This is a genomic window from Pseudomonas sp. TMW22091 (assembly GCF_022496705.1).
Lineage (GTDB): Bacteria > Pseudomonadota > Gammaproteobacteria > Pseudomonadales > Pseudomonadaceae > Aquipseudomonas > Aquipseudomonas saxonica.
In genome coordinates, this window is sequence record NZ_SCFI01000007.1 from 57,672 (window position 1) to 172,358 (window position 114,687).

Annotated in this window: 103 protein-coding genes, 4 tRNA genes and 3 pseudogenes (2 of these 110 running past the window's edge); 47 read left to right on the forward strand and 63 right to left on the reverse strand. The window is 56.2% G+C overall.

The features are described 5' to 3' along the window. Window positions 1-528: the 3' portion of a substrate-binding domain-containing protein gene (locus EQV93_RS14720; protein ID WP_240891868.1), read on the forward strand. 768 nt of this gene lie to the left of the window's left edge; the window shows 528 of its 1,296 coding nt (coding positions 769-1,296); its start codon lies beyond the left edge, outside the window; its stop codon occupies window positions 526-528. A gap of 60 nt (window positions 529-588) precedes the next feature. Here the strand turns inward: EQV93_RS14720 and EQV93_RS14725 are convergent, their stop codons facing one another. After that, a complete protein-coding gene (locus EQV93_RS14725; protein ID WP_122784922.1) occupies window positions 589-1,791 on the reverse strand; it encodes an acyl-CoA dehydrogenase in 1,203 nt (400 codons plus the stop codon). A gap of 155 nt (window positions 1,792-1,946) precedes the next feature. Between EQV93_RS14725 and EQV93_RS14730 the strand changes: the two genes are divergently transcribed. Genes EQV93_RS14730 through EQV93_RS14740 form a run of 3 tightly spaced genes read left to right on the forward strand, consistent with a single transcriptional unit; the run spans window position 1,947 to window position 4,289 of the window. Next, window positions 1,947-2,912 (forward strand): LysR family transcriptional regulator, encoded by a 966-nt coding sequence (locus EQV93_RS14730; protein WP_240891816.1) that lies wholly within the window; start codon window positions 1,947-1,949, stop codon window positions 2,910-2,912. Window positions 2,913-2,938: 26 nt separating this feature from the next. After that, window positions 2,939-3,337: a MerR family transcriptional regulator gene (locus EQV93_RS14735; protein WP_122784924.1), complete on the forward strand. Its 399-nt coding sequence runs from the start codon at window positions 2,939-2,941 to the stop codon at window positions 3,335-3,337. Window positions 3,338-3,392: 55 nt separating this feature from the next. Continuing rightward, window positions 3,393-4,289: a hydroxymethylglutaryl-CoA lyase gene (locus EQV93_RS14740; protein ID WP_240891817.1), complete on the forward strand. Its 897-nt coding sequence runs from the start codon at window positions 3,393-3,395 to the stop codon at window positions 4,287-4,289. Between the two features lie 605 nt (window positions 4,290-4,894). Here the strand turns inward: EQV93_RS14740 and EQV93_RS14745 are convergent. Next, entirely contained in the window at window positions 4,895-6,160 is a 1,266-nt protein-coding gene (locus EQV93_RS14745; RefSeq protein ID WP_240891818.1) for a hypothetical protein, read from the reverse strand. 230 nt (window positions 6,161-6,390) lie between these two features. Here EQV93_RS14745 and EQV93_RS14750 point away from each other — a divergent pair. Continuing rightward, window positions 6,391-6,576 (forward strand): annotated as a pseudogene (locus tag EQV93_RS14750) (methylcrotonoyl-CoA carboxylase); the annotation flags it as partial. 49 nt (window positions 6,577-6,625) lie between these two features. Continuing rightward, window positions 6,626-6,847 (forward strand): annotated as a pseudogene (locus tag EQV93_RS14755) (gamma-carboxygeranoyl-CoA hydratase); the annotation flags it as partial. 13 nt (window positions 6,848-6,860) lie between these two features. Here EQV93_RS14755 and EQV93_RS14760 read toward each other — a convergent pair. After that, window positions 6,861-8,129, reverse strand: coding sequence for a hypothetical protein (locus tag EQV93_RS14760; RefSeq protein ID WP_240891819.1), 1,269 nt, complete (start codon window positions 8,127-8,129; stop codon window positions 6,861-6,863). 353 nt (window positions 8,130-8,482) lie between these two features. On the opposite strand from EQV93_RS14760, the gene EQV93_RS14765 reads away from it, so the two are divergent. The 4 genes from EQV93_RS14765 to EQV93_RS14780 are packed head-to-tail and all read left to right on the forward strand — an operon-like array spanning window position 8,483 to window position 14,068. After that, the gene (locus tag EQV93_RS14765; protein WP_240891820.1) at window positions 8,483-9,646 is read left to right on the forward strand and encodes an isovaleryl-CoA dehydrogenase; all 1,164 of its coding nucleotides are present in this window, start codon (window positions 8,483-8,485) and stop codon (window positions 9,644-9,646) included. 11 nt (window positions 9,647-9,657) lie between these two features. Then, window positions 9,658-11,265 (forward strand): carboxyl transferase domain-containing protein, encoded by a 1,608-nt coding sequence (locus EQV93_RS14770; protein ID WP_122786068.1) that lies wholly within the window; start codon window positions 9,658-9,660, stop codon window positions 11,263-11,265. A 47-nt stretch (window positions 11,266-11,312) separates the two neighbouring features. Beyond that, entirely contained in the window at window positions 11,313-12,131 is an 819-nt protein-coding gene (locus EQV93_RS14775; RefSeq protein ID WP_122786069.1) for a gamma-carboxygeranoyl-CoA hydratase, read from the forward strand. 59 nt (window positions 12,132-12,190) lie between these two features. Further along, complete coding sequence (locus EQV93_RS14780) at window positions 12,191-14,068, forward strand: acetyl-CoA carboxylase biotin carboxylase subunit (protein ID WP_240891869.1); 1,878 nt, start codon at window positions 12,191-12,193, stop codon at window positions 14,066-14,068. A gap of 63 nt (window positions 14,069-14,131) precedes the next feature. Here the strand turns inward: EQV93_RS14780 and EQV93_RS14785 are convergent, their stop codons facing one another. After that, complete coding sequence (locus EQV93_RS14785; RefSeq protein ID WP_240891821.1) at window positions 14,132-14,791, reverse strand: LexA family protein; 660 nt, start codon at window positions 14,789-14,791, stop codon at window positions 14,132-14,134. Between the two features lie 130 nt (window positions 14,792-14,921). Between EQV93_RS14785 and EQV93_RS14790 the strand changes: the two genes are divergently transcribed. The 3 genes from EQV93_RS14790 to EQV93_RS14800 all read left to right on the forward strand — a co-directional run bounded on the left by EQV93_RS14790 (window position 14,922) and on the right by EQV93_RS14800 (window position 18,361). After that, the gene (locus EQV93_RS14790) at window positions 14,922-15,254 is read left to right on the forward strand and encodes a DUF6124 family protein (RefSeq protein WP_122786072.1); all 333 of its coding nucleotides are present in this window, start codon (window positions 14,922-14,924) and stop codon (window positions 15,252-15,254) included. 567 nt (window positions 15,255-15,821) lie between these two features. Next, complete coding sequence (locus tag EQV93_RS14795) at window positions 15,822-16,976, forward strand: M14 family metallopeptidase (protein ID WP_122786073.1); 1,155 nt, start codon at window positions 15,822-15,824, stop codon at window positions 16,974-16,976. A gap of 74 nt (window positions 16,977-17,050) precedes the next feature. Further along, the gene (locus EQV93_RS14800) at window positions 17,051-18,361 is read left to right on the forward strand and encodes a protein kinase (protein WP_240891822.1); all 1,311 of its coding nucleotides are present in this window, start codon (window positions 17,051-17,053) and stop codon (window positions 18,359-18,361) included. 80 nt (window positions 18,362-18,441) lie between these two features. Here the strand turns inward: EQV93_RS14800 and EQV93_RS14805 are convergent, their stop codons facing one another. Together EQV93_RS14805 and EQV93_RS14810 are read right to left on the reverse strand one after the other, a co-directional pair. Beyond that, the gene (locus EQV93_RS14805) at window positions 18,442-19,146 is read right to left on the reverse strand and encodes a YebC/PmpR family DNA-binding transcriptional regulator (RefSeq protein WP_240891823.1); all 705 of its coding nucleotides are present in this window, start codon (window positions 19,144-19,146) and stop codon (window positions 18,442-18,444) included. Between the two features lie 111 nt (window positions 19,147-19,257). Next, complete coding sequence (locus tag EQV93_RS14810; protein ID WP_240891824.1) at window positions 19,258-20,115, reverse strand: LysR substrate-binding domain-containing protein; 858 nt, start codon at window positions 20,113-20,115, stop codon at window positions 19,258-19,260. Between the two features lie 114 nt (window positions 20,116-20,229). Between EQV93_RS14810 and EQV93_RS14815 the strand changes: the two genes are divergently transcribed. Continuing rightward, the gene (locus EQV93_RS14815) at window positions 20,230-21,339 is read left to right on the forward strand and encodes a 2-aminoethylphosphonate--pyruvate transaminase (protein WP_240891825.1); all 1,110 of its coding nucleotides are present in this window, start codon (window positions 20,230-20,232) and stop codon (window positions 21,337-21,339) included. Between the two features lie 66 nt (window positions 21,340-21,405). Next, window positions 21,406-22,233: a phosphonoacetaldehyde hydrolase gene (phnX, locus tag EQV93_RS14820; protein ID WP_240891826.1), complete on the forward strand. Its 828-nt coding sequence runs from the start codon at window positions 21,406-21,408 to the stop codon at window positions 22,231-22,233. Window positions 22,234-22,288: 55 nt separating this feature from the next. On the opposite strand, the gene EQV93_RS14825 is transcribed toward phnX, so the two are convergent. After that, window positions 22,289-22,849, reverse strand: coding sequence for an NADPH-dependent FMN reductase (locus EQV93_RS14825; RefSeq protein ID WP_240891827.1), 561 nt, complete (start codon window positions 22,847-22,849; stop codon window positions 22,289-22,291). 195 nt (window positions 22,850-23,044) lie between these two features. Here EQV93_RS14825 and EQV93_RS14830 point away from each other — a divergent pair, with 195 nt between their 5' ends. The 4 genes from EQV93_RS14830 (at window position 23,045) to EQV93_RS14845 (ending at window position 27,624) form a co-directional block, all read left to right on the forward strand. After that, window positions 23,045-23,266, forward strand: a complete 222-nt coding sequence (locus EQV93_RS14830; protein ID WP_122786080.1) for a hypothetical protein — start codon at window positions 23,045-23,047, stop codon at window positions 23,264-23,266. 94 nt (window positions 23,267-23,360) lie between these two features. After that, window positions 23,361-24,272 carry a LysR family transcriptional regulator gene (locus EQV93_RS14835; protein WP_240891828.1) on the forward strand — a complete coding sequence of 304 codons (912 nt, stop codon included), beginning with the start codon at window positions 23,361-23,363 and terminating at the stop codon, window positions 24,270-24,272. Between the two features lie 360 nt (window positions 24,273-24,632). Continuing rightward, entirely contained in the window at window positions 24,633-25,406 is a 774-nt protein-coding gene (locus EQV93_RS14840; RefSeq protein WP_240891829.1) for a hypothetical protein, read from the forward strand. 76 nt (window positions 25,407-25,482) lie between these two features. After that, window positions 25,483-27,624: a lipase family protein gene (locus EQV93_RS14845; RefSeq protein ID WP_240891830.1), complete on the forward strand. Its 2,142-nt coding sequence runs from the start codon at window positions 25,483-25,485 to the stop codon at window positions 27,622-27,624. Between the two features lie 7 nt (window positions 27,625-27,631). Here EQV93_RS14845 and EQV93_RS14850 read toward each other — a convergent pair whose 3' ends face one another. From EQV93_RS14850 to EQV93_RS14865, 4 genes are all read right to left on the reverse strand, one after another. Beyond that, entirely contained in the window at window positions 27,632-28,195 is a 564-nt protein-coding gene (locus tag EQV93_RS14850) for a GNAT family N-acetyltransferase (RefSeq protein ID WP_146386821.1), read from the reverse strand. 48 nt (window positions 28,196-28,243) lie between these two features. Then, the gene (dnaQ, locus tag EQV93_RS14855; RefSeq protein WP_146386819.1) at window positions 28,244-29,002 is read right to left on the reverse strand and encodes a DNA polymerase III subunit epsilon; all 759 of its coding nucleotides are present in this window, start codon (window positions 29,000-29,002) and stop codon (window positions 28,244-28,246) included. Next, window positions 28,995-29,447, reverse strand: a complete 453-nt coding sequence (gene rnhA, locus EQV93_RS14860) for a ribonuclease HI (RefSeq protein WP_122786084.1) — start codon at window positions 29,445-29,447, stop codon at window positions 28,995-28,997. The genes dnaQ and rnhA overlap by 8 nt, the downstream gene beginning before the upstream one ends. Window positions 29,448-29,533: 86 nt before the next feature. Beyond that, the gene (locus EQV93_RS14865) at window positions 29,534-30,292 is read right to left on the reverse strand and encodes a methyltransferase domain-containing protein (protein ID WP_122786085.1); all 759 of its coding nucleotides are present in this window, start codon (window positions 30,290-30,292) and stop codon (window positions 29,534-29,536) included. 73 nt (window positions 30,293-30,365) lie between these two features. Here EQV93_RS14865 and gloB point away from each other — a divergent pair, with 73 nt between their 5' ends. The 8 genes from gloB to fabI all read left to right on the forward strand — a co-directional run bounded on the left by gloB (window position 30,366) and on the right by fabI (window position 40,989). Beyond that, the gene (gene gloB, locus EQV93_RS14870) at window positions 30,366-31,145 is read left to right on the forward strand and encodes a hydroxyacylglutathione hydrolase (protein ID WP_240891831.1); all 780 of its coding nucleotides are present in this window, start codon (window positions 30,366-30,368) and stop codon (window positions 31,143-31,145) included. 98 nt (window positions 31,146-31,243) lie between these two features. Beyond that, a complete protein-coding gene (locus EQV93_RS14875; RefSeq protein ID WP_122786087.1) occupies window positions 31,244-32,644 on the forward strand; it encodes a lytic transglycosylase domain-containing protein in 1,401 nt (466 codons plus the stop codon). A 156-nt stretch (window positions 32,645-32,800) separates the two neighbouring features. Beyond that, window positions 32,801-34,630 carry an extracellular solute-binding protein gene (locus EQV93_RS14880; protein WP_240891832.1) on the forward strand — a complete coding sequence of 610 codons (1,830 nt, stop codon included), beginning with the start codon at window positions 32,801-32,803 and terminating at the stop codon, window positions 34,628-34,630. Then, complete coding sequence (locus tag EQV93_RS14885) at window positions 34,627-36,468, forward strand: extracellular solute-binding protein (RefSeq protein WP_146425618.1); 1,842 nt, start codon at window positions 34,627-34,629, stop codon at window positions 36,466-36,468. The genes EQV93_RS14880 and EQV93_RS14885 overlap by 4 nt, the downstream gene beginning before the upstream one ends. Continuing rightward, window positions 36,469-37,542: a microcin C ABC transporter permease YejB gene (locus EQV93_RS14890; RefSeq protein WP_122786090.1), complete on the forward strand. Its 1,074-nt coding sequence runs from the start codon at window positions 36,469-36,471 to the stop codon at window positions 37,540-37,542. It begins immediately after the preceding gene. A 1-nt stretch (window position 37,543) separates the two neighbouring features. Next, window positions 37,544-38,563 carry an ABC transporter permease gene (locus tag EQV93_RS14895; protein ID WP_122786091.1) on the forward strand — a complete coding sequence of 340 codons (1,020 nt, stop codon included), beginning with the start codon at window positions 37,544-37,546 and terminating at the stop codon, window positions 38,561-38,563. Window position 38,564: 1 nt separating this feature from the next. Continuing rightward, the gene (locus EQV93_RS14900) at window positions 38,565-40,175 is read left to right on the forward strand and encodes an ABC transporter ATP-binding protein (RefSeq protein WP_146386813.1); all 1,611 of its coding nucleotides are present in this window, start codon (window positions 38,565-38,567) and stop codon (window positions 40,173-40,175) included. Window positions 40,176-40,194: 19 nt separating this feature from the next. Then, complete coding sequence (gene fabI / locus EQV93_RS14905; RefSeq protein WP_003441378.1) at window positions 40,195-40,989, forward strand: enoyl-ACP reductase FabI; 795 nt, start codon at window positions 40,195-40,197, stop codon at window positions 40,987-40,989. A gap of 183 nt (window positions 40,990-41,172) precedes the next feature. Here fabI and EQV93_RS14910 read toward each other — a convergent pair whose 3' ends face one another. The 10 genes from EQV93_RS14910 to EQV93_RS14955 all read right to left on the reverse strand — a co-directional run bounded on the left by EQV93_RS14910 (window position 41,173) and on the right by EQV93_RS14955 (window position 50,702). Further along, a complete protein-coding gene (locus EQV93_RS14910) occupies window positions 41,173-43,044 on the reverse strand; it encodes a SurA N-terminal domain-containing protein (RefSeq protein ID WP_122786093.1) in 1,872 nt (623 codons plus the stop codon). A 229-nt stretch (window positions 43,045-43,273) separates the two neighbouring features. Further along, window positions 43,274-43,546 (reverse strand): HU family DNA-binding protein, encoded by a 273-nt coding sequence (locus tag EQV93_RS14915; protein WP_074759350.1) that lies wholly within the window; start codon window positions 43,544-43,546, stop codon window positions 43,274-43,276. A 147-nt stretch (window positions 43,547-43,693) separates the two neighbouring features. Then, a complete protein-coding gene (gene lon, locus EQV93_RS14920) occupies window positions 43,694-46,090 on the reverse strand; it encodes an endopeptidase La (RefSeq protein WP_122786094.1) in 2,397 nt (798 codons plus the stop codon). Window positions 46,091-46,253: 163 nt separating this feature from the next. Next, a complete protein-coding gene (gene clpX, locus EQV93_RS14925; protein ID WP_122786095.1) occupies window positions 46,254-47,537 on the reverse strand; it encodes an ATP-dependent Clp protease ATP-binding subunit ClpX in 1,284 nt (427 codons plus the stop codon). 106 nt (window positions 47,538-47,643) lie between these two features. Further along, entirely contained in the window at window positions 47,644-48,285 is a 642-nt protein-coding gene (gene clpP / locus EQV93_RS14930) for an ATP-dependent Clp endopeptidase proteolytic subunit ClpP (protein ID WP_122786096.1), read from the reverse strand. Between the two features lie 91 nt (window positions 48,286-48,376). Then, window positions 48,377-49,687, reverse strand: coding sequence for a trigger factor (tig, locus tag EQV93_RS14935; RefSeq protein ID WP_122786097.1), 1,311 nt, complete (start codon window positions 49,685-49,687; stop codon window positions 48,377-48,379). A gap of 515 nt (window positions 49,688-50,202) precedes the next feature. Continuing rightward, window positions 50,203-50,278 (reverse strand) — tRNA-His (locus tag EQV93_RS14940). Window positions 50,279-50,367: 89 nt separating this feature from the next. Then, a tRNA-Leu gene (locus tag EQV93_RS14945) sits at window positions 50,368-50,452 on the reverse strand. Between the two features lie 56 nt (window positions 50,453-50,508). Continuing rightward, window positions 50,509-50,584: transfer RNA gene (locus EQV93_RS14950), tRNA-His, on the reverse strand. 41 nt (window positions 50,585-50,625) lie between these two features. Further along, a tRNA-Arg gene (locus EQV93_RS14955) sits at window positions 50,626-50,702 on the reverse strand. A gap of 280 nt (window positions 50,703-50,982) precedes the next feature. Between EQV93_RS14955 and folD the strand changes: the two genes are divergently transcribed. Further along, window positions 50,983-51,837 carry a bifunctional methylenetetrahydrofolate dehydrogenase/methenyltetrahydrofolate cyclohydrolase FolD gene (gene folD / locus EQV93_RS14960; RefSeq protein ID WP_122786098.1) on the forward strand — a complete coding sequence of 285 codons (855 nt, stop codon included), beginning with the start codon at window positions 50,983-50,985 and terminating at the stop codon, window positions 51,835-51,837. Window positions 51,838-51,953: 116 nt separating this feature from the next. On the opposite strand, the gene cysS is transcribed toward folD, so the two are convergent. Then, window positions 51,954-53,336 (reverse strand): cysteine--tRNA ligase, encoded by a 1,383-nt coding sequence (gene cysS / locus EQV93_RS14965; protein WP_146386811.1) that lies wholly within the window; start codon window positions 53,334-53,336, stop codon window positions 51,954-51,956. A gap of 22 nt (window positions 53,337-53,358) precedes the next feature. Continuing rightward, window positions 53,359-55,056, reverse strand: coding sequence for a glutamine--tRNA ligase/YqeY domain fusion protein (locus tag EQV93_RS14970; protein WP_240891833.1), 1,698 nt, complete (start codon window positions 55,054-55,056; stop codon window positions 53,359-53,361). A 270-nt stretch (window positions 55,057-55,326) separates the two neighbouring features. Between EQV93_RS14970 and EQV93_RS14975 the strand changes: the two genes are divergently transcribed. Next, entirely contained in the window at window positions 55,327-55,830 is a 504-nt protein-coding gene (locus EQV93_RS14975; protein ID WP_122786101.1) for a peptidylprolyl isomerase, read from the forward strand. Then, window positions 55,827-56,573, forward strand: a complete 747-nt coding sequence (lpxH, locus tag EQV93_RS14980) for a UDP-2,3-diacylglucosamine diphosphatase (RefSeq protein WP_122786102.1) — start codon at window positions 55,827-55,829, stop codon at window positions 56,571-56,573. Before EQV93_RS14975 ends, lpxH begins: the two co-directional genes overlap by 4 nt. 107 nt (window positions 56,574-56,680) lie before the next feature. On the opposite strand, the gene EQV93_RS14985 is transcribed toward lpxH, so the two are convergent. The 5 genes from EQV93_RS14985 to EQV93_RS15005 form a co-directional block, all read right to left on the reverse strand. Beyond that, on the reverse strand, window positions 56,681-58,210 hold the full coding sequence (locus EQV93_RS14985; RefSeq protein WP_122783185.1) for a DHA2 family efflux MFS transporter permease subunit: 1,530 nt from the start codon (window positions 58,208-58,210) through the stop codon (window positions 56,681-56,683). 63 nt (window positions 58,211-58,273) lie between these two features. Beyond that, window positions 58,274-59,467 (reverse strand): efflux RND transporter periplasmic adaptor subunit, encoded by a 1,194-nt coding sequence (locus EQV93_RS14990; RefSeq protein ID WP_122783184.1) that lies wholly within the window; start codon window positions 59,465-59,467, stop codon window positions 58,274-58,276. A 14-nt stretch (window positions 59,468-59,481) separates the two neighbouring features. Further along, window positions 59,482-60,951, reverse strand: a complete 1,470-nt coding sequence (locus tag EQV93_RS14995) for an efflux transporter outer membrane subunit (RefSeq protein WP_122783183.1) — start codon at window positions 60,949-60,951, stop codon at window positions 59,482-59,484. Then, entirely contained in the window at window positions 60,948-61,421 is a 474-nt protein-coding gene (locus EQV93_RS15000; RefSeq protein WP_122783182.1) for a MarR family winged helix-turn-helix transcriptional regulator, read from the reverse strand. The genes EQV93_RS14995 and EQV93_RS15000 overlap by 4 nt, the downstream gene beginning before the upstream one ends. 221 nt (window positions 61,422-61,642) lie before the next feature. Beyond that, complete coding sequence (locus EQV93_RS15005) at window positions 61,643-62,251, reverse strand: tRNA-(ms[2]io[6]A)-hydroxylase (protein WP_240891834.1); 609 nt, start codon at window positions 62,249-62,251, stop codon at window positions 61,643-61,645. 227 nt (window positions 62,252-62,478) lie between these two features. On the opposite strand from EQV93_RS15005, the gene EQV93_RS15010 reads away from it, so the two are divergent. Further along, window positions 62,479-63,345 carry a universal stress protein gene (locus EQV93_RS15010; protein ID WP_122783180.1) on the forward strand — a complete coding sequence of 289 codons (867 nt, stop codon included), beginning with the start codon at window positions 62,479-62,481 and terminating at the stop codon, window positions 63,343-63,345. Between the two features lie 75 nt (window positions 63,346-63,420). On the opposite strand, the gene EQV93_RS15015 is transcribed toward EQV93_RS15010, so the two are convergent. Beyond that, a complete protein-coding gene (locus EQV93_RS15015; protein ID WP_122783179.1) occupies window positions 63,421-63,891 on the reverse strand; it encodes a DUF1289 domain-containing protein in 471 nt (156 codons plus the stop codon). Between the two features lie 405 nt (window positions 63,892-64,296). Between EQV93_RS15015 and acnB the strand changes: the two genes are divergently transcribed. Further along, complete coding sequence (acnB, locus tag EQV93_RS15020) at window positions 64,297-66,897, forward strand: bifunctional aconitate hydratase 2/2-methylisocitrate dehydratase (protein WP_122783178.1); 2,601 nt, start codon at window positions 64,297-64,299, stop codon at window positions 66,895-66,897. 68 nt (window positions 66,898-66,965) lie between these two features. Here acnB and EQV93_RS15025 read toward each other — a convergent pair whose 3' ends face one another. Both EQV93_RS15025 and EQV93_RS15030 read right to left on the reverse strand, forming a co-directional pair. Beyond that, a complete protein-coding gene (locus tag EQV93_RS15025; protein ID WP_240891835.1) occupies window positions 66,966-68,036 on the reverse strand; it encodes an AI-2E family transporter in 1,071 nt (356 codons plus the stop codon). 31 nt (window positions 68,037-68,067) lie between these two features. Then, window positions 68,068-68,307, reverse strand: coding sequence for a sulfurtransferase TusA family protein (locus tag EQV93_RS15030; RefSeq protein WP_122783176.1), 240 nt, complete (start codon window positions 68,305-68,307; stop codon window positions 68,068-68,070). Window positions 68,308-68,426: 119 nt separating this feature from the next. On the opposite strand from EQV93_RS15030, the gene EQV93_RS15035 reads away from it, so the two are divergent. Next, window positions 68,427-69,857, forward strand: a complete 1,431-nt coding sequence (locus EQV93_RS15035; protein WP_240891836.1) for a M48 family metalloprotease — start codon at window positions 68,427-68,429, stop codon at window positions 69,855-69,857. 95 nt (window positions 69,858-69,952) lie between these two features. Here the strand turns inward: EQV93_RS15035 and nadA are convergent, their stop codons facing one another. The 5 genes from nadA to galB form a co-directional block, all read right to left on the reverse strand. Continuing rightward, window positions 69,953-71,011, reverse strand: a complete 1,059-nt coding sequence (gene nadA / locus EQV93_RS15040; protein WP_122783174.1) for a quinolinate synthase NadA — start codon at window positions 71,009-71,011, stop codon at window positions 69,953-69,955. A gap of 227 nt (window positions 71,012-71,238) precedes the next feature. Further along, entirely contained in the window at window positions 71,239-71,925 is a 687-nt protein-coding gene (locus tag EQV93_RS15045; protein ID WP_122783173.1) for a type 1 glutamine amidotransferase domain-containing protein, read from the reverse strand. Further along, the gene (locus EQV93_RS15050) at window positions 71,888-73,108 is read right to left on the reverse strand and encodes a 4-oxalomesaconate tautomerase (RefSeq protein WP_122783172.1); all 1,221 of its coding nucleotides are present in this window, start codon (window positions 73,106-73,108) and stop codon (window positions 71,888-71,890) included. The genes EQV93_RS15045 and EQV93_RS15050 overlap by 38 nt, the downstream gene beginning before the upstream one ends. Window positions 73,109-73,110: 2 nt before the next feature. Next, on the reverse strand, window positions 73,111-73,827 hold the full coding sequence (locus EQV93_RS15055) for a 4-carboxy-4-hydroxy-2-oxoadipate aldolase/oxaloacetate decarboxylase (RefSeq protein WP_122783171.1): 717 nt from the start codon (window positions 73,825-73,827) through the stop codon (window positions 73,111-73,113). Next, window positions 73,824-74,558, reverse strand: a complete 735-nt coding sequence (gene galB, locus EQV93_RS15060) for a 4-oxalmesaconate hydratase (protein ID WP_122783170.1) — start codon at window positions 74,556-74,558, stop codon at window positions 73,824-73,826. The genes EQV93_RS15055 and galB overlap by 4 nt, the downstream gene beginning before the upstream one ends. Before the next feature lie 153 nt (window positions 74,559-74,711). Between galB and EQV93_RS15065 the strand changes: the two genes are divergently transcribed. Next, window positions 74,712-75,905, forward strand: coding sequence for a LysR family transcriptional regulator (locus EQV93_RS15065; RefSeq protein ID WP_240891837.1), 1,194 nt, complete (start codon window positions 74,712-74,714; stop codon window positions 75,903-75,905). Between the two features lie 54 nt (window positions 75,906-75,959). Here the strand turns inward: EQV93_RS15065 and EQV93_RS15070 are convergent, their stop codons facing one another. From EQV93_RS15070 to EQV93_RS15100, 7 genes are all read right to left on the reverse strand, one after another. Beyond that, window positions 75,960-77,207, reverse strand: a complete 1,248-nt coding sequence (locus tag EQV93_RS15070) for an OprD family porin (RefSeq protein WP_122783168.1) — start codon at window positions 77,205-77,207, stop codon at window positions 75,960-75,962. Window positions 77,208-77,258: 51 nt separating this feature from the next. Beyond that, window positions 77,259-78,521, reverse strand: coding sequence for a gallate dioxygenase (locus EQV93_RS15075; protein ID WP_122783167.1), 1,263 nt, complete (start codon window positions 78,519-78,521; stop codon window positions 77,259-77,261). 24 nt (window positions 78,522-78,545) lie between these two features. Then, window positions 78,546-79,886, reverse strand: a complete 1,341-nt coding sequence (locus tag EQV93_RS15080; protein WP_122783166.1) for an MFS transporter — start codon at window positions 79,884-79,886, stop codon at window positions 78,546-78,548. Between the two features lie 200 nt (window positions 79,887-80,086). After that, on the reverse strand, window positions 80,087-81,823 hold the full coding sequence (locus tag EQV93_RS15085) for a tannase/feruloyl esterase family alpha/beta hydrolase (RefSeq protein ID WP_240891838.1): 1,737 nt from the start codon (window positions 81,821-81,823) through the stop codon (window positions 80,087-80,089). A gap of 131 nt (window positions 81,824-81,954) precedes the next feature. Next, window positions 81,955-83,328 carry an efflux transporter outer membrane subunit gene (locus tag EQV93_RS15090; RefSeq protein WP_122783164.1) on the reverse strand — a complete coding sequence of 458 codons (1,374 nt, stop codon included), beginning with the start codon at window positions 83,326-83,328 and terminating at the stop codon, window positions 81,955-81,957. After that, window positions 83,325-86,459 (reverse strand): efflux RND transporter permease subunit, encoded by a 3,135-nt coding sequence (locus tag EQV93_RS15095; RefSeq protein ID WP_122783163.1) that lies wholly within the window; start codon window positions 86,457-86,459, stop codon window positions 83,325-83,327. The genes EQV93_RS15090 and EQV93_RS15095 overlap by 4 nt, the downstream gene beginning before the upstream one ends. A gap of 2 nt (window positions 86,460-86,461) precedes the next feature. Next, window positions 86,462-87,658 (reverse strand): efflux RND transporter periplasmic adaptor subunit, encoded by a 1,197-nt coding sequence (locus tag EQV93_RS15100; RefSeq protein ID WP_122783162.1) that lies wholly within the window; start codon window positions 87,656-87,658, stop codon window positions 86,462-86,464. Window positions 87,659-87,770: 112 nt separating this feature from the next. Here EQV93_RS15100 and baeS point away from each other — a divergent pair, with 112 nt between their 5' ends. The 4 genes and pseudogenes from baeS to EQV93_RS15120 all read left to right on the forward strand — a co-directional run. After that, window positions 87,771-89,189 carry a sensor histidine kinase efflux regulator BaeS gene (baeS, locus tag EQV93_RS15105; protein WP_122783161.1) on the forward strand — a complete coding sequence of 473 codons (1,419 nt, stop codon included), beginning with the start codon at window positions 87,771-87,773 and terminating at the stop codon, window positions 89,187-89,189. 2 nt (window positions 89,190-89,191) lie between these two features. Further along, window positions 89,192-89,866, forward strand: a complete 675-nt coding sequence (locus tag EQV93_RS15110) for a response regulator (RefSeq protein ID WP_122783160.1) — start codon at window positions 89,192-89,194, stop codon at window positions 89,864-89,866. Window positions 89,867-90,011: 145 nt separating this feature from the next. Next, window positions 90,012-90,263, forward strand: coding sequence for a helix-turn-helix domain-containing protein (locus EQV93_RS15115; RefSeq protein ID WP_122783159.1), 252 nt, complete (start codon window positions 90,012-90,014; stop codon window positions 90,261-90,263). Further along, window positions 90,260-90,798: pseudogene (locus EQV93_RS15120) on the forward strand (HipA N-terminal domain-containing protein); the annotation flags it as partial. The gene EQV93_RS15115 and the pseudogene EQV93_RS15120, both read left to right, overlap by 4 nt. Window positions 90,799-90,807: 9 nt before the next feature. Here the strand turns inward: EQV93_RS15120 and EQV93_RS15125 are convergent. From EQV93_RS15125 to EQV93_RS15145, 5 genes are all read right to left on the reverse strand, one after another. Continuing rightward, window positions 90,808-90,960, reverse strand: a complete 153-nt coding sequence (locus EQV93_RS15125; protein WP_240891874.1) for a hypothetical protein — start codon at window positions 90,958-90,960, stop codon at window positions 90,808-90,810. Window positions 90,961-90,966: 6 nt separating this feature from the next. Next, window positions 90,967-91,227, reverse strand: coding sequence for a hypothetical protein (locus EQV93_RS15130; protein ID WP_240891875.1), 261 nt, complete (start codon window positions 91,225-91,227; stop codon window positions 90,967-90,969). A 107-nt stretch (window positions 91,228-91,334) separates the two neighbouring features. Continuing rightward, the gene (locus tag EQV93_RS15135; protein WP_122783158.1) at window positions 91,335-91,850 is read right to left on the reverse strand and encodes a cupin domain-containing protein; all 516 of its coding nucleotides are present in this window, start codon (window positions 91,848-91,850) and stop codon (window positions 91,335-91,337) included. 179 nt (window positions 91,851-92,029) lie between these two features. Further along, a complete protein-coding gene (locus tag EQV93_RS15140; protein ID WP_122783157.1) occupies window positions 92,030-92,725 on the reverse strand; it encodes a tRNA (adenine(22)-N(1))-methyltransferase in 696 nt (231 codons plus the stop codon). A gap of 9 nt (window positions 92,726-92,734) precedes the next feature. Beyond that, window positions 92,735-93,367: a helix-turn-helix domain-containing protein gene (locus EQV93_RS15145; protein WP_122783156.1), complete on the reverse strand. Its 633-nt coding sequence runs from the start codon at window positions 93,365-93,367 to the stop codon at window positions 92,735-92,737. Window positions 93,368-93,545: 178 nt separating this feature from the next. On the opposite strand from EQV93_RS15145, the gene EQV93_RS15150 reads away from it, so the two are divergent. The 4 genes from EQV93_RS15150 to EQV93_RS15165 all read left to right on the forward strand — a co-directional run bounded on the left by EQV93_RS15150 (window position 93,546) and on the right by EQV93_RS15165 (window position 96,551). After that, window positions 93,546-94,682: an NAD(P)/FAD-dependent oxidoreductase gene (locus EQV93_RS15150; RefSeq protein WP_240891839.1), complete on the forward strand. Its 1,137-nt coding sequence runs from the start codon at window positions 93,546-93,548 to the stop codon at window positions 94,680-94,682. Window positions 94,683-94,707: 25 nt separating this feature from the next. Further along, window positions 94,708-95,085, forward strand: coding sequence for a Rid family detoxifying hydrolase (locus tag EQV93_RS15155; RefSeq protein ID WP_146386789.1), 378 nt, complete (start codon window positions 94,708-94,710; stop codon window positions 95,083-95,085). 75 nt (window positions 95,086-95,160) lie between these two features. Next, on the forward strand, window positions 95,161-96,228 hold the full coding sequence (locus tag EQV93_RS15160; protein ID WP_146386787.1) for a YkvI family membrane protein: 1,068 nt from the start codon (window positions 95,161-95,163) through the stop codon (window positions 96,226-96,228). Between the two features lie 161 nt (window positions 96,229-96,389). Beyond that, window positions 96,390-96,551, forward strand: coding sequence for a DUF2986 domain-containing protein (locus tag EQV93_RS15165; protein ID WP_122783152.1), 162 nt, complete (start codon window positions 96,390-96,392; stop codon window positions 96,549-96,551). 97 nt (window positions 96,552-96,648) lie between these two features. On the opposite strand, the gene EQV93_RS15170 is transcribed toward EQV93_RS15165, so the two are convergent. From EQV93_RS15170 to EQV93_RS15185, 4 genes are all read right to left on the reverse strand, one after another. Continuing rightward, window positions 96,649-97,932, reverse strand: coding sequence for an MFS transporter (locus tag EQV93_RS15170; RefSeq protein ID WP_122783151.1), 1,284 nt, complete (start codon window positions 97,930-97,932; stop codon window positions 96,649-96,651). A gap of 40 nt (window positions 97,933-97,972) precedes the next feature. Then, a complete protein-coding gene (locus EQV93_RS15175) occupies window positions 97,973-99,112 on the reverse strand; it encodes a mandelate racemase/muconate lactonizing enzyme family protein (RefSeq protein ID WP_240891840.1) in 1,140 nt (379 codons plus the stop codon). A gap of 188 nt (window positions 99,113-99,300) precedes the next feature. Then, a complete protein-coding gene (gene arsH, locus EQV93_RS15180; RefSeq protein WP_240891841.1) occupies window positions 99,301-99,999 on the reverse strand; it encodes an arsenical resistance protein ArsH in 699 nt (232 codons plus the stop codon). A 53-nt stretch (window positions 100,000-100,052) separates the two neighbouring features. Then, the gene (locus tag EQV93_RS15185; protein WP_240891842.1) at window positions 100,053-100,400 is read right to left on the reverse strand and encodes a metalloregulator ArsR/SmtB family transcription factor; all 348 of its coding nucleotides are present in this window, start codon (window positions 100,398-100,400) and stop codon (window positions 100,053-100,055) included. A gap of 172 nt (window positions 100,401-100,572) precedes the next feature. Here EQV93_RS15185 and EQV93_RS15190 point away from each other — a divergent pair, with 172 nt between their 5' ends. The 3 genes from EQV93_RS15190 to EQV93_RS15200 all read left to right on the forward strand — a co-directional run bounded on the left by EQV93_RS15190 (window position 100,573) and on the right by EQV93_RS15200 (window position 103,422). Continuing rightward, on the forward strand, window positions 100,573-101,361 hold the full coding sequence (locus tag EQV93_RS15190; protein ID WP_240891843.1) for an SDR family NAD(P)-dependent oxidoreductase: 789 nt from the start codon (window positions 100,573-100,575) through the stop codon (window positions 101,359-101,361). 343 nt (window positions 101,362-101,704) lie between these two features. After that, window positions 101,705-102,133 carry a DUF2231 domain-containing protein gene (locus EQV93_RS15195; RefSeq protein WP_122783146.1) on the forward strand — a complete coding sequence of 143 codons (429 nt, stop codon included), beginning with the start codon at window positions 101,705-101,707 and terminating at the stop codon, window positions 102,131-102,133. Continuing rightward, window positions 102,130-103,422, forward strand: coding sequence for a PQQ-dependent sugar dehydrogenase (locus EQV93_RS15200; RefSeq protein ID WP_146386777.1), 1,293 nt, complete (start codon window positions 102,130-102,132; stop codon window positions 103,420-103,422). Before EQV93_RS15195 ends, EQV93_RS15200 begins: the two co-directional genes overlap by 4 nt. A 45-nt stretch (window positions 103,423-103,467) precedes the next feature. Here the strand turns inward: EQV93_RS15200 and ku are convergent, their stop codons facing one another. The 4 genes from ku to EQV93_RS22410 all read right to left on the reverse strand — a co-directional run bounded on the left by ku (window position 103,468) and on the right by EQV93_RS22410 (window position 108,366). Beyond that, the gene (gene ku / locus EQV93_RS15205) at window positions 103,468-104,358 is read right to left on the reverse strand and encodes a non-homologous end joining protein Ku (protein WP_122783144.1); all 891 of its coding nucleotides are present in this window, start codon (window positions 104,356-104,358) and stop codon (window positions 103,468-103,470) included. A gap of 10 nt (window positions 104,359-104,368) precedes the next feature. Continuing rightward, window positions 104,369-106,861, reverse strand: a complete 2,493-nt coding sequence (gene ligD / locus EQV93_RS15210; protein WP_146386775.1) for a DNA ligase D — start codon at window positions 106,859-106,861, stop codon at window positions 104,369-104,371. Between the two features lie 91 nt (window positions 106,862-106,952). Continuing rightward, window positions 106,953-108,164: a YeeE/YedE family protein gene (locus EQV93_RS15215; RefSeq protein ID WP_122783142.1), complete on the reverse strand. Its 1,212-nt coding sequence runs from the start codon at window positions 108,162-108,164 to the stop codon at window positions 106,953-106,955. 67 nt (window positions 108,165-108,231) lie between these two features. Further along, the gene (locus EQV93_RS22410; protein WP_272492655.1) at window positions 108,232-108,366 is read right to left on the reverse strand and encodes a hypothetical protein; all 135 of its coding nucleotides are present in this window, start codon (window positions 108,364-108,366) and stop codon (window positions 108,232-108,234) included. A gap of 50 nt (window positions 108,367-108,416) precedes the next feature. Here EQV93_RS22410 and EQV93_RS15220 point away from each other — a divergent pair, with 50 nt between their 5' ends. Then, entirely contained in the window at window positions 108,417-108,833 is a 417-nt protein-coding gene (locus tag EQV93_RS15220) for a (R)-mandelonitrile lyase (protein WP_122783141.1), read from the forward strand. 159 nt (window positions 108,834-108,992) lie between these two features. Next, complete coding sequence (locus tag EQV93_RS15225; protein WP_240891844.1) at window positions 108,993-109,619, forward strand: hypothetical protein; 627 nt, start codon at window positions 108,993-108,995, stop codon at window positions 109,617-109,619. 34 nt (window positions 109,620-109,653) lie between these two features. Here EQV93_RS15225 and EQV93_RS15230 read toward each other — a convergent pair whose 3' ends face one another. The 7 genes from EQV93_RS15230 to EQV93_RS15260 form a co-directional block, all read right to left on the reverse strand. Continuing rightward, the gene (locus EQV93_RS15230; protein ID WP_240891845.1) at window positions 109,654-110,271 is read right to left on the reverse strand and encodes a DUF2931 family protein; all 618 of its coding nucleotides are present in this window, start codon (window positions 110,269-110,271) and stop codon (window positions 109,654-109,656) included. Window positions 110,272-110,358: 87 nt separating this feature from the next. Then, the gene (locus EQV93_RS15235; protein ID WP_240891846.1) at window positions 110,359-111,021 is read right to left on the reverse strand and encodes a DUF2931 family protein; all 663 of its coding nucleotides are present in this window, start codon (window positions 111,019-111,021) and stop codon (window positions 110,359-110,361) included. A 70-nt stretch (window positions 111,022-111,091) separates the two neighbouring features. Beyond that, complete coding sequence (locus EQV93_RS15240; protein WP_240891847.1) at window positions 111,092-111,754, reverse strand: DUF2931 family protein; 663 nt, start codon at window positions 111,752-111,754, stop codon at window positions 111,092-111,094. Window positions 111,755-111,759: 5 nt separating this feature from the next. Continuing rightward, window positions 111,760-113,367, reverse strand: coding sequence for a T6SS phospholipase effector Tle1-like catalytic domain-containing protein (locus EQV93_RS15245; RefSeq protein WP_240891848.1), 1,608 nt, complete (start codon window positions 113,365-113,367; stop codon window positions 111,760-111,762). 210 nt (window positions 113,368-113,577) lie between these two features. Next, a complete protein-coding gene (locus EQV93_RS15250) occupies window positions 113,578-113,883 on the reverse strand; it encodes a DUF6482 family protein (RefSeq protein WP_122783137.1) in 306 nt (101 codons plus the stop codon). A 14-nt stretch (window positions 113,884-113,897) separates the two neighbouring features. Continuing rightward, window positions 113,898-114,608, reverse strand: coding sequence for an SDR family NAD(P)-dependent oxidoreductase (locus EQV93_RS15255; protein ID WP_146425687.1), 711 nt, complete (start codon window positions 114,606-114,608; stop codon window positions 113,898-113,900). Further along, a protein-coding gene (locus EQV93_RS15260) for a DUF3833 domain-containing protein (RefSeq protein ID WP_240891849.1) crosses the window boundary here: on the reverse strand, window positions 114,605-114,687 show its end. The gene runs 460 nt beyond the window's last position; only the last 83 of its 543 coding nucleotides appear in the window; its start codon lies beyond the right edge, outside the window; it ends in the stop codon at window positions 114,605-114,607. Before EQV93_RS15260 ends, EQV93_RS15255 begins: the two co-directional genes overlap by 4 nt.

The following is a 114,687-nucleotide window of genomic DNA, read 5'->3' on the forward strand; positions in this document are numbered from 1 at the left end:
TCGCGGCGCCTGTTTTTCTATCTGCCGCCAAATAACCCGAATTCGCTGGCCCAGTCATTGTTCAACTTCACCCAAAGCCCTCAAGGGCAAGCGATTGTCGCGCAGAACGGTTTTATTGCGCAGAGCGTGCAAGCCAATCGCGTAGTGGCCGGGGAACATATGCCCGAGGACTATCAGTCACTGACCAAAGAAGCTCAGCGCCTGTCTGTCAATTTTCGATTTGAAGAAGGTAGCGCGACACTCGACAACAAGGCCCGTCAGGATTTAGTCCGTGTAGTCGACTATTTGAGAACCCATGACAAGCTCACTCAACACATCACCTTGGTAGGTTTTGGCGATGCCAAAAACGACACCGAGCGCGCGCAACTGTTGTCGAAACTGCGGGCGATGACCGTGCGCCGTGAGCTGGTCAAAAGCGGCGTCGTATTACGTGAAATTCGTGGCTACGGCGCGCAAATGCCTGTGGCCGATAACGCCGAGGATGAAGGCCGCCTCAAAAACCGTCGCGTTGAGGTGTGGGTGTATTAAACCCATGGGGTGGCTAAGTTTGACCCAGCGACGCGGCTTGCAATGAAACGGCAACAGACCCTAGGCGTACTTGTCCAGTTCCAGCTTGCCGACTGCTGCTCTGTGAACTTCGTCCGGGCCATCGGCCAGTCGTAACGTGCGCTGCATGGCATACATGTAAGCCAGCGGCAAATCCCCAGAAACCCCCGCCCCGCCATGCATCTGAATGGCTCTATCAATCACCTTCAACGCTACATTCGGCGCGACCACTTTGATCTGCGCAATTTCACTGCGGGCGACTTTGTTCCCGACCGTGTCCATCATGTACGCCGCCTTGAGCGTCAACAGCCGTGCCATGTCGATCTCCATTCGCGAGTCGGCAATCTTGTCGATATTGCCTCCCAATCGAGCCAGCGGTTTGCCGAACGCATGACGCGCCAGCGAACGTTCACACATTAATTGCAACGCACGCTCAGCCATGCCAATCGAACGCATGCAATGATGTATACGCCCCGGGCCAAGACGACCTTGAGCAATTTCAAAACCTCGCCCCTCACCCAGAAGTACGTTTTCGTACGGCACCCGGACATTATCGAACAGGACTTCGGCATGACCATGGGGCGCATCGTCATAACCAAACACCGGCAACGGGCGCACGACTTTTACCCCCGGTGTATCGACCGGCACCAGAATCATTGAGTGCTGTTGGTGGCGAGGGTTTTCAGGGTTGCTCAGGCCCATAAAAATCAGGATTTTACAGCGAGGGTCACAGGCGCCCGAGGTCCACCATTTACGGCCATTGATCACCCAATGGTCGCCATCACGCAGCGCCCGAGCGGCCATATTGGTTGCATCGGATGAAGCCACATCGGGTTCAGTCATCGCAAACGCCGAGCGAATGTCCCCGGATAGTAACGGCTCAAGCCACTGCTTTTTTTGCGCCTCACTGGCGTAACGCACCAGCACCTCCATATTCCCGGTATCAGGAGCCGAGCAATTAAATGGCTCCGAGCCGAGCATCGAGCGCCCCATGATTTCGGCCAATGGTGCGTATTCCAGATTGCTCAGTCCCGCCCCTGCTTCAGACCCCGGCAGAAACAAGTTCCATAACCCTTGCGCTTTAGCCTTGCGTTTAAGGTCCTCCATGATCGCAGTCGGTTGCCAGCGATCTCCCTCAGCCACCTGCTGTTCGAAAATGGCTTCTGCCGGGTACACATGGGTGTCCATAAATGCCGTCACACGCTCGCGCAACGCTTGAACTTTCGGGGAATAAGCGAAATCCATTGAGGGTTACCTGTTACCGGGAAGACTGGAATAAGTACTCGCCGATGCTAGATCAGCCTTGCTTCATTTGCGTTGTCTATTTACAGCGTGTATTACCATTCATAAGCAATATAGTTTTGCGACCTCGTATGACCCGATAACAAGAGCGAAGCGCCATGAACCTGAACAAGGTCGATCTCAATCTGTTTGTCGTCTTTGACGCGATTTACACCGAAGCCAACCTGACGCGCGCGGGCCAAATACTGGGGATTACCCAGCCTGCAGTGTCCAACGCACTGGCCCGCTTGCGCGAAAGCTTCAACGACCCGTTGTTTGTGCGCACCGCTCAAGGCATGGTGCCCACGCCTATGGCTCAGAACATCATCAGCCCGGTGCGCAGCGCATTGGCCCTGCTGCGTGTGTCGGTGCAAGAAAGTCGGATTTTCAATCCGTTGCAAGCCAGCAAAACATTTCGGATCAGCATGACTGACCTGTCTGAGGCGGTGATCCTGCCGCCCTTGTTTCAACGTTTGCGTCGCCAGGCACCAGCCGTCGTGGTTGATAGCTTCCTCGCCCACCGGCGCGAAACCACCAGCGATCTGGCCGCGGGGCGGCTGGATTTCGCCGTGGATGCACCGCTCAATACCGACCCGCAAGTGCGTCACGTCAAGTTGATGGAAGATCGTTACGTGTGCGCAATGCGCCAAGGGCATCCATTTGCCGGCAAACCCAAAATCAGCCTCGATGAGTACTTGGCGCTGACCCACATCCACATTTCGACGCGACGTAACGGCCTGGGCCAAGTCGACCTGGCACTCGGAAAAATCGGTCGCCAACGCAAAATCACACTGCGCTCGCAACACTATCTGATGGCGACCAATGTGCTGCAGCAAACCGATATGGTGATGACAGTGCCCGAGCGCTTTGCACGGCGCCACGCCTTGCATTTTGTGGCGTTGCCCCTCCCTGAGTTGCCCAATGTAGAAACCCATTTGTACTGGCATGAAAGCACCGAACAAGACCCGGCCAATCGCTGGATGCGTGAGCAATTGATCGAGGTATGCCAGCAGCAGATTGCGCTGGAAAATAAATCCGCCAGTGCCAGTGCGCTTGACGTAAACGTCAAGCAGCCAGTAGCTTAAGCCCAAGATGAATCAAGAGCGCGCCCATGAGCAGCCAGACGTACAGTATTTCCGACCTGGCCCGTGAGCTGGACATCACCACCCGCGCCATCCGTTTTTATGAAGAGCAAGGCTTGCTCTCCCCTGAGCGACGCGGCCAGGAACGAGTGTATTCGGCCCGCGACAAAGTCAGCCTGAAGCTGATATTACGCGGTAAACGCATCGGCTTTTCACTGGCCGAGTGCCGCGAATTAATCGAGCTTTACGACCCCGCCCAGGGCAATCAAAAACAACTGAACAGCATGCTGGCAAAAATTGCCGAGCGCCGTGAACAACTGGAGCAACAGTTGCTGGACATACAGCAAATGCAGCTTGAGCTGGACACTGCCGAAGAGCGCTGCCTCCAGGCATTGGAGCAGACCATTAAAAGCCAGGATGCAAGCTGACTGCACATGCAGCCATGTGCTGACCCACACCTCTCTCTGTCTACACGGTGACCCCATGAACCTCCCCACCCATGTGCGCCTGGTTGAAGTTGGCCCTCGCGACGGCCTGCAAAATGAAGCCCAACCCATTAGCGTGGCGGACAAGGTGCAACTGGTTGATGCACTGACGGAGGCGGGCTTGAGTTATATCGAAGTCGGCAGCTTTGTCTCGCCCAAGTGGGTGCCGCAAATGGCGGGCTCGGCAGATGTGTTCGCGCGCATTCAGCGCAAACCGGGCGTGGTCTACGGTGCTTTGGCGCCCAATCTGCGCGGTTTCGAGGATGCTGTGGCCGCAGGCGTCAAAGAAGTAGCCGTGTTTGCTGCCGCCTCCGAGGCCTTTTCACAACGCAATATCAATTGTTCAATCAGCGAAAGCCTGGCGCGCTTCGAGCCCATCATCGAGGCTGCCCGCCAACAGGGTGTCAGCGTGCGTGGCTACGTGTCCTGTGTGCTGGGCTGCCCTTATGAAGGCCAGGTCAGCGCGCAACAGGTCGCGGCTGTTGCCAAAGAACTCTACGCCATGGGCTGTTACGAAGTTTCACTGGGGGACACTCTCGGTACCGGAACCCCAACGGCTACTAGGGCAATGTTCGAAGCGGTCACGGCATACGTCCCTCGTGAAAAACTCGCCGGTCACTTCCATGACACCTACGGTCAGGCGCTCGTCAACATCTACGCCAGCTTGCAGGAAGGCATCAGCGTCTTCGACAGTTCAATTGCGGGGCTGGGCGGCTGCCCTTACGCGAAAGGCGCCAGCGGTAACGTCGCCACCGAAGATGTGCTGTATATGCTCAACGGGATGGGTATCGACACCGGCGTGGACATGGACAAGCTGCTGCTGGCCGGAGAGTACATCTGCAAGGTTCTGGGCCGTGTTACGGGGTCACGGGTGGCCAAAGCACGACTGGGCTGAAAAGTGTGGCGCAGTGTTACCGCACGCGCCTGCAAACGAGTAACACGGAAACAAACCGGCCCACACAAAGGCCGGTTTTTTTTCGAAATTTTCCCAACCCATTGATTTTTATAGCTTTTAAAAAGTTGGCACGGCTCCTGCTATCTCTATGGCATAACAAGAATAAAAAATGCAGCAACACAATAAAAACAATACGAAACGACTCTGACATAACAAAAACAACACGGCAGAGACGCAGCTAACAGATTTTTTTGGAGAAGGTTTACTTTTCCGGGGAGCTTAAGAGCCACCTCGCAACCGGGCAGAGAACAATAAAACTACCCTCAGGTAGCACCCGTTCAGGTTGGATCACAGGTTTGATAGCCGGTGATAAAAGTGGATCAGCGCTCAAAAAAATACGTTTGCTCTTGACCCTGAATGGGGTCGCACACAACGCAGCAAAGGGTGAGTTCCAAAAACAACAATACACCGCCCTTCAATAATAAAAACAGTGCAAGCATCGACACATTAAAGGGGAGCTTCGGCTCCCCTTCGTGCTGAGTAAAATTCATGCACCGGAGGGAGCGAGCGCACGATAACTCCCCCCCACTCGGCTTAATAGGCTCTTAGCGTGTATTTACCGAGGTATTCATAACCCCAGCAAAATTCAAATAATAGCTTCCACCAATACTATAAGAACGGATATCAGTCATGTGTGGAAACACCGTTACGGATTTATCACCAATATCGAACGTTTCGGCAGGCAACTCAAATAGAAATTCATCAATGTCGCCGACCACGTCTGTGACATTACTCACCATTGCGCCCCCAACTTCAGACGCAATCATTTTTGCCAAGCCCGGAATCAGGTTCTCATACAGAGCCGCCCACTGATTGTTTGCCACAAGATCAAAACCGGGGAAATGGGTCTCGTCGTACTTGATCCTGATTGTTTTATCTTCCGCCACGAACACCTTAAGACGCACATCAAGAGGCGCTTTAAAATCGACTGACCATTCAGGGTCAAATCCAGGTACGTCGGCTCTTACGCGGCCGCCCAATTCAACCATCAATGCAAGGTAATCATCCTCCATTTCCAGGTTAAAACTCAGCAGGCGAATAAGTGCACCCTCTTCAGCAAATTCTTTGGGCATCGGATCCCAGAACTTTTCTGTGATCACTGTCTCCAAAAGATGATGGCTTATTTGAACACGAAAAACATCATCATATTCACCTCGTTCTGACTCGACCGACTCGTGCAGCCCTAAGACACGCGACTCATTATCGCCCAATGTGTGCTGGGCAATATTGTTGCGAAAATAAAATGATCGAAGAGCAAAACCGGTAGCCGCGGGCGCATTATATGGAAAAGAATGTATATACATCGGTGGCATTGTCGTGAAAAAATCAGGAACATCCCGAGGAATCAGGACTACAGAAAGAATTTTATTTATCACACTTATAACATCACTCATCTTGTTCTCGAGTACAATCAGCAGAAACTCGTCGTTAGGGAAAAGTTGAATGTATGGCGACCCAGAAAATTTCAGAAAATACCCATTTGATTTTTCAAAGAAATACAAATGATCATGTAGGTAAACAACGGCACCTGCTGTCTTTTTACCCTCCACTTCCACACTGATAACCAAATAACATACCATCTCAGGCGAAGCTTTTGGACTAATTAATTCAGGCTCTTCAGACAACTCCCACGTCAGCGTAGCACCCAACTCTTCATCAAAGAGAGTGCCACGTAGCTCGGATTTAATTTTAGGGAAAATATCTGCAAAGCATCGATTAATAAATGCATTAGGCAACCTGATTGCATAATCCGCTGCGGGGTCATCTGATGCATGCACGACGGGTTGGTTGTCACACTGATTATCTAACATCTTATAATTCCTGACTTAAGGTTTGCTTTGGGTTCAATAAATCTACGTCAGGTCAAAAAATATTCTTAAAACGTCAGTACCAGTACTCTCAAGTAAGACAGTAAAAACAGAAATCTACTACAGCACTCACTACTCACTTCCCCCCCCGCATTGCGGATCTCCCAAAGCCTCACTTCGAGAGGACCCGGTCTGCACATAACCCCTTTTCGGGCACAGCAGGTTTGATAAAGGCTCAGATCAAGCAGGTCATCCTTGATCAATACGAACGTCAGGGCCACCCCTACTACTCCAGCACCCGCTTGTGGGATGACGGCATCTTCGACCCCGTCCAAACCCGCAAAGTTTTGGGACTGGGTTTGTCGGCCGCATTGAACGCACGGATAGAACCCACCCGCGTCGGTGTGTTTCGAATGTGAGTTGCACAGGGCTTTTGCTTGAGACCCCAGCCATTAAGGGCTGACGGACATGATCGAATTTACTGCCCTCGAACTGCACGCCGACCCTCGGAGTTTCGCCACGTTGTGGCTGAGTCGCACGCCAAAGAATAATGCCTTCAATGCCGACATGATCCTCTAGCTGAATACCGTATAAAAGCGATCCCCGCCTGCGTTTTCTGGTTTAGCGCGGACGGGGCAAACATTTTAGCGCCGGTGCCGATCTGGCCTGATGCAGCAATCACCCGAACTGCCTTAATAGGCTTTTAGCGTGTATTTACCGAGGTATCCATGACCCCAGCAAAATTCAAATAATAGCTTCCATCGATACTATAAGAACGGATATCAGTCATGTGTGGAAACACCGTTACGGATTTATCACCAATATCGAACGTTTCGGCAGGCAACTCAAATAGAAATTCATCAATGTCGCCGACCACGTCTGTGACATTACTCACCATTGCGCCCCCAACTTCAGATGCAATCATTTTTGCCAAGCCCGGAACCAGGCTCTCATACATAGCCGCCCAGTCGTTGTTAGCCACAAGATCAAAACCGGGGAAATGGGTCTCGTCGTACTTGATCCTGATTGTTTTATCTTCCGCCACGAACACTTTAAGACGCACATCAAGAGGCGCTTTAAAATCTACTGACCACTCAGGGTCAGGCAATCCAGATACATCGACTCTTACGCGGCCGCCCAATTCAACCAACAATGCAAAGTAATCATCCTTCATTTCCAGGTTAAAACTCAGCAGGCGAATAAGTGCACCCTCTTCAGCAAATTCTTTGGGCATCGGATCCCAAAACTTTTCCGTGATCACTTTCTCCAAAAGCTGATGGCTTATTTGAACACGAAAAACATCATCATATTCACCTCGCTCTGACTCGACCGACTCGTGCAGCCCTAAGACACGCGGCTCAATATCGCTCAATGTTTGCTGGGCAATATTGTTGCGAAAATAAAATGATCGAAGAGCATAACCGGTAGCTGCGGGCGCATCAAATGGAAAGGATTGTATATACATCGGTGGCATTGTCGGGAAAAAACCAGGAACATCCCGAGGGATCAGGACTACACCAAGAATTTTATTTAGCACACTTATAACATCACTCATCTTGTTCTGGAGTACAATCCGCAGAAAAGGGTCATCAGGGGAAAGTTGAATGTATGGCCCCTGAGAAAATTTCAGCAAATACCCATTTGATTTTTCAACAAAATACAAACCATCATGTAGATAAACGACGGCACCTGCTGTCTTTTTACCCCCCACTTCCACACTGATAACCAAATAACATACCAGCTCAGGTAAAGCATTTGGACTAATTAATTCAGGCTCTTCAGACAACTCCCACGTCAGCGTAGCACCCAACTCTTCATCAAAGAGAGTGCCACGTAGCTCGGATTTAATTTTAGGGAAAATATCTGCAAAGCATCGATTAATAAATGCATTAGGCAACCTGATTGCATAATCCGCTGCGGGGTCATCTGATGCATGCACGACGGGTTGGTTGTCACACTGATTATCTAACATCTTATAATTCCTGACTTAAGGTTTGCTTTGGGTTCAATAAATCTATGTCAGGTCAAAAAATATTCTTAAAACGTCAGTACCAGTACTCTCAAGTAAGACAGTAAAAACAGAAATCTACTACAGCACTCACTACTCACTTCCCCCCCCCACATTGCGGATCTCCCAAAGCCTCACTTCGAGAGGACCCGGTCTGCACATAACCCCTTTTCGGGCACAGCAGGTTTGATGAAATAGAGTTGACGTTTACGTCAAGGTCGTTGACAGCACTCAGGTCCAGGCTTACGTTAACGTAAAGGTTATGAGCCGCATCGCTAACAGCTTTTTCCCACAAGAATAATGATCAAGGTGCCAAGATGAGCTACCCGACTTTGAACTTCGCCCTGGGCGAAACCATCGACATGCTGCGCGATCAGGTACAAGCCTTCATCGCCGCAGAACTGGCGCCACGGGCGGCGCAAATAGATAAAGACAATCTTTTTCCGGCGGACATGTGGCGCAAATTCGGGGACATGGGCCTGCTGGGTATCACGGTTCCGGAAGAGTATGGCGGCACCGGCCTCAGCTACTTGGCCCATGTGGTTGCGATGGAAGAAATCAGCCGTGGCTCGGCATCCGTCGCTCTGTCCTATGGAGCCCATTCCAACCTCTGCGTTAACCAAATCAACCGAAACGGCTCACATGCGCAAAAGCTCAAGTACCTGCCTAAGCTGATCAGCGGTGAACACGTTGGCGCATTGGCCATGAGTGAGCCCAACGCGGGTTCTGACGTGGTGTCCATGAAGCTGCGCGCCGATAAACGCGGCGACCATTTTGTGCTGAACGGCAGTAAAACATGGATCACCAATGGCCCCGATGCCACTACCTATGTGATTTACGCCAAAACTGATATTGAAAAAAACGCCCACGGCATCAGTGCATTCATTGTCGAGCGAGACTGGAAAGGCTTCACCCGCAGCAAGCATTTCGACAAGCTCGGCATGCGCGGCTCTAACACCAGCGAACTGTTTTTTGACGACGTTGAGGTGCCCCAAGAGAACTTGCTTGGCACGTTGAACGCCGGCGTAAAAGTGTTGATGAGCGGTCTGGACTACGAACGCGTGGTGCTTTCGGGGGGCCCCACCGGGATCATGCAGGCGTGCATGGACTTGGTCGTGCCCTATATTCATGACCGCAAACAATTCGGTCAAAGCATCGGTGAATTTCAGCTGATCCAGGGCAAAGTCGCCGACATGTACACCCAGCTCAATGCCAGCCGTGCCTACTTGTATGCCGTCGCAGCCGCCTGCGAGCGTGGCGAAACCACCCGCAAGGACGCTGCCGGGGTGATTTTGTACAGCGCCGAACGCGCCACCCAAATGGCCCTTGATGCCATCCAGATTCTGGGCGGCAACGGCTACATCAATGAATTCCCCGCCGGACGATTGCTGCGTGACGCCAAGCTGTATGAGATCGGCGCGGGCACCAGTGAGATTCGACGCATGCTGATTGGTCGCGAACTGTTTAACGAAACTCGCTGAGGAGCGCGCGCATGTCCATTTTGCAGACGGTGATCAACTCGCGTTCTGCCGAGTTTCTCCACAACCGCAGCGCTATGCTTGAACAGGTCGAACAGTTGCATACCCTGCTCGACCATGTGCAGCAAGGCGGCGGAATCAAAGCGCAAGAACGTCACACCTCACGCGGTAAATTGCTTGCCCGTGAACGCATCAATCGTGTGCTCGACAGCGGCTCCCCTTTTCTGGAACTCAGTCAGTTGGCCGCATACCAGGTGTACGACGAAGACGTACCAGCCGCCGGAATAATCGCAGGCATTGGCCGGGTCGAAGGCGTTGAATGCATGATCGTCGCCAATGACGCCACCGTCAAAGGTGGGTCTTACTATCCCTTGACCGTCAAAAAGCACCTGCGGGCGCAGACTATTGCTGAACAGAATCGTCTGCCCTGCATTTATCTGGTGGATTCGGGCGGGGCCAACTTGCCACGCCAGGATGAAGTTTTCCCGGACCGTGAACATTTCGGACGAATCTTTTTCAATCAGGCCAACATGAGTGCTGCGGGTATCCCGCAAATTGCCGTGGTCATGGGTTCCTGTACGGCGGGCGGGGCCTATGTACCCGCTATGGCAGACGAAGCCATCATGGTGCGCCAGCAAGCCACTATCTTCCTTGCCGGGCCGCCGCTGGTCAAAGCCGCCACTGGAGAAGTGGTCAGCGCTGAGGACCTGGGAGGAGCCGATGTGCACTGCAAGGTGTCAGGGGTTGCCGACCATTACGCCGACAGCGATGAACACGCACTGGCGCTGGCACGGCGCTGCATTGCCAACCTGAACTGGCGCAAACTGGGCCACCTGCAGCAACGCAAAGCCTTGGCGCCTTTGTACGATCAGGATGAACTGTACGGCATCATTCCGGCGCAGGCCAAACAGCCCTTCGATGTTCGTGAAGTCATTGCACGACTGGTGGATGGCTCGGTATTCGATGAATTCAAAGCCCTGTTCGGCACCACACTCGTGTGTGGTTTTGCGCACTTGCACGGCTATCCCGTGGCAATACTGGCGAACAACGGCATTCTGTTTGCCGAAGCCGCCCAAAAAGGGGCTCATTTTATTGAGCTAGCGTGCCAACGCGAAATTCCCCTGATATTTCTGCAAAACATCACGGGGTTCATGGTCGGGCAAAAATACGAAGCCGGTGGAATCGCCAAGCACGGGGCCAAACTGGTGGCCGCCGTAGCGTGCGCCAAGGTGCCGAAGTTCACGGTGATCATTGGCGGCAGTTTTGGTGCCGGTAATTACGGCATGTGCGGGCGTGCATATGACCCCCGTTTTCTATGGATGTGGCCAAACGCACGGATTGGCGTGATGGGCGCAGAGCAAGCGGCCGGGGTGCTCGTGCAGGTCAAACGTGAACAGGCCGAACGCAATGGCCTGCTGTTTACCGACGAAGAAGAGGCGCAGATCAAGCAGCCCATTCTTGATCAGTACGAACGCCAGGGTCACCCCTACTACTCAAGCGCCCGCTTGTGGGATGACGGCGTCATCGACCCCGCGCAAACCCGCGACGTTTTGGCACTGGGTTTGTCGGCCGCGTTGAACGCACCGATAGAACCCACCCGCTTCGGTGTGTTTCGCATGTGAGCTGCACCGCGTTTTGCTTCACCCCCAGCCATTAAGGACTGACGGACATGATCGAATTCACCACCCTCGAATTGCACACCGACCCTCGGGGTTTTGCCACTTTGTGGCTCAGTCGCGCGCCAAAGAATAATGCCTTCAATGCCGAGATGATCCGCGAACTGATCCTCGCGCTGGACGCCGTACAAAGCGATCCCCGCCTGCGCTTTCTGGTTTTGCGCGGACGCGGCAAACATTTTAGCGCCGGTGCCGATCTGGCCTGGATGCAGCAATCGGCCGAACTGGATTATCACACCAACCTTGATGACGCCAGGCACTTGGCTGAGCTGATGTACAACCTGGCCAAACTCAAAATCCCGACACTGGCAGTGGTTCAAGGCGCGGCCTACGGAGGAGCGTTGGGCCTGATCAGCGCCTGCGACATGGCCATAGGCGCCGAGGATGCACAATTCTGTTTGTCCGAAGTCCGGATTGGCTTGGCACCTGCGGTCATCAGCCCATTTGTGGTGCAAGCCATTGGCGAACGTGCTGCACGCCGTTATGCCCTGACAGCTGAACGTTTCAGCGGGGAACGTGCTCGCGAGTTGGGTTTGCTCTCTGAGTGCTACCCCGCGAGCGAACTCGAACAACACATTGCTCAATGGATCGACAACCTGTTGCTCAATAGCCCGCAGGCCATGCGCTCCTGCAAGGACTTGTTGCGTGAAGTCAGCCATGGCGCGCCGACCACAGCCATACGTCGCTACTGCGAGAATGCCATTGCCAGAATCAGGGTCAGCCCTGAGGGCCAGGAAGGCTTACGCGCCTTTCTGCAAAAACGCGCACCCAGTTGGCAAAATGCAGTCTCACAGCAGGAGGTACGACCTTGAGCGCACCTCACCTGACCTCGATATTGGTGGCTAACCGCGGCGAAATTGCCTGCCGTGTGATGCGTACTGCAAAGGAACTGGGCCTCACCACAGTAGCTGTTCACAGCGCTGCGGATCGCGATGCACGGCACTGCCGTGAAGCCGACTTGTGCGTGGACCTGGGCGGTAGCAAAGCCGCTGACAGCTACCTCAAAATTGACAAAATCATCGCTGCGGCCAAGGCCAGCGGGGCTCGGGCCATTCATCCCGGTTACGGCTTTTTATCCGAAAACGCAGGATTTGCACGCGCCATCGAGGCCGCCGGGTTGATCTTTCTCGGCCCGCCCGCCTCGTCCATTGAAGCCATGGGCAGTAAATCCGCGGCCAAAGCCTTGATGGAACGCGCAGGCGTGCCTTTGGTGCCGGGTTATCACGGTGAAGACCAAGACCTTGAGACCTTCCGCGTTGAGGCTGAGCGCATTGGTTACCCGGTGTTGCTCAAGGCCACGGCAGGCGGCGGCGGTAAAGGCATGAAAGTGGTCGAGAACGTCACTCAACTGGCCGAGGCGTTGGCCTCTGCCCAACGTGAAGCGCTTTCCTCGTTTGGCGATGCGCGCATGCTGGTTGAAAAATACGTGCTCAAACCACGCCATGTCGAAATTCAAATATTTGCCGACCAACACGGTAATTGCCTCTACCTCAACGAGCGCGATTGCTCGATTCAGCGCCGCCATCAAAAGGTGGTAGAGGAAGCCCCCGCTCCCGGTCTAAGCGCCGCGCAGCGTCAGGCCATGGGCGAGTCCGCCGTGCGCGCGGCACAAGCCATTGGCTATGTCGGCGCAGGCACGGTGGAATTTTTGCTCGACGCGCGTGGTGATTTCTTCTTTATGGAAATGAACACGCGCCTGCAAGTCGAGCACCCGGTGACCGAAGCCATCACCGGACTGGATCTGGTCGCGTGGCAAATTCGCGTCGCCCGTGGAGAACCGCTTCCCATCACTCAGGCTGACGTCCCCTTGCGCGGCCATGCAATAGAAGTAAGGCTGTATGCCGAAGATCCGGGCAATGATTTTCTACCGCAGACCGGATGTTTGCGGGTGTACCGCGAATCGGCCGCGGGCACTGGACGACGAATCGACAGCGGGGTTAGCGAGGGTGACGAGGTATCGCCCTTTTATGACCCCATGCTGGGCAAACTGATCGCTTGGGGCGAAGACCGCGAACAAGCCCGTTTGCGGCTACTGGCGATGCTCAATGAGTTCGCCATTGGTGGCCTGAAAACCAACCTGAGTTTTTTACGCCGCATCATTGCTCACCCTGCTTTCGCAGCCGCCGAACTGGACACCGATTTTATACCCCGCTATCAGGAGCAGTTGTTGCCACCGCCACAAGCATTACCGCCAGCTTTTTGGTCTGCGGCGGGTGAAGCATTCAGACAAAGCCTCACACCACACGTGCGTGACGACGACCCCGACTCACCCTGGGCTACATCTTCGGGCCTTCGCTGCGGTTTGCCTGCACAGACACTGCTGGCACTGGAATCAAATGGTGAGCGACAGGTCGTCACACTGACCACACCCTCAACGGCTATGCGCCATGAGCAATTGATTGTTGAAGAAGACGGCGTGCAACGCCGGCATTTGGCTCTACGTCGTGAAGATACCCTGTACTTTTACTGGGAAGGTGAGTTGCACACTGTGACACGCTTCGATCCGGTGCTTGCCGTGGGCAGTGGCCACGACTCACAGGGCGGGCTTAGCGCCCCCATGAACGGCAGCGTTGTTCGTATCTTAGTCGTGCCGGGGCAGGCTGTGGCAGCTGGTACCGCGCTGGTAGTGCTCGAAGCCATGAAAATGGAACACAGCCTGCGCGCACCCCACGACGGGGTGGTGAAATCATTGTTTTGTCAGGAAGGTGAAATGGTTAATGAAGGCAGCGTGCTGGTCGCGCTGGAGTAACGGCTGAAAAAAGCGGGGCTGGTGATGCGGCTCCGCTTTTTTCAGTATTGGCAAAAGCCTGGGTTAAAACTTGTAAGTGGCTTGCACGACCACCCCGATAATCCGGCAATCCTGATCAAAAACCGTCTTGGGATAGGTTGGATTCAGTGGTTTCAGATAACGCTGACCACTCTCTTCAATCAATTGGCGAAAGGTCGCTTCTTCTACCCCGGGAATACGGGCAATAACCATTTTTCCGGGCACGGCACAAATGTCCGGATCAACCAATATCATCATGCCTTGCGCAACGCTGATGCCCACCGGGGCCGTCATGGCATCGCCCGTCACTTGCAGCCAAAACGCCGCACCCTTGGCGTAATGATCTGTGACCTCAAATATCATGCCCGCCGGGTAAGCCCCATCAGCCGATGGCTCGCTGACCTGCTCTGCCAGCGCCCAGTCTCTGACGGGGTAACGAAAGGCCGAAGTTATGTCATAGACGGGCTCATTGGCCGCAGAGTCATCGACATTTTCGTTACGCTCACGAACCACTACAGCGACTTCAAGGTGCTCCAGCCCTAAGGCTTTAAGCACTTTGTTCATCGTCTCCAGGTCTGGTTCACGACGTTTATTGAGCCAATGCCCCACACCGCCCTGGGATGCCCCGACGCGTTCTGCGAGTTTTTCTTGCGTGAGTCTGAGCTCGCGCAATTTGAGTCTGACTAAAGCGATCCATTTATCCATCTGCCGAACAATACGGATTGAAATTCAGGCAACAATACACATAACGTATTATTTATTCTCTACGTGCAAATACAATGCGTACTAATCTGGCGTTGGTTGATTCGATTAATCTCATAAACGCAGGTAAATCATGACTCCGATAACAAAAATCGCACCGGATAACGACACCGATATTGAGCTGGAGGCCCTCAAAGACAGCGCCGCTAGCCAGCGGGCACTCGACTATTATTTGAAACCAGCTGTTTCCCCGCACTGTGTGGAGAAAAAAATCTTCGTGGTCCGTAGCGATTTGAGCCATGAAGAAGCCTTGGTCAATGCGTGCGATTACCTGCGTTGTGCATTAGCTGTGGCGCTAGGCGGTGCCGAGAGTCAACAAGGTGCTCAACGCGACCTTTTTCTTGGGGTGGCTCACTTTGTTGAAAATGCCAAGATGTTGTTGGACAAAGCGCTGGACGCGCGATAACGCTTCATTTGGAGTCATGCGCACTGCAGCTGGTAAAAGCCGCGGAATCGAAATTGGTGGGGGGAGGTGCAAAAAAGAGAGGTTAACCGAGGAAAACAGTTGACCTTCAAATAAGAATGATTATTATTGCATGCAGCTGGTCGCGAGATCAGCCGATAATTCAAAAGACCTTAGGTCGGTTTTTTGAATTACCTCCTCATCAGGCTAATCACGGTTATTTGACCCGGCTCATGGCCGGGTCTTTTTTTTGTGGCCAGTTATCTGGCTCAGCGTGCTTCAGGCTAATGAAGTCTGGTGTGCGGTCTTTCTGGGTGACCGCTACGATGCGGGCGATGATAGCAAAAGAACATCGACTAACGGAAGCCTGAAGACCGCGACTATGGCGGTAATGGCGATTTAGCACTTGAGAATCAATCGCAAGTTAACTATTCTTGCGCCGCGTCAGGGATGACGCCCCCCTTCTGTCTGCGAATTTCCTTACCTATCGATCCCCAAAATTCCGTATTGGCTAGTCGCCGTTGCGATGTAAAGTAGCGCCAATAATGATCAGATTCCGGAATTTTGACGATGACCGTGGCGCCCTCTTCAGTTCAAATCAGCAGCGACTTTGACAGCGGCAATATTCAGGTACTGGATGCCAGCGATCCACTGCACATAAAGCTGGCGATCAAGCCGGATACCCGCAGTCAGCATTTTCAGTGGTTCCACTTCAAAGTGGAGGGTCTTGCAGCCGGCCAGACTCATCACTTCCAGTTAAGCAATGCTAGCCAGTCTTCCTACAACAAAGCGTGGGACGGTTATCAAGCCGTGGCCTCCTACGACCATGAACACTGGTTCCGCGTGCCCACCGAGTTTGACGGGACATCGCTCAACTTCCACATTGAAGCCGTGCAATCTCCTGTCTGGTTTGCTTACTTCGAACCTTACAGCCGTGAGCGCCATGAACAATTGATCGTGCGCGCCACGCAGCCTCAAGCCGGCTGTAGCGTGTTAAGCATTGGTAAAAGCGTTGAAGGACGTGATATCCAATTGCTGCGCAAGGGCACGGGCGCCAGTCACAAGCGCAAAATCTGGATCATCGCCCAGCAGCACCCGGGCGAGCATATGGCCGAATGGTTTATGGAAGGGATTATCGACCGTCTGGAGCAAGGCAGCGATCCGCAACTGCGTAAGCTGTTAGACTTCGCCGACCTCTACTTGATCCCTAACATGAACCCGGACGGCGCATTCCACGGACACTTGCGTACCAATGCCAACGGCCAGGATCTTAACCGCGCGTGGCAAAACACTGACCAGACTGTCAGCCCGGAAGTATTTTTTGCCCTTGAGCAAATGAACAAATTCGGTGTCGACTTGTTTCTGGATATCCACGGTGACGAAGAAATCCCTTATGTGTTCACCGCGGGTTGCGAAGGTAATCGTGGGTACACTGAGCGCCTGGCGAACCTCGAAGAGCGCTTTCGTACGCACCTGAGCCAATTGACCCGAGACTTCCAAACCCTTCACGGTTATACCCGCGACGAACCCGGCGAGGCCAATATGACGCTGGCCTGCAACAGTGTCGGCCAGCGGTTTGACTGCCTGTCGTTGACCCTCGAAATGCCGTTCAAAGACAACAATGATGCCCCCGACCTCCACTCGGGCTGGTCAGGCAAACGTTCGAGCCAACTGGGCAAAGACGTATTGAGCACACTGTCAAGCATGGTCCGCGAACTGCGCTAATGCAAAACAGGCGGGGCCCGGCGTACAGAGGGCCCCACTGACCAACCATTTTCAAGAGTATTAAAAGCCTGTTTATGGATACCCTCGCAAAACTGCGGGCTGGCCAATTGGCAGGCCTCACACGTTTGGACCTATCGTGCGGGCTGACTGAGTTTCCTCAGGAAATTTTCCAGTTGGCTGACTCGCTGGAAATTCTCAATTTGAGTGGCAACGCACTCACCCGCTTACCCGATGACCTTCACCGCCTGACCCGTTTGCGCATCCTGTTTTGTTCGGACAATCAATTCACCGAACTGCCCACATGCCTGGGGCAATGCGCACAACTGAGCATGATTGGCTTCAAAGCCAATCAGATTGCGAGCGTGCCCGGCGAAGCGCTGCCACCGCTGTTGCGCTGGTTGATCCTGACAGACAATTGCATCAGCCAATTACCCGAAGAACTGGGTCAGCGCCCACGGCTGCAAAAGTTGATGCTGGCAGGTAACCGCTTGCACGACCTGCCGAAGAATCTGATTGACTGCGAGCGTCTGGAGTTGATTCGGCTAGCTGCGAACCAATTCACCGAGTTGCCTGAAACCGTCCTGACGCTGCCCGCTTTGAGCTGGCTGGCGTATGCTGGCAATCCGCTGAACGACGACGCCAGCACGCTGCGCCCAGCCGACAACACCCCTGACATCCAATGGTCGCAACTGGAGCTTGAACAAAAACTGGGCGAAGGCGCCTCAGGGATCATCCACCAGGCTCGCTGGGCCCGCCCCGGTCAAGCCCCACAGTCTGTTGCGGTTAAGCTGTACAAAAGCAGCATCACCAGCGACGGCTCTCCGCTCAATGAAATGAATGCCTGCATTGCCGCTGGCGAGCATCCGAACCTGATTAAGGTGCTGGGCCGCGTCGCGGGTCATCCCGATAATCAGGCCGGCCTGGTCATGGAGCTCATCGACCCGTCTTTCAGCAACCTGGCGGCCCTGCCCAGCTTCGACAGTTGCAGTCGCGACGAGTACGCCGGCAGCACGCGCTTTACCTACGCCAGTGCATTACGCATCGCCCGCGGCATTGCCTCAGCTGCCAATCATCTGCATGCCCGAGGCATTTGTCATGGCGACCTGTATGCGCACAATATTTTGTACAACGCTGAGGGTGACTGCGTATTGGGGGACTTTGGTGCCGCATGCTTCCATGCCACCGATGACAGCCAGCAGAGCCGAGCCCTGCAACGCATTGAAGTCCGGGCATTCGGGATTTTGCTGGGTGAGCTGCTGCAAAGAATCGATTCAGGCTTGAGCGATCAAGGACGAGACATGCTGCAAGACCTGCACAACCGCTGCATGCAGCCTGAAGTACTGAAACGGCCAGGGTTTACAGAGGTTTTACAGTTATTGCATTAAGGCAGGCTAACTCTGTAGCCCCTGCCGCAGGCTGCGACGGGGGGCTACAAAGTCGATTGCAGCTCATGACTTCTTTATGTTTACTCCAGCGCCACAAACATTTCCTGCACGTCATCCTGCTCTTCAAGTTTGGCCAGAAACTCTTGAACTTCGGCCATCTGCTCATCACTCAAACCACTCACCGGATTTTTTGGCAAGTAACCCAGTTTGGCCGACAACACGATGAAACCCTGTTCTGGCAACGCCTTTTGCACAGCATCCAGGTCTGTAGGCTCTGTGATGAACAACGTTGTACCTTTTTCCTCGCCGTCCTCAAAATCCTGAGCGCCAGCTTCAATCGCTGCCATCTCAGGATCGGCGTCCGGGGTTTCTGGCTTCGCTTCAATCATGCCCACATGGTTGAAATCCCAAGCCACCGAGCCCGAAGCACCCAACTGGCCTTTACGGAAGGCAACACGAATCTCAGCGACGGTGCGGTTGATGTTATCGGTCAGGCACTCAATGATCAGTGGCACTTGATGCGGGGCAAAACCTTCATAGGTCACGCGATGGTATTGCACGGCTTCAGTACCGATACCCGCGCCTTTATTGATCGCACGCTTGATGGTGTCAGCCGGCATCGAAGCCTTTTTGGCTTGCTCGTACACCAGACGCAAGTGCGAGTTCATGTCCGGATCGGCGCCGTTGCGCGCAGCAACCGTCAGTTCTTTGGCCAGTTTGCCAAAGATCTTGCCACGGCTGTTGGCGGCGTCTGCTTTGTGTTTAACCTTCCACTGTGCGCCCATTGCTTACCCTCTCAATCTGCTATATCGCGGCGGCGTCACCGCCAAATGGCCGCAAGTTTATACGCCAAGGACTCGCCAATCGACCAAAAAATAATGAGGCGCTTATTTTTATCATGGCGCCAACGTCATAAATGCATCGATCAGACGCAAATCGGCCCGACGCTCCAGGCAACCCAGCATGTGCCTGTTAATCAGCCCTTCCCCCTTGATCGGCATAGCCTGAACACGGGGGTCATGGCTCACTTCGGCAGATGACACAATGCCGATTCCCAATTGGGCAGCCACGGCTTCGGTCACAGCTTCACGGCTGTCCAGTTCCAGTAATACCTTGGTCGTGACACCCGCGGTTTGGCAGGCCAGGTCAAACGTTCGTCGGGTAATGGAAGTGGGTTCACGCAGCACCATGATCACGTTATCCATCTGCGCAATATCAATGCCTTGCTTCAATGCCGACCATGGATGCTTGGCCGGTACCAATGCACAGATACGGGATTCATCAATTTGGCGCAGGGTTAAGCCTTTGCGGGGCTCAACCTCTGTCAGAACGGCCACGTCGACGTGCTCCGCAAGCAGCGCAGCCAATGTCTCCTGAGCATTACCCAAGCGTAAATTGACCGTGACCCCAGGATATTGCGCGCGCAGTTTCGCCAACATGGGCATCACCAGATGCGGCCCATCGGCGGCCACTTCAAGACGCCCGGTGAGTAGCTGACGATTAGCCTCAAGCATCACCTGCGCTTCATCGACCAATCCGAAAATGGCCCGCGTGATGGACGCCAGGCGGGTGCCCTCTTGCGTCAGCTCAACGCGCCGCGCCGTGCGCCGCAGCAAAGTGATCTGGTAGTGGTCTTCAAGCGCCTTGATATGCCCGGTCACGGCTGGCTGGCTAATAAACAATCGGGCAGCGGCACGGGTAAAACTGCCCTCTCGGGCAACGGCATCAAATGCCCGCAATTGAAATAAATTCATTCGTATAAGCCTCACTGATAACTAGCATAACAACAAACAATTTGATTGATAACACCTCAAACTGCAATTTATGCCGTGTATTCAGTAGCCATCCACGCGTTTGAGGAACCACGAATGAGCACAGAAGCGCCGATCCTGCTGACCCCTGGCCCGCTGACCACCTCACCACGGACTCGCCGCGCCATGATGGTCGACTGGGGATCGTGGGATGACGGCTTTAACCAATTAACGGCCCGCGTGTGCCAGCAGTTGGTGTCCATCGTTAACGGCACTGACAGCCATCACTGCGTGCCCTTGCAAGGCAGCGGCACCTTCGCGGTCGAAGCGGCCATCGGCACATTGGTGCCACGCGATGGCCATGTACTGGTACTGATTAACGGCGCTTACGGTAAACGCCTGGCGAACATCTGTGAGGTACTGGGCCGCCGCTTCAGTACCTTTGAAACGGCTGAAGACCAACCCACCTCGGCCAGCGACGTTGAACGTCTGTTACGGGCAAGCCCAAGCATCACTCATGTGGCATTGATCCATTGCGAAACCAGCACGGGAATTCTTAATCCGCTAGCTGAAATTTCTACTGTCGTTGCTGATCACGGTAAAGCCCTGATCATCGATGCCATGAGTTCCTTTGGCGCCTTGCCCATCGACGCACAAAAAATCCCTTTCGAGGCGCTGATTGCTGCGTCCGGCAAATGCCTGGAAGGTGTCCCGGGAATGGGCTTTGTCTTTGCCCATAAAACTTCGCTCGCCAACGCTGCCGGCCGTTCGCATTCATTGGCGATGGACTTGCACGACCAACAGGCCTATATGGCGAAAACCGGACAATGGCGCTTCACCCCGCCCACCCATGTGGTGGCCGCCTTGCATGAAGCGCTGGTGCAATACCACGAAGAAGGTGGTTTGCCCGCTCGTTACAAACGCTATGCCAGTAACTGCCAGACACTGCTTGACGGCATGGCCAGACTCGGCATCCGCAGCTTTCTACCCGGAGCGATTCAGGCGCCGATTATCGTCACCTTTCACGCCCCAAAGGATCCGCGCTATCAATTCAAGGCCTTTTACGAGCGAGTCAAAGCCAAAGGTTTCATCCTCTATCCAGGCAAATTAACCGAAGTCGAAACATTTCGCGTGGGCTGCATCGGACACTTCAGCCAGGACGATATGCAGGCCGCCGTGAACGCCATCGGCGAAGTTTTACATGACATGGAAGTGCAGCACTTCTAATCGCATTGCCTCTTGCAGGGCATCTTTTTCCGAACAGCACAGCCCGCTCACACAGGACTTACCGACATGAACTACACGAACCCCAGCAAGCTTCAAGCTGCCATCCTCGACTGGGCGGGTACTGTGGTCGATTTTGGCTCGTTTGCACCGACACAGATTTTTGTCGAAGCCTTTGCCGAATTCGACGTGCAGGTTTCTATTGAAGAAGCACGAGGCCCCATGGGCATGGGCAAGTGGGACCACATTCGAACCCTTTGTGACCAGCCGCAGATTACCGAGCGCTATAAAAAAGTATTCGGCCGTGCGCCGACAGACGCCGACGTTACCGCGATCTACGAGCGCTTTATGCCGCTGCAGATCGAAAAAATAGCCGAGCACTCGGCACTGATTCCCGGCGCACTGGAAACCATCGCAGCACTGCGTGAACAAGGCATCAAAATAGGTTCGTGCTCGGGTTATCCGGCACAAGTGATGGCAAAAGTCGTCGAGTTGGCGGCTACTAACGGCTACATGGCCGATCACGTCGTGGCCACCGACGAAGTACCGAATGGTCGCCCCTGGCCCGCTCAAGCATTGGCCAATGTGATCGCACTGGGCATTGATGACGTGGGTGCCTGCGTCAAAGTCGATGACACCGCGCCAGGCATCCTCGAAGGACGCCGTGCTGGCATGTGGACTGTGGCACTGGTGTTCTCCGGCAACGCACTGGGGCTCACCTACGAGCAGTACCAGGCGCTGGATGCCCAGACGCTGATCGCAGAGCGCAAGCGCATCCATGCGCTGTTCCAAAGCTCTCGACCGCACTATTTGATCGACACCATCACCGATCTGCCACGGGTGATGGCCGACATCAACAACCGGCTCAGCAATGGCGAAATGCCACAGAGCAGTTGACTTAAAGGGCCGCTACACGCTGCAAGTTCAAAGCCCGCAGCTTGTAGCAGGCCCCTCAGCCCTTATGCTGGCGCTCAACCCACTGGGCGAATTCGTCGATGAATTTTTGTAGAAACGGGCGGGTTTTCTCTGACAATTTGCCTGATTCGTCAAAGGCTGCACCTGCACCGCCCAAATAAGCTTCTGGCTGCTGCATGCACGGCACATCGAGAAACACCAACGATTGGCGTAAATGATGGTTAGCCCCAAAGCCGCCGATTGCCCCCGGCGAAACGCTGATCACAGCACCCGGCTTAGCACCGAAAACGCTTTGCCCATAAGGGCGAGAGCCCACATCAATGGCGTTTTTTAACGCAGCTGGCACGGAACGGTTGTATTCGGGCGTCACAAAAAGAACGGCATCGGCGCTGCGTAACTGATCACGAAAGGCGGTGTAAGCCGCTGGTGGTGGCGTGACATCAATGTCTTCGTTATACAACGCCAACTCGCCAATTTCGACGATGTGCAGTTTCAGAGAGGGCGGTGCCAGTTCAGCCAGCGCAAGGGCGACTTTGCGATTGATGGAATCCTTTCTCAAACTGCCGACCAATACGGCCACGCTGTAGACCTTGCTCATGAAATACACCTAGTCTGTGGTTGTAGGACGTTAGTTATAGATGATCGGACGCATTTCTTGCACCCCAATTCACCCGATCAGCCCACAAGCCTGTAAAGTAGCCAGACTATTTTTTTCACATGGCTAAACTTCCCCTACTGATCAACGGTCTACAGAACCGCAAATTGGGTGTTTATCTCCAGAGGTTCTCTACAAATGGCGGCAGTTCTAGTTGGGCAATTTCATGCAAGAGACGCGGAAGGTCGTGTCTATTCCGTGCATGAGTTCGAAAATACCGAAGCGACAGGTGAACAACCCGCAACAACCTACAAATTGGCCATTGGCGATCGTGTCAAAAAGATCGATGAGGATCATTACGAACTGGTTCAATCGGGCGTTAGCCTGATTCGTGACCCGGCTCCAGTGATCACGGCTTAACCAGTTTGTCCGGCATAGCGCTGAAGTCACAGGATGAGACTTGGGTCAGGCTTCGCAACGCTGAAACCTCATCTGCTGAACATGGACTTCACGCATGCGCTTACGCCATATCGAAGTGATTCAGGCTATTTTGCAAACGGGCAGCCTCGCCCATGCCGGCGAGTTGCTGCAATTGCCGATAGCCACCGTCAGCGCCACGCTGCAAGAGGCCGAGCAACAGCTCGGCCTCATGCTGTTCGCCAATGTCCGCGGCCGGCTTCAAGCCACCCGTGAAACCCTTCAGTTACAACCCCTTGCCAACCAGCTTTATCTGGATTTCGAACCTTTGCGCAGGCTTGGCGATGCATTGCGTCAACCTATGGAAGCGCCATTGCGCGTGGTCTGTAGCGAGACATTGACGCAACCCTTACTGCCTCAAAACATCGCTGCGTTAAGACGCCGTTTTCCTGATACCCCAACGACCCTAAGCAGTCAGCCACTGACTGAAATGGTACGCCGCCTGCTGATGGATGAAGCCGATGTCGGTTTTAGCCTCCATGCCTGCGAGCATACGGGCATCGACCATCACACACTGGCTCACGGCAAAGTACAGCTGCTGGCCCCCCATGGTTGGTTATCCCCCAAGAAAAAGTACATTGCCCTGCACGATCTGGCCGGGCAATCGATGATCGGCTTGCTTGAGCCCGATCCCCTGAGCCGTTTGCTCGATAGCAAACTGCACGCCTTGCACCCCGTGCCGGCGATCAACATTCGGGTACAGAGCTATCAGATGGTACGCAGCATGGTAGAAGCCGGCGAAGGGCTGGCACTGGTTGACCCGTTTACTGCCATAGGCGCTAAGAACAATGGGCTGGATGTTTGCCCGCTGTCACCCGCCATACCGGTGACCCTGTATGCACTGACACGCAAAGACAGGGTTATCAGCCCCGCCCTGTCAACCTTGCTGGACATCGCAGGGCAAAAAGCAGAAAGCTTGCTGGCCGATCAGGGGCTGGTAACGCTTTGACATGCGAATGATGGCAAGCACCAACCCATAGTCGCTGTCGATCAGCGCAAGGCTTCGATGGCTGCCGAATATAAGCTATTTCGGTGATCGGCAAACCCGTGCCCGAAGGAGTAGAAGCAGCCTGCACAACCTTCATTTTTGCAGCGCTGAACGATCGATTCTGAATCAGCTCGAACTTTTAATTAAATTTCAGAATTTTCTTACAGCTCAGGTAATGGCCCATGAGTTAGCGTTCAACCTTAACTTAAGGGATGAACCAGCATGCCCTCCTTAACTTGGCCAACTTCATTTCAGCCTGAATATTCAAGGATGTTCACATGCCTTGCTGACCCTGGGGTTTATGGGCGACAAGGGGCACTCATGAACCGGACACTCAAAGTTCTGGGTGCATTGACCAGCGCAGCATTGTTGGCTGGTTGCACGTTAGGAAAGTCTGAGACATTCACCTTTACCGCTGATTTACCGCCGAATTTTTATTATCGAGCGGATGCCATTTATATCCCCGCCAAAGGTGAGACATGTAGCGTCCCCGGTGGTAAGAATACATGGGTCGAATATAACAGGCATTGGCGCAAGGTTTACAAACCCGAATCGACTGTGGCGCTATATCGCACCGTCAGTGGGTGCCCGCTGGTGATTAGTCGGCTAATAGTGGAGATCTACGGAAAGTATGGAGATGACTTTGGCGATTTTGGAAGCGACAGTGCAACCCTGGTAATACGTGAAGAATTACCCGTTGAATACAAAGACACATTCAACCAGCAAAATGAAAGCACTTTTTATGGACAGTGCGAATGGTTATTTAGAACGTCAGGAGGTAAACGCCGCATCGTCAAAATACTCGACTGTAAAGATACCGATGCCAGCGGCACTCTGAATATAGGTCGTCCTGTCGCGGGTTATACGTTCGACCAACTGCCGGGAAAGACTGTCAAAATAATAATAACGTTGAACACTGATGAGAGACCCTATATGAAAGACACGTGGGTAAAGGTTCCGAATGGCTGGAAACGCTGCATGGGGAAATCTTTTAAAGATCAATCTGCGTTCTGCTACGGAAACTATAAAGACTTCAGTAGCTTCATGATGCCTGACGGAAAACAGTGCACCATTTACCCTAGCTGCACAGAATAAAAAGGGCTAACAAATGAGCATTCAAGACAGCCTGAAAAACATCAATTTTAAAGATCGCGTTTTAGCCTGCCCAGCAATGGGAAAGACAACCCGCTTTCAATTAGTCGATGAGTTCGGTTCAGGTGAGCCCTATGCCGGACTGGCTTTCGAAGTTACGGATTCAGAAGACCTAAAGTACAAAGGTTTTTTAAATGCAAACGGCACAGGCGAAGTAAAAAATCATTGCGCAGGGGCCATCGCACTTACATTCAACACGGTCTATCACGGAACCATTGAAACTTATACAAACCTGATGGGGCGAGAGCACTATCCCCTTCCGATTACCGAGCTACAAGTCAGAGCTGAACAGACCCGTTACTTTAAAAAAGACGGTTCACGCACCCATGTAAAACCTTTATCCATCAGTGGTACAGATGAATACTGCCAGGTCGAGGTTCGTCAGCTGGTCAAGCACGTGTCCCACCTGCCGCCTAAGGTGCAGTGTCACTTTCCATTGAACGTGGCAGATCGTCGGCTCATGGGCAGGTTTGGCACCCAAGGTGTCTGTATCGCGCCGCAGCGCCTGACGGTGCTTGAAGTGCGCCCCTTACGGGCCTTGCACCCCCTGCTTTCCACAACGCCTGAATTTTGCGCGCTTAATCTGTATCAACTGGCCCTGATGGCCACCTTGAGTTACTGCCCCTTCGGCCAGGAACCTGATGAGCAACCCGTATCCACACCCCGCGTCAGCTTTAAGCATGAGCCGAGCGTGGGTAACTGGTTTGGGGACAAACTGGCTGCCTTCATGGAGAACTGGCAAGTCAACCCGGAGCAAACCCAACCCTACTACCCATTCTATAAAGAGGTGCCTTACTCCGAGCGACTGGAGATCGTGCCTTTCGACCCGGCCCTATACCCCTCCAACAATCCATTATTGGGCTCGGCTCAAGAAAATCCCGCCAACATCCATTTCTTGGACGATACCTTACGCGGGAACACAGGCACGGACACCCAAGCCTTCGTAACCCATAACCACAGCATCATCCTGATTGCTGTGCGGGGCACCAGTGCCGGGCCGGACTTCTTGCGCGATGCCGATGCACTTCAAGTGCCCTTCGAAGAAGGAGAAGGCAAGGTGCATCGCGGGTTTTATGAAGCGGCGAAAGTAGCGTCGACTTTCATCTTGAAGTACCTCGACAGATTTCACACCGGCCAAAAAGTTCTGATCTGTGGCCACAGCCTTGGCGGCGCGATTGCGTTACTGCTCTCGCAAATGTTGCTTTGCCGTAAGGGGTTCGACTACGACGTGCTCCTCTACACCTACGGCGCGCCCCGTGCCGCCGATGCCACCTTTATCAACGCCGCCGCGTCCTTGGTTCATCACCGCATGGTTAACCATAACGACCCGATCCCCAGTGTTCCGGCCACCTGGATGAACACCAAAAGTGCCGTTTACGGCTCCGGCGCGGTTTTGGCCTTTGCCAATGCGCCTGCCGGCCTTTCATTGTTCGCCTCAGGGTTGGCCAATCTGACCGGTGAGCCCTATCAGCATCACGGCACGTTGCGTCACTTTATGCCGGTGGATTTTGGTCAGGGCACGGTCTCGCACATCATGTGGCAACCGCTGTGCGATACCGCCGTCCAGCACGCGGTGTGCAGTGTGGCCGTAGGCTATAAAGACGGGCTGCCCGAGCGCGGCACCTTTTTGCGCCAGCTATTCGACATGGCTCAGCACTACATGGTCGACAGTTACATCCCGCGCTGCTGGGCCGCATTGAAGCGCTACATGGAGGCTCTGGAAACCCAAAACCCGCTGGTGACCAGAGTTGAATACACCTTCGTGTCCCGTGGGCTTGAGCAGATCCAGCACGACTTGCGCGCCGCTTTTAAAGACTCACAAAATCGCCCGGACAAATACCGGGAGGCGCACAAAGACATGAATTTGCGGCTGATAAAAGAAGTCGAAAACATCACCCACACCGTCAAACGCTTGTACCCCTTGAGCCTTAAACCGGTGACCGGCGCTGATGTATACGGGCACTTTGCCGAGCAGCCCGAGCACCTCAATGAGTGCGTGGAACGCTGGCTGGCTCACACTGAAAACCACCGCACCGAACAACTGGCGATGCTGCCTGAACCCCGCAAAGAAATGTTCAGGTTCTCCTCGCTGAAAGACCCGCTGCTTAACGCTGAAACTATAACGGGCTGTTTTACCGGCGACATTCTGGATTTAGGTTAGTGCGCGTTCACTCGAACAATAAATACCAAAAAATCGCCACCTCGCGAGTCTGCGGATCAATGCCTCGGTAGCGTAAACCATCAATACCGCCCACCTGATACCCGCAACGCTCATACAAGCGACAAGCGCCAATGTTGTTGTTTTGGGTCTCAAGCATGATGCCGGGAAGGTTTTTCTTAAGACTCCAGAACTTGACCACATCCAGCAATGACTTGGCCACGCCATGGCGGCGGGCACGGGCCGCAACAGCCAATTCATCAACATGGGCAAAACCATTCCAGTTGGTGCTGACCACCACATGCCCCACCGCCTGGTTGTCCAGATAAGCCATGAAAATCGCGCTGTCTGAACCACCGAGGTAAGCCGCAAATTCATCAGGGTCTATGCCGTAGCACTTGCGGTAAGGGGTGATCATCTCCAAGGGCCAATGTTCGACCTTTTTACCCTGATCAACCTGTGCATACGCTTTCACATCAAAGCTGAAATCGTTGCCCCACACATAGGGGGCAAACCCTTCATCTGCAAGCCGTACTGAAACCTCAGGGTCCTTAGGGTGCATAACGAGGTACATGAACAATCCTTTTCTGTCGCCAAACACTGCCCTGGATTCAGCTCAAGGCTATTGCAACGTTTGCCCTTTGGCTTCGAGAAGTTGAGCCCATAACGAAGGCGCACCCGCCGATTTTGCAATCACTTCGAGACGTGCCGCGTGCTCTGCCAGCTCCGCATCGCTTGCACGAATGATCCGGCCTGGCTGACGATCGGCCGCCAAGCGACGAATTTCGGTGGCCTGATTGCCCGAGCCCTCGCCAGAACCATTACCGTCAGAGGCGTTACCCGCCAGCGACAGGCTGGTCTGGCCGCCCGTCATGGTCAGGTAAACGTCTGCCAGAATCTCGGAGTCGAGCAACGCGCCGTGCAGTTCACGGCCCGAGTTATCTACACCATAGCGTTTGCACAACGCATCCAGGCTGTTGCGCTGCCCTGGGTGTCGCGCTCGGGCCATCATCAACGTGTCGAGGATGGTGCAGTGTTGCGTGAGGTCAGCGCGGTCGGTCTGACCGATCAGGGCAAATTCGTTATTCAGAAAGCCCACGTCAAACGCAGCGTTATGAATGATCAGTTGCGCGCCTTTGATGAAATCAAAAAACTCGTCGGCCACTTCGGCAAATCGCGGTTTACCCACCAGAAACTCATTGGTAATACCGTGAACGCCAATCGCACCCTCGTCGCTTTCGCGGTCAGGCTGCAGGTACACGTGGAAGTGCCTGCCTGTCAGGCGACGGCCCATCAACTCGACGCAACCGATCTCGATGACCCGGTGGCCGTCGGTAACCGGCATACCGGTGGTTTCGGTATCGAGTACAACGCTACGCATGCTTGATGCCCCTCATTTCGTCCACACCGCGGTTGGCCAACTGGTCTGCGCGCTCGTTGCCGTAATGGCCGATATGACCGCGCACCCACTCCCACTTCACGGTATGACGATTGACTTGCTCATCGAGCATTTTCCACAAATCGGCATTTTTAACCGGTTCTTTGGCGGCGGTTTTCCAGCCGCGTTTTTTCCAGTTGACCATCCACTCTGTGATGCCTTTCATCACGTACTGCGAGTCGGTTACCAGTAACACTTCGCACGGACGCTTGAGTTCCTCCAGGCCACGAATGGCTGCCATCAGCTCCATTCGGTTATTGGTGGTGTTAGGTTCACCGCCCCACAACTCTTTCTCGACGCCCTGACACACCAGCAAAGCCCCCCAACCCCCGGGGCCGGGATTACCCTTGCAGGCACCATCGGTGAACATTTCAACACTATTGCTCATTACAAACTTTCCAGAAAAGGCTGCTACGGCCTGCCAATCAAGGATCAGCAGCACCCGGGGCCGAGTGAATTCGACCCGACATGAAATTAGGGTTCAGTATGACGCCGAGTGACCTTGGCCATCGGCAGCGGAATCAGCTTGCCCATCGGCTCGCGGCGCATCGGGTTGACCGGACGCAGGCCCACCACTATTTTGCGCGCAACCAATACATAGAAGCCGCCACCGGCCAATTGCCAGCTTCCCGCCTTGCGCTCCCAGCCCGCCAAACGGCTTTGCCAGGCAGCAGATGCCAGCGGCGGACGATAGCACCCGAAGCGACGTTTCTCCAGCGCAAAGCCCAGCAAATTCAGCCAGTCAGCGACCCGAGAAGGCGAAATACAACGCGCCCTGGACAGCGCATCCTTGGCAAAAACATGCCTCAGGCCCCAACTGCTCCAAGGGTTTATGCCCACAATCAACAAGTGCCCGCCAGGTCGCACACTACTGGCCGCTTCACGCAACAAGCCATGGGGTGACAGGCAAAAATCCAGGCCATGCTGCAACACAACGACATCGGCAGCATGCTCACATAAAGGCCAGGCCTGCTCTTCACAGATGATTTCGACGCCGGGCAGCGGCGCCCCCAAACGCACATTACGCTGTACTTGAGGGGCCTTGGGCGGGGTGTCGGCACCCGGGCCGTAATGCACCAGATAACCGCCGAAAAACCGCCCCAGCTCGTCCTCCAGCACCCGCTGCTCATCTTCGAGCAGCAATTGCCCGTGGGGGCCAGACAACCATTCCCGCGCCGAACTGATCAGCGCCAGCCATTCCGGATCGGCCTGAGCCAATACTTTATCGGTCATTGCTCCTCCAATTCGCCATGTGGGTATCACAGGACCTAAGATGCGCCTTTGTTTCAGACATTGGAATTGCGCCATGTTACAGATCGACGCCCTGCCCGCCTTCAGCGACAACTACATCTGGTTGTTACAAGACACAACGAATCAACGTTGCGCCGTGGTCGATCCGGGTGACGCCGCCCCTGTTCTGGACTGGCTGGCCCAACATCCGGGCTGGGAGCTCAGTGACATCCTGATCACTCACCACCACGCCGACCATGTGGGTGGGGTTTTGCCGCTGCTTGAACACACTAACGCGAAGGTCTGGGGGCCTGCACTTGAGAACATTGCGGGCCGACAAGTGGCGCTCAATGACAATGATGCTATTGAAGTGCTGGGCCTTAAGTTCGACGTACTGCTCGTTCCGGGCCACACACTGGGTCATATCGCCTATTACCACCACGATGCGTCGACCCCCTTACTCTTCTGCGGCGACACCTTGTTTGCGGCAGGTTGTGGGCGACTGTTCGAGGGCACTCCCGAGCAAATGCATCACTCGCTTAGCCGCCTGGCGGTGTTGCCACCGCAAACTGCAGTGTTCTGCGCGCACGAATACACGCTGAGCAATCTGCGCTTTGCCCAAGCGGTAGAACCCACCAATACAGATATTGCAGCCCGAACCTTGCAAGTCCAACAATGGCGAGATCAGGGTCGTATCAGCCTGCCTTCTTCTATTGCACTCGAATTACGCACAAATCCGTTTCTACGGGTTACCGAAACATCTGTTAAAGAAAAAGCTGACGAATGGAATAAGCGCAACAACAACTCGCCCAGTGCGGTATTTGCCAGCTTGCGAAGCTGGAAAGATAAGTTCTGATCAAGCTCGCGGTTAACCCTGAAATTCTGAACAGTTGACCGCGCCCCACCTGCTTTCTAGAATCGCCCGACATTTTTGCCCGAACTTTTCTTTAGCCAATGTCATCATTCAAAGGTAACTCCATTAATTCAGATGCATTGACGCGCTTGGTTAAAGCCATCGCGGTAGCTGTGTCCGCCACCCTCGCGGGCTGCCAATCCATGGATCACTCGGCCCAACCCTCCGAACGGGCCAGTCTCAAAATCACCAAACGTATTCCTCAAGAGCCCCTCTGGCTCAGCTCCAAACCCAGCCCCGTTGCGCCACAAGATGTGTGGGAACGGATGCGCCAGGGTTTCAAATTGCAAGATGGCCAGAACGTTAACCCCCGCATCGAACAGCAGCGCCTTTGGTTTGCCAGCAACCCATCTTTTCTCGAAAATGCCGGCGAACGCGGCAGCCTCTATATCCACTACATCGTTGAGCGCCTCGAAGAACGCAACATGCCGCTGGAGCTGGCCTTACTGCCGGCTATCGAAAGCGCCTACAATCCGCTGGCTTACTCCCACGCCAATGCCGTCGGGTTATGGCAGTTCATCCCCTCAACAGGGCGCTACTTCAATTTGCGCCAGACCCGCGCCTACGATGGCCGTCGTGATATTACTGCCTCGACAATCGCCGCTCTGGACTACCTGAACCGCCTGCACGACATGTTTAACGGTGACTGGTTGCTGGCGCTGGCAGCCTACAATGCAGGCGAAGGCACAGTCAGCCGAGCCATTGAACGCAACGAAAAACTTGGCTTGCCGACTGACTACTGGAACCTGCCTTTGCCGCAGGAAACCAAAGATTATGTCCCCAAGTTACTGGCACTCTCCCAAGTGGTTCTGGCCCCTGAAGCCTATGGCATCAACTTGAACCCGATTGCCAACGAACCCTACTTTGAAACAGTCGAAATCAAACAATCGATGGACTTGTCGCGCGTCGCTGCGCTGGCCGAGATCGATGAAGACGAGATGTTTCAACTCAACCCGGCCTACAAACAACGTGCAACCACCGAGGGGCCACAGCTTTTGCTGGTACCCACGGCCAAAGCCCAACTGCTAACGGCCAGCCTGTCCAACCTCAGCTCCGACCAGCTAGTCAGTCTGCGCCCCAACAAACCGGTGTTCGACAAAGTTGTAAGCACATCGACCGCGCGATTGAACCGCAAGTACCGGGTTAAAAGCGGCGACAACCTGACCCTGATTGCGAAAGCCAACAAGGTCAACGTCAAAGACTTGCAACACTGGAACAAACTCAGCGGCAACAACCTCAAGGCCGGCCAGATTCTGGTCATGCAAGACACACGCAAGCCAACGGCCAAAAAACCTACACGGTACAAAGTTAAAAAAGGCGACTCGCTGTACATCGTTGCCAAGCGATTTAACGTTGAGATGCAACACCTCAAACGCTGGAATCCGAACAGTGCCAAAGCCCTTAAGCCCGGACAAATGCTGACGGTATCCAAACCGCGCTAAGCCGAAAGTTGGGCCCGCCACGGGTAAGTAGAGTCCTACTAACAAGCAGGACGCTACTTACCCGTAGTGCTTTCCAGTGCAGCCTTTTTCCTACAGATACAAGCTGTTACTGTACGGAAACCCTAAGCCCAATGCCTGGATCGGATCTCTGCCTTGATGCGTCCCCTCCTCCCGCTATTCATCAGCCTGGCCTTGAGCTTTCCCGCAAGCGCTGCCATCAGCGAAAGCCACGGCTATGCGCAGTTCGGCACACTCAAGTACCCGGCCACCTTTACCCATTTCGACTGGGTGAACCCCGACGCCCCAAAAGGCGGGACGTTGAAAGTCATGGCGTTTGGCACCTTTGACACACTCAACCCCTATACCTTTAAAGGCACAAGCCCGGTTTCGACTGCCAATTTCCTGCAATACGGGGTCAACGAGCTTAACGAAACCCTGATGGCCGGCACAGGACAGTACGCCCCCTCAGGTGACGAACCGACCTCCAGCTATGGCCTGATCGCACAATCGGTGGAATACAACGAGGACCGCAGTTGGGTGGTATTTAACTTACGACCTGAAGCGAAGTTCCATGATGGCGCACCGATTACCGCCTACGACGTCGCCTTTTCATACAATCTCCTTCTCAAAGAAGGTCATCCTCAATACCGGACCAACCTTCAAGAAGTTCAGCGCGTGGACATTCTGGGGCCCAAGCGCATTCGCTTTGTATTCAAACGCTCGGGCAACCCGCTGTTGATTTTACGGTTGGGCGAATTACCGGTTCTGCCCCAGCACTACTGGGCAACGCGTGACTTCAAAGCCACTACGTTTGAGCCACCACTAGGCAGCGGGCCTTACCGTATTACCAAGGTCACACCGGGACGACAGCTGGTTTTTGAACATGTTAAAAACTGGTGGGGCGCCAATTTGCCGGTCAATCGTGGCAAATATAACTTCAACCGTGTCGAAGTTGAGTTCTATCGCGACAGCGACGTGGCGTTCGAAGCGTTCAAGGCGGGTGAGTTCGACATCTATATCGAGCATCAGGCCAAGAACTGGGCCAATGGCTATAACTTCCCGGCCGTGCGCCGGGGAGAGGTCATAAAAGCTGAAATCACTCACCAGATTCCGACTCAAACCCAAGGGCTGTTTATGAATAGCCGACGCAGCACCTTTGCGCAGACAAAAGTCCGCGAAGCGCTGGGCTTGATGTTTGACTTTGAATGGACCAACCGTGCGCTGTTCAACGGTGCCTATAAGCGCGCCCTCAGCTATTACCCCAACAGTGAATTCTCGGCCAGCGGCCTTGCCCAAGGTCACGAGTGGTTGATGCTGTCACCATGGCGTAGCCAACTGCCGCCCGAACTCTTCGCCCAGGCATTTGCCTTGCCGCGCACCGAAGGTCAGGGCATCCCCCGTGAAACCCTGCGCCATGCCCTGCAACTACTGAGTGAAGGCGGCTGGAAGCTGTCACAACAACGCTTGCTCGACAGCGACGGCAACCCGTTGCGTTTCGAAATACTGCTGGTAAATCCCAACCTTGAGCGCATATTGCAGCCTTACGTTGAAAACCTGGCCAGTATTGGCATCGATGCACGGCTGCGTACCGTGGATCGCGCCCAGTACAAACAGCGGCTGGATCAGTTCGACTTCGACATGATCCTGATGACCCTCGACCAAACCTTAAGCCCCGGCCTTGAACAGTGGCAGTACTTCCACTCAAGCCAGGCCAACGTCAAGGGCAGCAAAAATTATGCAGGGGTTGCGAATCCGGTCGTCGATCAACTGCTTGAACGCCTGCTGGCTGCACAAACCCGTGAAGAACAATTGGCCGCGGGCCGGGCGCTGGATCGCGTCCTGCTCTGGCAGCACTACAGCATCCCTAACTGGTATCTGAATTATCACCGCCTGGCGTACCGCAACCGGCTCGCCTTCGTGACTACGCCCCCCTATACATTAGGCCTCAGTGCGTGGTGGCTAAAGACTACGGAGAAAACCCAATGATGCCCTTGCGTACGTTACTCAAGCCGTTGAGTGGCCTGCTACTGGCCAGCCTTGCCTGTGCGGCACTGGCGGCCCCGCAGCATGCGTTGACACTCTACGATGAGCCGCCCAAATACCCGGCCAACTTCAAGCATGTCGATTACGTCAACCCGGATGCACCCAAGGGCGGAACCTTTCGAAAATCATCGCTGGGCAGCTTTGACAGCCTCAATCCGTTTATCAACAAGGGCGTGCCGGCCGACGATATTTCATTAACGTTCGACACCCTGGCACGGCAAACCCTGGATGAGCCATTCACCGCCTATGGTCTGATCGCTGAAAAAATCGAAAAAGCCCCTGACAACAGTTGGGTGCGTTTTTACCTGCGCCCAGAAGCCAAGTTCAACGATGGCCATCCAATCCGCGCCGAAGATGTTGTCTTCAGCTTTGACACCCTCATGAAAAATGGCTCGCCCCTGTTCAAGGGCTATTACAGCGACGTCGATCAAGCCATCGCAGAAACCCCACTGCAGGTGAAATTCACCTTCAAGCACACCAAAAATCGCGAATTACCGTTAATTCTAGGCCAGCTTCCTGTGCTACCCAAGCACTGGTGGGAAACGCGCGACTTTGCCAAGGGCAGCCTTGAAGTGCCGGTGGGCAGCGGCCCATACACCATCACCGAGATCAAGCCTGGACGCTTTATTCGGTATGAGCGCAACAAGGATTACTGGGGCAAAGACCTGCCTATCAACAAGGGCCTGTACAACTTTGACACGATCACCGTCGATTACTTTCGCGACAACAGCGTGGCCTTTGAGGCACTCAAGGCCGGGCAGTTTGATTATTGGCTAGAAATCAGCGCCAAAAATTGGGCCAGCGCCTACAACGCGCCTGCATTTACCCAAGGTCGCTTGAAAAAAGAAGAAATCCGCAATCACAACCCGACCGGCATGCAGGGTTTTGTGTTCAACCTGCGCAAGCCGATGTTCCAGGATGTGCGGGTGCGTGAAGCGCTTAGCCTGTTGTTCGACTTTGAGTGGGCCAATAAGCAACTGTTCAGCGGCGCTTACGCACGCACCGGCAGTTATTTTGAAAATTCGGAAATGGCTGCCAAGGCACCGCCCAGCGAAGCAGAGCTGGCGATTCTGGAACCTTTGCGCGGGCAGGTCCCTGACCAAGTGTTCACTGAGGTTTTCAAACCCAATGTCACCGACGCCAGCGGCATGATCCGTGACCAGCAACGTCGTGCTTATCAACTCTTGCAAGAGGCCGGCTGGCGCATCGTCGATGACAAAATGGTCGATGCACAGGGCAAACCGGTGAAAATCGAGTTCCTGTTGGCGCAAACCGAGTTCGAGCGAATCCTGCTGCCCTACAAACGCAACCTCAGCGACCTGGGTATTGACCTGCAAATTCGGCGGGTCGACACCTCTCAATACCTCAACCGTCTGCGTTCGCGCGATTACGACATGATTGTAGGCAGCTTCCCGCAATCAAATTCACCCGGCAGCGAACAACGTGAATACTGGGAGTCGCAGAGTGTCGACAAGCCCGGCAGTCGAAACTTCATCGGCCTCAAAGACCCGGCCATTGATCAATTGACTGAAGGCCTGATCAATGCCGAATCCCGACAAAGCCTGATCAACCATGCCCGCGCACTCGACCGCGTACTGCAATGGGGCTTCTACGTGATTCCCAACTGGCACATCAAGACCTGGCGCGTAGCTTATTCCAGCCACATCGGTCATCCCGAGATCACGCCCAAGTACGACATCGGTACCGATACCTGGTGGGCGAAACCGGATTCACAACCTGCGAAACCCCCTCAACCTGAAAGCGCGAGCCAGGAGCCTTAAATGCTGGCTTATATCATCAGGCGACTGCTGCTGATCATTCCGACCTTGTTCGGGATTCTACTGATTAACTTCATCATCATTCAGGCCGCACCGGGCGGCCCGGTTGAGCAGATGATTGCCAAACTCGAAGGCTTTGATGGCGCCACCAGCCGTATTGCCGGCGGCGGCTCCGAAGTCTCGGTGGCGGGGGCCAATTACCGGGGCGCACAAGGGCTGGATCCGGAGCTGATCAAAGAAATCGAAAAGATGTATGGCTTCGACAAATCGGCACCGGAACGCTTGTGGATCATGATCAAGAACTACGCGCAACTGGACTTCGGCGAGAGCTTTTTCCGGGATGCCAAGGTGATCGACCTGATCAAGGAGAAGATGCCTGTATCCATCTCGCTGGGTTTGTGGAGCACGCTGATCATGTACCTTGTGTCGATTCCGCTGGGCATTGCCAAAGCCACACGACACGGCAGCCGCTTTGACGTCTGGACCAGCTCGGCGATCATAGTGGGCTATGCGATCCCGGCATTCCTGTTCGCCATCCTGTTGATTGTGGTGTTTGCCGGCGGCAGTTACCTGGACTGGTTTCCACTGCGCGGTCTGACCTCCAACAACTTTGACGAATTGAGCCTGACCGGAAAGATTCTCGACTATTTCTGGCACTTGGTATTGCCTGTCACGGCGCTGGTGATCGGCAACTTTGCCACCATGACCCTGCTGACCAAAAACAGCTTTCTGGATGAGATCAACAAACAATACGTGGTCACCGCCAAAGCCAAAGGACTGACCAATCACCGTGTCCTGTATGGGCATGTATTTCGCAACGCCATGCTGCTGGTGATTGCAGGTTTCCCTTCCGCCTTTATCGGGATTTTCTTCACCGGCTCTTTGCTGGTCGAGGTGATTTTCTCACTGGACGGTTTAGGCCTCATGAGTTTTGAAGCTGCAATCAATCGCGATTACCCGGTGGTATTTGGCACCTTGTTTATTTTTACGCTGGTCGGCCTGATCGTGAAATTGATCGGCGACCTTTCTTACACCTTGGTAGACCCGCGTATCGACTTCGAAAGCAGGAAGCATTGAGATGAAATTGTCCCCCCTCAATCGACGACGTTTCGAACGTTTTAAAGCCAACAGACGCGGCTGGTGGTCGTTATGGATCTTTCTTGTGCTGTTCGGGCTGAGCCTCGGTGCAGAACTGATCGCCAACGACAAACCCCTGGTTATCCACTACGAAGGCGAATGGTTTTTCCCGGCCCTTAAACGTTACCCGGAGACAGACTTTGGCGGCGAGTTCCCACTCGAAGCCAACTACAAAAGCCCGTACATTCGTGAACTGCTCGCCAAAAAAGACGCCTGGGTTCTGTGGCCGCCCATCCCGTACAGTTATCAGAGCATCAACTACGACCTGAAAGTCCCGGCCCCTGCCCCGCCTTCTGCCGAAAACTGGCTGGGCACTGACGATCAGGGCCGGGATGTACTCGCACGGGTTATTTACGGCTTCCGAATATCTATTCTGTTCGCTCTGACGTTAACAGTGCTCAGTTCAATAATTGGCGTGATTGCCGGGGCACTTCAGGGTTTCTACGGAGGCTGGGTCGACCTGGCCGGTCAACGCTTTCTGGAAATATGGTCCGGGTTACCGGTGCTGTATCTGCTGATCATCCTCGCCAGCTTTGTGCAACCCAACTTCTGGTGGCTATTGGGAATCATGTTGCTGTTCTCATGGATGAGTTTGGTCGATGTGGTACGCGCCGAGTTTCTGCGCGGCCGCAACCTGGAATACGTGCGCGCCGCCCGAGCGCTGGGCATGAAAGACATGGCCATTATGTACCGCCATATCCTGCCCAACGCGATGGTGTCGACCATGACCTTTATGCCTTTTATTTTGACCGGCGCCATTGGCACCCTGACCGCACTGGACTTTTTGGGCTTCGGCCTGCCACCCGGAGCACCGTCATTGGGCGAGCTGGTGGCACAGGGCAAATCCAATCTGCAAGCGCCGTGGCTGGGCATAAGCGCCTTTGCCGTGCTGGCCATCATGCTCAGCCTGTTGGTGTTTATCGGCGAGTCCGCTCGCGATGCGTTCGACCCGAGGAAATGAGATGACGCAGGACAATCTGATTCAAGTGCGTGATCTCTCCGTCGAGTTTGTCAGCGGTGAACACCCACATCGGGTGGTGAAAGGCATCAGCTTTGACATCAAACGAGGTGAAACCCTGGCACTGGTTGGCGAAAGCGGCTCAGGTAAATCGGTGACCGCGCATTCGATTTTGCGCCTGCTGCCCTACCCGCTGGCACGCCATCCCACGGGCAGCATCCTGTATGACGGTCAGGATCTATTGAGCCTCAATGAAAAAAAGCTTCGGCATGTTCGCGGCAATCGCATCGCCATGATTTTTCAAGAGCCCATGACTTCGCTCAACCCGCTGCACTCAATTGAGAAACAAATCAACGAAGTACTGGGCATCCACAAAGGGCTGACCGGCAAGCAAGCCACTGCGCGCACCCTGGAGCTGCTTGAGCTGGTGGGCATACCTGAGCCTCACAAACGCCTTAAAGCGCTGCCACACGAGCTGTCAGGCGGGCAGAGACAACGCGTCATGATTGCGATGGCCTTGGCCAACGAGCCGGAACTGTTGATCGCCGACGAGCCGACCACTGCGCTGGACGTTACCGTGCAGTTGAAAATCCTCGATTTGCTAAAGGATTTACAAGCCCGCTTGGGCATGTCCCTGTTACTGATCACCCACGATTTGAACCTGGTTAGACGAATTGCGCACCGAGTATGTGTCATGCAGCGAGGTTCAATCGTCGAACAAGCATCGTGTGAACAGCTGTTCCGTTCACCGCAGCATCCGTACACACAGGAGCTGCTGAATGCGGAGCCCAGCGGAGACCCGGCCGCTACCGTGGCAGGGCCGACATTGCTGGAGGTCGACGACCTGAAAGTCTGGTTCCCGATAAAAAAAGGGCTGATGCGTAAAACCGTTGATTACGTGAAGGCGGTCGACGGCATAAACTTCAGTCTGCGTCAGGGTCAGACCCTGGGCATTGTAGGGGAAAGCGGATCAGGCAAATCGACACTCGGCCTGGCGATTTTGCGTTTAATTGCCAGCAAGGGTTTGATCCGTTTTGAGGACAAACGGCTAGACTGCATGTCTCAGCAAGAAGTCCGACCTTTACGTCGGGAAATGCAGGTGGTGTTCCAAGACCCGTTTGGCAGCCTCAGCCCACGCATGAGCGTCAGCGAAATTGTCGGTGAAGGCTTGCGCATTCACCGCATGGGCACTGCCGAGGAGCAGGAAACCGCAATTATTGAAGCCTTGCGGGAAGTAGGTCTGGATCCGGAAACCCGGCACCGCTACCCTCACGAGTTTTCAGGTGGGCAACGGCAACGAATCGCCATTGCCCGCGCACTGGTTTTAAAACCGGCGTTGATTTTGCTGGACGAACCAACCTCAGCGTTGGACCGGACCGTACAACGCCAGGTTGTTGAGCTTTTACGCTCACTGCAAGTCAAGTACAACCTGACGTATTTGTTTATCAGCCATGACCTGGCTGTCGTCAAAGCGCTGAGCCACCAGTTGATGGTGGTCAAGCATGGCCAAGTGGTCGAACAGGGTGATGCGCAAAGTATCTTTGCCTCACCGCAACATCCATATACACAACAGCTGCTGGAAGCCGCCTATTTGGCACCAGTGGCTGTCGATTAATCTGATAGAGGAACAACACATGGGTTTTCTCGCCGGTAAGCGCGTCCTGATCGTCGGTGTCGCTAGCAAATTGTCCATCGCTTCTGGCATTGCTGCCGCCATGCACCGTGAAGGCGCTGAACTTGCTTTCACTTATCAGAACGAAAAGCTTAAAGGCCGCGTAGAAGAGTTCGCAGCAGGCTGGGGCTCAAACCCTGAACTGTGCTTCCCTTGCGACGTTGCCAGCGATGAAGAAATCGCCAAGGTCTTTGAAGACCTGAGCAAAAAATGGGATGGCCTGGACTGCATCGTTCACTCCGTAGGTTTCGCTCCGGGCGACCAGCTGGACGGTGACTTCACCGACGCCACTACCCGTGAAGGTTTCCGCATCGCTCACGACATCAGCGCTTACAGCTTCGTGGCGCTGGCCAAAGCTGGCCGCCCAATGATGAAAGGCCGCAATGGCAGCCTGCTGACCCTGTCTTACCTGGGCGCAGAGCGCACCATGCCGAACTACAACGTCATGGGTATGGCCAAAGCCAGCCTGGAAGCCGGCGTACGTTATCTGGCAGGCAGCCTGGGCCCTGAGGGCACTCGCGTTAACTGCGTATCGGCTGGCCCGATCCGTACCCTGGCAGCTTCGGGTATCAAGAACTTCCGTAAAATGCTGGCGGCCAACGAAGCGCAGACTCCACTGCGTCGTAACGTCACCATCGACGAAGTCGGCAATGCCGGCGCCTTCCTGTGCTCCGATCTGGCATCGGGCATCAGCGGCGAAATCATGTACGTAGACGGCGGTTTCAACACCACCGCAATGGGCAGCCTCGAAGAGTAAACCCTTCGTTAAAGCCGCTTCTCAAAACGCCCGGTGCAGTCTATGCACCGGGCGTTTTGCATTTATCAGACAGTGAAACTGTTACTCCTCGTCCCTGCTACAGGAATAAGGGTAAAAGGTAAAAGCATGCAAAAAAAATGGCCGCTCAAAGAGCGGCCATTTTTAGTGAAGCAGGCAGAACGCTTAGTAGCGCTCAACCTTGGCTTCGTTTTCCAACTGCTTGCGGTACGCGGCAAAGTCTTGCTGACCTGCACGCGAGGAGAGATAGCGACGGTAGTCTGCTTTCTCTTCTTCAGTCGGCTTCGCAGCATCGTTGACGCCATTGAGGCGCAATACAACAACGGTGCCATCGGCCAACGTCACACTGGCAAACGTAGGCTTGTCAGCGGCGACAGGCTTAGGCATGCGGAAGACCGCTTGCAGTACAGCCGGGTCAATACCCTCCTGCCCACGTGCAGCTGCTTCCTGAACCTTCCACGACTGACCATCCACAGGCTGATTCAACGGCAGCTTGCCATCGCGCAGCTCTTTGATGATTTCATCAGCACGCGTTTTCGCTGCCGAGCTGGCGTGCTCCTTGACCAATTGCGCACGAATGCTTTCGGACACAGCTTCAAGAGGCAATTGCTCAGGCTTGTGATGCTCTTTGACACGCAACACTACGACAGTCTCAGGATCGAGTTCGATCGCGGTGCTGTTGGCACCCTCATCCATCACCTCAGTGCTGAAAGCAGCCTGGATGACGTCACGATTAGCTGCAATGCCCTTGCCGCCCTGACGACCAAACGGCTCGGAGGTATGCACGGTCAACTTGAGATCTTGTGCCGGCTGAGCCAGGTCAGACGCTTCAAACGCAGAGTCTTCCAACTGCTTGGTCGCATCCACAAAGAGGCGCTCAACCTGCTGGGTTTTCAAGTCACGCGTCAGCTTGTCTTTCAGGCTGGCAAAGCTTGGTACTTCAGGCGCTTCAACGCCCAGCAACTTGATCAGGTGATAGCCAAAGCTGGTGCGAACCGGCTCCGACACCTGATCCTGTTTCAACGCATAAACAGCTGCTTCAAACACAGGATCGTAAACACCTGTTCCAGCGAAGCCCAAATCACCGCCATTGGCAGCAGAGCCCGGGTCTTGCGAGAACTCTTTGGCCAGGGCCTCGAAGCTTTCACCCTTGGCCAGACGCTGCTGAATCTCAGCGATCTTGGCTTTGGCTTGTTCGTCGCTGACCTTGTCATTGACTTCAATCAGGATGTGCGCAGCGCGGCGTTGCTCAGCCAGGTTGGCAATTTCCTTCTGATAAAGCGCTTGCAGCTCATCGTCCTTGACCGCCACCTGATCAAAGAAGGAGGACTTCTTCAACTCGATGTAGTCGATCACGACCTGATCGGGCGTCATGAATTCCTTGGCATGCTCGTCGTAATACGCCTTGATTTCATCGTCGCTCACTTTCACCGCAGCCGGGTCGGCTTTGATGTTCAGCGAAGCGAAATCACGGGTTTGTTTATCGAGACGGGCAAAAGCGTTCACTTGCTCATCGGTCACAAACCCACTGCCGGCCAAACCGGCACGCAGTTGACCGATCAGCATTTCCTGGCCCAGCATTTCGCGGAATTGCAGACGACCGTAACCCAGCTGACGAATCACCTGATCAAATCGTTCAGGGCTGAACTGACCGTTCTCCTGAAACTCAGGCGTCTGCAGGATAACTTGATCCAGAGCCGCTTCAGAGAAGGAGAACTTCGCGTTATTAGCGCCCTGCAACAGCAGCTTGCGATCGATCAACCCTTTAAGGGCCGCTTCACGCAGCATTTTTTCATCGAGCAGTGAAGCATCGAAATCCTTGCCAAGCTGTTGCATGAGCTGACGACGTTGCATGTCGACAGCCTGACTCAGCTCAACTTGCGTGATCTCTTCGCCGTTAACCTTGGCCGCATCCTTGCTGGTTGAGGTGGCTTGAAAAATGGCATCGAAACCGGTCAACGCCATTAACGCGACGATGACTCCGATGATGGTCTTGGCAATCCAGCCTTGTGAATTGTCCCTGATATTTTGCAGCATGCTTCCCCCAGAAACGGTCTTGCACAATGAGCAACCGTGGAGCGTGGGTAGAGTCCGGATAGAAGAAAGGCGCATCCGAGGATGCGCCTTTTCTTAACTGGCGGAGCGGACCGGGCTCGAACCCGCGACCCCCGGTGTGACCTGCCAATGTTGCCATCGACTGCACTACCGCTCCGCTGCCAAGCCTGGCGTGCGCCTGACCCGGTTGGGTAAAAAGTGTTGCAGAAACTTAGTTAACGGCTTCTTTCAGTGCTTTACCGGCTTTGAAGCCTGGTTTTTTGGCAGCTGCGATTTTCAGCGCTTCGCCAGTCTGTGGGTTACGGCCCGTGCGAGCAGGACGATCAGTCACAGAAAAAGTACCAAAACCAACCAGTACCACAGAGTCGCCAGCCTTTAGAGCGCCAGTGACGGATTCGATTACTGCGTCCAGCGCACGGCCGGCTGCAGCTTTCGGGATATCAGCAGATGCAGCGATAGCATCAATCAGTTCCGACTTGTTCACTCTAAGTCCCCTTATATCTATTTGAGTATGTTTCTAAAGTTTTTGGTAAAAAGCAAGACGACTGCTGAAGCGCTTATTGAGACTGCATGAGCCGCTTTATAACAAGGGCTCTAAACAGCGTCAACAAGCCCTTCAGGCAAAGCCATATTAATGCGTGCTAATTCTTTCCTTAGAGTCAGACTCTCGCTTGTCGTCCTTGGCAACAATCTCGGGAGCCACATCCGGCAAGGGCTCCGGCGCGTATTGCAGCGCAATTTGCAGGACCTCGTCAATCCATTTAACCGGTTTGATCTGAAGATCCTGTTTTATGTTGTCAGGAATTTCCTTCAGATCGCGAACGTTTTCTTCAGGAATAATGACTGTTTTTATACCGCCTCGGTGAGCAGCCAGCAGTTTTTCCTTCAAGCCCCCGATAGCCAGAACCTGGCCCCGCAGCGTAATTTCACCTGTCATCGCAACATCGGCGCGTACCGGAATCAGCGTCAAAGCAGAGACTAAAGCGGTGCACATACCGACACCCGCGCTCGGCCCATCCTTAGGTGTCGCGCCTTCCGGCATGTGGATGTGAATATCGCGTTTCTCGTGGAAATCCAATGGGATACCGAGGCTTTTCGCGCGGCTACGAACCACAGTCAGTGCAGCGGTAATGGACTCCAGCATCACATCGCCAAGCGATCCAGTCTTGATCAACTGACCCTTGCCCGGCACAACTGCGGCTTCGATAGTCAGCAATTCGCCGCCAACCTGCGTCCACGCCAAGCCGGTCACTTGACCGATCTGGTCTTCCTGCTCAGCCAAGCCATAGCTGAATTTTCTTACACCCAGGAAGTGCTCCAGAAGCTCAGGCGTCACCGTGACGGCGAAGCGTTTTTCCATAGCGTGCTCTTTGACTGCCTTACGACAAACCTTCGCAATCTGGCGCTCAAGACCTCGCACACCCGCTTCACGTGTGTAGTAACGAATGATGTCGCGGATGGCTTCGTTGTCGAACGCCAGCTCCCCTTTCTTCAGGCCGTTGGCCTCAATTTGCTTGGGTGCGAGGTATTTGACAGCGATGTTGATTTTTTCATCTTCGGTGTAACCCGGCAGTCGAATGACTTCCATCCGGTCCAGCAACGCCGGCGGAATGTTCATCGAGTTCGAGGTACACAGGAACATTACGTCAGACAGGTCGTAGTCGACCTCAAGGTAATGATCATTGAAGTTGTGGTTCTGTTCCGGATCAAGCACTTCAAGCAATGCAGAAGCGGGATCGCCGCGCATGTCGCTGCCCATCTTGTCGATTTCATCGAGCAAGAACAGCGGATTGCGCACGCCTACTTTTGTCATTTTTTGAATCAATCTACCCGGCATCGAACCTATGTAGGTACGACGATGGCCACGTATTTCGGCTTCATCACGCACGCCACCCAAAGCCATGCGTACGAACTTTCTGTTTGTTGCGTGGGCAATAGACTCTGCAAGAGAGGTTTTACCGACACCAGGAGGACCTACAAGACACAGAACCGGGCCACGAATCTTCTTCACGCGCTTTTGCACAGCGAGGTATTCGAGAATCCGTTCTTTAACTTCCTCCAGACCATAGTGGTCAGCGTCAAGAATGTCTTCGGCACGCTTGAGATCAAGGCGAACCTTGCTCTGCGCCTTCCACGGCACCTGTACCAACCAATCGATGTAGGAACGCACCACAGTGGCTTCAGCGGACATTGGCGACATCTGCTTGAGCTTGTTCAGCTCAGCCTGGGCCTTGGCCATGGCGTCTTTAGGCAAGCCTGCCGCATCGATTCGCTTTTTCAGCTCTTCGATTTCGTTGTGACCTTCGTCACCGTCACCCAGCTCTTTCTGAATAGCCTTCATCTGCTCATTCAGGTAGTACTCGCGCTGGCTGCGCTCCATTTGCTTTTTGACACGGCCACGGATGCGTTTTTCAACTTGCAGCAAGTCGATTTCAGCGTCGAGCAACGCCAGGACATGCTCAACCCGGGCTTGCAGGTCGAGAATCTCAAGGATTTCCTGTTTCTGTTCGATCTTCAGCGCCATGTGGGCGGCCATCGTATCGACCAGACGGCTCGGCTCATCGATGCTGTTGAGCGATGAGAGCACTTCTGCCGGGACTTTCTTGCCCAGCTGCACGTACTGCTCAAACTGCGAGATCAGGCTACGGACAAAGACTTCGGATTCACGCTCAGGGGCGGCCACTTCATCAATCAAAGAGACTTGCGCGCTCAGATAGCCGTCAGCCTGACCAAACTGCTCCACAGCACCACGCTGCTCGCCCTCAACCAGCACCTTAACCGTACCGTCAGGCAGCTTGAGCAATTGCAAAACGGTAGCAATGGTACCGACACGATAGAGCGCGTCTTCACCCGGATCGTCGTCAGCAGGATTTTTTTGAGCCAACAGCAAAATTTGCTTGTCGCCCGTCATCGCAGCCTCAAGGGCCTCGATCGATTTCTCGCGTCCCACGAACAGTGGGATAACCATGTGCGGATAAACCACAACATCACGCAATGGCAGGAGAGGCAATTCGATGGTTGTCTTCATGATTTCGCCTCTACGGCGGCCATAAGGCCGTAATCAGATGGATATAAGCTTGAAGCCAAGATGGGGGCAGTTCCGAAAAAAAACAAGCGTTTAGCGACAGGAAAAACAAAGGGGCCCGTAGGCCCCTTCGTCAACACGTCACGTGCAATAAGCAGTAATACACTTACGCGTCAGGTGCAGCCTTTGCAGTCGCTTCGTTGTTTTCGTAAATCAACAACGGTTTGGACTTACCTTCAATAACGCTTTCGTCGATCACCACTTTACTCACCTCGGACTGCGAGGGGATTTCATACATGGTGTCGAGCAGCACGCCTTCAAGGATCGAACGCAGGCCCCGTGCGCCAGTCTTACGCTCAAGCGCACGCTTGGCCACGGCTTTCAAAGCGTCAGTACGGAATTCGAGATCAACACCTTCCATCTCGAACAGTTTGCCGTACTGCTTGGTCAGCGCGTTTTTAGGCTCAGTCAGAATCTGCATTAACGCTTCTTCATCCAACTCATCCAACGTCGCCAACACAGGGAGACGACCGACAAATTCAGGGATCAGACCAAACTTGACCAAATCGTCAGGCTCGACTTCACGCAGTGACTCGCCAACCTTCTTGCCTTCTTCCTTGCTGCGCACTTCAGCACTGAAACCAATGCCACCACGCGTGGAGCGAGCCTGAACAACTTTCTCAAGGCCCGAGAACGCACCACCACAGATAAACAGAATATTGCGGGTATCAACCTGCAAGAATTCCTGCTGCGGGTGCTTACGACCACCTTGAGGCGGTACGGAAGCCACTGTGCCTTCAATCAATTTCAGCAATGCTTGCTGCACACCTTCACCGGAAACATCACGGGTGATGGAAGGGTTATCAGACTTGCGTGAAATCTTGTCGATCTCATCGATGTAGACAATGCCCATCTGGGCCTTCTCGACGTCGTAATCGCATTTCTGAAGCAGCTTCTGAATGATGTTTTCCACGTCTTCACCGACGTAACCCGCTTCAGTCAGCGTGGTTGCATCAGCAATGGTGAACGGTACATTCAGCAGACGCGCCAAGGTCTCTGCCAACAGGGTTTTACCCGAGCCGGTAGGGCCAATCAGCAAAATGTTACTTTTGCCGAGCTCGACGTCGTCGTTCTTCTTGTCGCGCTGGTTGAGGCGCTTGTAGTGGTTGTACACCGCTACAGCCAAAACCTTTTTGGCACGTTCCTGACCAATGACGTATTGATCAAGGATGCCGCTGATTTCTTTTGGCGAAGGTAATTTATGCGCGCTGCTTTCGGCCTGGGCTTCCTGCACCTCCTCACGGATGATGTCATTGCACAGGTCGACGCATTCGTCGCAGATAAAGACCGAGGGGCCGGCAATCAATTTGCGCACTTCATGCTGGCTTTTGCCACAGAAGGAGCAATAGAGCAATTTGCCGTTGTCCTCGCCGTTGCGGGTGTCAGTCATTCGATCGATCCAAATCCGATAGGCTTGCAACACAAGATGAAGGCAACTGCGGGCTTTTTCAAGCCCGCAGGTGGCCGGAAACCCCAACCACCTACATTTGAGCTACTTAAGCGGGCATTTGACGCTTGCTGAACACAGAGTCGATCAAACCATATTCGGTTGCACGCTCAGCGCTCATGAAATTGTCACGCTCGGTGTCACGCTCAATAGTCTCCAGAGGCTGACCGGTGTGGTGAGCCAACAGCGAGTTCAAGCGATGACGGATGTTGAGGATTTCTTTGGCATGAATGTCGATATCCGACGCCTGCCCCTGGAAACCGCCCAACGGCTGGTGAATCATCATGCGCGAGTTAGGCAGGCAGTGACGCTTACCCGGTGCGCCGCCAGCCAGCAGGAAAGCACCCATGCTGCAGGCTTGACCAATACAGATGGTCGACACGTCCGGCTTGATGAACTGCATGGTGTCGTAGATCGACATGCCCGCAGTCACCGAACCGCCCGGTGAGTTGATGTAGAGATGGATGTCCTTGTCCGGGTTTTCGGCTTCAAGGAACAACAGCTGCGCCGCCACCAGGTTGGCCATGTAATCTTCGACAGGGCCTACCAGGAAGATGATCCGCTCCTTCAGGAGGCGCGAATAAATGTCGTAGGAGCGCTCGCCACGGGCTGACTGCTCAACAACCATCGGGACCAGGCCGCCAGCGGCGTGGATGTCAGAGTTCTGCTGAATATAAGAATTGCGGGACATGTCCGGCAGTCACTCCCAAATAGTCTTGTCTGAAATACGCATAAGCCAGCTCGAGGCTGGCTTATGGTTGTGTTTTCTAACGAGTCAGAAATCAGTCGGCTTGTGGTGCTTCTACCGGCTTGACTGCTTCTTCGTAAGAGACCGCTTTATCGGTCACCTTAGCCTTCTGCAGAACAGTATCCACAACTTGCTCTTCCAGCACAACCGAACGAACCTCGTTCAATTGCTGATCATTTTTGTAGTACCAAGCTACAACCTGCTCAGGCTCCTGGTAAGCGGAAGCCATTTCCTGAATCATTTCGCGAACGCGATCTTCGTCAGGCTTGAGGTCGAATTGCTTGACCACTTCAGCCACGATCAGGCCCAGCACTACACGGCGCTTGGCTTGCTCTTCGAACAGCTCAGCCGGCAGCTGATCAGGTTTGATGTTGCCACCAAACTGTTGAACAGCCTGAACGCGCAGGCGATCAACTTCGCTCGACAGCAGTGCTTTTGGCACTTCAATCGGGTTGGCAGCCAACAGGCCTTCCATTACCTGATTCTTGACCTTGGATTTGATTGCCTGGCGCAGCTCACGCTCCATGTTCTTACGAACTTCAGTGCGGAAACCTTCCAGACCTGTTTCCTTGATACCGAACTGTGCGAAGAACTCTTCGTTCAGCTCAGGCAGCTTAGGCTCGGAAACAGTGTTCACCTTAACAGTGAACTCGGCAGTTTTGCCGGCCAGATCAAGGTTCTGGTAGTCCTCAGGGAAAGTCAGGGTCAGAACGCGCTCTTCGCCCGCTTTAGCACCCACCAGACCTTCTTCGAAGCCAGGAATCATGCGGCCCGAACCCAGAACCAGCTGAGTACCGGTGGCGGAACCGCCAGCGAAAACTTCGCCATCTACCTTGCCAACGAAATCAATGTTCAGTTGATCTTCGTTCTGAGCGGCACGATCAGTGACTTCAAAGCGGGTGTTCTGCTTGCGCAGCACGTCCAGCATTTTGTCCAGGTCGGCATCAGCCACTTCGGCGCTCAGGCGCTCGACAGCGATAGTGTCCAGACCGGTTACTTCGAATTCAGGGAATACTTCGAAAGTGGCAACGTATTCCAGGTCCTTGCCCTTCTCCAGCACTTTTGGCTCTACCGAAGGCTGGCCAGCAGGGTTCAGCTTTTGCTCAACAACGGCTTCGTAGAAGGACGCCTGGATGACATCACCCACGGCTTCCTGGCGCGCATCAGCTTCATAACGCTGACGGATCACGCTCATAGGAACTTTGCCCGGGCGGAAGCCCGCGATCTTGGCCTTTTGGGCAGTCTGCTGCAGACGCTTGTTGACCTGGGTCTCGATGCGCTCAGCTGGCACGGTGATGCTCATGCGGCGCTCAAGAGCAGAAGTATTTTCAACAGAAACTTGCATGGATATTCCTCGTTGCACAGACATTAGCCGGCCGTTTCCGACCCCATAATCAAGGGCATGCATTCTAGTGGGTCAAACTCAAGAAGTCACCCTACCGCATTCATACTCAGAAACAGCTGGCACATTATTAAGCGCAAGCAATGATTTGCTTAAACACCTCAATACACAAAAATCTTTATACAGCCCCCTTCAGAGCCTTTTTCTTCTTATATAGAAGCCGGAAAAAATGTCGCTATTTCGACAAAGGAAAAAGATCCAAGGCGCGCATTATCTTGCAACACAGTGACGCTGCGCGGCCGATAAACACCTGACCGACGAAAACGCACCCTTTTCGGGTGGTGCGCCTGCTTAAACAAGGGGACGGTAACTGGAGGGAGAACAGACAGAGGAGGCTTGAGCGCTCACTCTTCAAGACGCTGAAACCCAAATCCAGTGCGGCAACTCATCCCACTGCATCTGCATTTCAAATTTTTGATGCAAAAACGCCAGATTATTAATCTGGCGTTTTTTAAATATGGGGTGGACGAAGGGGATCGAACCCTCGACAACGGGAGTCACAATCCCGTGCTCTACCAACTGAGCTACGCCCACCATATTGCATGAATCTTTAAAAGAACAAAGCCGCTATAGCGGCTCTATTCCGCGGACCTGTAACGTAAATAACGCTACAAACCCATATTTGGTGCGGACGGAGAGACTCGAACTCTCACACCTTTCGGCGCTGGAACCTAAATCCAGTGTGTCTACCAATTCCACCACATCCGCATTTCAAACACTTGAAGCAAAGACGCCAGATGATTAATCTGGCGGCCTTCTAAATATGGGGTGGACGAAGGGGATCGAACCCTCGACAACGGGAGTCACAATCCCGTGCTCTACCAACTGAGCTACGCCCACCATATTGCCTGTACCACTTTACTTGTGCCAAAGCTGCCTAATGGCGCACCCGGCAGGACTCGAACCTGCGACCATCCGCTTAGAAGGCGGATGCTCTATCCAGCTGAGCTACGGGCGCCTTAATAATCTGTACTCTGTGACGACTACAAACTAAGTGCTTTCAGTATCACCAAGCTGGACAACAACTTCGCTCCACTTTCATAACCAGTGCTAGGCTGTGCCCGACAAGTGCGACGAATCTTATAGACGACCCCGTAGGTCGTCAACTCTTTTTTAAAAAAAGTTCAGAAATATAAAGGAGTTAGGGGAATAAGCAGACCAAGCGCCTTTGCCCTCAGGCCACGGCATGCGAGAATGCTCGTCCTTTTTCCACCCTTTACGATGGTTAATCACGCGTAATGACTGCACAACTAATCGACGGCAAAGCGATCGCCGCCAGCCTGCGCCAGCAGATTGCCAAACGTGTTGCCGAGCGTCACGAGCAAGGCCTGCGAACGCCCGGCCTGGCAGTGATTCTGGTCGGCAGCGATCCTGCTTCCCAGGTTTATGTTTCGCACAAGCGTAAAGACTGCGAAGAGGTAGGCTTTCTCTCTCAAGCCTATGACCTGCCTTCAGACACGACACAGCAAGCGCTGACCGACTTGATCGACCGTCTTAATGAAGACGCGAACATCGACGGCATCTTGCTGCAATTGCCGCTGCCCGAGCATCTTGACGCCTCCAAATTGCTGGAGCGCATCCGCCCGGACAAAGACGTTGACGGCTTCCACCCCTATAACGTTGGCCGTCTTGCGCAACGCATCCCGCTGCTACGCCCCTGCACGCCTAAAGGCATCATGGCGCTGCTGGAAAGTACCGGTCAGGATTTGTACGGGATGGACGCGGTCATTGTTGGCGCCTCCAATATCGTAGGCCGCCCCATGGCCATGGAGCTACTGCTGGCAGGCTGCACCGTGACCGTGACCCACCGCTTTACCAAGGACTTGGCTGGCCACGTTGGCCGTGCCGATCTGGTGGTAGTGGCAGCTGGCAAGCCGGGGCTGGTTAAAGGCGAATGGATCAAAGAAGGCGCCATCGTGATTGATGTCGGCATCAATCGTCAGGCAGACGGCAAGCTGGTAGGCGACGTGGTTTACGAGACCGCCCTGCCCCGCGCGGGCTGGATCACGCCAGTTCCAGGCGGCGTAGGCCCGATGACTCGCGCTTGCTTGCTGGAAAACACCCTGTACGCAGCCGAAACACTGCACGACTAACGCGTAACGCCCGCACACAAAACGGCGCCCACGGGCGCCGTTTTTTTATGCGTGCAAACATTACCGGACAAACAAAAGCCCGCACGAGGCGGGCCTTTGTTAACGCAACAGACAACCTAGTCAGCCAAGCGCCAGGTTGTGCCACCTTTACCATCTTCAAGCACCACACCCATTGCTGAGAGCTGATCACGAATACGGTCTGACTCGGCCCAATCCTTGCCAGCACGAGCTGCCAAACGCGCAGCGATCAATCTTTCGACTTCAGCAGCATCCACTTTGCCTTCAGCGCCCGCCTGCAAGAAATCATCGGCTTCAAGCTGCAAAATACCCAGCACATCAGCGAGCTCCTTGAGACGCGCAGCCAAACCGGCAGCTGCTTGCACATCGCTGTCACGCAGACGATTGATTTCACGCACCATTTCGAACAGCACGGCACACGCTTCCGGCGTGCCGAAGTCGTCGTTCATCACTTGAGTGAAACGCTCAACGAACGCTTCGCCGCCCGCCGGGGCCGCTTTCGGCAACCCTTTGAGGGCGTGATAGAACCGCTCAAGAGCCGCTTTCGCATCCTTGAGGTTATCTTCGGAGTAGTTGATCGCGCTGCGATAGTGGCTGGACACCAGAAGATAACGCACCACTTCCGGATGATATTTCTCCAGCACATCGCGAATAGTGAAGAAGTTGTTCAAGGACTTGGACATCTTCTCGCCATTGATGCGAATCATCCCGCCGTGCATCCAGGTATTGGCGTAGGTTTTACCCGTCGCCGCCTCGCTTTGGGCAATTTCGTTCTCATGGTGCGGGAACTCAAGGTCATTGCCCCCGCCATGAATATCGAACGTCTCACCCAGGCAGCAAGTGGACATTACCGAGCACTCAATGTGCCAACCCGGACGACCCGGGCCCCACGGTGACTCCCAGCTCGGCTCGCCTGGCTTGACACCCTTCCACAGCACGAAATCCAGCGGGTCTTCCTTGGCCTCATCGACTTCAATGCGTGCGCCGATGCGCAGATCTTCGATCTTTTTGCGCGACAGTTTGCCGTAGCCCACGAACTTGGCGACGCGGTAATACACGTCACCGTTACCCGGCGCGTAGGCATAGCCTTTGTCGATCAGGGTCTGGATCATGGCATGCATGCCGGGGATGTGATCGGTGGCACGCGGCTCCATATCCGGCTTGCGGATATTGAGCCGGGCCTCATCCTCATGCATCGCGGCGATCATGCGCTCGGTCAGCACCTCAATCGCTTCACCGTTGTCACGAGCGCGATTGATGATCTTGTCGTCGATGTCCGTGATATTGCGCACGTAAGTCAAATCGTAACCACTGAAGCGCAACCAACGGGTCACCAGATCAAAGGCAACCATGCTGCGACCGTGGCCCAAGTGGCAGTAGTCGTACACGGTCATGCCGCACACATACATACGCACCTTGTTGCCATCCAGCGGCTTGAAAACTTCTTTGCTCTTGGTGAGCGTGTTGTAAATCGTTAGCACGGCGGCTTCCTTTAAAACTTGATCACTGGCCCCAGGAGTCACGCAGGGTCACGGTACGGTTGAATACCGGATGACCGGGCTTCGAGTCCTTGATGTCGGCGCAGAAGTAGCCTTCGCGCTCGAACTGGAAGCGGTCTTCCGGCTGTGCATTGCCCAACGAAGGCTCAGCACGACAACCGGTCAGCACCTGCAACGAGTCAGGGTTGATGTTTTCGAGGAAACCCGCGCCGTCTTCAGCCTTTTCAGGATTAGGCGAGCGGAACAGACGGTCATACAAACGCACTTCGCACTCGACGCTGGCCGCAGCTGGCACCCAATGCACCACCCCTTTGACCTTGCGACCTTCCGGATTTTTACCCAGGGTTTCAGGATCGTAGGAGCAACGCAGCTCGATAATGTTGCCATCGGCATCTTTGATGGCTTCATCAGCCCGGATCACGTAGCTGCCACGCAGACGCACTTCACCCGCTGGCTCAAGGCGCTTGTAGCCTTTTGGCGGCTCTTCCATGAAGTCATCACGGTCGATGTAGATTTCACGCGCGAAAGGCAGAACTCGAACACCCATGTCTTCTTTAGGGTGGCAAGGCAGCTCAAGGTTCTCGACCTTGTCCTCCGGGTAGTTGGTAATGATCACCTTCAACGGACGCAGCACGCACATTGCACGGGGAGCACTGTGGTCCAGGTCGTCACGGATGCTGAATTCCAGCATGCCAAAGTCCACCACGCCGTCTGAACGGTTGGTGCCGACCATGTCGCAGAAGTTGCGAATCGATTTAGGCGTGTAACCGCGACGGCGGAAACCCGACAACGTCGACATGCGCGGGTCATCCCAGCCATTGACGTGCTTTTCATCAACCAGTTGCTTGAGCTTGCGCTTGCTGGTGATGGTGTAGTTGAGGTTCAGACGGCTGAACTCGTACTGACGCGGGCGCGACGGTACCGGCAGGCTGTCGAGGAACCATTCATACAGAGGACGGTGACTTTCGAATTCAAGGGTGCAGATCGAATGCGTAATGCCTTCGATAGCATCCGACTGACCGTGGGTGAAGTCATAGTTCGGGTAGATGCACCATTTATCACCGGTCTGGTGGTGATGGGCATGACGAATGCGGTACATGATCGGATCGCGCAGGTTCATGTTAGGCGACGCCATGTCGATCTTGGCACGCAAAACACGCTTACCGTCTTCAAACTCACCAGCCGTCATACGCGCGAACAGATCCAGGTTCTCTTCGACACTACGGTCACGGAACGGGCTGTTTTTGCCAGGCTCGGTTAAGCTGCCACGGTATTCCTTGGCTTGCTCCGGGGTCAGGTCGCAGACATAGGCTTTACCTTCTTTAATCAGGTAAATCGCCCACTCGTGCAGTTGATCGAAGTATTGCGACGCGTAGCGCACTTCGCCAGCCCACTCGAAGCCCAGCCACTTGACGTCGCTTTCGATGGCGTCGATGTATTCCTGATCTTCTTTTGCCGGGTTGGTGTCGTCAAAGCGCAAATGCGTCACGCCGCCGAACTCTTGAGCCAGCCCAAAGTTCACACAAATGGATTTGGCATGACCGATGTGCAGATAGCCGTTTGGCTCCGGCGGAAAGCGGGTCACGATCTGTGTGCATTTACCCGAGTCTAGGTCCGCCTGAACGATTGGACGCAGGAAGTTAGCCGGGACAGCAGGGCCAGCCTTTGAATTCAGAGTGGGGTCGACAGTGGGCTTGCTCATAGGATCCTTGAACGTAACAGGTGCGCGGCCTGGGTCGGCCGACTAAATCAAAGCGCCTATCATAGCCGATGCTGTCAAGTCCCTGACAGAGCAGGTGCTCAATCAAAGCGATTGAAATGCCGGCTTTTAACCCCCATATGGCAAAAACACCATCGAAATGCACTGCGAGCACGCTAAACTCCGCCCGCGGCTGTATCTACCCAGCCAGTCCGGGACCCGATGCGCGTATCCCCCAGACCCTACGAATTCCCTGATAGAGCGATATTGATCATGACCCAAGTAAAATTGACCACTAATCACGGCGACATCGTGATCGAACTCAACGCTGAAAAAGCACCGATCACCGTTGCCAACTTCATCGAATACGTGAAAGCCGGCCACTACGAAAACACCATTTTCCACCGTGTCATCGGCAACTTCATGGTTCAGGGCGGCGGTTTCGAGCCTGGCATGAAAGAGAAAAAAGACAAGCGCCCAAGCATCCAGAACGAGGCAGACAACGGCCTGTCGAACGACAAGTACACCGTTGCCATGGCACGCACCATGGAGCCGCATTCGGCTTCCGCCCAGTTCTTCATCAACGTGGCTGACAACAGCTTCCTGAACCACAGCGGCAAAAACACTCAAGGCTGGGGTTACGCGGTGTTCGGCAAGGTTGTTGAAGGCCAGGACGTTGTAGACAAGATCAAAGGCGTTCAAACCACCTCCAAAGCCGGCCATCAGGACGTGCCTGTTGAAGATGTGATCGTCGAGAAAGCCGAGATCATTGAGTGATACTGCTGATTTCAGATTTGCATCTGGAAGAGGAGCGCCCGGACATTACCCGGGCGTTTCTGGATTTCCTGGCCGGGCGTGCGCGCTCGGCTCAGGCACTGTACATTCTGGGCGATTTTTTCGAAGCCTGGATTGGCGACGATGCGATGACACCCTTTCAGCGCTCAATCTGTGAAGCGCTGCGATCATTAAGCGACAGCGGCACTCAGATTTATCTGATGCACGGTAATCGCGACTTCTTGCTTGGCCAGGCGTTTTGTAAGGCGGCTGGCTGCACACTGATCAAAGACCCGAGCGTGGTCGACTTCTATGGCGAGCCGGTGTTGCTGATGCACGGCGACAGTTTGTGTACCCGCGATGAAGCTTACATGCGCCTGCGACGTTACCTGCGCAACCCTGTGACGCTGTGGGTGCTGCGCCATCTACCGCTGAGCACGCGCCATAAGTTGGCCCGCAAGCTGCGCAGCGAGAGCCGCGCGCAGACCCGCATGAAAGCCAATGACATTGTGGATGTGACGCCCGAAGAAGTGCCACGAATCATGGCGCACTTTGGTGTGCACACGTTGATTCATGGCCACACCCACCGCCCGGCGATTCACAAGTTGCAAATCGGCGAGCAGGCAGCCAAGCGAATAGTGCTCGGTGACTGGGACAAACAAGGCTGGGCCTTGCAAGTGGATGAACACGGCATGCAACTGGCGCCGTTTGATTTTGCGCCGCCTTTGATGTTGCCGTCGGCCTAGAAGCCCCTCACCCCAACCCTCTCCCAGAGGGAGAGGGGCAGATTGGTGGCGTTGCTCGAATCTGCTTTTGCCTTTAGTCCCCTCTCCCTTTGGGAGAGGGTGACCCATCAATGCCCGCTCGCCGCTGGCCCCGCCTTCGCAGCAAACGGCGGTTTGGCCAGCCATACCAGCAAAATCAATCCCATAAATAGCCAACCCATCATGGTGAAGTAATCCACGGTGGAGAACATATAGGCCTGACTGGTCAGTATCTTGTCCATCTGCGCATAGGCCGGTGTACTGGCGCCGCCCAGACTCTCCAGCGTATGCCGAGTGACCGGATCATAGGCACTGATGCTTTCACTCAGGTAGGCATGATGCTGGTCCGCCCGACGAATCCAGATCCATGTGGTCAATGACGCCGCAAAACTACCACCCAACGTTCGCAAGAACGTGGCCAGCCCCGCACCGTCGGCGATTTGATGGGGCGGCAAGTCCGACATCAAAATACTCAGCGTCGGCATAAAGAACAGCGCCACGCCGATCCCCATAAAGAGTTGCACCATCGCAATATGCTGGAAGTCCACCTCGTTGGTGAAGTCCGCACGCATAAAGCAACTGAGCCCGATCGCCAAAAATGCCAGCCCCGCCAGCAGACGCAAATCGAATTTGTGCGCGTACTTGCCCACAAAAGGTGACATCAGCACGGGCAAAATACCAATCGGCGCCACCGCCAACCCGGCCCATGTCGCGGTGTAGCCCATCTGAGTCTGCAACCATTGCGGCAAGATCAGGTTGATACCAAAGAAACCGGCGTACCCCAGAACCAGCACAATGGTGCCAATGCGAAAGTTGCGGTGAGCAAACAGGCGCAAATTGACAATGGGGTGCTTGTCGGTCATTTCCCAAATGATAAACGCCGCCAATGCCACCACCGACAATGCCGTGCCCAGCAAAATGAAGTTGGATTCAAACCAGTCGAGATCATTGCCTTTATCGAGCACGATTTGCAGCGCGCCAACGCCAATGATCAGGGTAATCAAGCCCACATAATCCATCGGTTGACGGGTAATCACCACAGGACGGGCTTTTAATTGCTGGCGAACCACCATGACCGCAAAGATGCCAATCGGGATATTAATAAAGAAAATCCACGGCCAGCTGTAACTGTCAGTGATCCAGCCACCCAATATGGGACCGGCAATGGGCGCAACCACCGTGACCATCGCCAGCAACGCCAATGCCATCCCCCTTTTTGCCGGCGGATAGACGGCAATCAACAGCGTTTGCGTCATGGGGTAAAGCGGGCCAGCCACCAACCCTTGCAGTACCCGAAAGCCCACCAACTCAGGCATGGACGTTGAAATACCGCACAGAAATGAGGCCAGTACGAACAGAATCGTGGCCCACAGAAACAACTTCACCTCACCAAAGCGCCGACTCAACCAACCGGTCAGCGGCAAGGCAATCGCATTACTGACCGCGAATGAAGTGATAACCCAGGTGCCCTGCTCTGAGCTCACCCCCAGATTGCCGGAGATAGTCGGCAAGGCGACGTTGGCAATAGTGGTGTCGAGCACTTGCATAAAGGTTGCCAGCGACAGGCCAATGGTGGCGAGGACCAGGCTGGGCGGAGTGAAAGACGCGTTTGTACTCATCGCTAATCCTTTAAAACCGGGTGTGCAGCCCCGCCTGTTGAGCAGGGCTTATGGATTGGCGAATCAGCGCTGGGCGGTAGCGGCGCTGTTGCTGTCAATCAAACGCGTGATAAGCGCTTCGGCTTCAGCCAATTGCTGTTCGTAGACATTGGTTGTGAACATGGCTTTTTGCGGCGGTTGCTGCGCCAATACCGGGCCACTCTGGTCATGCAGATTCACATCGACCGTAGTTGACAGGCCAACACGCAGGGGATGCTCGGCTAATTGGTCGGCATTGATATGAATGCGCACCGGCACACGCTGGACGATCTTGATCCAGTTGCCCGTGGCATTCTGCGCAGGCAACAAGGCAAACGCGCTGCCGGTGCCCGCACCGATGCTGTCGACCGTGCCGCTGTATTTCACGCTGCTGCCGTAAATATCCGACTCAATGTCTACAGGCTGGCCAATGCGCATCTGGTGCAGCTGGGTTTCCTTGAAGTTGGCGTCGATCCATAGCTGATTCAGCGGAATAACGGCCATAAGGGCCGTGCCCGGCTGCACACGCTGACCCAATTGCACGGTACGTTTGGCCACATAGCCTGTGACCGGTGCAATCAAGGTAGTGCGTGCATGCTCCAGATACGCCTGGCGCACTTTCGCAGCAGCGGCCATCACATCCGGGTGGCTGGCCACGGCGGTGTTGTCCACCAAGGCGCTGGTGGTATCGAGTTGTTGCTCGTTATTGCGCAAGGCGCTCTGCGCCGAGGCCAGATCATCCCGTGCATGGGACAGTTCTTCCTGGGAAATGGCCCCACCCACCGCCAGACTTTTACGACGGTTGTAGTTGTCCTGCGCTTTTTGTACTTCGATTTTCTGTGCAGCCACCTGCGCCTTGGTGCCGTTTACATTGCTGAACAGGCCGCGCACCTGACGCACGGTGCGCGCCAGATTGGCCTCAGCACTCTGCAAACCCACCAGCGAATCGCTTGGGTCAAAATTGAGCAGCACCTGCCCTTCGTGAACCAGGTCGCCATCATCCGCGCCAATGCTCACCACGGTGCCAGTGACCAGTGGCGTGATTTCCACCACGTTGCCATTTACATAAGCGTCGTCGGTGCTTTCGCTCCAGCGGCCATACAGTTCGTGCCAGCCCCAGACGCCCAGACCAACGAGAATGACCAACAGCGCCAAAGCGCCCAGCCAGAGTTTGCGTTTACGCTGATTGCCAGCGTCCTGATCGTTTTGCGTTTGATTCGGTGTGTGTTCAGTAGCCATGACAAGTACCTAAATTATTCTGCCGGCGAGGCTTGAGTGGGAACGGCCGCAGCCGTGTTGCCGGGCTCATAGCCGCCGCCCAGGGCTTGCATCAGTTGAATCGAAAGGTCGATCTGCTCGGCATTCAGGTCAGCCAGCTGACGCTGGGCCTGAAGCAGTTGCTGCTCAATGCTGAGCACATCCAGGTAGTTGCCGATACCCGACTCATAGCGCTGCAATCCGGTGTTGTAGGACTCTTGAGCAATATCCGCAGCGCGCTGTTGAGTGCTGATTTGCCGACCCAGAGCACTGAGCTGATCAAGGCTGTCACTGACATCACCCAGCGCTGCCACCAGGGTTTTGTTGTACTGCGCGACGGCCAGATCGTAGTTGGCATCCTCGGCATCCAGCCCGGCGCGCAAGCGCCCGCCATCAAAGATCGGCAGCGAGACTGCTGGCGCAATATTGAAGAAGCGACTGGCTGAACCAAACAGCGCATCCCCCAACAATGACTGAGTGCCTGCTGCGGCAGTCAGGTTGAGGTTGGGGTAAAAGCGGGTTTTAGCTGCGGCAATATTCTTGCTCGCGGCTTCAACGCGCCAGCGCGCCGCGATCAGATCGGGACGACGGCCCAACAACTCGGCGGGCAATGTGCTGGGTACAGCGACCGCTGCAGGCAGCAAAACGTTGGGCCGAGCGATATCAGCGCCGCGATCCGGCCCCTTGCCCAGCAAAACGGCCAGTGCGATGCGTGCGCTTTTCAATTGCTTTTCAGCGTTGATCAACTGCTCCTGGGAGCTGGCTTCAAGGCTTTCGGTTTGCTGGTACTGATAGTGACTGTCGATACCGGCTTGCAGCCGACGCTGGCTCAGCTCAAGCATCTGCCGGGTGCGCTTCAAGTCATCATTGGCCAGATCACGAACGCTATAGGCGTGCGCCAGATTGCTGTAGCCGCGCGCCACATCGGCCGCCAGCGTCAGCCGCGCCGCCTGACTGTCGACTTCAGCTGCTCGGGCCTGACCCAAAGCGGCTTCCCAGGTGTCACGCTGGCCGCCCCACAGGTCGAAGGTGTAATTGAACGTCAGATTCAGGTCACGCTCAGTGCTGTAACGCCCCCCCTGCCCCGCAGGATCTTGCGCGCGCGCCAGGCGCGAACGCGATACATCAGCCCCGGCGTCCAGTGTCGGCATACGCGCCGCATCCGCTGCACCCGCCGCCGCTGCAGCCTGATGGGCACGGGCGGCGGCCATTTGCATGTCCGGGCTGTCGCGCAAGGCCTCATCAATCAAGCCATCGAGCTGGGTATCACCCAAGCGTCGCCACCAGTTCTTCTCGGGCCACGCGGCCGGCGTGATGTTGACGCCTTCGAGCGATTGACTCGCCTTGAGGTTTTTCTCGTCAAGGCGCTGACCTTCGGTGGTCAACCCGCTATAGCTGGCGCAACCTGCCAGCACCATTGACACAAACACCAGGCTCAGGCCTGTACTTAGCGTTTTGTTGCTCATTTTTCACCCAAGCGCATGATGGTGATGGGGTCACCCGCCGCCAGCAGTATTTTTTTGAGAATCTGTTCCAGGCTTTGCAGCTCTTCGGGGCTGATATCACCCGCCAACTGGTTCATGGCGTCAGCCCCTATTTGCGGCAGCAGGTTTGCCAGCGCTTGACCGTCTTCCGTGAGAACCAGACGTACCTGGCGCCTGTCGGCCTCGGAACGCTGGCGAACCAGCAGGTTCTTCTGTTCAAGCCTGTCGAGCATGCGGGTCATGGCGCCGCTGTCCAAAGACAGGTGACGACACAGCTCGGCCGGAGTATCCACAGCAAACTGAGCCATGATGATCAGCACTTTGAACTGCGCCGCTGTGATGCCGTAAGGCTCCATATGGCGGTCAATGATGCGATCTTTAAGCATTGCCGCACGGCCCAACAACAGACCCAGGGTGCAGTTTTGAAAATTATCGGGATGAAAGTGCTTCATCGGGTCACCAGAACGCTGCCCTGAGAGTAATGTTTCAAGATATTACTGCTTAGGCAGTTAATGTCAAGGCGAACATTAGCTTGCTATCTATTTGATTACGAATTCGGGGAATGGGGATCAATGCATAGCCGCCGAAGGCTACGTTCGAAGTAGCCTTCGTGAATTCGGGTTAGGCGATTGCTTCGCAACCGGACGCAGCCTTCGCCAGCTGCTACGCGAGGTTAAGCGGCAGTGGGCACGCCACTGTGGAAACGGAATTCCACATCGGGGGATTCAATCAGTTCTTGCTCGGCAGCCCTCACGCGCTCGATCACGAGAGCAATGTCCTTGGCGTCACCGTACTGATAGGCCAGTTTCAGATACCCCTGAAAATGTCGGGCTTCACTTTTGAGCAAGCCGAAATAGAACGTGCCGAGTTCTTCATCCAAATGTGGCACCAGTGCTTCGAAACGCTCGCAACTGCGCGCTTCGATGAATGCCCCAACTACCAGGGTATCGACCAGTTTGACCGGTTCATGGTTACGCACCACCTTGCGCAAACCCGAGGCATAGCGGCCTGCCGACAATTGGCGCAGTTCAATTTTGCGCTTCTTCATCAACCGCATGACCTGCTCATGGTGCACCAACTCTTCACGAGCCAGACGCGACATCATATTGATCAGATCCGTATGCGAGTGGTATTTGGCAATCAGGCTCAAGGCTGTACTGGCCGCCTTGAATTCGCAGTTCTTATGATCGATCAGCATGGTTTCCTGATCAGCCAGCGCAGCCTGAATCCAGCCATCCGGCGTGCGGCAACCCAAAAACTCATGAATTTCAGGAAGGTTCATGCGCACTCTCCTGTCCATTGGGGGTTGCATAGCAGACAGGCAGTGTTTTGAGGAATCGCAGACATGAGGCTCACTAAGGCGGGAGAGAGGCGTGGCAAAAGCGGCTGATTATACGGGGGCATGGTGCACGGCACCAACCGCCAGATTTGACCTGCATCAACATGGCATTTTGCACCGAACAACTATAGTGAGCGCCTGCATCTTCATTCTTGACGGAGTTATCGGTCATGCAAAACACTCGCAAGCTGCTAGTGGTGATAGACCCCAAGCACAATGACAGCCCGGCCCTCAAACGCGCCAAACAGATCGCCGATAAGACCAAAGCCCATATTCACTTGCTGATATGCGACAAAGATAACGATCATCTGGCGCTGTTAAACCTGCTTCAAGAAGGACTGGTCAAGAGCGGTTACAGTGTCAGCACTGAATGCGCCTGGCACGGTAGCGAGCACGAAACCATCATCAATATCCAGCAAGCCCTTAATTGCGGGCTGGTCATCAAGCAACACCTTCCCGAAAATCCGATCAAAGCCCTGCTATTGACGCCAGAAGACTGGAAACTGCTGCGTATGTGCCCATGCCCGGTACTGATAGCCAAACACAGCAGAGCCTGGGAAGGTGGCGTGGTATTGGCCGCAGTGGACGTGGGCAATACCGAGCCCGAGCACCGGCAACTGCACGAAAGCATTGTCGACAGCGGTTTCAATATTGCCAGCCTCATCAAAGGCGAACTGCATGTGGTCAGCGCTTTTCCACCCCCTATGCTGGCCACGGTCGATGCTGTCTACCCCATCGTCACCGACTATGAAGCGAGTTATCGCGCAGCCTGCAAAGAATTTCAGAGCACCAGCGACATCAGTGACAGTCGCCTGCACATAGAACAAGGCCCGCCTGACGTCATTATTCCGCTGCTGGCCGAGAAACTGAATGCAGTCGTGACCGTTTTGGGGACTGTCGCCCGCACGGGCCTGTCCGGCGCGCTGATTGGCAATACGGCCGAAGCAGTAATCGATGCGGTCGAAACCGACGTTCTGGTGATTAAACCGCAGGACAGAATTCAGCAGCTGGAAGCTGAGCTGAACGCAAAAATCTGATTGCGCAGCGACAGACCGATCGCGTCGCAGTTGCGCTGAGCAACTGCGACGCCGCCAGCGTGCCCGAAAGAGGCGCTATTCGCCCATCACATCGCGCAGGAAACCCGGTGCGATATAGCGTTCGTAGTGAGCTTCGGACAGGAGGAAAAATTCCCGATCGATGGCGTCCCGAAGCTCAGGTAAGGGCCAACCGCGGAACTCAGGCAACAACACCATGCCGTACATTTCCAACTGGTTGATCACCCGTGCCCCGCGGGCAATCAATTGATATGCCCAGCAATATTCCGACTGATGCGGTACAAAACGGATTTTACGCATCACCAACTGGTCACGCAGCGCGGCCGGGTCGAAGACTTCCACCTTACCCGCCATGACCTGCACCAACAGTTGCTCAAGCCTCAGCCAGACAGCGCGCTTTTGCTCATCGTTGTAGCCATTCCAATGGATCACTTCATGATGGAAACGTTTGCAACCACGGCACACGAGATCGCCATAAACCGTTGAGCACAGGCCGATGCAGGGAGTCTTGATGGTTTGATTGGACATGGCGCAATAGAGCACTTGAGAACGAAACAGGCGCCCATGTTAGCCCTTTGTCTAACGCATATCACCCCTCAACCTTCAGGGCCTAACTTACCTTTAACAAGTTTTTACCGTAGAATCAGCCTGCCTTTTAAGGCGCCAATGTCCGTTGGAAGCTGTTTTCAAAGCGTCACGAGCACAGTTGATCCCCAAGAACGGTGTTGGTGATGGGCCTTTGTCATGCAAATGCCCACACCAACCTGCATCACCTCCCCGTTCCGAAGGCGTAAAACTTTGAAAACAGCTTCTGTTGGGAATCCTTGAAACTCTGGCTAAGCGGCTCAAAAAGCCCCGCAGCGCATGAGAACTTGGCATTCCTGGATGAGCGTCCCGGACACCCATTTGGGACCAATGATGAGGGTAATAACTGTGCTTGAAGCCTACCGCAAACATATCGAAGAGCGTGCAGCCCTGGGTATCGTTCCCCAGCCGCTTAACGCCGAACAAACCGCAGGCCTGGTCGAGCTGCTGAAAAACCCGCCAGCTGGCGAAGAAGCGTTCCTCGTTGACCTGATCACCAACCGCGTTCCACCTGGTGTTGACGAAGCTGCCTACGTGAAGGCCGGCTTCCTGTCCGCCCTCGCCAAAGGCGAAGTGACTTCCCCCCTGATCGACAAAAAGCGCGCTGTTGAGCTGCTGGGCACCATGCAAGGCGGCTACAACATCGTGACTCTGGTCGAGATGCTGGACGACGCAGAGCTGGCTCCGGTTGCCGCAACGCAACTCAAGCACACCCTGCTGATGTTCGACGCCTTCCACGACGTTGCTGAAAAAGCCAAAAACGGCAACCCCCACGCCAAAGCAGTTGTGCAGTCCTGGGCTGACGGCGAGTGGTTCAAGAACCGTCCGACCCTGGCCGACAAAATCAGCCTGCGCGTATTCAAGGTTACCGGCGAAACCAACACCGACGACCTGTCGCCTGCTCCAGACGCCTGGTCGCGCCCTGACATCCCGCTGCACGCCCTGGCCATGCTGAAAATGGCCCGCGACGGTATCGTGCCGGACGTGCAAGGCTCCATCGGCCCGATGAAGCAAATTGAAGAAATGCGCGGTCAAGGCTTCCCTATCGCTTACGTCGGTGACGTAGTCGGTACTGGTTCGTCGCGTAAATCGGCTACCAACTCCGTACTGTGGTTCTTCGGCGACGACGTGCCTTACGTGCCGAACAAGCGCGCTGGCGGTTTCTGCTTCGGCAGCAAAATCGCTCCGATCTTCTACAACACGATGGAAGATGCCGGCGCACTGCCAATCGAGTTCGATGTTTCCAACATCAACATGGGCGACGTGATCGACCTGTACCCGCACGCTGGCAAGGTCTGCAAGCACGGTACTGACGAAGTCATCACCACCTTCGAACTGAAAACTCCGGTTCTGTTGGATGAAGTTCGCGCTGGCGGCCGTATTCCGCTGATCATCGGCCGTGGTCTGACCGAGAAGGCTCGCGCTGAACTGGGCCTTGGCCCATCCGACCTGTTCAAAAAGCCGGAAGCACCGATCGAAAGCACCAAGGGTTTCACCCTGGCGCAGAAGATGGTGGGCAAGGCTTGCGGCGTTACCGGCGTACGTCCGGGCACTTACTGCGAACCGAAGATGACCACCGTAGGTTCTCAGGACACCACCGGTCCAATGACCCGTGATGAACTGAAAGACCTGGCGTGCCTGGGCTTCTCCGCTGATCTGGTGATGCAGTCGTTCTGCCACACCGCGGCCTATCCAAAGCCGATCGACGTGACCACCCACCACACCCTGCCTGACTTCATCATGACCCGTGGCGGCGTTTCCCTGCGTCCGGGCGACGGCATCATCCACAGCTGGCTGAACCGCATGCTGCTGCCGGACACCGTCGGTACCGGTGGTGACTCGCACACCCGCTTCCCAATGGGCATTTCGTTCCCTGCAGGTTCGGGTCTGGTGGCATTCGCCGCAGCCACTGGTGTAATGCCACTGGACATGCCGGAATCGGTTCTGGTTCGCTTCAAAGGCGAAATGCAGCCGGGCATCACCCTGCGTGACCTGGTTCATGCCATTCCTTACGTCGCCATCCAGAAAGGCCTGCTGACAGTAGAGAAGAAAGGCAAGATCAACGAGTTCTCGGGTCGCATCCTGGAAATCGAAGGTCTGAACAACCTGAGCATCGAGCAAGCGTTCGAACTGTCCGACGCCTCGGCAGAACGTTCGGCTGCTGGCTGCACCATCAAGTTGTCCAAAGAATCGATCACCGAATACCTGAACTCCAACATCACCCTGCTGCGCTGGATGATCGGTGAAGGTTACGGCGATGCACGCACCCTTGAGCGCCGCGCTCAAGCGATGGAAGCCTGGATTGCCAATCCTGAACTGATGGAAGCCGATGCTGACGCCGAATACGCGCACATCATCGAAATCGATCTGGCTGACATCAACGAACCAGTGCTCTGCGCGCCAAACGACCCGGATGACGCCCGTCTGCTCTCTACCGTTGCCGGTGAGAAGATCGACGAAGTGTTTATCGGTTCGTGCATGACCAACATCGGCCACTTCCGCGCTGCCGGCAAGTTGCTGGACAAGGTCAAAGGTCAGCTGCCAACTCGTCTGTGGCTATCGCCTCCGACCAAGATGGACGCTCACCAACTGACCGAAGAAGGCTACTACGGCATCTACGGCAAAGCGGGCGCTCGCATGGAAATGCCAGGTTGCTCGCTGTGCATGGGTAACCAGGCACGTGTAGAACCGAACTCGACTGTTGTGTCGACGTCGACCCGTAACTTCCCGAACCGTCTGGGTGACGGCGCGAACGTTTACCTGGCTTCGGCTGAGTTGGCGTCGGTTGCCTCGATCCTGGGTCGCCTGCCTTCCGTTGAGGAATACATGGCCTACGCGGCAGAGATCAACACCATGGCAGCGGACGTATACCGCTACCTGAGCTTTGATCAGATCGCCGAATTCCGTGAAGCGGCAGCCAATGCCAATATCCCGGTTATTCAAGCGTAAGTTGATGCTGTAACGAAAAAGCCCCGGCTGCGAAGTCCGGGGCTTTTTCATGTCTGGCGTTCAGCGACTCACAGCAGCGGCGCGACCGCTTGCTGCTCACGCGGCCAGGCGTCAAGTACGGCCTTGAACAAGGTCGCCAGCGGGATTGCAAAAAACACCCCCCAGAAGCCCCACAACCCGCCAAACAACAGCACGGCGCAAATGATTGCCACCGGGTGCAGGCTCACTGCCTCGGAGAACAACAACGGCACCAGCACGTTGCCATCCAGGGTCTGAATGATCCCGTACACCGCCATCAGGTAAATGAACTGATCGCTCCAGCCCCACTGAAACAGCGCGATCAACAGCACCGGCACCGTGACGACCACCGCACCCACATAGGGCACCACCACTGAAACCCCCACCAGCAATGCCAGCAAAGCCGCGTAATTAAGCCCCATCGTCACGAAAGCGATGTAGGTCACACCGCCGCAAATAAAGATTTCGATGACCTTGCCGCGAATGTAGTTGGCGATCTGGCGGTTCATTTCTTCGGCGACACGGGTAATCAGCGCCCGCTCACGAGGCAAGTAACCCCGCGCCCAACGACCAATCAGTGAGCGGTCTTTAAGAAAGAAAAACACCAGAATCGGCACCAGCACCAAATAGATCATGATGTTGACCAACAGTGGCAAGCTGGACAGGGAAAAGGTCAGGGCCAATTGACCGAATTTTCCTATTTCGCTGCGGGCCACTTCGATGACTTGCAGGACTTGCTCATCCGATACCAAATGCGGGTAGCGCTCCGGCAACAGCAGTAACAGCGACTGCCACTTGGCAAGCATGCCAGGCAGCTCGTTGAACAGCGTGATCAACTGGTGCCACAGCAACGGCAACACCACCACCAGAAACACCAGCAACAACCCCATAAACAGCGCAAACACCAACCCGACAGCCGCCGCTGCGGGCACTCGCAGGCGCTCCAGCGCAACCACCAGCCCCTGCATCAAATAGGCCAGTACCATACCTGCCAAAACCGGCGCCAGCATGCCACCCAAAGTCAGTACAGCGGTGAAGGCCAGCACCAGAAGTACCGCCAGCACCACGGCCTCCTCATCTGAAAAGTAGCGCTGAACCCAACCACGTAGCACTTTGAACATCAGTTTTCCTCAGAAGAACGCTGCGCAGGCTTCAAGCCTTTCGCAGCCAATAACGATAAGTGCCGGCATCGACATGTTCATGCAACATCTCATGCCCGGCCAAACGCACGAACGTACGAAAGTCGCGCACAGAGCCTGCGTCGGTAGCGATGACTTTAAGCGTCTGACCACTGAGCATTTTGTTCAGGGTCATCTTGGCTTTGAGCAATGGCAACGGGCAGTTCAAGCCTGACGTATCCAGCTCAACGTCATGGGCGAAGGTTTCATTCATGAAGGATTCCTCTGAAGTGGGCCTTTTGCGGCCGGCTAGAATACCCCAAGCCGAGCCGCTACTGGTCGCCAGCCACGTGTGCAGCTACAGTAAGCGCTTTACCGACCAGAGCTTTGTGCATGACTTTTCTGCGCCCGACCTTGTTGACGCTCGCTTGCCTGCTCGCATCACCGAGTTTCGCCGACGATTTACCGTCTCTGGGTGACGCCAGCTCGTCCATTGTCTCCCCACAACAAGAGTACCAACTGGGCCGCGCATGGTTGAGCATGCTGCGCGGCCAGGTGTCGCAACTCAACGATCCGCAGCTCAAGGATTACGTTGAAACCAGCGTTTATAAGCTGGTTGAAACCAGTCAAGTACAAGACCGCCGTCTTGAGTTCATTCTGATCAACAGCCCGCAGCTCAACGCCTTTGCCGCACCGGGCGGAATCATCGGGGTCAACGGCGGGTTGTTTCTCAATGCTCAAACCGAAGGTGAATACGCCTCGGTACTGGCTCACGAATTGGCTCACTTATCACAACGTCACTTCGCGCGCGGCGTGGAAGCCCAACAACGCATGCAGCTGCCGATGATGGCCGCCCTGCTGGCCGGGATCGTGGCCGCCGCTGCAGGTGCAGGTGACGCCGGCATTGCCGCTATTGCCAGCACTCAGGCCGCAGCCCTGCAAGAACAACGGCGTTTCTCGCGACAAAATGAACAAGAGGCCGACCGCATCGGCCTGCTCAATCTGGAAAAAGCCGGCTACGACCCGCGTTCCATGCCCACCATGTTTGAGCGCTTGATGCGTCAGTATCGTTTTGATTCAAGGCCGCCCGAGTTCCTGCTGACTCACCCGGTTACCGAATCGCGTATCGCCGACACCCGCAACCGTGCTGAGCAAGCCCGGCCCGGCGGTACGGAAGACAGCATGCGTTACCAGTTGATTCGCGCACGCGTGCAGCTCAATTACGAAGAAACGCCCGGCATTGCGGCCAAACGCTTTCGCCAGCAGCTGGACGAAAATCCGAAAAACGATGTTGCCCGTTATGGTCTGGCGATCGCCCAAATAAAAGGCAGCCAGTTCAACGATGCGCGCGCCAATTTAAAAGTGCTGTTGGACAAGTCACCCAACGACATCACCTACAACCTGGCGCAAATCGAGCTGGACATGGCCAACAACCGACTGGATGAAGCTCAGCAACGGGTTGATCGCATGCGTACGTTGTATCCGGGCAATTACCCGCTCAACCAGATGCGCGTAGACCTGTTGCTCAAGCAAAACAAACCGAAGGAAGCGGACAAGGCGCTGGAAGCCCTGCTCAAAAGCCGTCCCGACGACCCGGATGTCTGGTACTCGGTGGCTGAAACACGAGGTTTGTCGGGCAACATTATTGGCTTGCATCAGGCGCGGGCAGAATATTTTGCGTTGGTAGGGGATTACCGACAGGCCATTCAACAACTGGATTATGCCCAGAAGCTGACGAACAACTTCCAGCTGTCAGCAAGGCTGGATGCGCGCAAGCGCGAGCTGATGGATCAGGAGCGGGCGCTCAAAGAAATGATGAACTGACTGGAAAGCCCCTCACCCTAGCCCTCTCCCAAAGGGAGAGGGAACTGATTAGTGTCGATCTTAAGCCCCCTCTCCCTTTGGGAGAGGGTTGGGGCTCAGGCATTCCCCGCCAGTTTCAAACGAGCAGCCTGGGTAAAGTCCAACATCCGTTTAAGGGGTCGCACAGCATTCGGCACCAAGGCCGGATCGACAAATATCTCGTTCGTCCCCTGCTGCAGACACTCAAGCGTGCGCTCAAGGGTATTCATGGCCATCCACGGGCAATGCGCGCAACTGCGGCACGCTGCGCCGTTACCGGCCGTGGGCGCTTCAATGAACACCTTGTCCGGGCACAGCTGCTGCATTTTGTAAAAAATGCCGCGATCGGTCGCCACGATAAACGTCTTGTTCGGCAGGTTTTGCGCCGCTGCGATCAACTGACTGGTCGAACCCACCGCATCGGCCAGATCAATGACCGCCTCCGGTGACTCCGGGTGCACCAGAATCGCAGCATCAGGGTACAAAGCCTTCATGTCTTCAAGCTGCTTGGACTTGAACTCTTCATGGACGATGCACGCGCCATCCCACAGCAGCATGTCGGCGCCCGTCTGACGCTGGATGTAACGGCCCAAATGCTTGTCCGGGCCCCAGATGATGGTTTCACCGTTGTCCATCAGGCTTTCGACGATTTCCAGTGCACAGCTTGAAGTCACTACCCAATCAGCACGCGCTTTAACCGCCGCCGACGTATTGGCATACACCACCACCGTGCGCTCAGGGTGCTGGTCGCAAAAAGCCGAAAACTCTTTGACCGGGCACCCCAGATCCAGCGAGCACGTAGCTTCGAGGGTCGGCATCAGAATGCGTTTTTCAGGGGTCAGGATCTTCGCTGTTTCACCCATAAAACGCACACCGGCCACCAGAATCGTCTTGGCCGAATGCGCCGCACCGAAACGCGCCATCTCAAGGGAATCGGACACACAACCGCCCGTCTCTTCGGCCAGGGCCTGAATCACCGGGTCACAGTAAAAGTGGGCCACCAGCACCGCGTCGCGGGCTTTGAGTTCAGCCGCAATCGCAGCGCGCAGTGTGGCCTCTTGAGCCTCAGTCAACGGTTTGGGTTGCTTGGCATCCAGATGGGCTTGAACCAGAAGTCGTTCAGAAATTTGCGTCATGTTCGCAAGACCTGCAAGCGCTAGTGCGCGAAAGTCGAGTGTACCACCGGCTCTGGACCTTTCGAGTCCGGCCGGGAGAGTGTGTGTTATCAGGCACGGATGATCTATTGCGCGCGCAAGGCTACAGAATATGCAGGCGATTCAAAAGTTTAATGTGGTGTAGACGAAGGCTTGAGGGTCGCTGATGCCGACAGACGTCGTCGGCATCAGACAAAGGGAATGCAGATTTATGAAAGGGTTGCCAATACGAGGTCAGCCACGGCGCCACCCGAAGCAGGATTCTGGCCCGTCACCAAGCGCTGGTCTTCAAGGGCAAACGGGGCCCACGGCTTATCGGCTTTTTGATAGTGAGCGCCGCGTTTGACCAACTCTGTTTCGGTCAAATAGGGCACCACTTTATCCAACCCCACCAACGCTTCCTCTTCGTTGGAGAACCCGGTTACCCGCTTGTCCTTGATCAGCAATTGGCCGTCGGAGAGTGTGATATTGAGCAAACCGACAGCGCCATGGCACACCGACGAAACCACACCGCCTTTTTCGTAAATATGTCGACTCAGCGCCTGCAACGGTTCGTTGTCCGGGAAATCCCAGATCACGCCATGACCGCCAGCGTAATAGATCGCCACGTAGTCGTCCGGCTTGACCTGGTCAGGCCGCAGCGTCGCGCCCAGGCGATTCATGAAGGCTTTGTTGTGATACCACTCCCAATCCATTTCAGACGTCATGTCTTCGGCCAGGCTGTGCGGATCGATGGGCGTGTAGCCACCTTGCGGACTGACGTAATCGACCTCATACCCGGCCGCTTCGACCTTCTGCACAAAATGCACCGCTTCGCCCAGCCACAAGCCCGTGGGCCGCTTAAGGTCGGGGTATTTTTCAACACTGGTCAGTACCACGAGTATCTTCTTGCTCATCGTTAGCCTCCTGAGTTTCGGGTCTGATCCCGCCGAAGAGCCCACCGGCAGGTGTGGCTCTGGAGCATAGACCACCGGTAGACCCCACTCGGATATTGGCGTTCCCCCCGCCCGGCCACACAGACGCCGAGATACACACAAAACCGTCGAACAATGCGCGGGCCGTGCGGATCAAGCCGCAGCCGACAAGCTGCCCATCGTGCAAGCGCAACTCCACGGAGAACTCGCCCGTCGGGTGTTCGATCGAAAGACGCCTGACGTCACCCTCGCCCGCATCCGCCAGATCCGCCGCCACGCCCCCCTCAATCAAACATGCCGAAGCTACGCTCACTGCACCAAACACCCCAATACTGGTATGGCAACGGTGAGGGATAAACGAACGTGTACTCAGCGCTCCACCCGCCTGAGCCGCCGCCACCAAACACATTTTCGGCACGTTGCGCTGGCTGACATTCCCCAGGTTCATCTGTGGCCCGGCCTGCAAGCGAATGGCTTCAAGGCGCGCCTTCAACACGCTGTCCGCCTCAAGCTGTTGTGGGCTTTCGTAGCCGCTGCAACCGACATCTTGCGCGCGCAGCATCACCACCGGCATGCCATTGTCGATACAGGTGACTTCGACCCCGTCAAACACATCGCGTGCATGGCCCGTGGGCAACAGTGCACCGCAACTGGAACCAGCAATGTCTTCAAACTCGACGATCAAGGGCGCCGCCGTCCCCGGAACGCCGTCGATGCGCGTAGCACCCGTGTACACCACCTCACCCGCCGCCGTCGGAACGTGGGCGACCGCGATCTGCCCGGTGTTTTGCATAAAAATACGCACCACCGTCCGCTCGCCCGTCACCGGCACCAGCCCGCGCTCAATGGCAAACGGCCCAACCCCGGCGAGAATGTTGCCGCAGTTCTGCCCGTAATCGACCCGGGGTTCATCCACCAACACTTGCCCAAACAGGTAATCGACATCCGCGTCCTGACGCAGCGATGGCTGGATGATCGCCACCTTGCTGGTCAGTGAATCCGCGCCGCCGATGCCGTCAATCTGGCGTCGGTCCGGCGAGCCCATGACCGCCAGCAGCACGCGATCTCTAAGGTGGGCCTGCGCGGGCAGGTCTGCGGCCAGAAAGTATGCGCCCTTGGAGGTGCCGCCCCGCATCAACACACAGGGAATACGGGTTTGCGCCATGCTCAGTCCCCAAGCTCGTCGAGGCTGTCGATATAGCGCAAGCCCTTCTCGGCCAACCGCTCGCGCATGTTGTAAATATCCAGCCCCAACTCGCCCTTGGCCAGACGCAAAGCCTTCTGGTCTTCCAGCTCGGCACGTTGGCGACTGGCTGCAACCACCTGCGCCACCTCGGCGCGACGCACAATCACCACCCCGTCGTCATCCGCCACCACCGCATCGCCGGCATTGACCAACTGGCCCGCGCACACAATCGGCAGGTTGACCGAGCCTAACGTTTCCTTGATCGTGCCTTGGGCACTGATGGCCCGCGACCACACCGGGAAATCCATGCCGCGCAAGGTGTGGGTGTCGCGCACCCCGCCGTCGATGATCAGGGCACGCACGCCACGGGCCTTAAGTGAAGTCGCCAGCAAGTCACCGAAATAACCGTCGGTACATGGCGAGGTCGGCGCCACCACCAGAATATCGCCGGGCTGGCATTGCTCCACGGCCACATGAAACATCCAGTTGTCACCCGGCGCGACCAGTACCGTCACCGCCGTACCGCTGATCACCGTGCCCCGTTGAATCGGCGTGATGGCCGAGGCCAGCAAGCCTTTGCGGCCTTGCGCTTCATGGATCGTGGCGACACCGTAACGGCCAAGTTCGTCCACCAGCGCCGCCTCGGCACGCTGGATATGGCGCAACACAATGCCGGTTTTGCCGATCAAATCACTCATGCCAGATTCTCCGTCACTCGCGGGAACAGGCTTTGATAGCCCTCGCCGTAAACAATGTTGCGGCTGGACGCGATGCCCACGTTACGTTTGGCCTGCACACCGCGCTGCAACGCGACACGGGTGTAGTACTCCCACAGATGCTCCTGACCGGCCATGCACTGAATCGCCGCGTACTTTTTGTCCCACACCTCGGTGATGTCCAGCAGCACATCCGGGCGCCACTCGCACTGCTCGGGCTGATGCGGCTCGAAGCTGTACACGGGCGGGGCGCCAATGATGGTTTCGCCCGGACGATAACCTTCCGCCTGCGCAATGATCCGCGCCTCCTGGGCTAGGTTCATGGCCAGCGGGTGATCATAGTTGTACGGGTCTTTGATCGAATGGCTGAGGACAAATTCCGGTTGCACCCGGCGATACACATCGGCCAGACGGAACAGCGTGTCCTTGTCGGCGCGCATCGGGTAATCGCCGATGTCAAAAAACTCCACCGAGGCACCCAGAATATCGGCGGCGCGCTGCGCTTCTTCGCGGCGCGCATCCTTGACCAACGGCTCGGTCATTTCGCCTTTGCGCCACAGCTTGGCCGACTCGCCTCGCTCACCGAACGACAGACAGACGATATGCACCGCGTAACCCTGTTGCGCATGCAGGGCGATGGCACCGCCCGCACGCCAGACAAAATCGGCGGAATGAGCGCTGACCACCAGCGCGGTTTTCGGGTTTGAGTTCATTGACAGGCTCCTTCAACAGTGGTCGAAGGATCGCACCCCCGGGCTGCGCCGCAGTAATGCGTAAGCCTGTTTCAGGTATGCGTTTTATTTATTGCCAGACCAAGGCACCAGAGGCATAGTCCGCCTCACACGCTGACCTGCGAGCCGACCTTTATGCTAACCCGTGAACTGCCGAGCCTGATGCACGTGCGCGCCTTTGTCCGGGTGGCCGATTTCGGCAGCGTGTCCAAAGCCTCTGAGGCGCTGTTCCGGGCGCAGTCCGTGGTCACCCGCTCGATTGGCGAACTGGAAACGCGCCTCGGCGTGCCCATGTTTGAACGTCACGCCAACGGCATGCGCCTGACCGATTACGGCACCCGCTTGCTGCCTCGGGCGCGGCGCGTACTGGCCGAGCTGGAATCGGTGCCGGCATTGCTGGCTGGGATCGACAAACACCTCAACGAGCCGCTGTATCTGTTTCAGGCCAGACGCTTGCAGGTGTTCGTCAAACTCTGCGAAACCCACCATATGCAGACCGTGGCCAGCTTGCTGGGCCTGAGCCAGCCCGCCGTTAGCTCAACCCTCAAAGTGCTTGAAAGCGGCTGCGGCAAAACGCTGTTCGAGCGCACGCCCCGTGGTTTGCTGCCGACGCGGGCCAGTCTGGACATTCTGTTCCCGATCCGCCGGGCGCTGAACGAGCTGCGCCACATTGAAACTGACGTCACAGCCATTCGCGGCCGCTTGCAAGGTGTTGTCCAGGTCGGCGCCCTGCCCTTGGGCCGCACCCGCATCCTGCCTGAGGCCATTGTGCAATTGATGGCGTTGCACCCCGGCATTCAGGTGATCACCAACGAAAGTCCGTTTGATTTACTGGCGACGGAACTGCGTGCAGGCGACGTGGATTTTATCTTCGGCGCCTTGCGCTCGACGGCGTACGCCAGTGACCTGACAGGCGAACCGTTGCTGACGGAGGAGATGGTGGTGCTGGGACGGCGCGGTCATCCGCTGACTGAGCAAGGTGCGTTAGCGAGTGAACTGAGCGGCGCTCAATGGGTATTGCCGCGCGCGGGATCGCCCGCCCGGCATATGCTGGATGATTGTTTCAGCGCGTTCGGCATCGCACCGCCACGTCCTGTGGTTGAAAGTGGCGACATGGCGATCATTCGCGGCTTGTTGTTGCGCTCAGACATGCTGGCGGCGGTGTCGGCCCACCAGCTTGAGCCGGAGATCGCCAGCGGCGAACTGTGCATCCTGCCACTGGAACTCAAACACACCACCCGCCCAATTGGTTTGACCACACGCACCGCCAGCCTGCCGTCGCCGGCGGCACAGGCCTTGATGGACATGATCCGTCGAGTGACCAAATAACCCCCGCATCAAAAGCGCGACCCCTGCGGGCTCGATCGCAGCCTTCGGCAGCGGCTACAGGATATTGAGGGGATAGCTGACGATCACCCGCGTTTCGTCAAACTCGTTGGTGCTGTAGTCCCGACGCATGGTGGAGTTGCGCACTCGCACGTTAAGGTCTTTGAACGTACCCTCCTGCAACACATACGCCACCTCGGTTTCACGTCCCCATTCCTTGCCGTCTGTGATTGTGCCCGTGTGTACGTTGTCGCCGCTGATGTAGCGGTTCATTAACGTCAAACCCGGTACACCCAGCGCCGCAAAGTTGTAGTCATGACGCACCTGCCAGGATTTCTCTTTGGCACTGTCGTAGCTGGCGTTGAACGAGTCGTTGGCCAAGGTGCCGCCGCTGGTGCCGTTGACCCGCATCCAGCCATCGTCGCCACTGACCTTTTGCAGGCCGACATAGAAAGTACTGGCGCCATACCGAGCAGAAAGCAGCGCCGAAATCGTGCGGTTGTCCAGGTTGCCGGCTTTGGCGCTGCCGTCTTCGCTGCCGCGGAAATAACCCAGATTGGCGCCCAGCGTCCAGTCGCCCAACGACTGGCTGTGGGTCACTTGCAGGTATTGCTGTTTGTAGATGTCCTTCAGCTCGGCATTCCACAGCCCGATCAGCGTGCGCTTCTCATTGAAGGTGTATTCACCCCCGACAAAGTTGAAGCGATCGGACGTGACCGCGGCGTTGCCCTGCATGAACATGTCCTCCATGCTCGAATCGTTACGCGGGCTGTTTTTGCGGAACTGGCCGCCATAGAGGCTCAGGCCGTCGATGTCCTGCGACGTGACTTGAGCGCCTTCAAAGGTTTGCGGCAATGAACGGCCATCGTCGGAACGCAAGATCGGCAGCACCGGCATCCATTCACCGACTTTAAGCACGGTCTTGCCGATTTTCATTTTGCCAGCCACCGCCAGACGCCCGAAGTCGTCAGCCGGGCGCCCGTCGCTGCCCACCGGCAACAGTTGGGTGCCGCCGCTGCCTTTGCCGCCATCGAGTTTGATCGAGTACAGCCCCAAAGCATCCACGCCAAAGCCAACTGTGCCTTGGGTGAAGCCAGACTTGGCGTCCAGAATTAAGTTCTGTGTCCACTCCTGCGCCAACCCTTGGGCATTGCCGGGGTTGGTGAAGTTGCGGTTGATGAAGAAGTTGCGCAGGTTGAGGTTGACGCTGGCGTCATCGACAAACCCGGCAGCCTGAATCGGTAAAGGCAGCGCGCAGGCCAGCGCCAGCGCGCAACAGGTGCGAACGTTCAGGGTGGAATTCATTGTTATTATTTTCCGTTTTTGGGTTGAGCAGATCGGTTTAATGCGCCGGAATCAGCGCTTGGCTTTGCCCGCCACTGAATAGAGCACTTGCTGGTTGCGGGTCTGGATAAAGTCTTCAAGGCGCTCACCACGCATCGCGGCATACACTTGCAAGTTGGGGATGCCCAGCACCGCCGCGAGTTTTTCCAGCACGAAGAAAATCACCCCGTAATGAATCAGCCCGCGCCAGTCACGACGACGCAACAGGTCGCGCTCTTCGTCACTGAGGCCAGCCTCGCTAAACAGCACTTCAGGCTCGGCCAAAAAGCGTTCCCGCCACTCTGGCTCGATCATGCGGTGCAGGAATTTGTTGAGCCGATAACCCTTGGCACTGCGCTCCAGGGTGAACGGATAAGTGCCTTCGAGCTTTTCAATGCCGGCCAACTGGTGCTGCATGTGCGCCAGATGCCGCGCGTTGACCTCGGCGGGCACCGGGCGGTCCTGATTTTCCAGCAACAGCGTGGCAATCCCGGTCATGGACGGCAGGTAATAGTCTTGATGGAGGTTTTTCACGGTGGCCGACAACGCACCGCGCATGATCAGCCAGGTGATCACTTCCGCACCTTCCAGCCCGCCCAACGTGGCAAATTCGGCCAAGGTCATTTCGGTCAGACGCACCGGATCATTGACCAGCAGATCCACGAACTGCGCGTCCCACTCGGGGTTGTTAAAACCGCAGCGCTCGCCGTGAACCTGATGCGACACCCCGCCCGTGGCGACGATGGCCACTTTCAAATCCTCGGGGTAGCTTTCAATCGCCCGGCGCAGCGCCAGCCCCAGCTTGTAGCAACGCAACGCACTGGGAATGGGAAACTGCAACACGCCAACCTGCAACGGTACGATCTCTACAGGCCAGTCCGGCTCGTGGGGCAGCAGCGCCGACATGGGCGAAAAGAAACCGTGGTCCAACGGTTTGTCACGGAAAAAACTCATGTCGAATTCGTCGGCCATCAGGCTTTCGCCGATGTGCCGTGACAAGGCCGCGTGACCGCCAATGCCCGGCAACGAACGCGGGTTGCCGCCCTCGTCGGCCACTTCATAACGTTCATCGACGCCCAGCGCGAACGCGCCGTAGTGGTCGAAGAAGAACGAGGTCACGTGGTCATTGAAGATGTAAAACAACACGTCCGGTTGCTGCTCTTTGAGCCACACCTTGATCGGCTCGAAGCCTTCAAAAATGGGTGCCCACGCCGCTTCATGCTGCTTGTCGTGATCGACGGCGAAGCCGATGGTCGGGGTGTGAGAGACAGCGAGGCCACCGATAATGCGTGCCATGACGAGTTCCTTGAAATAAACGAATTAGTGCGCCAGCGCTGCGCGACTGATGGCGCGGCGACGTGCCCGGCCATTGCCCAAAATCGCCAGCGCGGCAAAAAAGGCCGGCACCGAGAGCATCGCAAACAGTAACGGCAAGCTCAGCCCAAGGCTGAGCACGGCACCGCCGATCAGCGAGCCGAAGATGGCGCCGAAGCGGCCAATGCCGAGCATCCAGCTGACCCCGGTGGCGCGGCAATCAGTCGGGTAAAAACCCGGTGCGAAGGCGTTAAGCCCGGTCTGCGCGCCGCTCATGCAAAAGCCCGCAGCAATCACGCCCACGGCCAACAGGCTGGACTCCAGACTGAACGCGCCGAGCAGCAGAATGAATGCGCCGCCCAAGGCATAGGACGTGGCGATCACGGCGTTGGGATTGTGCCGGTCCATCGCCCAGCCCACCACGATGGCGCCCACGGTGCCGCCAATCTGGAAAAGCCCGGTGATGGTCGCCGCCCGTTCGATGGACAAACCACCGTCGCGCAGCAAGGTCGGCATCCAGCCCATGGTCAGGTAGATCACCAGCAGGCCCATGAAATACGTCAGCCACAGGGCCAGCGTGCCAAAGCGGTATTGATCGGTGAACAGCATGCGTACCGGCGCCTTGTGTTGCACCTGAGGCTCGGACATGACAAAGCGCGTGGCCGCAGTAAAGGTGCCGCCCAGCTTGTTCAGCACCTTGGCGATTTGACTGGCCGAGGCATTGTGCGCAGCCAGAAACCGTGCGGATTCAGGCAACAACAGCCACAGGAAGGGCAACAGCAACAGCGGCATGATCCCGCCAAACAGCAACACCGACTGCCAGCCGTGGCTGGAGATCAACCACGCGGCGACAAAACCGCCCAGCCCCGAGCCCATATTGAAGCCGGTGAACATGATGGTGATGAACAACGCGCGGTTGCGCTCAGGCAGGTATTCGGCCAGCAGCGTGGTGGTGTTGGGCAACGCGGCACCCAGCGCCACGCCGGTCAGCAAACGCAGGAACGCCAGTTCATAGGGGTTGCGGGCGAAGGCGCAAGCCAGGCTCAAGACGCTGAAGCCGGTGACCGCAAACAGCATGATTCTCTTGCGACCCAGACGGTCCGCGTAGGGGCCAGCGGTCAATGCGCCGATGGCCAGACCGACCATCCCGGCACTCATCACCGGGCCAAATGCAGCCCGCGACAGGCCCCACTCCTGAATCAGCGACGGCGCGACAAAGCCCATCACTGCCACATCAAAGCCGTCGAACAGCACCACGAAAAAACACAGTGCCAGAATCAGCCACTGGTATTTGGCCACGGGCCTGTCGTCTATCCAGGCTTTTATATCGACCGTTTCGAGAGTCATAGTGTTCACCTTATTATTTTTGTAGTCATACCGATGAGTGCAGACACCAACGCGACTTCAGACAGCAGCCACACCCTCGAATCCTGGGCGTGACTCTAAAGCCGCACGGGCCTTCCCCGCCTCTGGGAAATCCTTAAGCGGGTATCGGTTTTACTTATCAGGTGATGTTAAGCGGTTCCCTCACGTCTCGGCCCTTCCCCTCAGCGTTGCAGCGGCGCATAGGGGGTAAAGAAGTCCGAGCCCATCCATTGCGGTGTTTTTTCATCCGCGCTGGCCTTACCACGTACGAAACTGTCGGCTGATTTCACATCGCCCTTACCGTCATACACCGCCACATCCGGGTACGGAAACACCAGACGCGTGCGCCCTTTGTTGGCCGGGTCTTGCGCCACCTCAGGTATCAGCAGTTTTTTCTCGGCATTGGCCGGCAGGTTGGACGGCGCGCCGAACTCGCTGGCGCCCGACTGTTTACTGCTGGCTTGCAGGGTCACGATGGCACCCGGCGCTTGGCCTTTTTCAACCCATGACATCATCGGCGTCAGCAGGTCGAGCAGGCTTGGGCCTTCACCACCGGCGCAGTGGTAAACGCCCGGCAACAGGTACAAGCGCTCAAAGGACTCGGCCTTCGATTTACCCATCTGCACCTCTAACGCTTGGTGATAAGCGATGGTGTTCAGCGGCGAGATATGCGGGTCGGCCCAGCCGTGCCACAGGATCAGCTTGCCGCCACGCTTCGCGAACGCCGACAAATCCGGGTTGGTGGCGTCGTACAACGGGTGCAGCGGGCGCAGTTGATCAAAGGTGCTGCGATCGAACTTAACGTCCGCCAAGCTGAAATCCGCCCCCGGGTTGTGCTCAAAAGCCAGATTGCGCAACGCATCCAGCGCCATTTTTTCGCTGTTGATCGGCTGATCGACGCTGTTCGGTACAAACACCCCGGCCCACGCCAACTCGGAACCTGGCTGCGGCCCGGCGATGGTCAGGCGTTCGCCGCTCGCAGGGTCACGCGGGCCTTCATAAAAGCGCCGCGCCGCGTTGACTTCTGTGGTCGTCAGGCAAGCCGAGGTGTCCGTGGCTGAAGCCTTGCACTTCACCACGCCGGGGTCAAAGTGGCAGGCCCGAGGGTCGCTGATCAGGCCATCGACCTGACCGTCCAACGCGTCGCACTGCTGTAATACCGCCTTGTGCAGGATCGGCAAACGCGACGCGATCAAAATCGCCTTGCCCTGCTCGTCCGTATTGGAGCGCGCCTGCCAGGCGTGATAGATCGAGTTCTGCACCTGAAAATTCAGCGCCGGGGCCCCGGCGATAATGCCATTGAAATCGTCCGGGTAACGCTGGGCTTCCATCAAGGCCTCGCGCCCGCCATCGGAACACCCGGTGAAATAGGCATACGTCGGCTGTTGCCCGTAGAACGTGGCGATCAGTTTTTTCGCCGCCAGCGCCGTCAGGTGGACGCCTCGGTGGGCGAAGTCTGCGCGCTTCTGCGGGTCGTCGCCCCAACTGTTGTCCATACCTTCATGGCCCATATCGGTGGCCGCCAGAACAAAGCCGCCACTGTTGAGTGGCGCACAGCTGTCAGCCGCGCCCACCTGCATCGAAATTCGCCCGCACAGACCGCCGCAGCCGACTTGCAGGTAGCGCTGAGTCCAGGTGTGGGTCGGCAGGATGACTTTGAAACCGATGCTGGGCGCCAGCGTGCCCTGCACTTCGCAGGCGGTGATGCCGTTGGTGGTGGTTTCGCTGGCCGAGAGCACCTGACTGCCTTTACCACCGATGGGCTGCAAGTCAGTCCGGGTCAGGGCCGCGCAACTGATGGCGGGTTTGACCACGGGCAGCGCCGCGATGGGCGTTTGGGCATGGGCCAGACTCGGCAATTGCAGAAGGAGCACTGTGCTGGCGAGTAATAACCGGCGCAGGGTTTGGAGGGCGATCATGACAGCTCCTCTTCAATGAAATATCCGGTGTTAAACCTGTAGCCGCTGCCGCAGGCTGCGATCGGTTGCGCAGCGACCGTAACGACGGCTTCGCCGCCGATCGCAGCCTGCGGCAGCGACTACAGTCATGTTCAGTTCCAGCCACCGCCCAGCACTTTGTATAACGTCACGCGGTTGCTTTGTTCGGCCAGTCGCAGGGTGATCAGGTCCTGTTCGGCGCTGTACAGCGAACGCTGGGACACCAGCGCTTCAAGGAAACTTTGCGAGCCACTCCGGTACAACGCATCCGACAGCTCGTAGCTTTTGCGGCTGGCTTCGGTCAACGCTTGCTGGGCGCTCAGGCGCTGGTCCAGAGTGCTGCGCACCGCCAGTGCATCGGCCACTTCCTTGAACGCGGTCTGCAAGGTCAGCTGGTAGGTCTGCTCCTGTATTTCTCGCTCCATTTTGGCTGAGTCCAGCGTAGCCCGATTACTGCCCGCGTCGAAGATCGGCAGACTGATACTCGGCGCAAAGCTCCACGCGCCGCTGCCGGCCTTGAACAGGCTCGACAGGCTGGTGCTGGCTGACCCAGCACCGGCGGTCAGGGTAATGCTGGGAAAGAACGCCGCCCGCGCCGCGCCAATGTCGATGTTGGCTGACATCAAGGTATGTTCAGCGGCCAGTACGTCCGGGCGACGCTGCAACAAGGTGGATGGCAACTCGGCGGGCACTTGCACCAGCATCGCCGCCGATTCCAGGCTGTCGCCCGGCAGCAGGTTGGCCGGGATGTCGCTGCCCACCAGCAGACGCAACGCATTCTGATCTTGCAGCACCTGGCTGGCGTACTCGGCAACATCGACCCGCGCCGACTCCACGGTGGTTTGCGCCTCAGAGACCGCCAGCCCCGATGAACCGCCCAAACCATGGCTGCGCTGGGTCAATTCGTAGGTGGACTGCTGGCTGGCCAGCGTCTCTTGCGCCAACTTCAGGCGCTCGTTATCCGCCGCCAACGTCAGCCACGCGGTGCCCACTTCGGCGACCATGCTGATCTGGGTGCTGCGCCGGGTTTCGGTCAGCGCCAGATAGGATTGCAGCGCTTCGTCCTGAAGGTTTTTGACCCGCCCGAACACGTCCACTTCATAGCTGCTCAACCCCAGTTCGGCGCTGTAGCTGTGGCTGGTGCTGCTGTTGGCCCGGCTGGAACTGCCGCTGACGCTGGCGTCGATCCCCGGAAACGAGGCGGCACGCTGGATGCGGTATTGCGCCTGAGCCTTTTCGATATTCAGGCTGGCCACCCGCAGGTCGCGGTTGTTGGCCAGCGCCAATGTTTGCAACTGCGCCAGACGCGGATCGGTGAAGAACTGCTGCCATTGAATGTCCGCCGCCACCTGCCCTTTGGGCGTGCTGGCACCCGGCAGCCATTGCTCGGCCACCGGGGCTTGCGGGCGCTCGTACTCAGGTGCCAGATTGATGCAGCCAGCCAGCAGAGCGAAAACGGCCACCAGCGGCCAACGAAAGCGACTCATGCTTCACCTGTACGGTCAGTGGTGGGGGTCGACACGCGGCTGAAATGGCGGCGAATCAACACGAAGAACAGCGGCACAAAGAAGATCCCCAGCACCGTGGCGCTGAACATACCGCCCAGCACGCCGGTGCCGATGGCCTGACGCCCGGCCGAACCTGCGCCGGAACTCATGGCCAGCGGCAACACGCCAAACATAAAGGCCAGCGAGGTCATCAAAATCGGCCGCAGGCGCTGGCGCACCGCGATCAGCGTGGCGTCGATCAAACTGTTGCCCTGCTCTTGCAGGTGCTTGGCGAACTCGACGATCAAAATGGCGTTTTTCGCCGCCAGCCCCACCGTAGTCAACAGCCCGACCTGGAAGTACACGTCATTGCTCAAGCCGCTGAAGCGGGTGGCCAACACCGCGCCCACCACGCCCAACGGCACCACCAGCATCACCGAAAACGGCACCGACCAGCTCTCGTACAACGCCGCCAGGCACAGGAACACAAACAGCACCGAAATCGCATACAGCAACGGCGCTTGCGAGCCGGACAGACGCAGTTGATAGGACTGCCCCGTCCATTCGTAGCTGATGCCTTCCGGCAGTTGTTTGATGATCGACTCCACAGCGTCCATCGCCACCCCGGAACTCACGCCCGGTGCCGGATCGCCCACCACTTCCAGCGACGAACTGCCGTTGTAGCGTTCCAGCAGTGGCGAACCCGAGGTCCATGAGCTGCTGGCGAACGAGGAGAACGGCACCATTTCGTCATTGCTGTTGCGCACAAACCAATGATCAAGGTCGTCAGCCTGCATCCGCGACGAGGCCTGCCCTTGCACATAAACCTTTTTCACCCGGCCCTGATTGAGGAAATCATTGACGTAACTGCCGCCCAACGCTGTGGATAACGTGGTGTTGATGTCGCTGGTGGTCAGGCTCAGCGCCCCGGCCTTGCGGTCATCAATTGTCACCTTGAGCTGCGGCGTATCATCCAGACCGTTGCTGCGTACGCCTTGCAGGCGCGGGTCCTGTTTGGCCAGTTCGATCAATTGTTCTCGCGCTGCGACGAGGGCTTCGTGCCCCAGACCGGCGACATCCTTGAGTTGCAAATCAAACCCCGAGCTTTGCCCCAATCCGCGCACGGCTGGCGGCTGCATCACGAACACATCGGCATCGCCAATACTCGACAGCGCCTGCGTGGCGCGCTGGGCGATGGACGCCGAATCCTGCCCGGCACCGGTGCGCTCGCTCCAGTCCTTGAGCCGGATAAAAGCGCGCGCCGAGTTCTGGCTGTTGCCGCCCATGCCCATGCCAGAAATGCTGATCATGGCCTCGACTTCCGGCTGTTGCAGGATGTAGCTCTCAAACTGTTTGAGCACTGCCTGGGTGCGGTCGTCGGTAGCACCGACGGGCAACTGCAATTGCGCCATGAGGATGCCCTGATCTTCATCGGGCAGGAACGAGGTGGGCAATTTGGTGTAGCCCACCGCCATCGCGGCGACCACTAATACGTAGACCATCAGGCTGCGGCCACTGCGCTGCAAAATCTTGCCGACGACGGCTTGATACGCTTGAGCGCCGCGCTCAAAAGTGCGATTGAACCACCCGAAGAAACCGGTCTGCGGGCCGTGCCCGTTAGGGTCAACCGGCTTGAGCAAGGTTGCACACAGGGCCGGGGTCAAGGTCATGGCCACCAGCACCGAGAGCACCATCGCCGACACAATCGTCACCGAAAATTGGCGGTAGATAATCCCGGTCGAACCGCTGAAAAATGCCATGGGAATGAACACTGCGCTCAGCACCAGAGCGATGCCGATCAAGGCGCTGGTGATTTCATTCATCGACTGGCGCGTCGCTTCCAGCGGCGACAAACCCTTCTCGCTCATCACCCGCTCGACGTTTTCCACCACCACAATGGCGTCATCCACCAGCAAGCCGATGGCCAATACCATGGCAAACATGGTCAAGGTGTTGATCGAGTAACCAAACATCGCCAGCACACCAAAGGTGCCCAGCAGCACCACCGGCACGGTGATGGCCGGGATCAGCGTGGCGCGAAAATTCTGCAGGAACAGGAACATGATCAGCACCACCAGCACGATGGCCTCGCCCAGCGACTTGACCACTTCTTCGATGGACAGGCTGACAAACGGCGTGGTGTCGTAGGCGATCACGTTTTTGAGCTGCATTTCGCTCGGGTAGTACGGTTCCAGCTCGGCGAGCTTGGCCTTGACCGCTTCACCTACTTTCAGCGCATTGGCGCCCGTGGCCAGTTGCACGCCCATGGCTGCGGACGGTTTGCCGTTCAGGGCCGAGTTGACGTCATAGCTGTCACTGCCCAGTTCCACCGTGGCCACTTCGCCGAGTAACACCACGGCACCAGCGCTGTTGGACTTGACCACGACATTGCGAAATTCTTCGGCGGTTTGCAGCTTGCTGCGCGCGGTGATGGTGGCGTTGAGTTGCTGCCCGGCCGTTGCCGGTAAAGCGCCGAGCTGGCCCGCAGAGACTTCGGTGTTTTGTGCTTGCAGCGCCGTGCTCACATCGGACGGCATCAGCGCGTATTTTTCCAGCAATGCCGGGTCCAGCCAGATGCGCATGGCGTAGCCCGAGCCCATGGCTTTGACCTCACCGACGCCGTCGATGCGGCTGATGGAGTCGAGCAAGGTGCTTGAGATGTAATCGCCAATCTGCGTGCCGGTCACGCTCGGGTTATCCGAGGCCAGCGCGGCAATCATCAAGAAATCCGAGCCGCCCTTGGTCACGGTCAGGCCTTCGCTCTGCACCGAACTGGGCAGGCGCGATTCCACTTGCTGGAGTTTATTTTGCACCTGCATCTGCGCGACGTCGGGGTCAGTGCCAGCCTCAAAGGTGAGGTTGATGCTGGCGGTGCCCGCCGAGCTGCTGGAGGCCGACATGTAGGTCAATTTGTCGATGCCGGTCATTTGCTGCTCGATCACCTGAGTGACCGAGTCCTCGACCGTCTTGGCCGAAGCGCCGGTGTAGGTGGCGGCGATTTTCACCGTGGGCGGGGCGATGTCCGGGTATTGCTCAAGGGGCAATTGGGTGATCGACAGCGCGCCCGCGAGCATGATGACAATGGCAATCACCCAGGCGAAAATCGGCCGATCAATAAAGAAACGCGCCATGTTCAACCCTCCTTGGCAATTGCAGTGGACGCCGCACGGGTCGGCAGCGAACGGGTTTCGCTGTTTTGTGCCAATACCTCGTTACCCACCCGGACTTTCTGCCCGCCCTCGACAATCACCTGATCACCGGCATTCAACCCGGAGGTGACCCACCATTGATTGCCCACGGCACGGTCAATGGTCAGCACGCGCTGTTCGACCTTGCCCGAGACCACCACCAGCACCGAGGTCACGCCACTGGCGCTGCGGGTGACGGCTTTTTGCGGGATCAAAATGGCTTTGTCGTCGATGGCCTGATCCAGCACGGCGCGCACATACATGCCCGGCAACAACAGGTGATCGGGGTTTGGGAACACGGCGCGCAGGGTCACGGTGCCGGTGCCTTCAGTGACGGTGACGCCGCTGAATTTGAGGCTGCCTGCGTGGTTGTAGGTGCTGCCATCATCGAGCTTGAGCAGCACCGGGGTTTCGCCCTGACCATTGTTTTGCAGGGTGCCGCTGGCCAGATCGCGTTTGAGGCGCAGCAACTCGCTGGTCGACTGGGTGACGTCGACATAGATCGGGTCCAATTGCTGCACGGTGGTCAGCGCGGTGTCCTGACTGGCCACCACCAAAGCGCCGGGGGTCACGGTAGAGGTTTCGATGCGGCCACTGAGCGGAGAACTGATGCGCGTGTAAGCCAGATTGATGCGCGCGGTTTCAACGTCGGCCAAGGCCACTTGCAGGTCGGCCTCGGCGGTTTGCAGGCTGACCTGCGCGTCTTCATTGTCTTGTTGGCTGATGGCGTCGATCTTCGCCAGTTGTGCGTCGCGTTTGGCCGTGGCCTGCGTCGACTTCAGCGTGGCGCGGGCCTTGGCGGCGGTGGCCTGCGTCTGGGCAAAGGCCGCCTTGTACGGCGCCGCGTCAATTTGATACAGCGCCTCACCGGCCTTGACCTCGGCCCCTTCGACGAACAGGCGCTGCTGCACAATACCGCTGACCTGCGGACGGATCTGCGCAACCATAAAGGCTTGCGTGCGCCCGGCCAGTTCAGTGGTCAGCGCTTGAGATTGCGGTTGCACGGTCAGCACCGACACCTTGGGCGCCTGCGCCACCGGCGCGGAATCACCCGCTGAACAGCCGCTCAGCACAATAAGCAGCAGTAACGACACCACCACGGCGGCGGTGACCAACGATTTGGTAAAGAGTTTGAACGACATATCTGCCTCTGCATGACGGGGGGCGTTAGCCATGACCCATGCTGCGAGACAAATGTGCAGGAAAATTGAAGATTGCCTGCACGTCTTGAATCTTCTTCGTCCGGGGGCCTAAATGAGCGGGTCATTCACCGACCCGCACGAGCCCATGAAACTGAGTATCTCCACCAAATTGTTTAGCGCGGTTCTGGCCAGCGTGTTGTTTGTGATCCTGAGCATGGGCCTGGCCACCAGTTGGAGCTTTACCCGCGGCTTTCTCGGCTACCTCAATGAGCAGGCGCTGGAGCGCATGGCGCCGGTATTGCCGCGTCTGGCCAGTGCTTATGAGCGCGAAGGCAGCTGGGAGTTTTTGCGTAACAAGCCTGACCGCTGGTTTGAAATCATGCGCCCTGACCACACTGATGAGCCGGCGACCCATGACTTGCGAATCCCTTCCGCCTCCGACTTGACCGGCGCGCTGTTTCGCATCGCCCTGCTCGATCAGGACAAAAAACGCGTGACGGGCTACCCGTCCATTGCCGATGACGCCCTGCTGCGCCCTATTGAAGTGGACGGCAAAGTCGTGGGCTGGCTGGCCGTTACGCCGTTTCAAAGCGTGACCGAAGCGGGTGGTTCACGCTTCCAGCAATACCAACTGCAAACCAGCCTGGCGATGGGTTTTGTGTCGCTGCTGCTGGCGATGCTGATTGCCTGGTGGATTGCCCGAACCTTGCTCGACCCGGTCAAACGCGTGGCCGCGGCGACCCATAAACTGGCCGCCGGGGAATACAGCAATCGGGTACAGGTGTCGTCCAATGACGAAGTGGGCCAATTGGCCCGCGACTTTAACCAATTGGCCTATACCCTGGAACGCAACGAGAAAATGCGCCGCGAGTTTATGGCTGATGTGTCCCATGAGCTGCGCACCCCACTGTCGGTGCTGCGCGGCGAACTGGAGGCCATTGAAGACGGCGTGCGCAGCCTTGATCACAGCTCCATGAAATCGCTGCAAGGTGAAGTCGGCATGCTCAGCAAGCTGGTGGACGATTTGTATGAGCTGTCCCTGGCCGACGTCGGAGCGCTGACCTACCGTAAAAGCCCATGCGACCTCAATGAGTTGTTGGAAACCGTGGTGGCAATGTTTCAGGAACGCTGCAACGCGGCCGGGTTGAAAGTTGAACTGAAACTACCGGAGCAGCCGTTGTTGCTTGAGGCGGATGCCAAGCGCCTGCAACAACTGTTTGGCAACCTGCTGGAAAACGCCGTGCGTTATACCGATGCGGGGGGCCAGTTAGTGATCAGCGCCAGCGCAGACGGCGACGACGTACTGGTCAGCCTGATGGACTCGGGCCCTGGCGTCGACCCGCAGCAACTGCCGCGCCTGTTCGAGCGTTTCTATCGCGGCGAGGCTTCGCGCAACCGCGCCAGTGGCGGTGCCGGTCTGGGGTTGGCGATTTGTCACAGCATCGTCCTCGCCCACGGCGGCAGCTTGACGGCCGATCATTCACCGCTGGGCGGCCTGTGGCTTAGCCTGCGTTTGCCACGCAAGGTGTAAGCATGGAAGAGCACGCAGAGATTCTGATTGTTGAAGACGAACCGAAACTGGCGGCGCTGATGCGCGATTACCTGTCAATGGCGGGGTACGCCGTGCATTGTCTGGAGAATGGCCTTGAGGTGATCCCGTGGGTGCGCAGCCACACGCCGCGACTGATCCTGCTCGACCTGATGCTGCCGGGGCGTGATGGCCTGGACATTTGCAAGGAACTGCGCGGGTTCAGCGCCGTGCCGGTGATCATGATTACGGCGCGGGTTGAAGAGGTGGACCGTCTGCTGGGGTTGGATATTGGCGCTGACGACTACATCTGCAAACCCTTCAGCCCGCGCGAAGTGGTGGCCAGGGTCAAGGCCATTTTGCGTCGCAGTCCGCAGCTGGAAGTGGTGGCACAGGCCCGTATCCACATTGATGAAGAGCACTACCGGGCGTCTTTTGATGGCGTGGCGCTGGATTTGACGCCGGTGGAGCTGCGGCTGCTGAGTACCTTTGCAGGGGCGCCGGGCCGGGTGTTTTCGCGGGATCAGTTGCTGGACAAGCTGTATTCCGATCATCGCGTGGTGACTGACCGGACGGTGGACAGCCATATTCGCAACGTGCGCCGCAAACTGGCGCAGGCGTGTCCGGGGCAGGATCCGATTCAGTCGTTGTACGGGGTGGGGTACAAATTGGAGCTTTGAGGGTAAGGAGCCCCTCACCCTAGCCCTCACCCGGAGGGAGAGGGAACTGAGCGTGTGAACTTCGATTTCAAGGCAGTCACCCTGCCCTGCGCCAAGCCGCTCATCAGCCAAGATTTGGCGCGCAAAAATGTAACGAATACACGACATGGATTACCAAACTGTCTGCCTTAAAGTCGGTTCACAGGTTCGCGATCTGCGTAAACACCGCGGGCTTAAGCAGGCCGACCTGGCCATGACGGCGGGGATTACCCGGCAAAAAGTCATTGAAATAGAAAAAGGCAGCCCTTCAGTCGCCCTGCAAGCGTACGCCCGAGTCTTTGCCGCGCTGGGCTGTGAGTTGCGGTTGGTGCCCGCCACGCGGCCAACGCTGGACGAAGTCGAGGAGCTGTTCAAGTGACTATCGACAACCTCGTTGTTCATACGCCTCAAGGTCACAGTGGCCGCTTGTTTATCGGCGCAGACAACCACTATGTGTTGCGCTACGACCCTGAGGTCAACCCCGGCTGCGCAATCAGCCTGCTGATGCCCTTGCGCACCAGGAGTATCGCAGGCGCGAGCTGCACCCGATTTTCCAGATGAACCTGCCGGAAGGGTTTGTGCTGGAACAACTGCGCAATCGCCTGGCCAAGACGGTCAACGTCGACCCAATGCTGATGCTGGCTCTATCGAGCAGCTATTCGCCCATTGGGCGCGTATTTGTCAGCACACCCAAGATCAACGAATTGATTCAAAAGCACGATAGCCAAGCCTCAGGAGAACGGCTTGACGAGATTTTGGCGTGGGATGGCAAATAGGATATTTTCTTCGAACTGGTTGACCGCTATATCTTGCGGGCGGGTATCTCAGGTGTTCAGCCCAAAGTGCTGGTGCCTGAAAAGTCGGAAGTTCCCGCTCAACGGTTTACCTCCAAAACGTCTGAATTGATTATCAAAATAAAGGGATCAGTGCGACAACGTATAGCGCCCGGTATTTTGGCGAATATCGGGCTTTATCGGCCCCGATTGCTGACTGAACACAAAGGTGCCTCGCCGGCCGGTCTCACACACCAGTGTCAGGGTGTAATGCACAGGCTCGCCTTGATAGACCTCCTGCATGACCAACTACCCCAGGTCATGGGCATATTTGCGATACACATAATCACCGCTGGACATCACCTCCGTGCCCAGCACTTCGAGCTGGTAACGCCCCTCATCCAGCTTCAACCGCAGCAAATTACCGGCGTTAGGGTTACTGGGGGAGTAGTGAGGGTCGGCCACATTGATCATGGTTTTACCCACCAGTGAAGCCGGCACGTCGCAGTTGGCCGCTGCCTGTGAAGCGAATGAAATCAGGAGTGAGCAGGTAATAAGGCGAGTTAGCATTGGAAAATCCCCACGGCTTGAAAAGAAGCAGCCTATGAGCCAACGCGACTGTCGTCGCGCTGGAAGTGTTTACCAATCGTAAAATCCCAAACCCTTGCCCCCTTTGTTCAAGGCGCTATGCAGACTTTTGCGGCAGCGGGGTCTTTCGGCACAAAGGAGTCCTGCGCGCCCGGTTTCAGCACCACATAGCCACGACGCCATGGCTGGTCGTCGACCATCTTCCAGCGATGGCCTGAGCCGGTATTGTCTTCGGCCACCAGCACCTCACCCGGGTGCAAGGTGAATGTCTCACCGCCGCGCGTCTCGAATGCCAACGTGCCCGATAATGTGATGACGTATTGCGGCTCGGGGTCGTTGTGCCAGTCATAGGCCGCATGCGCCGGGGTCTGCTTGAAGTGAATCGAGGTCACGTCATTGCGCATGTTCTGGTCAATGGTGCCCTCCACAACATGCGAGGCTTTATCAGCCCCCGTACAGAGTTTGAACGCCTTGATGGTGTCAGTCCCGGAGGGGGCCGCTTGAGCACCACTCAAGGCGGCAAAGGTGAGCGCGATAACCCCCGCCGTGCTCAGGCCTAACCGCTGAATGGAGAAATGCCGGGGCGAGTGTCTTAGTGGCTGCATGGGACGGGGTTGCCTCGTGTGTGGATGAATATTCGCTATCGTCGTCTCGGGCCAGTATCGGGACAACTAACAAATAATTCATTAAACGAAGTGTTCCCCGAGCGCCGGCATGGGCGCGCACAGACCCCAAGCTTGAATCGCTGACGAGGGCACGGGCGGTTGCACACCCGGCATCGATTTCAGCCCAGCAGTTCAGTAATCCACCGGGCCTGTTGAGCAACCTCGTGCACTTTCACGTCTGGCACGGCCTGCCGCGCCTTGGCGAACTGCGCCAGGGTCTGCTGTTTATGGCGCAATATGCGCTGCCACTTGCTCAGAAACACAGGGCTACGCGCCTGCATCTGCAAGGGCCCGAAGTACAACTCCTCGGCGCTATACACCACCGGCCCGGCACGCTCGGCGACGATGATTTCGTAGTAGAAGCTGTTCTCACTGAGCAGTTCTTCGCTAACGATGCGGTAACTGTTTTCCATCAACCATTGGCGCAAAGGCTGCTCGCCGCCGTTCGGCTGCAGGATCAAACGCTCCTGGCCGCTCAGACGCGCTTTGCCGTTTTCAAGGATGTCGCGGATAGTTTCACCGCCCATGCCGCACAGACTGATCGCCGTAATGTCGTCTTGCGGCTCAATCGCCTCAAGACCGTTGGCCCTGCGCACAGTGATCTGCTTTTCGAGACCGTTGTCGCGCACGGTGCGCTGCGCTGCGTGAAACGGCGTCAAAGCCACCTCCCCTGCCACCGCCGCCGCAATCAGTCCCCGGCGCATTAAGGCCACCGGCAAATAGCCGTGATCCGAGCCGATATCTGCCAACCGCGCACCGGCTGGCATATGTGCCGCCACCCGCTCAAGGCGCATGGACAAGGTGTGTTGATTCACAGCAAATCCTTAATGTTCACGAATGTCTGACATCACCACCATCACTTCAGCGTCAGCCCCGTCGTCACTTTCTGACAGGTAAATATGGCCAATGGCGCTGTTGAAATAAGCCGTTTCACGGTTACCGATGCTGACTGACTCTCCGGTTTCGAATTGAATGCGCACTCGCCCGGCAAGGACAACGGCAAACTCTTGCCCGGGATGACGGATGAAGTCCTCGAATTGCGTCATATCCCGGGCACTGATCCGCGCATACATGGGCGTCATCGTGCGAGCCGGAAAATCCCCCGCCATCGGGTAATAGTCGTAAGTCCCCGTGCTGTAACCCGCCGCGCTGTCGATGGTCGAGCAGACCACTGTCGGCTGTGCGGCCCCTGGCGCCAGCTGAATCGGGCTGAAGAGCTGAGCAATATCAACACCCAGGGCACGTGCCGCTGCGGCGAGCTTTTCGTAACTGACCGACACTTGCGCCAGTTCCATTTTCGATAAGGTCGACAACGCTACGCCGCAGCGCTCGGACAATTGCTTGAGCGTTAATTTCTGATGTTTACGGATATCGCGCAATCGCGCACCGACTTGCGTGCGATCTATCGGTGGCTGGGCCTGATGGCCCGAAGCGGACGAGTTTCGATCAGAACTCATACGAACTCTCCAGGGTAAAAATAGCCGCACAGTATATAGCCGATCCGGCGCGGGCCGCATGACCTAGGGATAAGGGTTGACTGGATAATTCTCATATCTTACATTTCTCTCATATGAGAATTTAAGCGCCTACCCGTAATCTTCTTCTTGCCCCCCTTGACCGAAGGAAATAGTTGGCATGCATGACAGCGAGTGTTTCGATTTCGCCGTAATCGGCGCCGGTATCGCGGGAGCCTCAGTGGCGTATCGCCTGGCAGCCCATGCCCGTGTTGTGGTGTTGGAGCGCGAAAGCCAGCCGGGTTATCACTCCACCGGTCGTTCCGCTGCGATGTTTATGGAAAATTACGGAACGCCGCAAGTCCAGGCATTGACCCGCGCCAGCCGGGGTTTTTATGAACAGCCACCGGCCGCCTTTACTGAGCACGCCCTGCTGGAGCCACGCGGCTGTTTATATATTGCCGGCGCAGAACAACGCGACTTATTGGACAAGGCTTACCAAGCCAGCAAAGCCCGAGCAGGCAAGGTGTCATTGATTGATACCGCCCAAGCATTGGAGTGGGTTCCGTGCCTGCGCCCGGAAGCCGTCGTCGGCGCGATGCTGGAAACCGAGGCCCGAGACCTGGATGTAGATGCGCTGCATCAAGGCTTTTTGCGGGGCATGAGCCGTAGCGGCGGTGTGTTGCAGTGCAATGCACAACTGACTGGCGCTATCCGGGCCAACGATCACTGGCAATTGACCCTGGCCGATGGCCGTCAAATACGGGCGCGTAATCTGGTCAATGCCGCAGGTGCCTGGGCCGACCAAGTGGCTGTGCTGTGTGGCGTCAAACCCGTGGGCTTACTGCCTTGTCGGCGAAGTGCTTTTACTTTCGACGGGCCTGAAGGAGTGGATTTCTCGCGCTGGCCGGCCGTTATAGGGATCGACGAGAGCTTCTACTTTAAGCCCGATGCCGGTCAGCTCCTGGGTTCCCCCGCCAATGCCGACCCCGTGGTGCCCCACGATGTAATGCCCGAAGAGCTGGACATTGCCACCGGAATTTTCCACATCGAAGCCGCCACCACCTTATCTATCCGCCGGCCACGACACACATGGGCGGGGCTGCGCTCATTCGTTGCCGACGGCGATCTGGTAGTGGGTTGGGACAATCACTGCGAAGGTTTCTTCTGGCTGGCCGCACAAGGCGGCTACGGCATCCAGTCTGCGGCTGGGGTTTCGCAACTGGCGTGCGCCCAACTGCTCAATCAACCCTTGCCGCAAACCCTGCGCGAACACGGGGTCGACCCGCAGCGCATGGCCCCTGCCCGACTGCGTTAACCATTCTTTCTAACCGAGGCTCACCATGTCTGACCATCTTCAGCGATTCCCTAGCCACCTGCCTTACCCGTTTTCCAAAGCGATCCGGGTGGGTGATTTCCTCTTTCTGTCCGGCCAAATACCCATGAACCCCCAGGGCGAGGTCGTGCATGGCGACATCGGTGAGCAAACCGAAGCGGCAATGGCGCGTATCGGAGAAACCCTGGTCGAGTGCGGCGCGGGGTTTGATCAAGTGGTCAAGACCACGGTATGGCTATCGGACATGAAGCATTTCGCTGGTTTCAACGAAGTTTACAAGCGTCACTTCCAGAATGGCTTCCCGGTGCGCTCCACCGTCGGTGCGCAACTGGCGCTGGGGGTCGATGTGGAAATCGAAGTCCAGGCGTGGGTCGGCACGCGCTAATCCTCTTTGCCCATTTGCCATTGCGATGGCCCGTGGCGCTGCAAGTCCCCACAAAAACAACTCAAGGGCAATCGCATGAAAGACAGCGTGAAAATAGCCGGCGCATTCGTCGGTGTAATCGTCGGCGCCGGGTTTGCATCCGGCCGCGAGTTGCTGTTGATGTTCGCTAACTTCGGTGTTTGGGGATTGCTCGGCGCAGTGGTCAGCGCTGCGCTGTTCACGTTCCTCGGCATGGCGCTGGCGGGTATGGGCAGCCGGCTGCGAGCCCAGTCACATAAAGATGTCGTGTATGCATTGTGTGGACGCCACCTGGGCGCCGGCGTCGACATCATGATCACCTTCTTCATGTTTGCGGTGACGGTGGTCATGCTGGCTGGCGGCGGCGCCTTGCTGGAGCAGCAATTCGCCATTCCCGCCCTCTACGGCAGCGTGGCGGTCACAGTGATCGTGGTCACTATCGTGTGCCTGGATGTGCACAAGGTCATTGGCCTGATCGGCGCGGTGACACCGTTCTTGATTCTCACGGCAGTGGCTGTAGCGCTATATGGCGTGGCTACTCGCGACCTGAGCCTGAGCGCCCTGAATCAGCTGGCAAGCCAACAAGAAGCAGGCGCAAGTCATTGGTTGCTGGGGGCGTTACTGTACGTGTCTTATAACATCGTGGCCGGGGTGCCTATTCTGGCGATCATGGGGGGTGCGGCTAAATCCGAGAAACAGGCCGTCTGGGGCGGACTACTAGGCGGGGGGCTACTGGGGCTGCTAATGCTTGTCATGAGCCTGGGATTATTATCGCGCCTGGACAGCGTGGCAGACTTGCCGATGCCGATGCTTTCAATCGCCACTGAAGTCTCCCCGATCCTTGGCCTGATCATGGCTGTGATCATCTTATTGATGATTTTGAACACGGCGGTCGGCACCCTATATTCCTTCTCGGCCAGACTGCTACCCGCTGGCACCCGGCAATTTCGCATCGGCACAGCAGTGGCAGGGGTTCTGGCGTTTGTTGGCAGTCTGGTGGGCTTTATCAGTTTGGTCGGGCAGGTGTACCCGTTGTTTGGTTACCTGGGATTTTTTCTGATTGCCGCAGTCGTCGTGGGGTGGCTGCGCGCAGGACGCTTGGCTGAAAAAGTATCCTGCACCTGACCACTGCAGGTATTGGCTCGCCAAAATCACCAGCCCGCTGGCGCGTGAATACCAAGGAGAAGGCAATGAGCGGTTAACGATCATTGCCTTCTCTCGATACAAATACGGAGCAATGTTTCAAACTGTTATGATTTGAGCCTTAGCAATGCCGGACAGCACACATGAATCGCCGTAAAAAAATCACTCAGCTTCTAAAAGCTCACGCCAAAAAGGCCAGCGCCAAACTGGCGCCAAAAAACAAAGTGAAATACATCAGCAAAGCAGACCGCTTAAAACTGGCCGTTGAAGCTGAGCCAGAACAAACGACACCCACCCAGAGCTGATCGTTACTGCTGGGGGATCAGCCCCGGGGGTACGTCGCAGTGGCTTACAGCAATACACCGCGGATGCGGGCGCCCAGGCGCCAGCACCGCTGCGCGATTAGCCCGTCATGATCGCTGAAACCTGACCTTGTGGGTTTGCCCCCCTCACAGCCAGTACCACCACCAGCATGCCAAGGCCGCATACAGCAGCCGAGATGACAAAGGCCACGTTGTAACCACCGCCATACTGCACAACCAGCCCCGTCAGTGAGGGCGCGATGATGCCCGCCAGATTCGCCAACAGATGAACAAAGCCCCCAGTGCCGCCGACCCGATTCTTGGGCACGATGTCCTGAATCAGGGCCCAGCAGATTTGCGGGGTCACAAACAGGAAAACGCTGGACACCGTGATACAGGCAACGGCCATGCCCAATGAGGCCACTTGGGTGGTGATCAGCACACAGATCGCCGCCACCCCCAACCCCACTGTGAGCATGATCTTGCGGGCCAGAATCACGTTATTGAGCTTTTTCGCCAAGGCGTCAGTCAGGAAACCTCCCCCAAGAAATCCCACCGCAGCGCCCAACCAAGGCACCATCCCGACGATGCTCATGCTTTTGATATCCAGGTGCTGGTAGTCCATCAAATAGCTTGGCAACCAGGTGAGGAAAAAATACAGCACGTAGTTAAAGCAGAAAAATGCCGTCGCGACGGCCAGCACCGGGGCGCTGAAAATATAACTGACCAGGCTGCGACCTTCCTCAACATGCTCAACCAGCACCTCCTGACGGCTGGTGCGAATCAATTCACGCTCAGCCTCGCTGACTTTAGGGTGTTGCTCGGGGGTGTCCTTGAAGATCATCAACCAGGCCACCAGCCACAATGCTCCCAGCGCAGCGATGACCAAAAACGAGACTCGCCAGCCAAAATTGAAGGCCACCAACCCCACGACCGGCCCCGCCAATGCCGCACCCAAGGGTTGACCGCAATTGGTAAAGCCCAATGCACGGCCCGCTTCTTCTCGGGGAAACCAGTTGGTAATCGCCTTGTTGGTCGTGGTGCCCATCGGCCCTTCGCCCATGCCGAACAACACCCGAAACACCAACAACTGAACGTAACCGGTGATGACTGCGGTTAAACCGCAGAACAACGACCAACTTCCTGCTGCCCAGGCAAACACCCTTTTGGGGCCGTATTTGTCCGCCGCCCAACCGCCAATAAAGCACAGCGCGCAGTAACCAATAAAAAAGGAGCTGAAGATAAAGCCCATTTGAGCGTCATCAATATGCAACTCGGTTTTGAGCAGCGGTGCGACCACCGAGAGCGCTGCACGATCCAGATAATTAAGCATGCCGGCAAAGAACAACAAGCCTGCAATGCTCCAACGGTATTTGCCTTTCATTTTTATATGGCCTTTTTTATGAGTGGGTACAACTGAGGGCTTACTCGATCAACGCGCGGTCTACGCAATAATCTTCAATCACCTGCACATCCGGACTGAAACCCAACCCGGCAACACGGGGCAGCTCCATGCTCGGTTTAAAAGCCAGTGCCGGGTATAGCAGCCGCTCGAACTCAATAAAGGGCACTTCCAGAGCCACGTCAGGGGGGAGTAATGTGCACAGGTGCGCCACCGCCAACAGCCCCGGGCCAAAGTAAAAACAATGCGGCACAACCTTCACCCGATGGTGTTTAGCCAAGGCAAATACCTGGAGCATGGCGCCGATGCCGCCGATTTTCGCCACGCTAGGTTGTACGATGTCGATCGCTTGTTGCTCAAGCAACGCTTTGATGCCTTCTACCCCCGCCGCATTTTCACCGGCGGAGACAGGCACGCCCACGCGTCGAACTTCAGCCAGCCCGGCGACGTCATCAGGCGGCCAGACGGGCTCCTCCAGCCAGGTCAACTCAAGGTTAAGCAAGCGTTCTGCGATGCTCTGCGCTTGGGCCACAGACCACGGACAGTTCACATCCACCATTAACTCACCCGCAGACACAGGCAGCGCCTCACGGGCCGCCTCAATGGCTTCAACGCGGGTTTCGTGGAGTTTGATTTTGCGAAAGCCCTGCGCGCGGGCGCGGGCAACCTGACGGCGAACTTCGTCAGGATCGTTGCCGTAACTGACCAGGCTGGCGTAAACCTCAAGCGTTCGCCGGGTACCGCCGAGCAGTTGATAAAGCGGCATATCGGCGCTCTGAGCCGCCAGATCCCACAAAGCAATATCAATGCCCGAGAGTGCATAGACCATCGCTCCAGTGGAGCCAAAACCATGGACGGCACGACGCGCCTTTTCCAGGGTGAGCTCACGGTCTTCAAGCCGCGTGCCGATAAACAGAGGCGCTACGACGCTCTTCAACGCCTCAAATGTCACCCCATTGCTACCATGCCCGAACGCCTCACCCCATCCCACCTTTCCTGTGTCGGTGGTGACTTTCAGCATCAGGCTTTGCATCGTGCGATGACTTGGCGACGCCGCATTGAAGGCGTCATCGTCCTTGGCTTGATTGGGCTGCTGTGGCCGCTCAGAGCCAGCCGTGAACGGGATACTAAGGCGTAAGATTTCGATACTGCGAATATTCACAGGTCGGTCCCCCCATTATTATTGGATGTGCGGGTCTGCCGAAAACACAGGTACGTTATCGTACAACATCAAAAATCCAGGGTGAAACAATTTATAACAAGTTGCGTTCACAACCTGCTGCACCGGCTGGTTTTAACGGGGGTTGCAGGTCAGCCCACCGGGGCCGGCTGACCGTATAGGGTTGCCCTTCAGATCGACCGCTGATTGACACGGGCCATCAGTTGCTCAGCCGTTTCCTTGCGCTCTGAGTAACGGTCCACCAACGTTGCCTGCTGATCACGCAACAACAGGGTAAATTTAACCAGCTCTTCCATCACATCCACGAGCCGGTCGTAAAACGGTGATGGCTTCATCCGGCCGCTGTCGTCGAACTCCATATAGGCTTTGGGTACCGAAGATTGATTGGGAATAGTGAACATACGCATCCAGCGGCCCAATACACGCAGTTGGTTGACCACATTGAAGGACTGCGAGCCACCACAGACTTGCATCACCGCCAGGGTTTTGCCCTGTGTGGGACGAACGGCACCCATCTCAAGCGGTATCCAGTCAATCTGTGCCTTGAAAACGGCCGACATTGCGCCATGCCGCTCCGGCGAGCACCAGACCTGACCCTCCGACCACAGCACCAGCTCGCGCAGCTCTTGTACTTTCGGGTGCTCGACCGGGGCATCGTCTGGCAACGGCAAGCCCGAGGGATTGAAGATGCGCACCTGAGCACCGAAATGCTCAAGCAAACGGGCGGCCTCCTCCACCATCAGACGACTGAAAGAGCGTTCGCGGGTTGAGCCGTACAACAAGAGAATGCGTGGCGGGTGATCAGGCCCGGCCGAAGTCGGCAGGCCTTCGAAAAGGGATACATCGAGGTTGGGCAGGTGTTCTGACATGGCTCCTCCTGAAGAGCGTCAAGCATTAAACAGGCGGCGAATGGGTGGGCTCGTCAGCAGCGGGATGCTTCACGAACCGGGCGGCCTTTCATGTGTTGCAGCCGCGAAGTGTTGTCCTCAAGCCATTGCGTATTGGCTTCAAACGTTACGTGCAGGATCTCGCGAACCCACTCGGGAAGATCCGGATTGAGACGGTAATAAACCCACTGACCTTGACGGCGATCCAACAAAAGGCCGCTGCTGCGCAGCTGTGCGAGGTGACGGCTTATTTTGGGTTGGCTGTCGTCAAGCGCGCACATCAGTTCGCACACACACAACTCACCTTGATGAGCTATCAGCAAGGTGGCGCGGGCGCGGGTTTCATCGGACAAGCTCTTGAATACATCGCAGGGTGTGATCATCAGAGGCTCTTTACATGCGGATAACCGAATATACGGATATCCATATATATCTGGCAACCCCTGCGATTCAAACCCCTAGTTCGAACAGACGATGTGGCCCATAGCATCGCCCAGCACAGTTTCTTCATCTATTCGCCTGCCCTTGCAGCGAACGACTGATGACGGAGACAGCATGGGAACGCTTGAAGACCGAGTGGCTATTGTGACCGGCGGCGCCGCGGGCATTGGCCGCGGCATGACACAAGCCTACGCTCGCGCAGGTGCGTATGTGCTGATGGCTGATATCAATGTAGCGGCGGGCGATGAGTGCCTGAGCAACTTGCCTGCCGAGCTGCGCAAGCGGGTCAGTTTCATGCAGGTGGATGTCAGCGATAAAACGCAGGTACAGGCGATGGTGGCTCAAGCGGTCAGCCGTTTTGGGCGTCTGGATATTCTGGTCAACAATGCATGGCGCGGCTCGGGGTTTGCTCGCCTGGAAGAGCAGACCGACGAACAACTGCGCGGTGCTTTTGACATGGCTGTGATGGCGGCCTTCTGGGCCATGCAAGCCGCTCTCCCGCATTTCAAGCAGGCGGGTGCAGGGCGAGTGATTAACCTGTGCTCGCTCAACGGTGTGAATGCACACCTGTACAGCGCCGATTACAACGCCGCCAAAGAGGCACTGCGTACGCTGACCCGTACCGCTGCGCGTGAGTGGGCGCAGTATCAGGTGTGTTGCAACGTTATCTGCCCGGGTGCAGCCAGCGACGCCTATCAACGCTTTGCCCGTCACCATCCTGAGAATGCAGCCGAGATGGCCAAGGCTAACCCCATGGGGCGAATAGGTGATCCGCTGACCGACATTGCTCCGGTGGCGGTTTTCCTCGCCAGTGACGACAGCCGCTACCTCACCGGCAATACGTTGTTTGTCGATGGCGGCGCGCATATCAATGGGGTTCAGTGGGCGCCAAAGCTGGCGTGATACAGGCGGTCGAGATTCACCTGCCGCGTAGCCGCTGACGAGGAACGAAGGCTGCGATCGACGATGCAATCGTCGCAAAAGCTAAACCCCGTCAATGCGAGCATGCCTGATGTACCGAATTGAATGAATTTGCGACGGCTACGCCGCCGATCGCAGCCTCGCGGAGCTCGTCAGCGGCTACACGGACTTAGCACATCCTGACGTGGCTACCGACACAAATAGATACCTGTTTCATTGAACTTTCGCCAACTCACCACGATCCGTTCCTTAGCACGTTAGCGCGACCTTAAGGCCAGTGCATACGCACTGAAACCGGCGGGTCGTACAACAACAAGGAGCCGTCGTGACCGTTTCAGCCCCCCTTACCTTCCGCTGCACGCCCTCGCCACTGCACGCCACCCTGCTGGCCGGGACCGTGCCGCTGTTTATGGGTGCAATGTTCAGCGACATTGCCTACTTCAATTCCTTTCAAATTCAATGGAGTAATTTCGCCGCTTGGCTGATCGCGGGAGGATTGTTGTTTGCCGGCCTGGCCCTGCTGTTTGCCTTGGTCAATCTGGTCAGGGCGCAGCCCAAAAGCGGCCGTCCGGTGATCTATTTTCTGTTGCTGCTGTGCACCTGGGTACTCGGGTTAGTGAACGCGTTTGAACATGCCAAGGACGCCATGGCGACCATGCCGTATGGCTTGCTTCTTTCAGTCATTGTCACCGTGCTGGCCTGTGTGACCACGTGGGTCGGCCTGACCGGTCTGCGTTCGGGAGAAGCGAAATGAAGCCTGAAAATGCACTCACAGTGATCGCCATGGCGGTGTTGTTAAGCGCATGTGGCGGTGAAGCCGACAGTAAGCTGGCGGTGGGCCCGAATCCTAATTTGCCCGAGCCACAACGTGGCCTGTTGCCCAGCATGAAAATTGCCGAGCCGGTGCAATGGGCCGAGCAAAAGCCCACCGTGCCCAAGGGGTATTCGGTCACGGCGATTGCCACTGATCTGAAAATCCCGCGTCAAACGCTGGTGTTGCCCAATGGCGATATTCTGGTGGCCGAAGGCCGCGGCGGTAATGCCGCCAAGCTCAAGCCCAAGGATGTGATTGCCAGCTATATCAAGGCGCAAGGCAACACTCAGGTCAAAGGCGGCAATCGCTTGACCTTGCTGCGTGATGCAGACGGCGATGGTGTCTACGAGGTCAAGTCGGTCTTCGCTGAAAACCTCAATGCGCCCTACGGACTGGCCTACGCCGATGGCAAAATCTACGTTGCCAATCAGGACGCACTGGTGCGTTTCGATTATGAAGACGGTCAAACCAAGGCCAGTGGCCCCGCCATCAAGCTGACTGACCTGCCCTCGGCCATCAACCACCACTGGACCAAGTCACTGACCATCAGCCCGGACGGCCGCTCGTTGTACGTGGGTATCGGTTCCAACAGCAACATCACCGAACGCGGTCTGGAGGTCGAAGCCGACCGCGCGCAGGTGTGGCAGATCGACGCCCAAACCGGCGCCCACAAACCTTATGCCACGGGGCTGCGCAACCCTACCGCGCTGACCATTGAGCCCAATACCGGCAAGCTCTGGGTTGTGGTTAACGAGCGGGATGAACTGGGCCCCGACCTGGTACCGGACTACCTGACCTCGGTGCAGCAAGGCGGTTTCTACGGCTGGCCGTATAGCTATTGGGGGCAGCACGCAGATCCCCGTGTGCAGCCGCAAAATCCGCAAAAAGTGGCCGCTGCCATCAAGCCTGATTACAGCCTGGGTTCACACGTGGCTGCACTGGGCGTGGATTTTTCCATCCCGCAACTGGGCACGCAATTCGCTGAAGGCGCCTTTGTGGGTGAACACGGCAGTTGGAACCGCGATAACCCAGTGGGCTACAAGGTGATTTTTGTACCCTTCAAAAATGGCAGCCCGGCGGGTGATCCCGTCGACTTTGCCACGGGCTTTCGTGACGCTGACGGCAAAACCCGCGGGCGACCAGTCGGCGTGACGGTTGATCCAAAAGGCGCCTTGATCATCGCCGACGACCTGGCCAATACGGTGTGGCGCGTTACGCCTGATAAATAATTGATGCACCGGCAGGGCGGACTGGGCCGCCCTGCTCTGGTGAACTCAGGTGGCTTTTTTACGGGCCGGGCTGCGCCGATTGGTGGCGGCCACCGGTTTTTTCTTGCTGGGTGCCGAGGTTTTCCCGGCCTCACGGGCAGGCGATTTTTTACTGTTCAAACTTCTTTTCAGCAGCTCGGTCAAGTCAATCACATCGGCCGATTTCTGCTCATCTGCATCCCCCGGCGTCTCGACATTCTCGATCTTGCCATCCCGCGCTTTGGTTTCAACGAGTTGCATGATCTGGTCTTGAAACGTATCGACGTATTCCTCTGGCTGCCAATCAGCCGACATGTCCTTGACCAGTCGCTTGGCCATATCACGTTCACTTTTGTTGAGTGTGACCTCGGTAACAGCCTCGGTCAGCTCGAGCGTGTCCAGACTGCGCACCTCTGCTGGCCAACGCAGCAGAACCAATACCAGCGCCGATTCAACCGGCATCACCGCTGCGAGATGTTGCGTGGTACGAATGACGACATGAGCCAAGGCGACTTTGCCAGTGTCTACCAAGGTTTGTCGCAACAACGCATACACCTTCTCACCTCGCTTCTGCGGCGCCAGGTAATAAGGCGTATCGATGTTCACCAAAGGGATTTGAGCACTGTCGACAAAGGCAAAAATATCAATGGTCTGTGTTGAATCGGGGTGCGCAGCGCGTATCTCTTCTTCGCTGATGACCACGTAACGACCTTTTTCAAAGGCCACACCTTTAACGATATTTTCCTTGGTGACTTCCTTGCCGGTCGCTTTGTTGATGCGTTTGTAACCGACCGGGTCCATGCTGCGCTTGTCCAGCCAGTCGAAGTCCACACCTTGTTGGGAGGTGGCAGACACCAGCCCCACGGGGATGTGAACCAGTCCAAAGCTGATAGCGCCCTTCCACAGAGTTCTCATCATCACGACTCCCTTATTCGTCCAGACCGATGGTTTTACGCATGTTTTTGGTGATCATCTGCCGGGTCTTTGCGTAATCGGCCCAGGGGTCCTTTGAAAGCGATGCCAGCCGTTTGGGCAACGTTTGAATCGTCCACGCATTGGCGCCCTTGATGTCGCTCAGTTCGTCTTTGGCAATGGGCACCGACACGGGCAAGCCCTCCCGTGCACGAACGGAATAAGCATTAACAGTGGTTGCCCCTTTGCCGTTGCGCAGGTAATCGATAAAAATCTTGCCCACCCGGTTTTTGGGCCCGGCCACCGCCGAAAAGCGCCCCGGCATCAGCTGAGTCATGTACTTCACCAGCTCATGGGTGAAGGTTTTAACCCTCTCCCAAGGGTCTCTGCGCGTCAGCGGCACCACGATATGCACGCCTTTGCCGCCGCTGGTTTTAATAAACGAAGTCAAACCCAGTTCATCGAGCAGGGTCAGGATCAGCTGAGTCGCTTCGACCATGCTTTTCCACGGCAAAGCCGGGTCAGGATCCAGGTCGAGCACAAAGCGGTCGGGACGCTCAAGCTCAGGCACTTTCGCATTCCAACTATGGAACTCCACCGTGTTCATCTGCACCGCCTCAAGAAGCGCATCAGCGTTGTTGATGACCATCACAGACTCGCCCTGGGGAGCGTCGACACTGGACAGAGGCAAACCGTGGGCGTTTTTCTGAAAGAATAATTCTCCTGCGATGCCCTCCGGCGCGCGCACCAACGCCACCGGGCGATCTTTTAACGTGGGCAGGATCCAGTCCGCCACACTGACGTAGTACTCCGCCAACTGGCGCTTGGTCGCGCCACTGCTGGCATCGATGACCCGCTCTGGATGAGTGAGCTTGGGGTGATTGCCCGAAGGTGTGGGTTTGGCGACATCGCGGGTGATGTTTTTGACCGGCTTGTCATGGCGCAGCCCTTGAAATACCGCATGGCGAACAGCGCCATCCTGAGTGATTCCTGCGTAGGCGATTTGTGCCAGTTGTTGCGGTTTTAACCAGTGAACCCCCTTTGCCTCAAACCCGGTCGGCGGGTTCACAACACTGGGTTTTTTAATTTCCAGCGGCTTGAGTTGTGCATGCACCGATTGCAGGGTCTTGCCATCGAATCCCGTACCCACTTTGCCGGCATAGCGCAGCTCACCACTGTCCTGGTCATGCAGCCCCAGCAGTAAAGCCCCAAAATACTGGCGACTGCCTTTGGGCTCGGTGAAGCCCACCACGACGAACTCCTGCCCTTGCTTGCATTTGAGCTTGATCCAGTCGTCCGAACGCTTGGACACATAAGGGCTGCCCGCGCGCTTGCCGATCAAACCCTCCATATTCATTTGGCAGGCACTGCGCAGCAGGCTTGGGGCATCTTCGCAGAAATCGTCGGAATAACGCAGGGCGGTATTTTTATTGCTTTTGAGCACTTTTTGCAGCGCTGACCGACGCGCTTCCAGCGCCACGTTGCGCAGGTCTGCTCCATTGAGATAGGGCATGTCGAAGAGATAAAAGATGATGTCGCTGCTTTTATCAGCGTCGAAGGCATTTTGAAGCTGCTGGAAATTGGGGACGCCCTGACTGTCGAGTACGACCACTTCACCGTCAAGCCAGGCTGACTCCAGTTTCAACGTCGCGATGGCCTTGGCCAGCTCGGGCAACTTTGCAGTCCAGTCATGGCCATTGCGGGTGAATAGCTTGACCTCACCTTTATCGACCCGGGCCAACATGCGATAACCGTCGAATTTGATTTCGTATAGCCAGTCGCCAGCGGGCGGGTGTTCAACCAGCGTCGCCAGCTCAGGTTTCATGCTGTCAGGCTGCGGGCCGGCTGTGGCGCCAGTCAGTTGCCCAGTTGCGATGGGCTTGGCAGGTTTGGACGCAGGTTTGCTGGCCTTTTTTTTGCTCTGTGTAGCAGCCGCCTTGGGCTTTTTCTCACCAAGGGTGCGGTCGCTGAGCACTGAATCTGGCATTGCCTGGGTCACGTCAAACTCAGACGCCGGCCTGGCCGCATCGTCCTGATGTTTGATCAAAAACCACAGTTGCTTTTTGCCCTCCTGATTAGAGCGCACAAGATTCCAGATGCCCTGAAGTTTCTCGCCCTCCAGCTCAAACTTGAGCCGGCCTTTTTTAAGCAGCGCCACTGGATCACCGACAGGCTTCCACACACCACGATCCCAGACGATGACATCGCCCGCGCCATAATGCCCCTCGGGGATATGCCCCTCGAAAGAGGCGTAATCCAGCGGATGGTCTTCAACTTCCACTGCCAGACGTTTGACGTGAGGGTCAAGGCTCGGTCCTTTAGGCACCGCCCAGCTTTTGAGGGTGCCTTGCAGTTCGAGGCGAAAGTCATAGTGCAGATGGCTCGCATCATGCTTCTGGATACAGAACTGCAGGGCATGCCCAGATGATGTTTTCTTGATCGCGCCGGACGGCTCAGGAGTCGCCGAAAAATTGCGCTTCTTTTGGTAGTCGTCCAGTGCGTCAGTCATACGCAATCCTCACGTTGTAAGCGTGTGAGGGTCGCAATGGGGCAGGAGTTCCTTCTATTTCACCACCGTTATAAACGGTGATCAGCTGTACTCAGCAACCCCCCAATACCAGTTTCTTCCGTTCGGGCCCAAAGAAGAATGGCCGCAGACGCACGCCCACGCTGTTGCCGATAAATGCAGCCACCAGCCACACCCAGCCATGCAGGCTGCCTGAAGCGATGCCACTGAAATACGCGCCGATGTTGCAGCCGTAGGCCAAGCGAGAGCCATAGCCCAGTAGCAGCCCACCCATCACCGCTGCGACCAGCGAGCGGGTGGGGATCTTCAGGCTGGGGGCGAAACGTCCGGCCAGCCCTGCGGCCAATAGCGCGCCCAGCACGATACCGATATCCATGACGCTGGTGATGTCTTCCCAAACTGGTGCCGCCAGGGCCTTGGCATTGCCCGGCATCTGCCAGAAACCCCAACTGGCGACATCGACGCCCAGACCACTTGCCGCCTTGGCGCCCCACAGTGCAAATGCCGAGGTAATGCCCCACGGCCGACCCGCCAGCGCCAGCGTGGCGTAATTGAGCAACGCCAGACCGATCGCCCCCCACACCAGCGGCCACGGCCCGCGCAAGAAACGGCGCACACCCTGATATTCACTGGTCACACCCGCTTCAAGCGTGCCATGACGCGCTTTTTCCAGCCGTACGGTCACCGCCGCGATGATCGCAAACACGGCCAGGCTCATCAGCAAGGCTGGCACGACACCCAGCGTCTGGACAATGGACGTTGCCGGGAACGAGGGCAACGCGAACCACCAGTCGACGTGGTGAGTGGCAATCAACGACCCACAGATAAAAAAGAACAGCGTCACCAGCATGCGCGCATTGCCCCCGCCCACGGTGAACAGCGTGCCGGATGCACACCCGCCGCCGAGTTGCATGCCAATGCCGAAAATAAACGCACCGAACACCACCGACACCCCGATTGGCGCCACCAGCCCGACAACGGGTTGGCCGAACAGCGTCCCCGCCCCCAGTGCGGGGAAAAACAGGACCACCGCCACCGCCAGCATCACCATTTGCGCACGCAAACCGGCGCCCCGGCGATCATTGATAAACACCCGCCAGGCCGAGGTAAAACCAAAGGCGGCGTGATACAGCGTCAAGCCCAACGCGGCGCCGACGATCAACAACAGAACTTGGCGCGAGCCGACGCTGTTTTGCAGAAATACAGCGCCCAGCAACAGAAGAACAAAAGCCAGCCAGGGCGCGAAGGATTTGCGCTCAGGTGACAGAGTAAGAGAACGGCTCATGAAGAATCCCGGTACGGTTGATTGGGTGTAATAGCGAAGGTGCGCAGTATACCGATGAGCGAAGCAATCAGAGCGCTTGCAGAGCTTTGCGGTACGGCAGTGCAACATAGGCTGCGGCGCCCAGGAAGAACACATCGGCGGTGCTGACGTAGTACTCACCCAGGTCGACCTCACAGAACCCAGCGACGTTCAGGGAGGTCATACCTGAAATTTCAGCTTTACTCTGCTGCACTTCCCCTTAGGAGCACGCTTATGAAAATCACTCGTGTCGGTTCGACGCCTTCGCAAAAAGGCCCCGCCGACTGGTTCACCGGCCACGTGCGCATCGACAGTCCTTTTCAGGGCGAAGAACCGGCACGTATTGCCGGCGCTATCGTCACGTTCGAGCCGGGTGCACGTACCAACTGGCACACGCACCCTCTGGGTCAGACGTTGATTGTGACTCAAGGCAAGGGATGGACCCAATGTGAGGGTGGCCCAAAAGTGGAAATTGCGGCGGGTGACATCATTTGGTGCCCCTGCCAGCGACGTCATTGGCATGGCGCCACGGCAACCACCGCCATGACGCATATCGCCATTACCGAGTACCTCGACGGCAAGAATGTCGACTGGCTGGAGCCCGTCAGTGATGACGAGTACCTGGCTGACGTGTCTCAAGACCGTTCGTAATAGCGGATTGTGAGTGCGAACTCCGGGGAGCGGATGCAGGTAACGCCCCCGGAGTCGCAGTAACCTTGTGTGTCAGCCAGCAGAACAAAACTTAAAGAAATAGCCTTCAGCGCCGATAGTGCCTTCCAAGTAACTCACCCTTAACAATGGAAGGTATAGATGGCCACCGCCAAGGAAAAGCAAGATAACGCTCGCGCGATATGTTTACTGGTGGGGTTTGTTGTATTTATCCCCTTGATGATTGTTTCGTTTTTCCGGTATCAAACATTTAAAACCACCTACACCGAGAATGAATACTCGCAACGCATTTTCGATATTGGCAACTTGGCCCCAGCCTTCATTACCGCCGGATCATTTCTGTTGCTGGCCTATATCGTGTGTGCATATTCATTCGGCTCACCCATAGGCTATGTACTTGGCCCTATTGCCTTGATCGGCACCGGGCTGATCTGCGTAAAAATTGCCCAATCCATCGCCGCTACTTATTTCGGTGTCTTCGTGGACGCCTTCAACAATCGCGTACTGTTACCCAAAGACATGGCCAACTACTCAATCATTGATTACTTCAACCTGAAATTCATCACTGACTTGGGCACTCTGGAACAAGTGCCTCTGGACCAAGTCAGAAAGATCACCCGCCAAGGCGGTAAACAGCTGTTTATCCATGGCCGATTTGGCTCGCGCGGCATGAGCTTTTCAAATAAACAGAAACGCGATGAATGCATTTCTGCCATTGAAGATGCGGCCCGAGTGTCCGCGTCGCTTGAGTTTGAAGACGCAGCTTAAACCTTCCAGGTGCGGGGTATACCTGATGGGCACATTACCAACTGCCATAGGGAATGCCCCAGCGCTCAACGTAGCGTTTGGAGTTTTCGTCGATGGGGTAAGCGTAACGTCCTTGATTTCGCCCTTGATACGGGCCTAATGGCTCCACTTGAGCCTGACCCTGGTCGACCAAAACAAAGTTCGAGCAATTATCCTGCACCCAGACCCGAATCACCCCGCCTGGCGCCAAGCCTAAAGTGAGTGATGCGTAATAACTGGCTTGTTGCTCAGGCCAGGCAGGGCATCGGCGGGCTGTAGAGCCACGCATGATGCTGCGAGCGTTTTCAGAGATATTGACCCAACCGCTGTAGGTAGTTTGTTCAATGATGGACTGCCATCGTATGTAAACAATTTTGGGTAGATCTGCTCCGGTCATGGTGTAGACATTACCTATTTCGTGCTCCCAACCTCTCGCATACTCCTTATCCAACGCTTGGTTGTTAGCACCCAACCCACCGCCACTCGGCCCTCTGATTAATCGTCCTTGGATGTCTGCAACGGTGATTTGCTCAATCCAGCCTTGCATGAAAGACGGCCCTACAAAGTCAATGCTCCAGGTATCGCTTTTAGGGTCTCCAGCCCCGGACAGCGGGTCGGTTTTGCAGGCAGACATTATCAATAGGCTCACCAACACGAGAGCTGTTTGGAGTCGTTTCATCACGCTACCTTTGCGAGGTCAACAGATGCCCTGATGGGCACATTACCAACTGCCATAGGGAATGCCCCAGCGCTCGACGTAGCGTTTGGAGTTTTCGTCGATGGGGTAAGCGTAACGTCCTTGATTTCGCCCTTGATACGGGCCTAATGGCTCCACTTGAGCCTGACCCTGGTCGACCAAAACAAAGTTCGAGCAATTATCCTGCACCCAGACCCGAATCACCCCGCCTGGCGCCAAGCCTAAAGTCAGTGATGCGTAATAACTGGCTTGCTGCTCAGGCCAGGCAGGGCATCGGCGGGCTGTAGAGCCACGCATGATGCTGCGAGCGTTTTCAGAGATATTGACCCAACCGCTGTAAGTAATTTGTTCAATGATGGACTGCCATCGTACGTAAACAATTTTGGGTAGATCTGCTCCGGTCATGGTGTAGACATTACCTATATTTGTGCGCCATCCCCGTGCGTATTCCTCGTCCAGCCCCAGATTATTAGAACCGAGTCCACCACCACTCGGCCCCCTGATTAATCGTCCTTTGATGTCTGCAACGGTGATTTGCTCAATCCAGCCTTGCATGAAAGACGGACTTCTGTAGTCAATGCTCCAAGTATCGCTTTTAGGGTCGTCAGCCCCGGACAGCGGGTCGTTTTTGCAGGCAGACACCATTAATAGGCTTACCAACACGAGAGCTGTTTGGAGTCGTTTCATCACGCTACCTTTGTCTGCACTTGGGAATGATGGGGCCAAGGAAAGCAGTGCGCAGAAGCCCCGATGAGCATCACCAACTGCCATAAGGAATACCCCAGCGCTCAACGTAGCGTTTTGCGTTTTCGTCGATGGGGTGAGCGTAACGTCCTTGATTTTTCCCTTGATACGGGCCTAAAGGTTCAACCTCGGCCTGTGCGCGTGCGATCTTATGAGGAAGAATGCAGTGATCCTCTACCCACACTCCAATAACACCTCCGGGAGCAACCCCTACATTGATCGAGGCCAGTCTATTCAGTGGGCGACCAGGAAATTTCGTGCATTTACGTCGCACAGAGTCGTACATCATTCTGCGAGCTTCCTCGGGAATTTCGATCCAGCTCTTATAGGTCTTTTGTTCAATGATGGACTGCCAGCGCACGTAAATACGTTTTGGCAAATCAGCGCCACTCATCGTATAAACATCCCACCCACCATCCCTATACCAGCCTCTTGCAACTTCTTTTTCAATGTGTTCATCGCCCGTACCGAGCAAGCCCCTTGGGCCAACAGATCGCCTACCTTTAACATCCTCAGAAACGACCAGCTCAACCCAACCCTGCATATAAGGCGGACTGAAAACGTCAAGACTCCAGGCTTTACTCGGCACAGAGCTATTACTGAGAAAGGAGTCGTTTTTGCAGGCTGTCAGGGCTAACAGACTGAGCAGTAAAAATACTGTTTTAAGTGGTTTCATAATGCTCACGTTGTTCGCACATGGGGATGGCGAACGCGTATTCCGTTCTCCATGGGGGAGTTGATGTAAAGCAGCGTGATGGCTTTACCTCTGGCTTTGGCCAAGGGATGGTTCCAATGGGCTGAGGTGTGAATATAGCGGCGTCGCAACAGCCTTTCTTCTGTAGGTGTAACGGAGTAATCACCCGCAACAAACCGTTCACACAGTGGTTCAAGCTCCTCGGGTATCTGATATTCAGGTTTATCTTCGATCTCTTTTAACGGTACTTGCTTGGCCTTGGCCAACGCATGCATTACTCGAAAATACACCAGAGATAATTCACCTCGCACTTCCCTTCTTATTTGCAAGCCCGCATAAACCCGTTTTCGTGGCGGGGCCATACGGTCCTCAATGTCTGGGGGGAGTCGCTCTGCCTTGGGTGTCACTATATGCAGCGCATCCGCGGGCCAGCCCTCGGCGATCCAGCGTGCTTTAGCTTCCACTGCATCACGATAAATCGATGTGTCGGTGACGTCCTGATCCAGCGCCACCTCAAGCGCTTGCAGAGGCGTGACCATCAGTTCTTCTTCCAACAGTGCTCGATAGCCCCCGCCGATGTCCGAGTGCACGCCCGGCAACGTTATTTCCAGATGATCGGGGCCAACTTTACTTAATGCGAAGTTAAAGCGCTTTTCATCACGGGCGACCAATTGCACCACGTTATTAATCCGGTTCGGCCTTAAGTACAGTTGCAGAAGAGGGATATGCTTGCTGCTTAAATTGCCCAGGTTGTCCCACCCCACAATGGAGGCGACGGTATCAAACAGGCCGACAAACCCCAGCTGAACATCGGTATAAGGCGCAAAACAAGCACTGAATTTAAGCTGGGAGCGGTCCATGAGTTCACGCCAATAACCCTGAGTACCACTGGTGACTTGGTTAACAAAGTGACGAGCAGCGGCTGCACCCCGGCTAAAACCAAACACATCAAAGGTCACGGCGCTGATCTCGGCGTCCAGATGCAAACCACTAAGGCTTTGCATCCATCTGAGAAGCTGCTGAAACATTTCCCCCACGCGCTCTTCAACTCCGGTCTCGCCACGCCCCGTACCCGAACCGATCCAGCTGTCCTCCTCGCCGCGTACAGTGCCAATACCGTCCATATAAAATCTGCGCTGCAGACTTCTGCGCTTACTGCTGCCTTTCAACACTTCATCTGAGTCATACAGGTCTGATAACAGCGCCACATTACTTAGATCATTGCCATAACTACTCTCGGAATCAGCCATATACGCTTTGCAACTACCGTCCAGGTCCTCCGCCCGCACAGGGTGATGGGCCCCGCAACGTTTGCCGTCGAAGGTATTACTGGCGTTGTTGCCGGTGCCGTCAAAGAACACACCAATGCGCAAGCTCAGATCGAACTTTTTGGCGCGCTCTTCGCGCTGTTTTTGCTCGTAATAGTCAAAGCACTTTTGGTGGCTGGCCGCATCGGCCGCCATGACAGGGTCATAGCTGCGGTTTATAACCTCTAGATCAGCCATTTCTTTGGCAGTCATGTCGTCGAGGTATTTATAGCCCCCCTCCCCCCCTACATGGCGCCAAATTTTGCGGGGTGCATTTTTCTTAGCCATGCGCGTCCTTTAGCCGCCGTAAAAGCCTGAACTCTAGGTAAGTGACGCGAAAACTTATGTAGGAGCGAACTAATAGATTACGAAAGATGAAGACTTTTTTGTCGTAGGACATACCGCAGGCTGTAAGCTTTTAACGCCACCCGGGTGCGGTGCTTGATCGCAGCTGTGCTAATCATCGAGCACCGCTACCGACGCTCAGCGTCGTCCGTTTCATAAGGGTGTAGTGAGCGAAAAAGGGATACGCATGTCTTCCACAGGACCTGTATCCCGGCCGCACATTTCGTCGTGCACGCAGTGCTGCACCAACACGCAAGGAAATTCCGGCACGGTCTGCAGCAAGTCACGCAGTTGGGTGATCGAACGCAAGTGCATCGGCTTGGCCGTATCGTCAAGCAAGGTGAACAGGCCGTTATCCAATCGGATCCGCGCCACATAAAAACCACCTTCGAGAGACAGCAATTCCAGCTCCTGAATTTCGCTATTAATCGCACGCTCCATAAGGGCCTTCAGGTTCATGCTTCACTCCTTGCCTACCAGGGTAGGCGTTCTCCATCGTAGGCAAAGAAATGGCCGCTGTCGGCCGGCGTCAACTGGTCAATCAAGGTCAGTAATTGGTCAGCCGCAACGTCTGCCGGGCGGGCGTTGGAGGCGCCACGGAAAGGTTGCGACAACCCGGACACAACCGTGCCGGGGTGCAGACTGAGCAAACGGCTCTGCGGGCAAGTGCGCGCCAGCTCGATGGCGGCGGTCTTGATCAGCATGTTCAGCGCAGCCTTGGAGGCGCGATAGGCGTACCAGCCACCCAAACGGTTGTCGCCAATGCTCCCGACCTTAGCCGACAGCATCGCCATCGCTCCCTTGGAATCGAGCAGCGGCAGAAAATGGCGCAACACCAATGCGGGCCCCAGTGTGTTTACTTGAAACACGGCCTGCAGCGCCTCCTGCTCGATCGCACTGAAGCTTTTTTCCGGTTTGATCCGGTCGCGATGCAGCAGGCCGGCAGCGTGTACGATCAGTTGATACGGCGCTTCGGTTGCCAGTTCGGTGGCGGCGCTGGCAATCGTTTCGGGGCGTTCAAGGTCCAGCTCGGGAAGGGTATGACGCCCCAGCTCGCGAACCCCGCCGCAGCGCGGATCCTGTTTGAGTTGTTGGCAAAATGCCGTGCCGAGGGCGCCACTGGCGCCGATCACCAGCGCACGATAACCGTCGCCCAGCGAAGCCATGGTCCATGCGCGGTTCATTGGCTCTCTCCGACGCCCTGGCGCCGGAAGAACAACGTCACCTGGCCGACCTCTACCCCAAACTTGGACATGCGGGTGC

What these genes read in the sequence shown, in the direction of transcription:
- EQV93_RS14725 (WP_122784922.1), bottom strand. Translation starts at nt 1,791, where the DNA reads ATGGATTTCGCTTATTCCCCGAAAGTTCAAGCGTTGCGCGAGCGTGTG.
- EQV93_RS14730 (WP_240891816.1), top strand. Translation starts at nt 1,947, where the DNA reads ATGAACCTGAACAAGGTCGATCTCAATCTGTTTGTCGTCTTTGACGCG.
- EQV93_RS14735 (WP_122784924.1), top strand. Translation starts at nt 2,939, where the DNA reads ATGAGCAGCCAGACGTACAGTATTTCCGACCTGGCCCGTGAGCTGGAC.
- EQV93_RS14740 (WP_240891817.1), top strand. Translation starts at nt 3,393, where the DNA reads ATGAACCTCCCCACCCATGTGCGCCTGGTTGAAGTTGGCCCTCGCGAC.
- EQV93_RS14745 (WP_240891818.1), bottom strand. Translation starts at nt 6,160, where the DNA reads ATGTTAGATAATCAGTGTGACAACCAACCCGTCGTGCATGCATCAGAT.
- EQV93_RS14760 (WP_240891819.1), bottom strand. Translation starts at nt 8,129, where the DNA reads ATGTTAGATAATCAGTGTGACAACCAACCCGTCGTGCATGCATCAGAT.
- EQV93_RS14765 (WP_240891820.1), top strand. Translation starts at nt 8,483, where the DNA reads ATGAGCTACCCGACTTTGAACTTCGCCCTGGGCGAAACCATCGACATG.
- EQV93_RS14770 (WP_122786068.1), top strand. Translation starts at nt 9,658, where the DNA reads ATGTCCATTTTGCAGACGGTGATCAACTCGCGTTCTGCCGAGTTTCTC.
- EQV93_RS14775 (WP_122786069.1), top strand. Translation starts at nt 11,313, where the DNA reads ATGATCGAATTCACCACCCTCGAATTGCACACCGACCCTCGGGGTTTT.
- EQV93_RS14780 (WP_240891869.1), top strand. Translation starts at nt 12,191, where the DNA reads ATGCGTACTGCAAAGGAACTGGGCCTCACCACAGTAGCTGTTCACAGC.
- EQV93_RS14785 (WP_240891821.1), bottom strand. Translation starts at nt 14,791, where the DNA reads ATGGATAAATGGATCGCTTTAGTCAGACTCAAATTGCGCGAGCTCAGA.
- EQV93_RS14790 (WP_122786072.1), top strand. Translation starts at nt 14,922, where the DNA reads ATGACTCCGATAACAAAAATCGCACCGGATAACGACACCGATATTGAG.
- EQV93_RS14795 (WP_122786073.1), top strand. Translation starts at nt 15,822, where the DNA reads ATGACCGTGGCGCCCTCTTCAGTTCAAATCAGCAGCGACTTTGACAGC.
- EQV93_RS14800 (WP_240891822.1), top strand. Translation starts at nt 17,051, where the DNA reads ATGGATACCCTCGCAAAACTGCGGGCTGGCCAATTGGCAGGCCTCACA.
- EQV93_RS14805 (WP_240891823.1), bottom strand. Translation starts at nt 19,146, where the DNA reads ATGGGCGCACAGTGGAAGGTTAAACACAAAGCAGACGCCGCCAACAGC.
- EQV93_RS14810 (WP_240891824.1), bottom strand. Translation starts at nt 20,115, where the DNA reads ATGAATTTATTTCAATTGCGGGCATTTGATGCCGTTGCCCGAGAGGGC.
- EQV93_RS14815 (WP_240891825.1), top strand. Translation starts at nt 20,230, where the DNA reads ATGAGCACAGAAGCGCCGATCCTGCTGACCCCTGGCCCGCTGACCACC.
- phnX (WP_240891826.1), top strand. Translation starts at nt 21,406, where the DNA reads ATGAACTACACGAACCCCAGCAAGCTTCAAGCTGCCATCCTCGACTGG.
- EQV93_RS14825 (WP_240891827.1), bottom strand. Translation starts at nt 22,849, where the DNA reads ATGAGCAAGGTCTACAGCGTGGCCGTATTGGTCGGCAGTTTGAGAAAG.
- EQV93_RS14830 (WP_122786080.1), top strand. Translation starts at nt 23,045, where the DNA reads ATGGCGGCAGTTCTAGTTGGGCAATTTCATGCAAGAGACGCGGAAGGT.
- EQV93_RS14835 (WP_240891828.1), top strand. Translation starts at nt 23,361, where the DNA reads ATGCGCTTACGCCATATCGAAGTGATTCAGGCTATTTTGCAAACGGGC.
- EQV93_RS14840 (WP_240891829.1), top strand. Translation starts at nt 24,633, where the DNA reads ATGAACCGGACACTCAAAGTTCTGGGTGCATTGACCAGCGCAGCATTG.
- EQV93_RS14845 (WP_240891830.1), top strand. Translation starts at nt 25,483, where the DNA reads ATGGGAAAGACAACCCGCTTTCAATTAGTCGATGAGTTCGGTTCAGGT.
- EQV93_RS14850 (WP_146386821.1), bottom strand. Translation starts at nt 28,195, where the DNA reads ATGTACCTCGTTATGCACCCTAAGGACCCTGAGGTTTCAGTACGGCTT.
- dnaQ (WP_146386819.1), bottom strand. Translation starts at nt 29,002, where the DNA reads ATGCGTAGCGTTGTACTCGATACCGAAACCACCGGTATGCCGGTTACC.
- rnhA (WP_122786084.1), bottom strand. Translation starts at nt 29,447, where the DNA reads ATGAGCAATAGTGTTGAAATGTTCACCGATGGTGCCTGCAAGGGTAAT.
- EQV93_RS14865 (WP_122786085.1), bottom strand. Translation starts at nt 30,292, where the DNA reads ATGACCGATAAAGTATTGGCTCAGGCCGATCCGGAATGGCTGGCGCTG.
- gloB (WP_240891831.1), top strand. Translation starts at nt 30,366, where the DNA reads ATGTTACAGATCGACGCCCTGCCCGCCTTCAGCGACAACTACATCTGG.
- EQV93_RS14875 (WP_122786087.1), top strand. Translation starts at nt 31,244, where the DNA reads ATGTCATCATTCAAAGGTAACTCCATTAATTCAGATGCATTGACGCGC.
- EQV93_RS14880 (WP_240891832.1), top strand. Translation starts at nt 32,801, where the DNA reads ATGCGTCCCCTCCTCCCGCTATTCATCAGCCTGGCCTTGAGCTTTCCC.
- EQV93_RS14885 (WP_146425618.1), top strand. Translation starts at nt 34,627, where the DNA reads ATGATGCCCTTGCGTACGTTACTCAAGCCGTTGAGTGGCCTGCTACTG.
- EQV93_RS14890 (WP_122786090.1), top strand. Translation starts at nt 36,469, where the DNA reads ATGCTGGCTTATATCATCAGGCGACTGCTGCTGATCATTCCGACCTTG.
- EQV93_RS14895 (WP_122786091.1), top strand. Translation starts at nt 37,544, where the DNA reads ATGAAATTGTCCCCCCTCAATCGACGACGTTTCGAACGTTTTAAAGCC.
- EQV93_RS14900 (WP_146386813.1), top strand. Translation starts at nt 38,565, where the DNA reads ATGACGCAGGACAATCTGATTCAAGTGCGTGATCTCTCCGTCGAGTTT.
- fabI (WP_003441378.1), top strand. Translation starts at nt 40,195, where the DNA reads ATGGGTTTTCTCGCCGGTAAGCGCGTCCTGATCGTCGGTGTCGCTAGC.
- EQV93_RS14910 (WP_122786093.1), bottom strand. Translation starts at nt 43,044, where the DNA reads ATGCTGCAAAATATCAGGGACAATTCACAAGGCTGGATTGCCAAGACC.
- lon (WP_122786094.1), bottom strand. Translation starts at nt 46,090, where the DNA reads ATGAAGACAACCATCGAATTGCCTCTCCTGCCATTGCGTGATGTTGTG.
- clpX (WP_122786095.1), bottom strand. Translation starts at nt 47,537, where the DNA reads ATGACTGACACCCGCAACGGCGAGGACAACGGCAAATTGCTCTATTGC.
- clpP (WP_122786096.1), bottom strand. Translation starts at nt 48,285, where the DNA reads ATGTCCCGCAATTCTTATATTCAGCAGAACTCTGACATCCACGCCGCT.
- tig (WP_122786097.1), bottom strand. Translation starts at nt 49,687, where the DNA reads ATGCAAGTTTCTGTTGAAAATACTTCTGCTCTTGAGCGCCGCATGAGC.
- folD (WP_122786098.1), top strand. Translation starts at nt 50,983, where the DNA reads ATGACTGCACAACTAATCGACGGCAAAGCGATCGCCGCCAGCCTGCGC.
- EQV93_RS14970 (WP_240891833.1), bottom strand. Translation starts at nt 55,056, where the DNA reads ATGAGCAAGCCCACTGTCGACCCCACTCTGAATTCAAAGGCTGGCCCT.
- EQV93_RS14975 (WP_122786101.1), top strand. Translation starts at nt 55,327, where the DNA reads ATGACCCAAGTAAAATTGACCACTAATCACGGCGACATCGTGATCGAA.
- EQV93_RS14985 (WP_122783185.1), bottom strand. Translation starts at nt 58,210, where the DNA reads ATGAGTACAAACGCGTCTTTCACTCCGCCCAGCCTGGTCCTCGCCACC.
- EQV93_RS14990 (WP_122783184.1), bottom strand. Translation starts at nt 59,467, where the DNA reads ATGGCTACTGAACACACACCGAATCAAACGCAAAACGATCAGGACGCT.
- EQV93_RS14995 (WP_122783183.1), bottom strand. Translation starts at nt 60,951, where the DNA reads ATGAGCAACAAAACGCTAAGTACAGGCCTGAGCCTGGTGTTTGTGTCA.
- EQV93_RS15000 (WP_122783182.1), bottom strand. Translation starts at nt 61,421, where the DNA reads ATGAAGCACTTTCATCCCGATAATTTTCAAAACTGCACCCTGGGTCTG.
- EQV93_RS15005 (WP_240891834.1), bottom strand. Translation starts at nt 62,251, where the DNA reads ATGAACCTTCCTGAAATTCATGAGTTTTTGGGTTGCCGCACGCCGGAT.
- EQV93_RS15010 (WP_122783180.1), top strand. Translation starts at nt 62,479, where the DNA reads ATGCAAAACACTCGCAAGCTGCTAGTGGTGATAGACCCCAAGCACAAT.
- EQV93_RS15015 (WP_122783179.1), bottom strand. Translation starts at nt 63,891, where the DNA reads ATGTCCAATCAAACCATCAAGACTCCCTGCATCGGCCTGTGCTCAACG.
- EQV93_RS15025 (WP_240891835.1), bottom strand. Translation starts at nt 68,036, where the DNA reads ATGTTCAAAGTGCTACGTGGTTGGGTTCAGCGCTACTTTTCAGATGAG.
- EQV93_RS15030 (WP_122783176.1), bottom strand. Translation starts at nt 68,307, where the DNA reads ATGAATGAAACCTTCGCCCATGACGTTGAGCTGGATACGTCAGGCTTG.
- EQV93_RS15035 (WP_240891836.1), top strand. Translation starts at nt 68,427, where the DNA reads ATGACTTTTCTGCGCCCGACCTTGTTGACGCTCGCTTGCCTGCTCGCA.
- nadA (WP_122783174.1), bottom strand. Translation starts at nt 71,011, where the DNA reads ATGACGCAAATTTCTGAACGACTTCTGGTTCAAGCCCATCTGGATGCC.
- EQV93_RS15045 (WP_122783173.1), bottom strand. Translation starts at nt 71,925, where the DNA reads ATGAGCAAGAAGATACTCGTGGTACTGACCAGTGTTGAAAAATACCCC.
- EQV93_RS15050 (WP_122783172.1), bottom strand. Translation starts at nt 73,108, where the DNA reads ATGGCGCAAACCCGTATTCCCTGTGTGTTGATGCGGGGCGGCACCTCC.
- EQV93_RS15055 (WP_122783171.1), bottom strand. Translation starts at nt 73,827, where the DNA reads ATGAGTGATTTGATCGGCAAAACCGGCATTGTGTTGCGCCATATCCAG.
- galB (WP_122783170.1), bottom strand. Translation starts at nt 74,558, where the DNA reads ATGAACTCAAACCCGAAAACCGCGCTGGTGGTCAGCGCTCATTCCGCC.
- EQV93_RS15065 (WP_240891837.1), top strand. Translation starts at nt 74,712, where the DNA reads ATGCTAACCCGTGAACTGCCGAGCCTGATGCACGTGCGCGCCTTTGTC.
- EQV93_RS15070 (WP_122783168.1), bottom strand. Translation starts at nt 77,207, where the DNA reads ATGAATTCCACCCTGAACGTTCGCACCTGTTGCGCGCTGGCGCTGGCC.
- EQV93_RS15075 (WP_122783167.1), bottom strand. Translation starts at nt 78,521, where the DNA reads ATGGCACGCATTATCGGTGGCCTCGCTGTCTCTCACACCCCGACCATC.
- EQV93_RS15080 (WP_122783166.1), bottom strand. Translation starts at nt 79,886, where the DNA reads ATGACTCTCGAAACGGTCGATATAAAAGCCTGGATAGACGACAGGCCC.
- EQV93_RS15085 (WP_240891838.1), bottom strand. Translation starts at nt 81,823, where the DNA reads ATGATCGCCCTCCAAACCCTGCGCCGGTTATTACTCGCCAGCACAGTG.
- EQV93_RS15090 (WP_122783164.1), bottom strand. Translation starts at nt 83,328, where the DNA reads ATGAGTCGCTTTCGTTGGCCGCTGGTGGCCGTTTTCGCTCTGCTGGCT.
- EQV93_RS15095 (WP_122783163.1), bottom strand. Translation starts at nt 86,459, where the DNA reads ATGGCGCGTTTCTTTATTGATCGGCCGATTTTCGCCTGGGTGATTGCC.
- EQV93_RS15100 (WP_122783162.1), bottom strand. Translation starts at nt 87,658, where the DNA reads ATGTCGTTCAAACTCTTTACCAAATCGTTGGTCACCGCCGCCGTGGTG.
- baeS (WP_122783161.1), top strand. Translation starts at nt 87,771, where the DNA reads ATGAGCGGGTCATTCACCGACCCGCACGAGCCCATGAAACTGAGTATC.
- EQV93_RS15110 (WP_122783160.1), top strand. Translation starts at nt 89,192, where the DNA reads ATGGAAGAGCACGCAGAGATTCTGATTGTTGAAGACGAACCGAAACTG.
- EQV93_RS15115 (WP_122783159.1), top strand. Translation starts at nt 90,012, where the DNA reads ATGGATTACCAAACTGTCTGCCTTAAAGTCGGTTCACAGGTTCGCGAT.
- EQV93_RS15125 (WP_240891874.1), bottom strand. Translation starts at nt 90,960, where the DNA reads ATGCAGGAGGTCTATCAAGGCGAGCCTGTGCATTACACCCTGACACTG.
- EQV93_RS15130 (WP_240891875.1), bottom strand. Translation starts at nt 91,227, where the DNA reads ATGCTAACTCGCCTTATTACCTGCTCACTCCTGATTTCATTCGCTTCA.
- EQV93_RS15135 (WP_122783158.1), bottom strand. Translation starts at nt 91,850, where the DNA reads ATGCAGCCACTAAGACACTCGCCCCGGCATTTCTCCATTCAGCGGTTA.
- EQV93_RS15145 (WP_122783156.1), bottom strand. Translation starts at nt 93,367, where the DNA reads ATGAGTTCTGATCGAAACTCGTCCGCTTCGGGCCATCAGGCCCAGCCA.
- EQV93_RS15150 (WP_240891839.1), top strand. Translation starts at nt 93,546, where the DNA reads ATGCATGACAGCGAGTGTTTCGATTTCGCCGTAATCGGCGCCGGTATC.
- EQV93_RS15155 (WP_146386789.1), top strand. Translation starts at nt 94,708, where the DNA reads ATGTCTGACCATCTTCAGCGATTCCCTAGCCACCTGCCTTACCCGTTT.
- EQV93_RS15160 (WP_146386787.1), top strand. Translation starts at nt 95,161, where the DNA reads ATGAAAGACAGCGTGAAAATAGCCGGCGCATTCGTCGGTGTAATCGTC.
- EQV93_RS15165 (WP_122783152.1), top strand. Translation starts at nt 96,390, where the DNA reads ATGAATCGCCGTAAAAAAATCACTCAGCTTCTAAAAGCTCACGCCAAA.
- EQV93_RS15170 (WP_122783151.1), bottom strand. Translation starts at nt 97,932, where the DNA reads ATGAAAGGCAAATACCGTTGGAGCATTGCAGGCTTGTTGTTCTTTGCC.
- arsH (WP_240891841.1), bottom strand. Translation starts at nt 99,999, where the DNA reads ATGTCAGAACACCTGCCCAACCTCGATGTATCCCTTTTCGAAGGCCTG.
- EQV93_RS15185 (WP_240891842.1), bottom strand. Translation starts at nt 100,400, where the DNA reads ATGATCACACCCTGCGATGTATTCAAGAGCTTGTCCGATGAAACCCGC.
- EQV93_RS15190 (WP_240891843.1), top strand. Translation starts at nt 100,573, where the DNA reads ATGGGAACGCTTGAAGACCGAGTGGCTATTGTGACCGGCGGCGCCGCG.
- EQV93_RS15200 (WP_146386777.1), top strand. Translation starts at nt 102,130, where the DNA reads ATGAAGCCTGAAAATGCACTCACAGTGATCGCCATGGCGGTGTTGTTA.
- ku (WP_122783144.1), bottom strand. Translation starts at nt 104,358, where the DNA reads ATGATGAGAACTCTGTGGAAGGGCGCTATCAGCTTTGGACTGGTTCAC.
- ligD (WP_146386775.1), bottom strand. Translation starts at nt 106,861, where the DNA reads ATGACTGACGCACTGGACGACTACCAAAAGAAGCGCAATTTTTCGGCG.
- EQV93_RS15215 (WP_122783142.1), bottom strand. Translation starts at nt 108,164, where the DNA reads ATGAGCCGTTCTCTTACTCTGTCACCTGAGCGCAAATCCTTCGCGCCC.
- EQV93_RS22410 (WP_272492655.1), bottom strand. Translation starts at nt 108,366, where the DNA reads ATGACCTCCCTGAACGTCGCTGGGTTCTGTGAGGTCGACCTGGGTGAG.
- EQV93_RS15220 (WP_122783141.1), top strand. Translation starts at nt 108,417, where the DNA reads ATGAAAATCACTCGTGTCGGTTCGACGCCTTCGCAAAAAGGCCCCGCC.
- EQV93_RS15225 (WP_240891844.1), top strand. Translation starts at nt 108,993, where the DNA reads ATGGCCACCGCCAAGGAAAAGCAAGATAACGCTCGCGCGATATGTTTA.
- EQV93_RS15230 (WP_240891845.1), bottom strand. Translation starts at nt 110,271, where the DNA reads ATGTCTGCCTGCAAAACCGACCCGCTGTCCGGGGCTGGAGACCCTAAA.
- EQV93_RS15235 (WP_240891846.1), bottom strand. Translation starts at nt 111,021, where the DNA reads ATGAAACGACTCCAAACAGCTCTCGTGTTGGTAAGCCTATTAATGGTG.
- EQV93_RS15240 (WP_240891847.1), bottom strand. Translation starts at nt 111,754, where the DNA reads ATGAAACCACTTAAAACAGTATTTTTACTGCTCAGTCTGTTAGCCCTG.
- EQV93_RS15245 (WP_240891848.1), bottom strand. Translation starts at nt 113,367, where the DNA reads ATGGCTAAGAAAAATGCACCCCGCAAAATTTGGCGCCATGTAGGGGGG.
- EQV93_RS15250 (WP_122783137.1), bottom strand. Translation starts at nt 113,883, where the DNA reads ATGAACCTGAAGGCCCTTATGGAGCGTGCGATTAATAGCGAAATTCAG.
- EQV93_RS15255 (WP_146425687.1), bottom strand. Translation starts at nt 114,608, where the DNA reads ATGAACCGCGCATGGACCATGGCTTCGCTGGGCGACGGTTATCGTGCG.